Source organism: Bradyrhizobium sp. Leo114 (assembly GCF_055229415.2).
This window is the reverse complement of record NZ_JBUYEN020000006.1, coordinates 173015-281919: the sequence shown is the minus strand read 5'-3', so window position 1 is coordinate 281919 and position 108905 is coordinate 173015. Positions and strand designations below refer to the sequence as shown.

The following is a 108905-nucleotide window of genomic DNA, read 5'->3' as shown; positions in this document are numbered from 1 at the left end:
GGGGGGGGGGCCGCCCCCCCGCGCCCCCCCCCCCCCCCCCCCCGGGCCCCCGCCGCCGTGTTTTTTTGTCGGGGGGGGGGGTTTCTGCGTGTTGGTTGTTGTGGGGGGGGACCCGGCGGCGCGCCAACCTTTGTTGCCCCGTGTGTTGTTGGGGGCCCGGGCGTGGTTCCCCCCCCCCCACGACTCTTCTCCCTCTCCCCGTTCTTACGGGGAGAGGGTTGGGGTGAGGGTGCCTCCGCGCAGACGGTAAGAGACCAATCCGCGGAGACAGCCCCTCACCCGGATCGCATCTTACGATGCGATCCGGCCTCTCCCCGCAAGCGGGGCGAGGCGGCAGAAAGCTACCAGGAAAAGCGCACCACGCCCTTGCCGGCGTAGGATTGGCTGATGCCGGAGAATTCGCCTTCGAAGGTGCCGGCCGCGGACCAGCCGTTCAGCCACTTCATCTCCAGCGACGCCGTGGTGAGCGCGGAATCGGGCGCCTGCACCGCGCCGTTGACGACGAAGGCTGCGCCCGGCAGCGTTTGGAACACGGCGCTCGCGGCGCGGTCCGGATTGAAGTCATGCGCCCAGGCGGCGCGGCCGCGCAGCGTCACTATTCCGTCCTCGACGGCGAACGACTTGTCCGCGCGCAGGCCGAGCTCGGTACGCGTGTCGGTGACGCTCTTGGCGCTGTAGTTCAGTGCAAAGGCGTTGGCGCCGGAGACCACGGCCTCGGCGTAGTTCGGCAGCTCGAAGGTCGTCGCCTGCGCCGCGGCGTAGGGCGTGAGGCCCAGCCACGGCGTGGCGTAGCGATAGCCGCCCTCGAGCCGGCCGGAATAGGTGTTGGCGTTGAACTCCGCGCGGAGATGGTCGACACCTGCGACGGTGACGAAGCGGTCCGTGGTGACATCCTGCCAGCCATAGGCGAATGCGGCGGAGAGATAGGCCGGGCCTGTGGTAGTGCGCGCGAATGCGCCGGCCTGGAACAGGTCGGAGCGGCCCCAGCCGAGGCCGTTGACGCTGAAATTGGTGCCGCCACCGGCAAGCGCAAAACCTGCGAGCAGCGACGGCGAGACGCGATAGTCGAAACCGACGGCAGTGCCATAGACGCTGCTGCTGGCGTTGTTCGAGCCGAGCACGGCGTTGCCGTCCGTGGTCTGCGAACCGCCAAAGCCTGCGGCCCACACGCGCCAGCGCGGATCGAAGCCCGGCGGCGCGGCAGGCGCTTTGCGATAGACGGCAGCATAGGCATCGCGTTCGCGCTTGCTGCGCGCCGTGCGCGTCGAGGCGTAGGCGTTGGCGCCGTCCACATCGGCAAAGGGCGTTGCGCCCGCGCCGTCACCGGAGCCGCCGTCGCGGCCGGCGATGAACGGATCGGTCAGCAATCCCAGGAAGAGGTTCATCGCGTTGAAGGTCGCCTGCTGCGATCCCGTCGCCACCTCGCCGGAGGCTTGCGTCAAGCCGGCCGGCGTCAGCGACGCGAACGGCAAGGGAATGCTGCCATTGGCATTGAAGAAGTTGGTCAGCGCGTTGGCGACGTTGTGCTGATTGATGTTGAGATTGGATTTGGCGCCGAAGTCGAGGCCGAACGTCAGGTAGGCATTGGTCGCGTCATAGCTTAGCGCGGCCGTGAGTGCGCCGGGCAGACCGGACACGCTGAGGCCACTGAATGTCGTCCCGCCAAGGCCGCCATCCGCGGTCAGGATCGTATAGGGCCGCTTCGAGATCGAGCTGCCGGGCGAGAGGCTGGCGGCGACGGAGCCGCCGAGCGTTGCGGTGCCGGTCACGTGGGCGAAGGAGGATGCGGTAGAACTAAGCTGCACCAGATAGAGCGCGCCGGACTGCAGCGCGAGATTGCCGGCAACCGTGGTGGAGGCGCCTGGCACCGCATTGCCCGGCATGAACGCGCCGCCGCTTGCGATCACGGTGTTGCCCACCGTGCCGATGCCCGAGAGCACGCCGCCGGCGCTGACCGCCACGCTGCCGTTGATGACGCCATCGACCGCGAGCGTGCCGCCGAGCACGTTCCAATCCTGCGCGCCGGTGCCGGTCACGGTCCATTTCGAGCTGTCGACCTTGTTGAAGGTCGAGAAGCCATCATACTGATTGCCGGGTCCGATCAGGCTGAGGTCGAACGTGCCTGTGCCGGTGCCGCCGAGCTGGAAGGTGTCGCTGCCGTTGGCAAGCACCAGGCCGTGGATGACGCTACCCGGGCCAAGCGTCAGCACACTGGCGGAGCCGGGGGCGCAGCCGCAGAATTCGATCGCAGCGAAACCGGCGGCGGCGTTGATGGTGCCCGAGTTGAAGACAGAGCCGCCACCGTTGACCACGATGCCGACGGCGTCGCTGCCGACATTGATGGTCCCGGTGTTGATGACCTGGTTGGTGCCGGCAGGTCCGGCAGTCGAGACGTTGATGCCGGCGGCCGGCGCGCCGTTTCCGACGGTGATTGTGCCCGCGTTTGTGACGGTGACGGAATCGCCGACCGCGAAGATGCCAACCGCGCTGTCGTCGCCGACAATGCTGCCTGTGTTGGTGATCGTGCCGGACGCGCTGAGAGAGTTGGGGAACAAGACGATGCCGTAGCCCAACATGCCGACGTGGATCGCGCCGCTGTTGGTGATCGCGGGACGGTCGCCCACACCGTAGATGCCGACGGCGCCGTCCGCGCCGGTGATCGATCCGCTGTTCGTGACCCTCGCGTCATCGCCTTGCACGGCAAGGCCGATGCCTGCTTGGCGCAGCGTGATGGAGCCGGCGTTGCTGATCACGGCATTGTTGCCCTGCACGGACATGCCGGCAGCACCGTCGCCGACTGCAATGCTGGCACCTGCGGCGTTGATGAGCGTGTTGTTGTCGTTTATCGCGCTAATGGCTCCGAAGGGCGAGAGCGAAACGCCCATTGTGATGGTGCCGGCATTCGTCACCGTGCTGTTGCCCGCGACGAAGATGGCGCTGCCCTCGTCACCGATCGTGATGGAGCCCGTCGCGGCGTTTATGATCGTGTTGTTCTGACCCGCGAAGATGCCGGTGCCCTGTGTTCCCGCAGAGATCGCGCCGCTGTTGGTGACGACGTTGCCGTCGCTGACCGAGATCGCGATTCCGTTCGAGATGGCGGAGATGATCCCGTTGTTGGTGACGGTGTTCGAATTGCCGGCGCTCAGGCCAGTCCGCGAGGGATCCGGATTCAGCGTGCCGTTATTGATGACGGTGTTGGAGTCGTTGAGACCGACCGCCGCCGTGCCGTTGTCGTTGAGGATTGCTCCCGACTGCACGGTGACGGTGAGATTGTTGACGCCGGCGCCGGCCTCGAAGCCATCCGGGAGGAACCCGCTGCAGGTGACGGTCTGGCCGCTCGTCGCCGGATCGGGCAGGCATTGCGCATGCGCCGCTACGGTCGACAGACACAGGCCAGCCAGGATCGCCGCCACGGCAGCCATGTGCGCGCCGAGACCGGCAGCCAACCGAAACCACACGCCAACGCCCCCTCATTCCCCCGCGCCTCACGGCGCTTCCCTGGAACTCAGGTAGCATGTGGTTTCCCGACCGGTGGCAAGAATCCGGCCGAATGCGGCTGATCGCTCAGTTTTCGCGGCGCCACTGTGGCGCTGTCGCAACGATTGCGCGGCGATACGTCTCACTCCGCGCACGAAGTCAGGCGTTCGGCGAAGGCTCGCCGGGCACGGTCAGGAGCTGCGAGCGACGGATTCGCTCGCGGTGGGCGGTGTAAAGGCCGGACGCGACGATGAAGGCGGCGCCGGTGATGGTCCAGACGCCGGGCACCTCGCCGAAGATGAAGTAGCCGAGCAGACTGACCCACAGCAATTGCGTGTAGGAGAACGGCGCCAGCACCGAGGCATCCGCATAGCGGAAAGCCAGCACCACGATCCACTGGCCGGCGGTCGAGGCCACGCCGACCAGGATGCCGAGAAGAATGTCGTGCCAGCTCGGCGTCACCCAGGCGAACGGCACCATGACGCTCATGATCGCGAAGCCCACGATGGCGGAATAGGTCATGGTGGTGATGGCGGCATCGCGGCCGCTGATCATGCGCGTCATGATCAAGGTCGAAGCCCAGCAGAAGGCCGACAGCAGCGGGAAGAAGGCGGCGACGTGGAACGCGCTAGTGCCGGGCCGCAGGATGATGAGGACGCCGATGAGGCCGAGCGCGGTCGCGATCCAGCGCCGCAGGCCGACCTTCTCGCCCAGGAAAACGATCGACAGCGCCGTGACGTACAGTGGCGCCACGAAGCCGGTGGCGGAGGCTTCCGCGATCGGGAGGAAGGCCAAGCCGGAGATGAAGAACAGCGACGAGCCGAGCAGCGTCGCGCCGCGGAGGAACTGCAGGCCGACCCGGCCGGTTCGCAGCGCAAAGAGCGGCGAGCCCGGCAGCATCGCAGGCGACATGATCAGCGCGAACACCAAGAAGCGCATCCAGGTGATCTCGATCGATGGCAGCGTCGCCGACAGATATTTCGAGGTGACGTCGGACGTGCCGAGAAAAATCGTCGACAGCAGGATCAGCGCGATGCCCTTGAATGGCCGATCGGCGCGCGCGGGGGCTTTGCGGGAGACGGATTTCTTCGCAGGCGAACATTTCTTTGCAGGCAATGGCAAAGGTGCGCTGTCCAGCCTGGCGGCTGCGGCGGGGGGCGGTGTCACGGCAATCTCGGAGGCACAAATAAGCGAATCTGCGAGCCTCTAAAAAACGCCAAATGGCGGCGCGCGACAAGGTCTGAAAACAGGACTCCGATATGCGCGAATGTGCGCGGCCGCACGCCACGAAGGTTGCAACACTTTGTTAAGAATCGTGTTCGCTATCGCTAGAGCATCGGCAAACTTCGCGGCTTGGGACCGCGCGGAAAAGCCTTGTCTAAAGCTTCGATCTCGCTGGCGCTGAGCACGAGATCGCCGGCCGCCGCATTCTCAGCGGCGTGCTCCGCGCTCGACGCTTTGGGGATTGAGAACACGGAAGCCGCGCGGGTGAGAAAAGCCAGCGCGACCTGGCGTGGCGTGGCGTTGCGCGCCTTCGCGACCTCCTGCAGCACCTCCCCGCCCTTGCTCCGTGGCGAAGGAAAATCATTGTGGCCGAACGGCGAGTAGGCGACCACGGCGACGCCATGCTTCTCGCACCACGGGATCACAGCATGCTCGATCGCGCGCTCCTGCAAATGATAGAGCACCTGGTTGCAGGCGATCCTGCCCTTACCCGAAACTTCCAGGATCTCGCCGAGATCATCGGCGTCGAAATTGCTGACGCCCCAGGACCGTATTTTCCCGGAGGCGACCAGTTCCTCGAACGCCGCGACGGTGTCCTCCAGCGGATAGGATCCGCGCCAGTGCAACAGATAGCAGTCGAGGTGGTCGGTCTTCAGCCGCTTCAGCGAGCGCTCGCAGGCAGTGATGGTGCCGCGGCGCGAGGCGTTGCTGGGCAGGACTTTCGAGACCAGGAACAATTCGTCGCGCCGGCCTTGAATCGCATCCGCGATCACGAGCTCAGCGTCGCCATACATCTCCGCAGTGTCGATATGGGTCATGCCAAGCTCGATGCCACGGCGCAGCGCCGCCACCGCCGCCTTGCGGTCGCCGCGGTCGAGATACCAGGTGCCCTGCCCGATCACGGAGACATTGGGGCCATGGTGGCCGAATTTTTTGGTGCGCATGATCGCCTCGCTCATCGGGGACGACCAACCCTAGACGATTGGTGGGGCGATGTCGCGGCAATACGCCCTGTCGTTCCTGCGAAAGCAGGGACCCATAACCACAGGAAGATGTTGTGGCGCGAGCAAGCAGTTACAGCCACGCATCTCATCAAGTCCTGTGGTCATGGGTCCCGGGTCAAGCCCGGGACGACAGCGGAGTTTGTGGCGCGCGCATGCATGTCGCCGTCAGACGTTGAGGTTCATCCAGACCGCCTTTGGCTCGGTGAAATTGTCGATCGCGGCGGTGCCGTGCTCGCGGCCGAGGCCTGAATCGCGCTCGCCGCCCCAGGGCAACCGCACGTCGGTGTAGCCATAGGTGTTGATCCACACCGTGCCGGCCCGCGCGCGCTTGGCAAAGCGCTGCACGCGGCCGATGTCGCTGCTCCAGACACCGGCGGCGAGGCTGTAGGCCGTGCCGTTGGCGATCCGAAGCGCATCGGCCTCGTCCTTGAACTTGATCACGCTGACGACGGGACCAAAGATCTCCTCCTGCGAGATCCGCATCTCGTGCTTCACATTGGCGAACACAGCCGGGCTAATGAAATAGCCGCGATCGCCGACGCGCTCGCCACCGGTCACAAGCAACGCACCCTCGTTCTTGCCGATGTCGACATAGTCGAGAATGGTCTTCATCTGCTTGTCGGAAATCACCGGTCCGAGCGCCGTGGCGCGATCCTGGGGATCGCCGATGCGCAATGCGCTTGCGCGTGCGGCCAAGCGTTCGACCACCTCGTCATAGACGCTCTCCTGCACCAGCACACGCGAGCCGGCCGAGCAGACCTGCCCGGCGTTGAAGAAGATGCCGGCGGCCGCAGCCTTCGCCGCGGCATCGAGGTTCGCGTCCTCGAAGATGACGTTGGCCGACTTGCCACCGAGCTCCAGCGACACGCGTTTGAAATTGCCGGCTGCGCCGCGCATGATACCGCGACCCACACCGGGCGAGCCGGTGAACGTGACCTTGTCGACGTCAGGGTGATTGACCAGCGCCTCGCCGGCAATGCGGCCGGGGCCGGTGACGATATTGAGCACGCCGCGCGGCAGGCCGGCTTCAAGTGCGAGCTCGCCGATCCGGAGCGCTGACAGCGAGGTCAGCTCGGCCGGCTTCATGACGATGGTGCAGCCGCAAGCCAGTGCCGGCGCGAGCTTCCACATGCCGATCATCAGCGGAAAATTCCAGGGCACGATCGCGGCGACCACGCCGACCGGCTCGCGGACCGTGTAGGTGAGCGCATCGTCGCGCGTGCTCACCACATCGCCGCCGATCTTGTCGGCCCAGCCGGCGTAATACGTCAGCGTGTCGATTGCCGCCGGAAAGTCCTGCCGCAGCACCGCCGCGATCGGCTTGCCGGCATCGAGGCTTTCGAGCTCGACGATCTCGTCGGCATGCTGCTTCAAGAGCTCTGCCCATTTCAGAAGGATGTGCCCACGTTCGGCGGCGCGCATGGTGCGCCATGGTCCCTCAAAAGCGCGGCGCGCGGCAGCGACAGCGCGATCAACGTCCGCCGCTCCGCCTTCCGCGATCGTCGCGATCACGTCCTCGGTCGCGGGGTTGAGGGACTTGAATGTGCGTCCGGCGATGGCCGGGACGCGGGCGCCGTCGATCAGCAGCAACTCTTCCGGGGCGGCGGAACGGCCGAGGGCCCCCTGCGCATAGTCATATGCAATTGACATCATATTTCCTCCTGGTTGGTATACCAACCTAGGAGCATATGCCCCGCTGTAAATATGATATGTTCTGCCTATGGCTCGCGAACATATGAAATTCATTTCATAATGAGAAGCTACGACGATGCTGCACATCGAGATTGAAACCATCTGGCGATTTCACCGCGAAGGCAGCCCGCAGACGGCTGTGGTGATCCTCGGCATCCTCAACGAGATCCGCAAAACCGGGAAAATCTCCAGCGCGGCCACTGACGCGCACCTGTCCTATCGCCACGTCTGGAACCTGATCGACCAATGGTCGGAGTTCTTCGGCGTGCCGCTGGTGGAGACCCAGCGCGGCAAGGGCTCGAAGCTGACGCCGTTCGGCGAGAAACTGGTCTGGGCCGGCGAGCGCATGCAGGCTCGCCTTGGCCCGCAACTCGAAAACCTCGCGCAGGAGCTGGTCACGGAGATCAAGCCGTTCCTGCACCAACGTCCCTCGGTGATCCGCGTTCATGCGAGCCACGGTTTTGCGGTGTCAAAGCTGCGTGAATTCCTCGACCGCGAGCCCGGCATGGGCGTCGACCTCCGCTATGTCAGCAACCAGAACTCGCTGGTGTCGCTGGCGCAGGGCGCCTGCGACCTTTCCGGCGTGCACCTGCCACGCGGCGAATTGCGCGCGCAGGGCATCAAGGCGTGCCGCGACTGGCTCGATCCGCGCGAGGATCGCGTGATCAGTTTCGTCACGCGCGAAATGGGCCTGATGGTCAAGCGCGGCAATCCGCTCAAGATCAGCTCACTGAAGGATCTGGTCGATCGCAAGGCGCGCTTCGTCAACCGCGATCACGATTCGGGCACAAGGCAACTTTTCGACCAGCTGCTGGCACTGCACCGGATTGCCGAGAGCAGGATCAATGGCGCACAGCAGATGGAATTCACCCATGCCGCCGTTGCCGCCTATGTCGCCAGCGGCATGGCGGATGCGAGCTTCGGCGTCGAAGCGGCCGCCCGCCAATTCGGGCTCGATTTCATCCGGCTACTGACGGAAGATTATTTCTTCGTTTGCAAGAAGGCGTTCCTCGAGTCAGAGCCGATGCGGCGCGTGCTCGATATCATGAAGAGCGGCGCTTTCCACAAGGCCATCGACGCCCTTCCCGGCTACGTTGCCTCCGAAACCGGCAAGGTCAGTGGCGTGAAGGATTTCCTGGAACGCATGCACTCTGATCGCTGAGGCCGCGCCGGCCGTTCGCTGGCCGAAATTGCACTGCTCGAGCACCGGCTGCAGCAGGACCTGCCGACGCTCGGGATCTACCTCGGTGCCCAGCTCATGGCACGCGCGCTCGGCAGCCGCGTATTCGCCGGCCATGCCAAGGAGATCGGCTGGGGAACCATCGACCTCACGGGCGAAGGCGCCTCGTCCTGCCTGCGCCGCCTCGGGAAAGGGCCGACCGTGCTGCACTGGCACGGCGACACTTTCGATCTTCCGCAGCAAGCTGTGAGGCTCGCTTCAAACGCCAATTACGAGAACCAGGCCTCCGCCTATCGGCAGAACGCGCTTGCGCTCCAGCTCCATCTCGAGGCCGACCGGCGTCAGCTGGAAGAGTGGTATGTCGGCCACGCGGCCGAATTGTCGGCGTTAAAAACGGGGTGGCGGTTTGAGGCGGTCCATGATTCAAGCTTCTGATGTGGACAGCATGAATCGGACCCAGACGGCCGCCGGTGTTGGGGGCACCTCAAGCGTCCGTTGTTGGACTCGGCGACACCTTGGAACGACACCTTGGAGATTGGACACATGGCGCTCAAGCGGATGGACAACGTAGGAATCGTCGTCGAAGACCTCGGAGGGACGATTGATTTCTTTCGCGAACTCGGCCTCGAGCTCGAAGGGCGTGCCACGATCGAAGGAGAATGGGCCGGACGTGTCACCGGACTGGGCGATCAGCGTGTCGAGATTGCCATGATGCGCACACCGGACGGCCACAGCCGGCTCGAGCTCTCCCGCTTCCTCACGCCGCCTGTCGTCGCAGATCACCGGAACGCCCCGGTCAATGCCCTAGGCTACCTCCGCGTCATGTTCGCCGTGGACGACATCGACGAGACGCTTGAACGGCTCCGCACGCGCGGCGCGCAGCTCGTAGGCGACGTAGTCCAGTATAAAGACGCGTATCGGCTCTGCTACATCCGTGGGCCTGAAGGGCTTCTGATCGGACTCGCCCAAGAACTCGGCTGAGCGCAATACGAAGACAAACGGCGAAGAGTGACCAATTTCGGCGAGCGCGCCCGAGGCCGCCCCGCCTGTTCGAGGTCCATCCCTCCAACCGACGGCCTCTGCCGTCGTTACACCGCGGCCCCGATACTCGCTGACTGCTTGCTGCCAATATGATAGGCTGATGCTCCTAATCGAGGAGAATGGATGCCATGGTACGTGGCCCCTGTTGCGGGGGCGGGATGAAATAGGCGGCTAGGCCGCACGATGGGAGGAAACTATGACCATCGAAAGCATTCTTAGGCGGAAGGGCACCGAGGTTACGACAATAGCTCCGGACGCCAGCATCAAGAGGGCGGCAGACTGGCTCCGCGCAAAGAATATTGGCGCTCTCGTGGTGACAAGTGAGGACTCTGTTCTCGGCCTGATTTCCGAACGTGAAATCGTTCATGCATTTTCTCGCTATGGCCAGACAGCCGGGTCGATGCTGGTCAAAGAAATCATGCAATGCGGTGTGACCACCGTGTCTCCAGACGAGAGTGTCAATCGCGTGATGAAACTGATGACGCACCATCGCGTGCGCCACATGCCGGTACTCCGCGCTGGCAAGCTGGCCGGCATCATCAGCATCGGCGATGTCGTCAAAGATCGACTCGAGGATCTGGAGCTTGAGACGAAAATTCTGCGTGATGTCTACCACGCAGCGCGCTGACGGCCCGGGCCGCGGCTCATAGGTGTGCTGTCAATCGCCCGGCGCGCTTTCATATGGGCATCGCGGGGCTCGCGCCAGGTCAATGGAGCCGGCACCTGGCACAGCTCGGAACGAAGGCTCGCTTCCGCCCGTGACTCATTGGACACGTTCGCGGTTCACATGGAAAGGGTAAAGTTGAGCGATCTTGGGACCGCGTGTACTGATTGGTAAAAGTCGAGGGTGCAATGGCGAGGCTTATCGCGCTGGCTGGCTTGCCCGGGGTCGGCAAGTCAAGCATTGCGCAGTATCTGGCGCGGCGCTGCGGAGCCATTTGGCTACGAATCGATTCAATGGATCAGGCGATCTGGGCATCGGGTACAGCGCCGAGCGATCTCTTTGACTGGAGCTACCGAGCAGCCCAAGCAATCGCCGCCGACAATTTAGCTCTCGGCTTGGATGTAATCGCGGACTGTGTAAACGATTGTCAGGAGGCACGGGACGGTTGGGAGACGGCAGCGCAACGTACCGGAGCCGAAGTTAAATGGCTCGAAGTCGTGTGTAGCGATCCCTTCGAGCACCGTCGGAGAATTGAAACAAGATCAAGCGACATTGTGGGACTGGCGTTGCCCGACTGGGATGCGGTCACCATCCGCTCCTACGACAAGTGGAATCGGGATCGTCTTGTTATCGACACAGCACATCGCAATTTGGAAGTGTGCGTGGAAGAGGCTCTCGAACTCCTACGTGGATGACAACCGCTATTCGCCCGAAGCGGAAAAGCTCAAAGCTCGACGATGCCGATGGCCGGACGCAGCTGACAGCACAGGAACAGCGATTTCAAGCAGACGCCGAGAGCCTAAAGCTTGCCTAGGTGATATTCCCCCGCGCCGACAAAGCTGCGGAAAGCGTCGCATCCAATAAAAACGTTGTGGCTGTGAACGAGCTCACAACGCAACCAGCGCGATCATGTTTTGATCGGGCTGCATCAACCATTGATAGAATGGGATGCGACGGTCGCCGGAGGGCTTCCCCAGGAAAGGGGTAAGACATGAACAGCAAACCTCCCACTCCGAAGCGGGGTGCTTTCCCTACGCCGAAAGAGGTGCGCGACAAAGCACCAAAGTACAACCCTGACGCACCCGACAGAGCCGACGATCAGGAAAGCGAGGAGACAGACTCTTCGCCGGATCAGCGGCAGCATGACAATACTCAGCGTGGAACGAAGGACGAAGCAATGGAGCCTAAGCGGAAATAACCGAAGTTCATTTCAGCAAACGGAGACATACGATGGCAATTCAGCTTGGAGGAAGCGGACAAGGCAGATATCCCAAACGCGGAGCGACTCCCACGCCGAGGAGCGTTTTGGCAGCCGCCACTCCACATAGTGTCGTTGGCCTTGCAGCGGCACCTCCCCATTTCATCACGATGCCTCATAGGCTGTCCTCTTGGGGCAATTTCGATCACGGTGATTGCGTCACTGCCGAAGAAGCGTTCGCGAAGGCGTGTCACAATCCGGAAATCTTCATTTCGGACAACGAAGTGATACGATGGGCGACGAAACATGGGGTGCTGGAGGGGGCCTATCTGCATCAGGTGATGCTTTGGATGCAGACAAACGGCTTCCATCAGAACCGGCACATCTATGATGACGGCCAGATCTATTCGGTCGACTGGACGAATCCCTCCACGTTAAACAGCGCAATTGCGACAGGTCCGGTCAAGATTGGCGTTGCCGCAACCCAAATCCAGACCGCATGGAACTCAACGAACGGCAAGACCGGATGGTTTGCCCTTGGATTCAACAAGGACACCAACGAGGACCATTGCGTCAGCCTTTGCGGATACGGCTCGCTCAACTGGCTCGCACAACAGCTTCAGGTCACCGTGCCGGCCGGTGTCGACGGTACAAAGCTCGGCTATGCGATGTTCACATGGGACTCGATCGGTATCATCGATCAGCCTTCCATGATCGCCGTTACCGAAGAGGCATGGCTCAGAACCCCGACGACGATCGTCAAGCCCGCAAAGACGCCCGCGCAGGAAAGCGTCACGGCGTAGCACGCTTCAGTGGAATGACTGCACCGGCGCGGAGCGTGCTTCACCGGCAGAGCTTCGCGCCGCCCTACAAATCCGCGGGGCGTCTCTTGCAGGCGAAGAACGCGGTGACGGCGAGCGGGATTGCGAGCGCGATCCATGAAGTCGTGTCCCAGATGCCATCGCCGAGCAAGGCGGACACAAGGCCGAAAGCGACGATCACCGCGATGATCGCCGGCAACAGAAAGATCTGGGTGAGCGAACGACGGGCGTTGATCATCAGAGGTGCTCCGGAACTTGCACGGCGGGATATCGGGATTCGGCCAATTCACCCACCACTCTACTCCGCGGGCGGCGCATGCGGTGTTTCGGCCGGTTTGCCGAAACGGCGTTTCGCCTCTTCGCGCCAGCGCTGGAAGGTGACGTAGAGCATCGGCACCAGGAAAATGCCGATCGAGCTTGCGGCGAGCATGCCGCCGAACACCGCCGTGCCGACCGCCCTGCGGCTGATCTCGGCGGCACCGGTCGCGACCACCAGCGGCACCAGGCCGAGGATGAAGGCGATCGAGGTCATCATGACCGCGCGGAACCGCATCTGGGCGCCGAGCTCGGCGGCCTGCGCGATCGGCAATCCGCCCTCGCGCTGCTCCTTGGCAAACTCGACGATCAGGATGCCGTTCTTGGCGGCGAGCGCGATCAGCACCACGAGGCCGATCTGGCCGTAGAGGTCGAGGTTCAGGCCTGCGACCTTGATCGCGATGTACGAGCCGAGCACACCGACCGTGACCGCCAGCAGGACCGGGATCGGAATGGTCCAGCTCTCGTAGAGCGCAACCAGGAACAGATAGGCGAACAGCACCGCAAGCGCGAGGATGATGCCGGTCTGCCCCGAGGCCGCTTGCTCCTGATAGGCGGTGCCGGTCCATTCGTAGGAATAGCCGGCCGGCAGCGTCGCCCGCGAAATCTCCTCCATCGCGGCGATCGCGGTGCCTGACGAGACGCCCGGCGCCGGACTGCCGTTGATGGTGACCGAGCGGTAGTTGTTGTAGCGGGTGATGACCTGCGGTCCGGTGACGATCCTCACGCTCGCGATGGAGCGCATCGGCACCATCTCGCCGCCGCTGTTGCGGACATAGATCTGCCAGATGTCGGAGATGTCGCCGCGATTGGCGGCCTCGCCCTCCACATTGACCTGCCAGGTGCGGCCGAACAGGTTGAAGTTGTTGACGTAGATGCCGCCCAGCGTCGCCTGGAGCGCGGTGAACACGTCGGCCATGTTCAGCCCGAGCGCCTGCGCCTTGGCGCGGTCGATGTCGAGATAGATCGACGGATTGGTCGCGGTGAAGGTCGAGAACACGCGCGCCAGCCGCGGATCGCGGTTGGCGGCATTGATCAGGCCGGTCATCGTGCTGCCGAGCGCGGCCGGATCCTGCCCCTCAAGCGCATCGAGCTGATATTCGAAGCCGCCGGAGGTCGAAAGCCCGATGATCGGCGGCAGGTTGAACGGCAGGATATTGGCCTGCCGGATCTGCGCGCCCTCACCAAACATCCGCCGGATCGTCGCCTGCACCGAATCCGCCGCGGCCTGCCGATCGGCGAACGGTTTCATGCGCGCCACCATGAAGGCCGAGTTCGGCTCGCTCGCGCCGTCGAGCAGCGAGAAGCCGATGATCGAGAGCACGTGCTCGACCTGCGGCATGTTCTTCAAGAGCGCCTCGACCTGCTTGGTCACCTCGCTGGTGCGCGACACCGACGCACCGTCAGGCAATTGCACCGAGATGAAGAAGGCGCCCTGATCCTCCTCGGGCAGGAAGCCCGTCGGAGTTATTCGCGACACGCCGAGAACGCCGCCGGCAAACACCAGCACCGCGACCAGCGACAATATCGCCACCCGCAGCAGCCGGCGCACCATGCCGGCATAACGGTCGCGCACCCAATCGATGCCGCCGAGCACGCGCCCCATGATGCCGCGGCGCGGCCCGGTATGCCGCAGGAACACGGCGCAGAGTGCCGGCGACAGCGTCAACGCGTTCAGCGCCGAGATCACCATCGCCGCGCTGATCGTCACCGCGAACTGGCGAAACAGGGTTCCGGAGATGCCGGGGATGAACGCGATCGGCACGAACACCGACAACAGCACCAGCGAAATCGCGATGATCGGCGCGGTGATCTGCGCCATCGCCTTTTTGGTGGCCTCCGCCGGCGACAGCTCGGGCTCGCTCTCCATCACGCGTTCGACGTTCTCGACCACGACGATGGCGTCGTCGACCACGATGCCGATGGCAAGCACCATCGCAAGCAGCGACACGGTGTTGGCGGAATAGCCGAGGATGAGGAGAACCGCGAAGGTGCCGATCAGGCTGACCGGCACTGCGACCGCCGGGATCACCGTGGCGCGCAAATTGCCGAGGAACAGGAACACGACGATCACGACCAGCACGAAGGCTTCGCCGAGCGTCTTCAGCACTTCCTTGATGGTATCGGAGACGAAGGTCGTGGAGTCGTACTGCACCAGATAGGTCAGACCCGGGGGAAACCGTTCCGACAATCTGGTGAGCGTCGACTGCACCGCGGCGGCGGTGGTCACCGCATTGGCGCCCGGCGCAAGATAGATGCCGATCGGTACGCCGGGCTGGCCGTCGATCCGGGACTCGCTGTCCATGTTCTGGGCGCCGATCTCGACCCGGGCGACGTCGCTGACCCGGAGCACCGAGCCGTCCGGATTGGCGCGCAGCACGATATTGCCGAACTGGGCCGCCGTCGTGAGCCGCCCTTGCGTCTGCACGTTGAACTGGAACTGCTGGTCCTCGGCGATCGGACGGGCGCCGATGCGGCCGACGGGCGCCTGCACGCTCTGCGCCCGGATCGCCGCGATCACATCCGAGGGCGCCAGATTGAGGCTGGTGAGCCGCTGCGTATCGAACCAGATCCGCATCGAGTAGTTCAGCTTCGCGAACAGCGAGGCCTGGCCGACGCCCGGCGTGCGCGAGATCGCATCGAGCACGTTGATGATCGCGTAGTTGGTGATGAACAGCGGATCCTGCTGGCCGCTCTTGCTGTACAGCACGATGAACTGCAGCACGGCCGAGGATTTCTTCTGCACGACCAGGCCTTGCGCCTGCACCTCGGTCGGCAGTTGCGCGAGCGCGCTCTGGACGCGGTTGTTGACGTTGACGGTGTTGATATCAGGATTGGTGCCGAGCGCGAACGAGACGGTCAGCGTGTAGCTGCCGTCATTGCCGCTGGTCGACTTCATGTAGAGCATCTTGTCGACGCCGACGACCTGGGCTTCGAGCGGCTGCGCAACGCTCGATTCCACCACTTCGGCGGAGGCGCCGGGGAAATTGGCGGTGACGGTGACCTGTGGCGGCACGATGTCCGGAAACTGCGCCACCGGAATTTGCAACAGCGCCAGCGCGCCCGCGATGGTGATGACCAGCGCGATGACGATGGCAAGCCGCGGACGATCGACGAAGATGGCGGAAATCATGGGCTGGTGCCCGCAGGCTTCGGACCGATCGCGCCGCTGCTCCGGGGCGAGCCGGTGTTTTCCGCCGTTTCCTTCAGGCTCGACTGGATCAGCGCGCTTGCCGGTGCCGGCGCCACGGGCTGGCCGGGCCGCACCCGCTGCATCCCTTCAGCGATCACCTTCTCTCCGACCGAAAGCCCAGAGGTCACCGAAGCGATGGTCGCGGTCGACTGTCCAAGGACGATCCGCCGCTGCTCCGCCTTGTTGTCGGCCCCGAGCACGAAGACATAGTCGCCCTGCTGGTCCGACAGCACGGCCGAGCGCGGGATCGCCACCACGTCGACCGGCTGCGCGCCCTCGAGCAGGACGGTGACGAACTCGTTGTCGGTGAGCTGGCGCACCGTGACGTTGTCCGCCGACGACAGACGAGGCAGTATGGGATTGGGGATAATGCCGCGCAGCGTGATGGTATCGGTGTTCTGCGCGATCGTGTTGTTGACGAAGTTGAGCTCGCCGACCTGGTCATAGAGCTTGCCGTCGGGCAGACGGATCCTGATCACCACCGCCTTGAACCCGCCCAGCGTCGCGTAACGGTCGCGCAGCACGAGGCCTTCGCGCACCGACACCGGGAAGGTCACGTACATCGGGTCCTGGCTCACGATGGTCGTGAGCACGCCTGAACTCGGGCTGACGACGTTGCCCTCGGTCACGGCCGTGCGGCCGATCTTGCCGTCGATCGGCGAGCGGATCTGGGTGTAGTCCAGATTGATCTTTGAGAGATCGACCTGCGCCTGGGCCGCCTGGACCTGTGCTTCCAGGCTCTGCTCGTTGGCGAGCGCGGCATCATAGGTGGACTGCTGGCCGGCCGGGCCGCCGAGCAGGGCCTTAGCGCGGCCGGTCGTCAGCTTGGCGTTGACGAGGGTGGCCTGCAATTGCGCGACTTGCGCCTTCTTGGACTCAAGGTCCGCCTCGAACGGGCCGCGCTCGAGCTCGTAGAGCATATCGCCGGTCTTGACCTCGGCACCTTCGACGAAGTTCCGCTTTTCCAGGAAGGCGGTGACGCGGGCGACCACGTTGACCCGATTGGTGGCCTCGATCCGCCCCAGAAACTCGTTGGATTGCGTCACGGGCCGCTTGACCGCCTCGATGATACCGACCGCGGGAGGTCCCGCGGCCTGCTGGGCCTCGGCGGCGGCCAGCGCGCCGAACATGGCGCTGCCCAACGCGACGACCCCGGCGAGCCGGGCCATTGTTATCCCTGCAAGATTCACTGTTCGCGCCTTTGTCCCGTTTGACCCGGATCAATAGCATCCGCATCGGGAAAGCCAACGGTATGAACGTATGGCAGCGGTCAATCGATGCTCTCTCGATGGCCAGATCGCCGTGTCGCACCAAAATGTGATGGCGGAGGAAGGGATCAGGTCCGCAGGCCTCCGCTGGTAGCGCTGTGTGGCCCCGCCGCTACTGGAACGAACTTTTTTGGCTGGGCGCTGCATAACCTGTTGAATGTTGCTTGCTGCGCGATCGGCCAGCAAGCCAAGCTGGGCCAGGCGCCGTGGGGCCGGTCGCCGGGAGCTTTCTGATGGCAAAGCTCGGGATTTACACGGCAGTCCTTCTTGCGATTGTCGGCGGATCGGAGACAAGGGCGGCCGACGTCGCGCCGACCAAGGCGCCGCCGGCAGCGTCCACGACGCCGCGCCCCTGCACCGACCCGTCGGACTTCGTCACGACCAACTGCCAGCTCACCTGGGAAGGCATCACGGTCTTCGGCATCATCGACACCGGCTTCGGCTGGCAAAGCCACGGTGCCTCGTTTGATCCGCGATCTGCAGTTGCAGCGTCCTACCTGGTCCAGAAACAGAACCGCTTGGCGACATGGACGCTCGCGCCCAATGCCTTGAGCAATTCGACCATTGGCATCAAGGGAACCAGGCCAATCGGCGAGGACTTTTCTTTCGTCTTTGACCTCGATGCCGGCTTCGACCCCTATTCGCTGCGATTCTCGAATGGACCCGGAGCTATCGCCGCGAATGCCGGCCTCCCGCAAAACCTGCAAACCGCCTATTCGGATTCAAGCCGAGCGGGTCAGTGGTACAACGGTCAGGGTTACGTCGGCGTCAGCTCCCCCACCTATGGCACGCTGACCCTCTTCCGTCAGAACTCGCTGACGCTGGACGCCGTGTTCGATTACGATCCGTTCGGCGCCTCCTACGGTTTCTCGGCGATCGGCTTCCAGGGAATCACCTGCGGCGGCGGCAACACCGAAAATTGCAGACACTCGACGTCATTGAAGTACCGGTACAACTTCAACCATTTCCGGGCGGCGGCGCTGTGGCAGTTCGGCGGCTATGACGAGAACAATGCGTCCAATGGCGCCTATCAATTCCAGCTCGGCGGCGACATTCCGATCCGCGGCAATGACGTGCTCTCGGTCGATGCGATCTACAGCCATGTCAAGGATTCCGTGTCGCTCGCGCTTGCACCGGGAGCCAACAACGCGTTCGGGACGCCGATCGCCCCGTTCCTGCCGCAGACGCTGACGGCGACGATCTCCGACAACACCGCCGCGATGTTCGTGGCGAGATACACGACCAAGTCGCTGAAGCTGTACGCCGGTTACGAATACATTCGATACGAGCCGCCGAGCAATCCGCAGCTCGCCTTCACCGACATCGCCGGAAATTTCCTCTGCCGGGGCTGCGATGCCTTCAACGGCACGAACATCAACAATGCCGCGTTCGGCGTCGGCGGGCTCGGCAACAAGACCTTTCAGGTCATGTGGGCCGGCGCGAAATACTCCATAACCGACGATCTGGACGTGATCGGCGCCTATTATCACTACATCCAGGACTCCTTCTTCGGCACTGCCGCCAGAGGCCCCGCCTTCTGCTCCTCTAGCGAACACCCGCAATGCGCCGGGACGTTCGACGCAATCTCCACCGCGGTCGATTGGAGGTTTGCGCCTAAATGGGATACCTATGTCGGCGTGATGTTCACGCAGGTCAACGGCGGATTGGGGTTCGGCTTCTTCGAGCATAGCAACGTCGCCACTACGGCCGGGTTGCGCTTCCGCTTTTGAGATTGACGCGACCTACGCTGACCGTTGCGACCAGCCTACCGGCGCCTCGATATCAAAATTGGCAAGCTCATAGCCGCGGCGGAAATCGACGATGTGCTTGTCCATCCAGGACCGCGCCTCGGCGGGATTACGCATCAAGAGCGCCTGCAGGATCTTCTCATGGGCGAACACCAGGCGCTCGCCGGCATTCAGGCGGGAGAACACCCGCAAGAAGGCCGGATAGAATAGCTGGCTCATCGGCTCGCGGCTGAGCTGCAAAGCGCGGTTGCGCGAGGCTCGCGCGATGATCTGATGAAACTCGATGTCGAGCGCGACGAGGCTCTGCTTGTCCTCGAGCGCGGCCTTGGTCCTGTCGACATTGGCCCGCAGCGCGGCCAGCAGGTCGTCGCCGATCCGCATCGCGGCGCATTCGGCCAGCACCGGCTCGAAACAGCGCATGCTTTCCCAGAGTTCGAAGAAGCTGATCTCCTGCAGTACGATCGCGGCCGTCACCTTCTCGGAAATGTCGGCCTCGCGCGGCGCGGTGACATAGAGCAATTTGCCGCCATCGTGACGGCGGACGAGGCCGTTCTGCTCCAGCACCCGGATCGCTTCCCGGACCGTCGAGCGGTGGACACCAAAGCTTGCCGCCAGCGCGATCTCCGCCGGCACCCGGTCGCCGACGGCCCACTCGCCCGACATGATCTTGGCCTCGATGCTGCGCACCACCACCCGGTAGACCGGCTCGTTGCGCTCCTGGGCGTTGTTGCTGAGATCCGCTACAGACATCAGGCGACGCCTCGCGCGAACTCGCGGTCGCGCAATTCGCGGCGACGGATCTTGCCGGTGATCGTCATCGGAAGCTCGGCGATATACGCGATCGCGCGCGGATATTTGTAAGGCGCGGTGACCGACTTGACGTGGTCCTGCAATTCGCGCGTCAGCTCCGGCGACGGCGCATGGCCTTGCCGCAGCACGACGAACGCCTTCACGATCTCCCCACGCTCGGCATCGGGGCTGCCGACCACCGCACACATCTGCACCGCCGGATGCTCGGCCAGCGCGTTCTCGACCTCGATCGGGCCGATGCGGTATCCGGCTGAATTGATGACATCGTCCGAGCGCCCGCGATACCAGAGATAGCCATCGGCATCCTTCTCCGCGCGATCGCTGGTCAGAAACCAGCGTCCGTCCGGACCATCGACAAAGCAGGCCGCGGTGCGCTCCGCATCCTTCCAGTAGCCGAGCATCAATTGCGGGTTTGGCACTTTCAGCGCGAGGTCGCCCTCCTGCCCCGGCGGCAAGCGGTTGCCCTTGGCGTCGATCACATCAAGGTCGGAACCCGGCGATGGGCGCCCCATCGAGCCGTAACGGACCGGCTCGGTTGGATAGTTCAGCGCGACCATCAGGGCCTCGGTCTGCCCATAGGCTTCATCGATGCGGATGCCGGTCGCCGCCTCCCAGCGCTCGGCGACCACGGGGTTCATGGCTTCGCCCGCAGTGACGACGCGGCGCAGCCGGCCGAGATCATCGCGCGCGCGGACTTCGCCGACGACCCGCGACAACTCCGTGCCGGGCGCGCAGTAGACGGTGACCTGGTGCTTGCGCAGGAGTTCGAGCCGGTCCTTCGGCACGAACGGGCCGTCGAAGAAGAACGAGCAGGCGCCGCAGCTCAGCGGCCCGAAGATGATGCTCGTACCCGCCTTGCTCCAGCCGGTGTCTGCCGTGCACCAGATCACCTCGCCGGGACGCAGATCGAGCCAGTAGATCGCGGAGACCCGCCACGCATAGATCGCGCGCGCCGCATGGACGACGGCCTTCGGATGGCCGGTCGAGCCTGACGTGTAGTACATGATCGCGGGATCTTCGGCCCGGACGATCGCCGGCTCGATCGTCTCGGAGGCGCGCGCCACTTCGCTGTTCCAATCGAGCCAGCCTGAGATCTGGCCGAGCGCGATCCGCACCGGGATGAGCTCCTCCACGGATGCGAATTTGCCGGTCTGCTCGGGACGGCAGATCGCCGCCTTGGCCTCGGCATTGGCGACGCGATATTCGATATCGCGCGCTGTCAGCATCTCGATACACGGGATCGGCACCGCGCCGATCTTCATCGCCGCAATCAGCGCGACGAACCATTCGGATAGCCGCGGCAGCATGATGATGACGCGGTCGCCCTTTTCGACGCCGTTCGCCCGCAACACATTCGCGAGCCGGTTCGATAGCAGCGACAGATCGGAATAGCTGTAGCGCCGCGTCTCGCCTGCGGCGTTCTCCCAGATCAGCGCCGGCCCATCCTGCTCGCGGGCGCGGCGGTCGATGATATCGGTGCCGAAATTGAAGGTCTCCGGCATCTGCCAGCGGAAATTGGCGCACAGGCTTTCATAGCCTTCGACCGCAGGCTCTTTGGGCGGTGACCAGACATCTCGCATCATTTCCTCCTGCTCGCGCGTTTTGCGCTTGTTGTTCTGTTTCTGCGGCGGGCTCTTACTGCCGCCTATCTCGCGCCGTGAGTCACGATCCGCCGTCCGATCGCCCAGCGGTGCACTTCGGACGGGCCGTCATAGATGCGGAAGGCGCGGACGTCGCGATAGAACCGCTCGACCACCGTGTCGCGGGTGGTGCCGAGCCCGCCGAGGATCTGGAGCGAACGGTCCGCGACGCGCGCGATCGCTTCCGAGCAGATCACCTTGGCCATCGAGCTCTCGGTCGAGGCCCGCTCGCCTTTGTCGAGCAGCCAGGCCGTATGCCAGATCGTCAGTTGCGCCTGGTGGATGTCCATCGCGTTGTCGGCCAGCATGAAGGAGACGCCCTCGTGCTCGCCGAGCGGCTTGCCGAACGCCGTGCGACGCCGCGCGTACTCGGTCGCGATTTCCTGGGCGCGGATCGCGGCGCCGAGCCAGCGCATGCAATGCGTGAGCCGCGCCGGCGCGAGGCGAACCTGGGCGTGACGAAAGCCCTGTCCGATCTCGCCGAGCACGGCGTCGGACGGCACGCGAAGTCCATTGAAGCGGACCACCGCATGCCCGCCGACAAAGGAGGAATCGATGGTGTCGAGCGTGCGCTCGATCGTGATCGCGGGGTCGGACATGTCGGCGAGGAACATGGTCGCAGCCCCCTCCATTCCTGCGCCGCTCGTCTTCGCCATGATGATCGCAAAGGCCGCGCCTTCGGCACCGGTGATCAGCCATTTCTCGCCGTCGATGACCCAGTCATTGCCATCGCGCCGCGCCGTGGTCTGCAACTGGCCGGGATCGGAGCCCGCGCCGGGAGCGGGCTCCGTCATGCAGAAGCAGGAGCGGATATCTCCGGTCGCGAGCGGCTTCAAATAGCGCTCGCGCTGATCCGGCCGCGCCACGACATCGAGGAGATGGATGTTGCCCTCATCAGGCGCGGCGCAATGCAGCGCCACGGGACCGAGCATGGAATAGCCGGCGGCGGTGAACACGGCGGCGCGGCCGATATGCGACAGATGCTGGCCGCCATATTCCGCCGGCGCATGCGGTGCGAATACGCCGGCCTTGCGCGCGAGCGCGTTGAGCTCGCGCCGTAGCTCGTCGGTCGGCCCATGGGAGGTCCAGCGCTTGTCCTTCTCGAACGGGACGACCGTGTCCTTGACGAAGGCTTTCACGCGATCGGCCAGTTCGGACACGCGCGCCGGCAGCGAAAAGTTCATGTCGAGTTGATGCATCGTCAGTTTCCTCGCTCAGTTCCGGTCGCTGCGTCGCGCGCGACCAGGAGAATGTCCTCGCCAAGACGGGCGAAGTCGGCATAGCGACTGTCCTTCACCGCGCCGTTGACCCATTGCCGGTGCAGTTGCAGGAACACGATCCCGAGCTTGAACAGCGCGAGCACGCGCATCGCCGGCAGATCGTCGATATCCAGTCCGGTCAGATCGGCATAGCGCCGCGCAACCTCGGCGCGCCGCCAGAATCCGGAATGAGTTGTCGGCATCTGCTGCAGGCGCTGCAATGCCGGCGGATCATCCGGCTGCGCCCAGTAGCTCAAGAGCGTCGCCAGATCGAACAGCGGATCGCCCCGCGTTCCCATGTCCCAATCGACCAGCGCGACCGGCGAAAGCGTCTGCGGATTCAGGATCAGATTGTCGAGCTTGAAATCGCAGTGCAGCAGCGTCGGCGTCCGCTCGCGGAATGTCTGCCGGGACAGCCACCGCGAAATGTCCTGCAATAGACCCGGCAACATGCTGCCGTCGGCAACCAGCGCCCCACGTTTCGACCAGCCGGCAATCGCGCGGGCGATGAACCCCTCGGGGCGGCCGAGATCCTCAAGACCGACCGCGCGCGCATCGACCCCGTGCAGCGCGGCCAAGGTCGCAACCATCATCTCCGAGAGAATCCCGGGTGCGTCGTCGCGTCCTTGCAGCGGCGACAGATCTGCGCCGCGGATGACGAGCCCCGCGCGATACTCAATGAGTTGGAAGGGAACGCCGATGACGCCGCGGTCGCCGCAATAGTGCAGCCCCCTTGCGATGAAGGGCAGCGCATCGGCAAGGCGCGACAGGATGCGATGCTCGCGCGCCATGTCGTGGGCGCCCGGCGGCAGATCGCCGTCAGGCGGACGGCGCAGGACAGTCGGCGCGCCGTCGACGTTCAGGAGATAGTTGCGATTGGCGAGGCCACCGGCGAACTGCCGGATCGGCTGCGCCAGATCGACATTCATGCCGTGGGCTTCCAGATAGCGCGCAAGGCGATCCCAATCGGCCGGCGCGGTTTCCGCGGCCGACAGCAGTCCCGGATTTCCTGATAGCGACGGATCAGCAATCACGCGCGCCTCGACCTCCCTGTTCCGAATATCAAGGTTGGAGCCCTCGCCTCCCGCCGCTTGGACGGCCCGGGATCTATTATTGTCGGACCAAAAGTTAGCGCCAGGACAGCCGAACTTGCAATTGGCAATAGCGAAATCGACACTTCGCGCCAAGCTATTGTCATAAGCGTTTGTGATTTATAGATATTTTTCGAAACGGCTTCTGAGAGCGAGCCAGATCCACCGGAACGTATATGTCGGACAATAAATTAGTGCTCCCGGGCACCGAAGCGATGACGGTAGGCGGTCGGGCTGATGCCGGCGACTTTCCGGAAGCGCGATCGGAAGGTAACCGCGGATTCGAATCCGACCGAGCTTGCAATCTGATCGACCGAAGCCACGCTGGTTTCGAGCAGTTCCTGCGCCCGGCGAATGCGCATCTTGAGCAGCCATTGCAGCGGCGTCGTTCCGGTCTGCTCCTGGAAGCGTCGCGCCAGTGTCCTCGGACTCATGCGCGCCCGGTCGGCCAGCGACCGAACCGTGAGCGTGCGGTCGAGATTGGCGCTCATCCAGTCGAGCAGCGAGGCCAGGCTGGCGGCGGATTTTGGCGGTTCGTGCCTGATGAACTGGGACTGGCCGCCGTCCCTGACCAGGGGAGCAACGGCGAGCCGCGCCGCGTCGGCCGCAACCGCCTGACCGTGATCGCGTCGTAGCAGATGCAGGCACATGTCCACTCCCGCTGAGGCTCCGGCGGAGGTGATCAGGCGCCCCTCGTCGACGAACAGCACGTTTGGATCGACCTGGATGCGCGGATAGCGCCGTGCGAACTCGTCTGCGCAGATCCAATGCGTCGTGGCCCGGCGTCCATCCAGGAGGCCAGTTGCCGCCAGAACGAAGGCTCCCGAACAGATCGACGCCAGTCTGGCGCCGCGCTCCCAGGCAGATTGAAGCGCCCCAAGCACGGCCGGGGAGACCGGAGCGGTCGGATCTTCCACTCCCGGCACCAGGACCGTATCGGCCGACGCGAGCTCCTCAAGGCCCCACTCCGTTTGTAACGTGAAATTCCTCGACCGAACTTCGGTCGCTTCGCTGCACACGCGGACACTATAGCTGGCGACGCCCGCCGCTCCACTCGCGCGCCCGAACACCTCGCACGGGACCGACAGGTCGAACGGTACGAAGCCGTCCATCGCGAGAACTGAAACTCTATGCATGACCACCTCGGAGCGAGCATTTTCCAGGGCGAACATAGCCGAAACGCGGTTTGGCAGGAAATGATCGCAGGTTGTCATTTCGGTCACTCACCGAATGCGCGAGGCATTGTCTATGCATGCCGCCGGTCTTGAAGCGGGAAGGTGCGCGTGTCCGACGATTACGAATCGACACAGTTGCGGTGGCTTGGAATGCTGTCGGTCCTCGAGGCGACAACGCTGGTCCTGCTTGTCGCAGTCGCCGTGCCACTGAAGCATATCGCCGGCTGGAACGTCGCCGTCCATGTCATGGGGCCGGTCCACGGCCTTGCGTTTCTCGGCTATTGCTGGGCTGCGATCCAGGCGATCGCGGAAGGCGGCTGGAGCCGATCGGAGGCGGTGCGGCTGTTCGCGGTCGCGTTCATCCCGTTCGCGGGCTTTGCCAATGCGCGGCTCATTGCACGAAAGTCCGCGGCCTTGCGCACCGGTGTGGTCCAGTGAGCCTTGCTACGCTTTACCCATGGCTGAAGGCGTTGCATGTCGTCAGCGCCTTCTTTTTTGTAGCCGGTACCGTCACCACATCGATGGTGCTGGCAGCGGAGCGCGCGAATCCGGGATCGGTCGAGCCCGTTGCGGGTTTTCTGGCCAAATCGGAACGCTGGCTGACCACGCCGGCCATGCTGTTGGTCTGGGCTTTCGGCTTGACGTTGGCGGTCACGGCCGGGTGGTTCTCAAGCACCTGGCTGCAAATCAAGTTTGCCTTTGTCGTTGTGCTCTCGGCCGTACATGGAATCCAGTCAGGCCAGCTCCGGCGCCTTGTCAGGAATAAGGCGCTAAAACCCCGGACAACGCTGCCCTTGATCCTCGTCTGCGTGATGGCGGTGGTCGTGCTGGTCGTGGTCAAGCCTTAGCCGCGCCCGCCTTGGGGCGCAGGCCATCCTGAGAGTGGAGCGAGATCTGCTGCCGAAGCAGCCAGCGGATCTCCGAAGGGGTATCGATCTCGCGAATGTCCTCCGCCAGCGACGCTGCGCGCTGGCGATATCTCGGATCATCCAGCACCGAGCGTACAGCGGGACGCAATTGCTCTGCGGTGGGTGCGTTGGTCGCCAGATTGACGCCGACCCCGGACCAGGCGACGCGGACGCTGACATCGCCGCGGTCGGCTGCCGTTCCCGCTGCGACGATGGGAACGCCGTAACTCAAGGCTTGATTGACACTGCCGTAACCGCCGTTCGTCACGAATGCATCGGCTTTCGACAACGCCCACTCAAACGGGAGATACTGCGCGACCCGCACATTTCCAGGCAGGGGTCCACCGAGCGCGTCGATCGGACGCCCGCCGGTCGTCACCATGACGAGAACATCCCGCTCGTTCGCCAGCGCCTCCAGCGTCGGCAGGGTCAGCTCGCTGAAATCGTTGTTGGTCAACGTGCCCTGGGTCACAAGGACGACCTTGCGTGAACCGTCCAACTCGTAGGCCCACGACGGCACTGGCGCCTGGTTCGGCGTAATCGGCAGCGGGCCGACGAAGTGCACCGAACTTGGCAGCCGGCGGCGCGGCAGTTCGAACCGCGGCACCGTGAGCTGCAGATAGATATCGGGCAGCTCCACCATCGCGTCATAAAGATTCAAACGCAGCGGCCTGCTCCCGATCTGGGCCAGGTACTCGTTCACGCATCGTCCGGCCGGGCCAAAGACGGATTGTTCGTAGGTTTGAAAGAGCGAGGCATACTCCCTTAGTTGCTGGTCGTTGCGCGCGGGCCGAATGCCTGCATCGTTCGGGGCGCCGTCGTCTCGACGTGACAGGAGGTAGGTGGTTCCAAGCAGGGCCACGGACGGCCGCTGCGCACGAGGACCAAGCAGCATCGGCAACACACCCAGCATGAGATGATCGCCGATGATGATGTCGGGAGGAAACTCCTGCATGACGATTTTGATGCTCTCATACTGAGCCAGCATGAAATTGGCGAAACCCTGCTCCAGGATCAGCCGCAACTGCTGTGCGCCCGGCGCCGCTGTCATGATTTCCGGAAACAGTTTGGCGGCGTCTCGCGTATCGACGTCGGCCGCCGGCACGAAACTGCGGAATTGAGCGCCGATCTTTTCGACACGGTCTCGCAGATAGCTCGATGTCAGGCCCATGACATTCCAGCCGTCGGCGATCAGTATCCGCCCGACTCCCAATACTGGATGGAGATGTCCCATCATCGGGGACGAGACGAGAAGCGCCTTCATGCACGGTCTCCGTTGAGCTGAGCAGTTGAGCCGCGGTCATTGACGGCTCGTCGGCTGCGACGGGCCAAGCACGGCGTCTCATTATTGTTCGGTCGCTGTTACGGCAAAGTCACCGGAATGGACGAATGCGCTACAGCCGCAACAATCGGTCGAATCAGCTTCGCGTTACGGAAGTAACAGAGCGCGTGCGGACTGAAATCAACGCGCAATATTGCGCTGACAGTGTTGGGCGAGGTCCTTCGATCCGGCGCTCAGTTGACTGACAGAACTTCGACAAGCTCAATCCAAATGACGGCGCTTCCAGGCAAGACGGACTCGCTCGCGTTCACGTGCCTGCTCGGTTTGATGGCCACCCTTCCGGGCTTCGGCACCGACATGGCACTGCCGGCCCTCGCGGACACAGCCACGTCTCTTGCAGTTCCGGTACATAGTGCCGGCCTGACGATCAGCAGTTACATGATCAGCTTCGGCCTTGCGCCGCTGCTGTTCGGGCCGCTGTCGGATCGATACGGTCGCAAACCGATGGTCACGCTTGGCACCATCATCTTCATCATGGCATCGGTCGGATGCGCGCTGGCACCGTCGCTGCCGGTGTTGATTGCATGCCGCGTCATCCAGGGCATCGGCGCGGCGGCCATGACCCTTGCCATCGCGATCGCCCGTGACGCGTTCGACGATACTGTCGTCCGCCAAAAACTGTCGAATATCGTGATGGCGATCTACGTCTCCCCGATCGCCGCGCCGATGGCCGGAGCGGCTTTGCTCGACCTTGCGGGCTGGCGCGCGATCTATGCAAGCCTTGCAGCGCTCGGAATTGTCTTGCTGGTAGGCCAGCGCTTTGGCCCCGACTATGACCTGAAGCCGCGATCGGCGACCCGCTTGAGCCTTCTGGCGCTTATCGGAGATTATCGCTGCGTCCTGTCGCATCCGACCTGCCGCGCATATCTCCTTGCCGCCGCGGCGTCCTTCGGAGTTCTCGCCGCCTATGCGACCGGATCGGCCCTTTTCCTTGTCCAGGTCGCCGGGATGAGCTCAAGTCAATATGGAATCATATTCGGCCTGACTGCATTCGCCGGAATGGCTGGAGCGTTCGTCGACGGCCGGCTCAACGCGCGCGGAGTTCCATCGCATCATTCGTTGTCGATCGGATTTGCCATCCAGGTTCTTACATCGTCGATCCTGCTGGCCATGACGCTGCTGAGCTGGACGCCGACCACCGTCGTCATCCTGCTATTCGTCACGCTCACATTCAGCGGAGGGATCGCGGCGCCGGGCCTCATGCAGGGAGCGCTGCAAGCGCTGCCGGACATGGCGGGCACCGTCAGCGCCGCAACCAACAGTCTTGTGATGATATCAGGCTCATTGACCAGCGCGCTCACGGCCGTTCTCTTCGACGGCCGGACGGCACTGTCGATGGCCGGCGTGATGGAATTCTGCGCTCTCGTTGCGCTGCTTTTCTTGGTAATGGCAGTCGGGCGAGTCAGGAAACAGGCCGTGATACACATACCGCCGTCGTCCCGGGCTTGACCCGGGACCCATGACCACAGGCCCCTGTTGTGTGCTCGGCTGCAGCCACTTGCTTGCGCCACAACCACTCCCTGTGGTTATGGGTCCTTGCTTTCGCAGGGACGACAGCGCGGCTGAGGTCTGCGCCTTGTACCACCAACATAGGCCAACGAGCGAAACTCGCTCGTTGGCCCTGGACCTCACGCTACCTCACAGCGCCTTGTCGACCTGCGCGTAGCCGCCTTTGCCGTCCCACTTATAGACGACATAATCGATGGCTTTGATGTCACCCTTTGCATCGAAGGCCAACTTGCCGATCACGGTGTCCCATTCGCCGGCCTTTATGGCATCGACCACCTTCTTCGGGTCGGTCGTACCGGCCTTCGCCACCGCCTGCGACCACACCTGGAACGCCGCATAGGTGTAGAGCGTGTAACCCTCGGGATCGATGTTCTTGGCCTTGAACTTCTCGACGATGGCCTTTGCGGTCGGCTTTTCGCGAGGATCGGGACCGAAGGTGAACAATGTGCCCTCCGCAATAGGCCCGGTGATCGAGGCGAACTCGCGGTCGTTGATCGCATCGCCCGCCATCAGCACCGTCTTGAGCCCTTGATCGCGCATCTGGCGCAGGATCAGGCCCGCTTCCTGATGATAGCCGCCGACATAGACCAGATCGATGTTCTCGCGCTTGAGCCGAGACACGATGGAATTGAAATCCTTGTCGCCCTTGTTGAAGGACTCGAACATCTTCTCGGTGACGCCGGCCTTGTTGAGCGCCTTCTTGGTTTCGTCGGCAAGTCCCTTGCCGTAGGTGGTCTTGTCGTTGAGGATCGCGATGTTCTTGCCGGCGAAGTTCTTGGCGATGTAGCCGGCGGCAACCAGGCCCTGCTGGTCGTCGCGGCCGCAGACCCTCAGCACGTTCCACAGCTTGCGCTCGGTAAGCAGCGGATTGGTCGAGCCCGGCGAAATCTGCAGCACGTTGCCGTCCGCATAGGCTTCCGAGGCCGGGATCGACGACGAAGAACAATAGTGGCCGGCGACGAACGGAATTCTCGCGCTGGCGATCTTCTCGGCGATCGAGCGCGCCTGCTTCGGATCGCAGGCATCGTCGTTGACATCAAGCACTAGCTTCCTGTTGAGGAGACCGCCGGCGGCGTTGATATCGGCCACCGCCTGCTCGGCGCCGTTCTGGAACTGGCGGCCGAACGCGGCTTCGCCGCCAGTGATCGAAGAGGCAACCGCCACCCTGATGTCCTGGGCCAGCGCTGCAGAGGACAGCACAAGTGACACACCTAGTGTTAGACCGAAGAGCTTGACCACTTTCATACGAAAGTCCTTGGGGTTGTTTTAGAGAGACGGCGACTGCGCCGGTCCCTTCATAGCATGGCCGGCTGACATCGGCGCGATGTCAGCGTATTTTTTTACCAATGGTGCTGGCTGCATCGAGGGCGAGGTGGCGTGAGCTCTGTTATGCGTTATCGCCAGGAAGGCCGCCGCGGCCCCGCGTTACGGCCGTAGCCGTATTTTCCCGCGTCGGAATGTTCCGGAAACATGGCCGCGCCAGAGTCTCGGCGACTGATATTTGCCGGGAGATATCGATGTCGCACATCGACCAACTGTTCTACACCCGCCCATATCCGAAACAGACCCGACAGGCGCCGAACGCTCCGCGATGGTATATCTCGATCAGCGCGATGGTGACGTTCCTGCTGTCGAAGATGAGGGAAGAACTGGCGATACGCCAGGCCATGGCAGAGCTGCGGGATCTCGACGACCGAATGCTGCGCGACGTCGGATTGTCCCGCTACGATATCGCATCCATCCGCAGGCACGAAACCTAGCCCGTTACACAGCGCGCAAGGACCTCGATCGCTGATGATCAACGGCGCGCACCGCGCGCCCGTTGAATTCGCGCGCCGACACGGTTTGCATTTCGATAGGACAGCATCATGAAGCACGAAACTGTGTTGCAGACATCGGCTGCGACCTCGGGCCTAGTCAGAAGGTTGGTTCGAGCCCAGGGTGATCCGGCGAAGCAACGTATACGCGCATGGCTTGGCAATATATGTGACGAGAAACTCTTGAACTTCGGGCTCTCGGCAGCCGATATCGCGCTGTTGCGCGCGCGTTGCCCTGAGAACTCTGATGCATCGGGTCGCAAATTGGAGGCCCGACGGACCGCGTGAGAGCTTCAGCGAGACGAATCGCGGCGGCACTCTGTCGGCGTGACTCCGAAACGGCGGCGGAACCGCTGGTTGAAGTAGGAGACCTCGCCGAAGCCGCATGCGAGCGCGATCTCGCTGATCTTGAGACGATCTCCCTGCTCGCTCGTAAGCATCTGCCGCGCCTGCTGCAGGCGACGCTCCAGCAGACGCTCCGTGAAGCTCTGGCCCGTCTCGTGCAAGAGATCCTGCACATATCTGGTCGAGAGACCGAGATGGCGGGCAACGTTCGCTGCCGAGAAACCGGCACTCATGAAGCTTCGATCGATCTCGGCAATGATGTCGTGAATGCGCGATGCCCGCAGGCCACGCGTCGTGGCGATCTGCGCGGCATCACCGCGCGCGCCGAGCACCAGCGCGATCAGGTCGAGAAGAGTGGTGCGAATATGCCCGTCGAGCTGCGGATCGTGGGGCGCACGCGACAGCTTCACGACGCTTTCGATATAGCGCCGCAGGTGAGCGACGGCCGGCCGCTGCGGATCGAGCGGCCGCGCCAACAGGTCGTCCGCCTGGCTGACCAGCGCAGTCAGTTGGTCCCGGCTGACCGTCAACGTCGTCCAGGCAAAGGGCATATCGGACGCCATGTCCGTCGGCACACCATTTGTCCCGAGAAATACGCCGCCGGAAGGGAGAGTCGCTTCGCGATTTGACTGATCCACCCGCAGCGTGCCGGTTCCGCGGTGGAAGACGAGGCAGAAATCGTCATCGGGGCCGCGAGAAATGGCGCTTCTCGATCGCTTCACCCTGCCGAAGGCGCCCCCGAATCGGGTGACGTGAATGTCCTGAAAGCCGGACCAGCGAAGGAACCCGGAAAACGGTCGGTCCTCGAACCTCGTGATGTCGACACAACAGGTGAGCGCCTCCACCTTCTCATACCAGAGAGAAAACCTTCGATCGTCTTCAAGCGCGGGATCGAGATTGTCGGAGTGGAAACTTGTTTGATGCATTGTTCTTGAAATTGCACTTACACAGCCATGTTACGGGCGCCGCTCCGTGCGAGCCATGAGTAACTCTGCCGCAGCGCGCCGCGAATCGCTGATGCCGCTTCGGGTTGTTGCACAACAGCCACATGGACGAACGGTTTAGCGGGAGCGCGCTCGGGCTAAAATCCGGTGCGGGCGAGAACAAGACCATCGGTGCAACCCCTGCCATGTTGCGACACGGCTGCTGCGAGGAACTGCGTCGAGCTCACCCCCTGCGAGGTCGCGACGCGCTCGCCCAGCCTTCACATGTCGCCGTTCCATGACGGCGATGCATTGGAAAACCCTTTCTCCAGGGAAATTTAGGGGCGTGGTAATGAAGACGTTTCTACTCGGCACTGTCTTTGGTCTTGGCCTGGCGGCGGGCCCGACTTTTGCCGCCGATCTGTCCTATCCGGTCAAGGCGCCGCCCATCGCGGCCGTCCCAGTGTTCTCCTGGACCGGCTTCTATATCGGCGCCAATGTCGGCTTTGGCGGCGACAAGTTCAACTATCCGTTCCAGGCATTCCAGCGGCAGCTTCAGGCGGAAGCACCTGCGCTCGAATCGAGCATCGCCGGCAATCTCAACCTGAACTCGAGCGGTTTCTTCGGCGGTGGCCAGATCGGCTACAATTATCAGTTCGCCAACAATGTGGTCGCCGGCATCGAAGCCGATTTCGAATGGTCGGGTATCGAGGGCAAGCTCGCGGGCGCCGCGCTCTTCACCGCTCCGGGCGTTGTCGGCAACGCAGGCTTCGACATCGGATCCGAGATCGAATGGTTCGGCACCGTTCGCGGTCGCCTCGGCTACACCTGGGACAGGGTCCTTCTCTACGCGACCGGCGGCGCGGCTTACGGCAAGGTCAAATCGCACGCCAGCTTCAACGCCAATGGACTTGTCGGTCCGCTGCCGGCCGTGATCTCGGCGAGCGACACGCAATGGGGCTGGACCGCGGGCGCCGGTCTCGAATACGCCGTCGCGCCGAACTGGTCCTTCAAGACCGAATATCTCTACGTCGACCTTGGCAGCCACACCGTGTTCAACAGCGCGGTCGATGACGTCGCCAACGGCTTCTTCTCGAGCGCCAGCATGGACGTCAGCACCAAGCTTCACACGGTCAAGGCCGGCGTCAATTACAGGTTCTGAGCGAATCCACGATCTTCAATGACCTGAGGGCTGCGGCATCGCCGCAGCCCTCGCCGTTTCCGGCTCTGCTCAACCGCCACCGAATCGATCGAATTGTAGTGAATTCGCTCTCGTTACTTTAAGGTCGGGCGGATAGCTGGTCGTGCTGGGGAAAGGTCCGGAGTTGTGGTCCTTGTTCGATATGTTCACCGTCGGGCTGTTGGCCGAGGCCGCATGCGCGATTGGCTGCTTGATCGTTGTGATCACATGGGTGCGGGATCGCTCCACTAAGTCCTATTCCTGGTGGATCCTCGGGTTCCTGCTGTCCTTTCTTGGCGTCATCCTTGCCGCACAGCGCCAGACGCTGCCCCAGCTCTCGGCGTTCGGCGTTCCCGGCTTTTTCGCCCTGTTTGGCGCGGGCGCGCTCTGGTGCGGTGTGCGTGTTTTCGACCAACGACCGCTACCTGTATTGGCCTTGCTGCCGCCGCTGATCTGGGCAGTGGGCCTGCCGTTCGCGTATCCGAGCTACGCGCTTCGCCAGATCGATTACAATCTCGCGATCGGCACGATGACCCTGCTGATCGGCCTCGATCTCTGGCGTTCATCGTCCCGGGAACTTTCGCCGCGGCTTTGCATCGCGCTGATCTGCCTGTTTGAGACGGTGGTCAGTTACAGCCAGGCCATTGCCATCTTCGTCATGCGCGACGAAATCGGCGCGGGCCCGCTCCGGGGGTGGCTCACCTTTGCGCCGTTCCAATCCGCCGTCGCGATGGTGGCGATCGTCGTCCTCGGCATTCTGATGATCGGCGAGCGTTCCGAGCGCCGGCTCCGCGATCTCGCGATGAACGATCAGTTGACTGGCGTCCTCAATCGACGCGGCTTCTTCGAGACCTGCGCAGCCCGGCTTGCCAAACTATCCGGCAAGTCGTGCGACATCGCGATTGCCCTCTTTGACATCGACTACTTCAAGGCCATCAACGACAAGCATGGCCATCCTGCCGGAGACGAGGTCATCGCCGAGTTCGCCAGGCGTGCCGCGCGGGCGATCCGCCAGGGCGACGTCTTCGGCAGGATCGGCGGGGAAGAGTTCGCGCTGCTGCTGCCGAACACCACGATCAACGATGCAAGGCTCGTCGTCGATCGAGTTCGCGCCACGTTCAGCGATGCGCCGATCCTTCATGACAACATTCAAATCATGGCCACCGCGAGCGCCGGGATATCGATCGCCGACGCTCGAGACATCGTCTTGGATCGGCTGATGTCGGCGGCCGATTCCGCCCTGTACGCGGCGAAGAAGGCGGGACGCAATCGGACCAGCATCCTGCACCCGGTGACGCCGACCGATCGCGACGCTGCGCCGATCGTCCGCAGCTCGTCCTGACTTGCCTGGAGCCTAGCCGTCGAACCCCGCCGGGATGAAGGCCGGCAGCTTCTCCTCGATGAACTGCTTCACCTGCGGCGAATTGAAGACCTGGATGAACGCCTTCAGGCGCGGATCGTCCTTCTTGTCGGCACGGGCGGTGAAGCGCAGCACCAGGCCGTCATCGATGGTTCGGTCGATGATCAGCGCCGATTTCGGATCGCCGCCGGCCGGGATCAGATAGGTGACGTTGACGAGCGCCAGCGTGACGTCGTCAAGCGAACGGTAGGTCTGCGCGGGATCGAGTTCGACGATCTTCAAATTCTTGGGATTTTCGATGATGTCGAACTTGCTCACCGAAAAACCCTTGCCCGGCGTCAGCTTGATCAGGCCGGCGCGTTCGAGCAGGATCAATCCGCGCGCCCCGTTCAAGGGCTCGTTCGGAATCGCCACACTTGATCTCGTCGAGGCTCTTGATCGTCTTCGAGAACAATCCGACCGGCGCGATCACGCCCACCTTGTCGACCTGAACGAGATTGAAGCCGCGCTGCTTGTTCTGCAGCGCCAGGTAAGTCCCGTGCTGGAACAGGTTCGCATCGACATCGCCGCTGTTGACCACTTCGTTCAGCGCCACCCAGTCGCTGAGCTCGACAATCCTGACGTCCTGCCCCTTCTCCTTGGCGAGCTTGGCCGCATAGCCAGCCAACTGCCCGACCGGGCCGGCACTGGTCGCGATCTTCAGCGGCTCGTCGGCAACCGCGGCTGTGGTGAGGGCAAGCAACAGGCCGGCGGCCTGCGCCATACGCATGAACGTCTTCATCTTGTCAGGTCCATCCCTTCTCGAAGGATCGTATGAGGCGGCCTCACGAGCGCCGTTGACGAATGATGCTTGCCGATCTCTTCGCTGTCGAGGCGTCGGAGAAAATAGCGATGCGCGTGCTGCGGCTTTAGCCTGACGCGGCGGTAATCTTTCATCCGCCACGGCAAATTGAAAACAACGTCGTCCGGCTGGCGTGATAGTTTCCGCGAAACACGAACCCGTTGCGGAGAACGGCTGATGACGAGACCGCGAGAACTTCGCTTCAACGCGTTCAACATGACCGCGCCGAGCCACAATTGGGCCGGCCTGTGGTCGCATCGGCGCGATGCGTCGATCGACTACAACACGCTTCATTATTGGACCGACTATGCCAGGACCGCGGAGCGCGGCCTGCTTGACGGCATCTTCCTTGCCGATGTCTTTGGCGTCTACGATGTCTATGGCGGCAATCCGGATACGGCGATCAGCCACGCCGTCCAGTTGCCCAACGCCGAGCCGACGCTACTGGTCTCCGCAATGGCGCTGGTCACCGAGCATATCGGCTTCGGCATCACGTCGAACCTGACGTTCGAGCATCCCTATCAATTCGCGCGCCGCTTCTCGACACTCGATCATCTCACCAAAGGACGGATCGGCTGGAACATCGTGACCGGCTATCTCGACAGTGGCGCGCGCGGGATGGGCCTGCCCACCGCCCGCGCCCATGACGAACGCTACGACGCGGCGGAGGATTTTCTCGCCGCCGTCTACAAGCTCTGGGAAGGCAGTTGGGAGGATGACGCGGTCCGCCGCGACCGCGAAACGCGCGTGTTTACCGATCCGGCGAAGGTCCATCGTGTCAGGCACGAAGGCTCGCATTATCGCGTCGACGGCATCCATCTCGCCGAACCGTCGCCGCAGCGCACGCCATTGTTGTATCAGGCGGGAACGTCACGGCGCGGCCGCGCCTTCGCCGCGAGGCATGCGGAAGCGATCTTCCTCAACGGCCAGACCAGGCCGATCCTCGCCCGCGCCGTCCGCGAGATCAGGGAGGCCGCCAAGGAGTTCGGGCGCGATCCCTATGACATCAGGCTGTTCGCCGGCGCCACCGTTATCGTCGCGCCGACTCGCGCCGAAGCCAACGATCTACTGGAAGACTACGCCCGCCATGTCGACCAAGCCGGGCAGCTCGCCCTGCTCTCGGGATGGACCGGCATCGACTTCTCGACCTACCGTCCCGAAGAGGCCGTGCAATATGTCGAGAGCAATGCGATCCAGTCGATGGTCGAGAATTTTACGCTGCGCAGCGAGTGGCCGGCGAAGATCGGCGACCTTGCCAGCTTGAGCCACCTCGGCGCACGCTCACCCTTCGTGGTGGGCTCGCCGCAGGACGTGGCCAACGAACTGATCGCCTGGGCGGAAGAGACCGACGTGGACGGATTCAACCTGTTCCGCCTTGTCGTGCCGGAATCACTGAATGCGTTCGTCGATCTGGTGGTGCCCGAACTGCAATCCCGCGGCGTCTACAAGACCGCCTATCGCGACGGCACCTTACGGGAGAAGCTGTTTCCGGGACGCGGACCGCGCCTGCATGCGACGCATCCGGGCGCGGGATTTCGCCGCCTGGCGACCGATGCCGTTCGATCCAACGCCGCCGAATAGTGTATTAGCCGTTCGGCAGCGCGAAGCGAACAAACGCCGCGTAGGGTGGGCAAAGGCGCTCTTTGCGCCGTGCCCACCATCAAGCACTCCGCTCGCAATGGTGGGCACGCTTCGCTTTGCCCACCCTACGTCAGGTCTATCACCACGTGGCGATATAGGTCCCCTTGAAGCGCTTATCGAGGAACTCCTTCACCTGTTGCGAGTGATAGGCGTCGACGAGTTGCTTGACCCAGGGCTTGTCCTTATCTTCCTCGCGTACAGCGATGATGTTGACCCACGGGCCATCTTTCGACTCATGCGCGATCGCGTCGGTCGCGGGATTGAGGCCGGCCTGCACCGCGTAATTGTTGTTGATCGAGACGAGGTCGACATCCTGCAGCGAGCGCGGGAGCTGTGCCGCGTCGAGCTCGACGAAGCGCAATTTCTTCGGATTTTCGGTGATGTCGGCAATCGTCGAGGCGACGTTGTTCGAGTCCTTCAGCTTAATCACGCCGTGGAGGGCAAGGATCATCAGTCCGCGCGCGCCGTTCGACGGATCGTTGGCGATCGCCACCCGTGCGCCCTCCGGCAGATCCGCCAGCTTCTTGTATTTCAGCGAGTAGACGCCCTGCGGCGAAGCGATGGTATTGGCGACCTTCACGATCTTCCAGCCGGTCTTGGAGATCTGGTTCTTCAGATAGGGCTCATGCTGGAACGAGTTCGCTTCCAGATCCTTCAGCGCCAGCGCCTGATTGGGAATGACGTAGTCGGTGAATTCGACGACCTTGATGTCGAGGCCGCGTTCGGCGGCCACTTTCTTCACCACCTCGATGATTTCGGCGTGGGGCCCGGCAGTGACGCCAACCCGGATGGTTTCGGCCCGTGCGGCGCCGGCAAACAAGGCGGCTGCCGCAACGATCGCGGTAAAGATTCGCATAAAGCTCTCCAAAGATCACACAAACGTAACTCGGCTGGCACTAGCGCCGATCATTGGTGGCTTCAACCGCCTGCGCGACAAAACGACGAAACGGCTGCGATCATTCAACGTGGGGAACAAAACATTTGCTCTACATGGTGCAGCGCGATGCTTCTGTTCTCCGTAGCCGATCGGTCCTCCGTACGAACGGATGATGCAGCACGGTGACAGCATGTCACGCGAAACGTAATTCTCTTAATTGCCGTCCGCGGAGAATTTTGCACCACATCGGACGACTTCTCCGGAATTGCCACCGGCACGCGATTGATCGCAAATGAGGTTCCGGAATTCATCCGCATTATTTTGGAAGCCACAGATATGTTGTTCTCGCCTCGCCCGCGTTCGCAAGTTCCAGCCGCCTCCCGGATCAAACCCATCACGCGCCGGCTCGCCATGAGCGCGCTTGGCCTGCTGGCGATGATCTCGCTGGCGCGGCCTGCGATCTCGGAGGAAATCCGGATCGGTTACCAGAAATCCTCGACGCTGACCGCGATCCTCAAGACCAATGGTGAATTGGAGAAGGCGCTCGCGCCGCTCGGCATCACTGTGTCCTGGCACGAATTCACCAGCGGATTGCCGCTGCTCGAGGCCATCAATGTCGGCAGCGTCGATTTCGGCGCCGATGTCGCAGACACCGTGCCGATCTTTGCGCAGGCCGCCGGCGCCAAGCTCGCCTATGTCGCCGAGGAAGCCGCATCGCCGTCGGCGCAGGCGATTTTGGTGCCGAAGGACTCGCCCGTGAAATCTGTGGCCGATCTCAAGGGCAAGAAGGTCGCGGTGACAAAAGGCGCCGGCAGCCATTTCCTGTTGCTTGCAGCGCTCGCCAAGTCCGGCCTCACCTTCAAGGACATCACGCCCGCCTACCTGACGCCGGCCGACGGCCGCGCCGCCTTCGTCAGCAACAATGTCGATGCCTGGGTGGCCTGGGATCCCTTCCTCACCAGCGCCAGCCGCCAGTCCGGCGCGCGGACCCTTTCCGACGGCAGCAACGGGCTCGCAAGCTATAAGCGTTACTATGTCGCCTCGGCTGCCTTTGCCGATCGCCGCGGCGACGCGCTCAACGTGATCTTCAACAAGCTTGCTGAGACCGGGAAGTGGGTGAAGGCCAACCCCAAGGATGCCGCGACCATTCTCGCCGGCCTCTGGGGCATCGACGCCGCGGCAGTGGAAGAAGCCAACAGCCACCGCTCCTATAACGTCGGCGCAGTCACCGTCCCCGGCCTGTCGGAGCAGCAGCGCATCGCCGATGCGTTCGTCGCCGAAGGCTTGATCCCGAAGAAGGTCAATACCACCGACGTCAAGATCTGGGCGCCGAAAGGATCCTGACGGCGCCCGCGAGGGCTCAACGATGGCGCAGCCGGCGGTTGACCCGGCGCGCCAGATAGTCGCCGGCGGTCTGCACTGTCTGCACCAGCGCGATCAGGACCACCACCACGGCCAGCATCATGCCCGGCATGAAGCGCTGATAGCCGTAGCGGATGCCGAGATCGCCCAGCCCGCCGCCGCCGACTGCGCCGACCATCGCCGAATAGCCGAGCAGGCTGACCACCGCGAGCGTCAGCGACAGCACGAGCCCTGGCAGCGCCTCGGGGATCAGGACCTTGAGCACGACCTGCAGCGGGGTGGCGCCGAACGACGACGCGGTTTCGATCAGGCCGGCATCGACCTCGCGGATCGCGCCCTCGACGAGGCGCGCGATGAAGGGCGTCGAGGCGATGGTGAGCGGAACGATCGCCGCTCCCGAGCCGATCGAGGTTCCTGCGACAAGGCGCGTGAACGGGATGATCGCGACGACCAGGATGATGAAGGGCGTGGAACGCGTCGCGTTGACGATGACGCCAAGGATCGCATTCGCAGCCGGCGCGGCAAACAATTCGCCCTTGCGGCTGGTCGCGAGGAACACGCCGATCGGCAGGCCGAACAACGTGCCGAGCGAGGCGGAGACCGCGACCATGAACAGGCTTTCGCCGGTCGCCTGGATGATGAGATTGATGAGTTCAGGCGACATAGCCGAGGCGCTCCGCGGAAAACCGATGTTGGGCAAGGAAGGACAGCACGCGCGCAACAACGGCCTCGTCGCCGGGCACGCCAAGCGTCAGTGACCCGACCTGCTGGCCGCCGATCTCGTCGATCCGGGCCGACAACAGCGCCGCGTCGATCGCAAGCTCGCGCGACAGCCGCGCCACCAGCCGATCGCCGCCATCGCCGCGGACGAGCACGCGGATCACGGCCTGGCCGCCCGGCGTCGGCTGATGCTGCAGCCGGCTCGAGAGGGAGACCGGAACCGCATCGCCGAGAACCTCGGAGAGAAAGCTCTGGGTGATCGCATGTTGCGGATGGGTGAAGATGTCGGCGACATGACCGCGCTCGACGATGTGCCCGGCATCGAGCACGATCACCTCCTTGGCAAGCTGCCGTACGACCGACATCTCGTGGGTGATCAGGATGATGGTCACGCCGAGCTCGCGGTTGATATTGGCGAGCAGGTCGAGAATCGAGCGCGTCGTCTGCGGATCGAGGGCCGAGGTTGCCTCGTCCGACAACAGCACGCTCGGCCGCGTCGCCAGTGCACGCGCGATGCCGATGCGCTGCTTCTGGCCGCCGGATAGCTCCGACGGATAGCGATTGCGCTTGTCGGCGATATCGACGAGGTCGAGCAGCTCGGTGACGCGCGCGGCGATTTCGGCTTTCGACCAGCCGGCGATTTCAAGCGGCAAGGCGATATTGTCCGCCGCCGTCCGCGACGACAGCAGGTTGAAGTGCTGGAAGATCATGCCGATCGAGCGTTGCGCCAGCCGCAGCTCGCGACCGGAAAGCGCCGAGATGTCGCTGCCATCGACGATGACGCGGCCAGTCGTCGGTTTCTCCAGCCCGTTGATCAGCCGGACCAGGCTCGACTTGCCGGCGCCGGAGCGGCCGATCACGCCGGTGATGGCGCCGCGGGGAATTGCGAAGTCGATGTCCTGCAGCGCCGTGACGCTCGGCTTACCGCGATAGGCGGGGTAGGTTTTCGAGACGGCCTCGAACCGCACCATCGCCTCCTTGGAGACGACATCGGGGGCGACGGGCGGAAATGCCTCCGGCGGTCGTGAGGCCGCGAGAGATTGATGCACATTCATTGCTGAAATCCGGTCTTTCGGCTGCGCGCTGCACTGCAAAATTACGCGAGCAGGGGCCGCTGGCAATTCCAGAAATCGGCGGAGACGTAGGCCAAGCTTTCGTCGCTCGCCTCGGCAAGAGAAATTCCTTCCGCCAGACTGTGTGCCGGTTTTTTGGGCACCGACCGATCGCTAGCGTGAACCTGCCAACAATGCAGTTCCGTCGGCCGCCGCCGCGGACTGCGCCTGCCGCACGCGCGGGATGACCTCCCTGGCAAAACGCTCCATCTCCGCCTCGAACGGCTGGAACTGCAGCATGAACAGCTCGATGCCTGCTGTGTGGAATGCAAGGATGCGCGACGCCACCTCGTCATAGCTGCCGACAAGGCCGGCCGCCGTGCCGCCATTGCTGCCGACCCGCGCGGACTTCTGCATCGTCTGCATCATCACGACCTTCGGATCGGTGTTCTGCTTCTGGATCGCCCGCATCGGCGCATCCTTGGCGGCGAGGTCCAGGAGCCGCCGGTACGCCGCCTGCGCCTCGTCGTTGGTCTGCCGCGCGACCACGAACGCCGAAAGGCCGAAGCGCAAGGGCGCCGAGAGCCGCGGGCGCGCCGCGACATCGGCAATCAGCGCCGCGACATCCGCCAGCGGCTGGCCGTTGATGAACCAGACGTCGCCGTGATCGGCGACCAGCGCCCGCGCCGGCTCGGATTCGCCGCCGACATAGATCAGCGGCCGTTGCCGGTAGAGGTCGGCGGGCCGGAGCGCATAGTCGCGCACGTCGAAATGCTCGCCCTTGTAGGTCAGGCGTTCGCCCTGCATCAGGCGCGACACCACACTGATCCATTCGCGGCCATAGGCATAGCGCGCGTCATGCTCGGCAAAGCCGATGCCCGCCTTTTCGAGCTCGGGCTTATTCCAGGCATTGACGAGATTGATCGCGAAGCGGCCGCGGCTGATGTTCTCGATGCCGAGCGCCATCTTCGCCAGCACCACCGGATGATAGAGATACGGCTTGATCGCGGCGATGATCTCGATCCGGCTCGTCAGTGCCGCAAGCGCCGCCGCCGCGCTCCACGCCTCCAGCTGATCGAGATCCTCTTGATGCGGATTGATGGTGTGCTGCGCGACCAGCGTGGAGTCATAGCCGAGCCGCTCCGCTGCCAGCACCAGATCGCGGTTGCGTTCCCACGACGCATCATAGGGTTCTTCCGGATCCTGATGCGCGGCACGCGGTCCATGAACCAATGCCCAGATGCCGAAACGAAGCGGTCGTGCCGTCATTTGTGATTTCTCTCGAATTGCGCGCATCATGCCGTGGCGGAAGCGCGGCTGTTTTCGCCAAAGCGCGAAGCGAGATCAAGCGCAGCCGCGGTGAAAGATATTCTTTGCCGTCTTGCGCGCGCAAAGAAACCAGAAAACTCTCCGGCACCAGACAATTGGAAAACCGCTCTATTTCTGTCCGGCTAAATTCGTGGGACATTTTGCGACGTATGGAAGGGCGTGCACTCACGCGGCGGAGCGCTGCAGTTGGGTGGGTGCTCCGATGTGCCTCGCGCGTGGCATCCTGATGTCGCTTCATCGGCGCGCGCATCATGCAACACGATGAAGCGAGGACGACGTTGTCTTGAGCAACCTGGAACAAACCGTTTCCCCGGCCGAATTTGATGGGACCGAGAGCAAGGACGGCGCGGCTGCATCCCCGCGGAAACCATTCGAGCTGAGCCGCCGCGGACTGCAACTGCTCTCCTGGCTCGCGCCAGTGACGCTGCTCGTCGTTTGGGAAGTGCTGGCGCAGGCCGGATGGCTGTCACCTCAGGTGTTGCCGGCGCCGAGCAAGGTCGTCAGGACGGCGTTCAAGCTTGTGACCACCGGAAGCCTGCTCAACGATCTCGGCATCAGCCTGCTGCGCGCTGTGGCCGGCTTTGCGATCGGCGGCGCCATCGGCTTTGCGCTTGGCACGCTGGTCGGCTTCTCGCGCATCGCGGAGGCCGCAATCGACCGCAGCGTGCAGATGATCCGCGCGATCCCGTTCCTGGCGGCGCTGCCGCTCGTGATCGTCTGGCTCGGCGTTGGAGAGGCCGAGAAGATCTTCCTGGTCGCGCTTGGCGTCACCTTCCCGATCTACATCAACACGACATTGGGAATCCGCCAAGTCGATCCGAAGCTGATCGAGCTCGGACGCATCCAGGGACTTGGCACGCTTGAATTGATCCGGCGGATCATCCTGCCGGGCGCCCTGCCCTCGATCCTGACCGGCATGCGCTATGCGCTCGCGACCGCATGGCTTGCCTTGGTGGTGGCCGAGACCATCGGCGCGCAGTCCGGCATCGGCTTCCTCGCGATGGATGCCCGCGAATTCCTGCGCACGGACGTGATCGTACTGACGATCGTGATCTATGCGCTGATCGGCGTCGCGGCGGACGCGATCGCGCGCTTGCTCGAGCGGCGCTTGCTCGCCTGGCACCCGAACTATGGAGGCGCGCGATGACCCTTCATGTCGTGCCCTCCTCCGTTGCCTCGCCCGCGGTGGTGGTGACCAACCTGCGCCGTGCCTATGGCAAGCGCGTGGTGATCGAAAACCTCAATCTGCGCATCGAGCGCGGCGAGTTCGTGGCGCTGCTCGGCGAAAGCGGTTGCGGCAAGACCACGCTGCTGCGCGCGCTGGCAGGGCTCGACCCAATCGACGGCGGCCGCATCGTGGCGCCGCGACGTCCGGCGGTCGTGTTCCAGGAGCACCGCCTGCTGCCGTGGGACAGTCTTTGGCGCAACGTGTCGCTCGGACTGCAGGTGAAGGATCCGCGCGAACGCGCCGCAGCAGCGCTGGCCGAGGTCGGCCTCGGCGACCGGCTCGATGACTGGCCGCGCAACCTTTCCGGCGGGCAGGCCCAGCGCGTCGCGCTGGCGCGCGCCCTGGTGCAGCAGCCGGAGCTATTGCTGCTCGATGAACCCTTTGCCGCGCTCGACGCGCTGACCCGTATCCGCATGCACGATCTCGTCCGCGAACTGGTGGCAAACCATCGGCCGGGCGTCCTGCTCGTGACACACGACGTCGACGAAGCGATTGCCCTCGCCGACCGCATCCTGGTGATGCGCGAAGGCCGCATCGCGTTCGAACATCGAACCAATGGCAATGGCGCGAGCCGGATCGCCCGTGCCGAGTTGCTTGCGGAACTCGGCGTCGCTGCGACTCACCATACCGCTTGAGCTATTTTAAAGGGATCGTTCATCCATGGTTGACCTCTCGTTCGCAAAACCGTCCCGCCGCCGCTTCCTCGGCTCTGCCGCCGCGGGCCTGGGCGTGCTCGGCGGCTTCGGCTTGCCCAGGACCGCGCGATCGGCGACCGGCCGCACCACCGATACGGTCCGCCTCACCTGGGGCCTTAGCGGCCTCAACCTGATCGCAAAGGAACGCGGCGAATTCGACAAGCTGCTGGCCAAGGACGGCATCAAGGTCGAATGGCTCGGGCCGTTCCCGAACCATGCTCCGACGTTGCAGGCGGTGACCGGCGGCAGTGCCGACTTCAGCTTCGGCGGCAGCACCACGCCGGCGCTGGCCGCGATCATCGCCGGCTCGCCGCTGGTGTTCACGCAATTCGTCGTCTACGAGCCGCGCACCACTGCGATCATCGCCAAGGATGATTCCGGGATCAACAAGATCGAGGATGTCGTCGGCAAGTCGGTCGCGGTGAACCGTTCGGGCCTCGGCGAATTCCTGCTGGTCGCAGCACTGGAGAAGCACAAGGTCGACCGCTCCGCGGTGAAATTCGTCTACCTCAATCCGCCCGATGCAGCGCCGGCACTCGCCTCCGGCAAAGTCTATGCTTGGTCGATGTGGAGCCCCGGCGTTGACATCGCCCGGCTCGAATACAAGGCGCACGACATCTTCCTCGAGGGGCGCGACCTGGATTTCCAGATCGACTACACCTCCTATCTGACCACGCGCAAATTCGCGACCGACAATCCGGCGCTGGTCCGCGCCGTGAACGACGCCTTCCGCGCCGAGGGAAAATGGATTTCCGAGAACAGCAAGGACGCCGAGTACATCGCGCAGAAGGCCGGCAAGTACAGCGACCAGGTGCGCGACCAATTCATCGCGCTGAAGCGGCAATATCGCTACTTCCCGGTCAATGATGAAAGATTCCTCGCCGACTTGCAGAAGGCCGCCGACTGGCTGGTGGCGCGCAAGGTCTTGCCTGAGCCGGTCAAGATCACCGACCACCTCGCGCAACTCTGAACGATCATTCCAACTCCATCCAGGTCAAACGATGAACAAGCCTGTATCTGCACTTTCCTTGGGATCGTCGCACCGTCTCGATCCCCGCTCACCGGATATTGAAGCGCTCCTGAAACATATTGCCGAAGGCGCCAGCGAGCGCGAGCGCGACCGTGTCCTTCCGTTCCAGGAGATCGACCTGATCCGCAAGGCGCGGCTCGGCGCGCTGCGGCTGCCAACGGCGGCCGGCGGCGCCGGCAGCACGATCCGCGAATTGTTCGAGGTCGTGATCCGCCTTGGCGAGGCCGACGCCAACGTCGCGCATATTCTGCGCAACCACTTCAGCGTGGTCGAGCGTCTGGTGCGCACGCCCAAGGACGAGCAGAGCCGGGAATGGCAGAAGGCGGTCGCGGGAGGCGCCATCATCGGACTTGCGACCACCGAATTGGAAAGCCCGAAGGTCGGCGACATCACGCCCAGCACCACGTTGACGCCGGATGAGAACGGCGAATTCCTGCTGAACGGCACGAAATATTACAGCACCGGCACGCTGTATTCGGACTACGTTCTGGTGCGCGCCGCCGATCCGTCCGGAGCGACTGGCGCCACGATCATCCCGGTGAAGCGAGAAGGCGTCGAGTTGATCGACGATTGGGACGGGCTCGGTCAGCGGCTGACGGCAACCGGTACGACCCATTTCCGCAACGTGAAGGTCAAACGGCAGGAGGTCGTGTTCGATGCGCCTGACATCGGCTACGGCGTGCCCTATTCGAACACGTTCGCGCAACTGTTCCTGACTGCGATCGTCGCCGGCATCGCGCGGTCCAGCCTGCGCGAGGCCGCTGCCCTCGTCCGCTCCCGCAAGCGGACCTTCTACTACGCGCCAAGCCAGATCCCGACCGACGATCCGCTGCTGCAGCAGACCGTCGGCCAGATCGCAAGCGGCGCGTTCGCCGCGGAGACCGTCGTGCTCGCGGCGGCCGACGCGCTTGACGTCGCAACCGATGCATTCGACGCGGGCGCCGCCAACGCGGTCGAGGCCGCGCACAACGCCGCGCTGCTGTCGGCAAAGGCCAAGATCGTGGCGGACGAATTCGCGATCCGCGCCGGCAGCCTGTTGTTCGACGTCGGCGGCGCCTCCGCCACCAAGAAGGTCACGAACTTCGACCGCCACTGGCGCAATGCGCGGACCCTGTCCTCACACAACCCAACGACCTTCAAGGCGCGCTCGATCGGACAATACGAGATCAGCGGCACACCGCTGCCGGCGAAGGGCTTCTTCTAGACCATTTCGGTTCTGATGAAATCAGAACCGAAGCTCTAGATTCTTGTTTTGACGCGTTTTCTTCACGCGAACCGGTGTCCACTTCGCTCGAAAACGCTCTAGAACATGCGCCGAAAAACCCGCCCCGGTTGCCGTGCTGACGCTGCCGGAACTCGCTCCGACTTTGACGTGGAGGTGTGATCTCGATCACAAATAAATCGGGCCAACCGCGCTAACGTCCGCCCCGCTTGCTGAATGTCTGCGGGGACAAAATCGATGGACGACGAGTTTTGCAGAGAAAGAGCGCGCGCGGTTCGGGCTATTGCGGAGCAAGCAGATCCATTCATCAAGCGGCGCCTGCTGCAGCTGGCTCACCACTATGAGCGACGCATTCGCCTGTCTGAAGGCAACAAGGATGACAGGGACCCGGATCGGAAGGTGCCGACCGAGTCCCAGATGAAGTCCGCCCGCGGCACCTAGCCCAGCACCGGCAGCGTGATGATCTCGTAGCCGTGGCTGATGCTGCGTTTCAAGACGGGATCTTCAATGACATAATCGAAGCGGCTGGCCGGGCGGATGCCACCCTTGGCAGCGAAAGTGCCGCAGAACATGGCGCAGCCATCAGGCAGTCGGGCAGTGCCAAATCCGCGCTCGATCAGATCGGGCACCGGCAGCATTCCGCTCAGCGCGCCTTCCTGATAAAGCACGCGTTCGCCGTCGATCGTCGCCCAGGATCGCAGCATGATCTGGTCCCAATGGCCTTCGATTTCAGCGAGATCCCACAGCATTGGCGCCACGGGCTTGTCGCAGATCTGCTTTGATACCGTGATGTTGTAGGTCTCGACCTTGCGGTCGGTATGATCGGAGCCGACGCCGACGAACGTACGCCCTTCGAATCCAAACAGCACGAACTCGACCTCCCCGCTCGATTCGGTGCCGGTGCATTCAATGCTGCCGGCGGTCGTCAGCCTGCGCGCGGCACATCGGTAATAGATCGGGGTCGAAGCCGGAGGCGCGATGCCGATCGCCGCGAGCTCGGCAATGTGCTTGTCGCGCGCGACCGGATCGCGCCCGGTCCAGCCGGCGATCACCGCCTGCGTGATCGACAGTTTGAGCGGCGTGGTGGCGTTCTTGGCAACCAAAGTGAATTCGATATCGTTCTTCATGTCTGTTCCATGTGGCGTGCTCGATTTTCTTAAGCCGAGCTTTACAGGCTACGATCCGGGGTGAGTTGATTGCGATTGACGCGCAGTTCGATGACGATCGGCAGATCTGCCCTTGCCGCCCGGGCAAAGGCGTCGGGGAATTGATCGTGGTGATCGACGATCTCGCCGTGCGCCCCATACGACTTCGCCAGGGCCCCGAAATCTGGATTCAGCAGGTCCGTGCCGCTCGGCCTGGCCGGAAAATGGTTTTCCTGATGCATCCGGATCGAGCCGTACATGCCGTTGTTGACGATGATGACAATGATCGGAAGCCCGTGTTGGACCGCAGTCGCGAACTCCTGCGACGCCATCATGAAACAGCCGTCGCCGGCGAGACAACGCCTTGCTGCAGCCGAGACTGAGATCGCCGACATAGTGCGGGCTTCGATTGTCGAGCACATCCTGCGACCGGAAGCCTGCAACGACCGGCAGATCGTTGCGCACAACGAACGCGTCGAATTGCTTAGCCGCCTCCGGCGTCCAGCCGAGATTGCCGACGATGACGAGCGGCTTCCGGGCACGACCGAGCAGTTCGCCGACCTGCGCTATTTGCTGATCTGACGGCGCGGTCTGGGCAATCTGCGCAGGGAGCGCATCGGCGACATCGCTCGTGCTACTCAGGACGTCTTCGGGAAGCGACAGCACCACCGGGCCGGGGCGTCCCTGCATCGCGATGTGGACGGCACGATTGACGAACTCGGGAATCTGGTCCGGTGACTGGACCTCGCCGACCCACTTCGTCATGTCGTCGAACGTTCTGACGTAGTTGATCTCCTGGAACGCCTCGCGACCGCGGTGGCTGCGCGGCACCTGTCCGATGATCAGGATCATCGGCGTCGAATCCTGCCAGGCGGTGTGCAACCCGATCGCGGCGTGCATCGCGCCGGGGCCACGGCTGACGACGCAAACGCCGGGATGTCCGGAAATCTTGCCGTCCGCTTCCGCCATGTGCGAAGCCGTGGCCTCATGACGGCAGGTGACGAAGTGGATGCCTGCATCCAGCAGCGAATCGAAAATCGGCAGCGCGCTCTCGCCGGGCACGCCGAACATTCGGTCGATGCCATTGACGCGCAATGCGGAGACCAATAGCTGGCCGCCGCTGCGCAAAGCCGTTACCGGACCGGCCGGTTGCTCCGGATCATGCTTGTTCACGCGCTCGTTCCTGATTGCGTTACGGCGCCTTGCTGGCCGCTCACTCCTGGAAGACTTCGACGCGGCGCTGCCGCACCGTCGGCATCATGATCGAGATCAGCAAGGCTGCCGAGATCAGGAGCAGCGCGAGACTTATCGGCCGCTGCAGGAAGACCATGGGATCGCCATGCGAGGTGATCAGGCTGCGCCGAAAGTTCTCCTCGACCATGGGTCCGAGCACAAAGCCCATCAACAATGGCGCCGGCTCGGCGTCGAGCTTGCGCAGGACGTAACCCAGCAGGGAAAAGCCGACCGTCATGTAAACGTCAAAGCTCGAATTGTTCACCGAGTAAACGCCGATGGCGCAGACGACGACGATGACCAGATAAAGCAGCCGGTAGGGAACCGCGAGCAAACGAACCCAGATCCCGATCATCGGCAGATTGATAATCACCAGCATTGCGTTGCCGAGGAACATGCTGGCGATCAGGCCCCAGAACAGGTCTGGCTGCCGGGAGATGATCATCGGTCCGGGCGCGATGCCGTGCAGCGTCAACGCACCAACCATCAACGCCATGGTGGCGCTGGTCGGGATGCCCATCGTCAGCAGCGGCACGAACGAAGTCTGCGCCGCAGCGTTGTTGGCACTTTCCGGCCCCGCCACGCCTTCAATGGCGCCATTGCCGAACCGTGACCGATCCTTGGCGACGCGCTTCTCGAGGGCGTAGGCGGAGAACGACGCGATGGTCGCGCCACCGCCCGGCAGGATGCCGAACAGCGTGCCGAGCGCGGTGCCGCGCAGAACCGCGCCCCATGCCCCTCGCAATGCGCTGAACGACGGCCAGATGGTACCGATCCGCATCTTGTTGACGATGCGGACCGACGCCCCTTCGAGATTGGAGATCACCTCGGCGACGCCGAACAGCCCCATGACGAGCGCGACGAAATTGATGCCGTCGGACAGTTCAACTAGGCCGAAGGTCATGCGGGCTTCGCCGGTGTTGAGGTCCATGCCGACCATGCCGAGCAGCAGGCCGAGAAAGATCATCGCGATGGCGCGAAACGCGGAGCCGTTGGCGAGCACCACGGCCGAAACGAGCCCGAGCACCATCAGCGAGAAATAGTCCGGCGAGGCGAACTGCTGCGTCATCAAGGCGAGCGGCGGTCCAAGCAGCGCGATGACGACGGTGCCGATGCATCCCGCGATGAAGGAGCCGATGGCCGCAATCGCGAGCGCCTCGCTCGCCCTGCCCTGCTGGGCCATCTTGTAGCCGTCGATGGCGGTGACCACGGAGGTGGATTCGCCGGGAATGTTGACCAGGATCGCCGTCGTCGACCCCCCATACTGCGCGCCGTAGTAGATGCCGGCCAGCATGATGATCGCGGAGACCGGACTGAGCGCATAGGTCGCCGGCAGCAACAGCGAGATCGTGGCGACCGGACCAAGGCCCGGCAACACACCGATCAACGTGCCGCAGATGGCACCGACCAGGCAGAAGAAGAGATTTATCGGCGTCGCGGCGACGGCGAAGCCATGACCAAGCTGGGCGAAGATATCGGTCATGGCAAGAGGTCCACCGGAATCTTGAGAAGCCACACAAAGATCACGGCCGAGGCCGCCGCGAGCAGCACGCCGCTCACGAGGCTCTGCCGCCAACGCGTCTCGACGGAGGCAAAATGCGCAATGGCCACCTGCGCGAGGATCGCGATGATCAACCCGGCACGCTCGACCAGCACGCCGAAAGCCGTGAACGACAGCAGGATGCAGATCAACGGCCGCAGATGGAACGATCCAATCGGACTGCCTTCGGCGAGCAGCCCCTTGACGGCGAGGCAAAGCCCCATGCCGAGCAGAACGAGCGCAAGCCCGAGCGGGAAGTAGCCCGGCCCCATCTCCAGGACGGAGCCAACTGAAAGCGTTCGAATATAAAGCAGTGCCACGATCGCAACCGCGATCAGCAGCAAGCCGGAATAGAAGTCGGTATTGTTGCCGCGTCCGGCAGATGACCTCATGCTGATATTGCCTCCCGCTGACCTATCCCGAGGCCAGTCAGTTCTTCTTCTCGGCGATTTCCTTGAGGAGCTCCCGCCACTGTTCGACTTCAGCTGCGATCTGCGCCTTGTATTCGTCAGGCGTGGTGAACACGGTCGAGGCGCCGACCACCGCCATGCTCTTCTTGACCTCGGGGTCCGCCGCCATCTTCTTTAGCACGTCCGACAGTTTGGCGATGATCGGGTCCGGCGTGCTGGCCGGCGCCATCAGGCCGTTCCATGACTCGACGCTGTAGCCCGGCGTCACCGTTTCAGATACCGTCGGCAATTGCGGCGCGAACTCGTTGCGCTTGGCCGAGGTCACCGCCAGCGCGCGCACCTTGTTGGCTTCCATCTGCGGCAACGCATCGGTCATGTTGGTGAATGACAAATTGACCTCGCCCGACACTACAGCAGCCGTGGCGGGCGAACCGCCCTTGAACGGAACGTGGGTCATCTTGGTGCCGTTCCGCGCATCGAACAATTGCACCGAGTAATGCATCAGGCCGCCGGCCCCGCTGGATCCATAGCTCAGCTTGCCGGGGTTGGCTTTCGCGTAGGCAACGAGATCCTGCATCGTGTTGATCGGGAGCGACGGGTTGACGATCACGGTCTGCGGAATCGTGCTGACGACACTGACCGGCTTGAAACTCTTCACCGGATCGTACGATGTCGTTTGCGCGACCGGAGCGACCGAAATGGCGCCGACGCTGCAGATGCAGAGCGTGTAACCGTCGCCCGGCGACTTCGCCACGAGGTCGGAGCCGACAATGCCGCCGCCGCCGGCGCGATTGTCGACGATCACCGTCTGTCCCAATTCCTTCTCGAGATATCGCGCGGTGATGCGCGCGACTGAATCGGTGTAGCCGCCGGGCGCATAAGGCACGACCAGCTTGATGGTTTTGCTCGGCCACTCCTGCGCCGATGCCGCCGTGGCGCTCAATGCCATGCCTGCCGACAGAATGGCCGCCGCAATTCGCATCATCTTTCGTTTCCCCCTGTGATCTATTGAGTGAAGATGGTTCAGGTGATGTTCGATCCCGCAAGGCCGAGAGCGTTCCTGGCGACCGCCTCGCCCGCGGTGAATTCACTGAGCTCTACCGGCGTCGGCGCGAATTCGACCCGCCGGAACTTGTCCTGATCCTCGAACGGCACCGTGGCGTCGATGCCGAGCTTGGTACGCACGCCCTCTTTGCTGACGCGCACATATTCGTGGCCGCGCGCACCAGGGATCATGAACAGGTCGGCGGACGCTTCCATCCGCGTCGCCACCGCATATTCCACGTCGATGGGATCGCGGATGTCGATATCGTGGTCGACCACGGTGATGAGATCGAGATCCTTCAACGCACCGAATGCGGCCAAGATCGCGTTGCGCTGAAGCCCGTTGTGCTGACGGCTCTGCTTGTGGACCTGGATCACCGCGTGGAAGCGATGCAGACCGCCTGACGTCATCTCGACGTCAGTCACGATTGGAATCGCCGACTGCAGCACTTTCAAAAGGCTGGCTTCGAGTACATATTTCCGCAGGATGATGGTCTCGCGTCCGAAGCCGTTGATGACGTGGTAGATCGGACGCAGCCGATGCGTGACCGCGGTGATCTTCAGGACCGGCGCGTCGGCCGCCGGCGCGGCGAAGCCGACGAACTCGCCGAATGGCCCCTCGGGAGCGACCTCGTCGGCGAGGATCTCACCTTCGAGGACAAACTCGCTCTCCGCCGGCACCAGGATGTCTTGCGACACTGCCTTACCGACCGTGAGCGGACGGCCCGCGAGCCCGCCCGCGACGGCAAGCTCGTCGGCGCTTTCCGGCATCTGCGAACCCATAGTCGCCGCGGTAAAGTGCAGCGCGAGGTCGGTGCCGATGCAGACCGCGACCGGCAGCGACCTGCCCTGCTCCTTGGCGCGCTCGAACGCCAGCCGCAAGTGACGACCGAAGTCGAGCTTGATCGCGACGCGGTCCGGCCCCAAGAGCTGCAGGCGATGGTAGGAGGCGTTGTAGATGCCAGTGACCGGATCCTTCACCACCACGATGCCGGCGGTGATGTAGCGGCCCGCATCGCCCGGTGCGTGATACAACGCGGGTATGATCTTCGTAATATCAAAGCCGGTGCGGAGCACCACTTCCTGAACAGGAACTTCTTTCACGAGCTCGGGCTTCAGCGGACCACCGAGGGCGCGCTGCACGAGACCGCGGATGCCCCTGAAATCCAGCTCGAAACCCGCTTCGCAGTTTTCTCTCGAACTCAGGAGATTGCCGACGACTGGAACGTCCGCGCCCTTGACCGACGGAAACAGCAGGACCTGCTTGCCGTCGTGCTTCTTCAACATCGCGGCGAGCTCGAGGTGCGGATCGACCGGCTTTTCATAGGTGAGGATGCGGCCACGTTGCGCCAGACGGGCCAGCGCCGAACGGAAACGCGTATCGAGAACTTCAGGCTGCAAGATCGATCCCATCTAAATTACTAAACAAGAATAGCTAAGCAATAAAGCTAGTCAAGCCTGCTTGCTAGGCACGCCGTGCTGAAGATGTGCGCGCCGTGCGCGCAGACTTAGTTGGAACGTCCAAGCGCTCGATCGACAATCGCGTCGATCAGCGAGAGCTGCGCCGCACTCGGCTCGCCTTGGCGCTCTTGCAGCGCAAAATCAATCACGGCTCGCAATGCGGTGATGATGTCCTTACGCTGCAGTGCACGCGACCGCGCCGGCAGCTTCGCAAGCCATTGCGCGAGCGCTTCATTCTGCAACCGTTCGGCGGACAGTTCGGCCGCCTTGATGCTCGATCGCAATTTCTCGGTCTGCTCGTTAGGCGCCGGCGCTGGTCCCGACTTCAACGTCGTGCGGAGCGCGCGCAGCGGAAGCACGACCTGCTCGCGCCAGTCGCGGCATGCCGCGTCCATCGCGGCGACATCGAACGGCGTCAGCGCAATCCCACGGCGGACGGCGGCGAATGTCGCCATCAACAACACCATGACGTCGACGCCGCATTCGTTCTGTAATGCAAGGCAGGCATCGGCGATGCCCGGCTCGGCATAAAGCTCCAGCGCAAACGCCCAGCTTTCCGCATCGATTGCCTGGCTCGCGCCGGCCGTGGCGCCGTTCTCTTCCCCTGACGCCGCGCCGCTCAACGCGGTTCCTTGGCATCGGCAGGCGCAAGCCCCCGCCAACGACTGACCACGTCAGTCGAGATATCAAAGAGGTCGAGGACGCGGCCGAGCGTATGATCAACCATCTGATCGAGGCTTTCCGGACGCGCGTAGAACGCGGGCACCGGCGGGTAGACGATGGCGCCGATTTCGGTCGCGGCCACCATCGACCTGAGGTGGCCGAGATGCAGTGGCGCCTCGCGCACCATCAGCACGAGCCGGCGCCGCTCTTTCAACACCACGTCCGCCGCTCGCGTCACCAGCGATGACGTCACACCACTGGCGATCTCGGCAAGGCTCCGCATCGAGCACGGCGCGATCACCATCCCGAGCGTCTTGAACGAGCCGCTGGAGATCGAGGCGCCGATGTTGTCGACCTGGTGGACGACATCCGCCAAGGCCGTTACGTCCGAAACCTTGACGTCCAGTTCCTGGGTCAGCGTGATCTTTGCCGAACGGCTCATCACCAGATGAGTCTCGATCGGCATCGACTTCAACAGTCGCAGCAGCCGGACGCCATAAATGGCGCCCGATGCTCCGGTGATGCCGACGATCAGACGCCTCGGCTCGCCCTCAGGCGGGATCGAAATAGTGAATCTCCATCAGAAGGCAGCCGGTCACCGACTTGAACGGTCCATGATAGACGCCCGGCGGGCGGCATGCATAGGTATTCGGCTTGAACGACTCGCCGCCATTGCCCTGCTCGTCATTACCGACGATCAGGTCGCCCGAAAACAGGAACACCTCTTCCCAATATTCGTGCACGAACGGCTTGGTCGTGTAAACGCCCGGCTCGAACCGAAGCAGCCGGGTGCGGCTGCCGCGCTTGTTCACTTCATCCAGGGCGCCCGAGAGGATTTTCTGCTGGATACCGGCCGGATAGCCCGGGGGCGTCTCCCACCCGCTGGACATATCGATGGCGCGAAACTCGTCGTGAAGCTTGTTGATTGCCATTTTTCGACTTTCTGAAGTTTAGGCGACCGCTCGGGACGATGAAGCCGGTTTTTGGCCGTTGGTCAATTCGTCCGTCAGATCGTAGCTCGACAGCATCTTGTCGAGCAACGCCGCCGACTTCTGCCAGTCATAGGTGCGGAAGGCATGCCCCTTGGTGACGAAGGTCGCACCGGCATAGAACATCTCATATTGCGCATGCCGCGAGGCGAATTCCGATCCGACCGCATCCCAGGCGAGCTTGTAGAACTTCACCTTGTCCACGGCGCCGGCGGCCGGCGACTGCTGGGTCTTGCCGATCAGCTTGGCCAGATCCGGATTGTCGAAATCCTTCACGGAGGACGGCAGCATGATCATGCCGCCGCCGGCAAGCTCGCGCAGCGCGTTGATGATCTTGGCATAGAGCTGCTGCGTCATGGTCTGCGCCCCGTAGAGCATCTGCCGATCCGGCACAAAGTAAACGCCGCGCTGCTGGCCCTTGGTCTCCATCGCGACCATGAACGCTTCCACCATGCTGACCTCGGCGGCGAGCTGGCCGAGCGTCTCCTTGACCTGCGGGAAACCGATGATGCCATTGGTTTCCGCGATACGGTGCGCGATTCCCGCAAGGAAGCGCAACTTGATCGAGAGCCGGATCATGGCCTGGTAGTTCTGGTAGACATGCGCCGGCGTGACGTGGAACTGCTTCTGGCACATCGCGATGTCATCGACGATGAACACCCTGTTCCAGGGCACCTTGACGTCATCGAAATACAGAACCGCATCGTTCTCGTCGAAGCGGCTCGCCAGCGGGCTGTCGAACACCGCCCCGGCCCCCGCCTCGTAGGATTTGCGCGAGAGGATCTTGAGCCCCTTGGTGTTCATCGGGATCGCAAAGGAGATCGCGTACTTTTCATCGCCCGGCTGCAACGGCTGGATGCAGGTGACGAACACCTCATTGGCCATGATCCCGCCGGTCGCCAGCATCTTGGCGCCGCGCACAACGATGCCGTCAGCATCGCGCGACACGATGCCCGCGGTCAGGTAGGGATCGGCCTGCCCGGCGGCGCTCTTCGAGCGATCGGCCTGCGGATTGATGATGACGTAGGTCAGATAGAGATCGTTGTCGCGCGCGTAGCGGTAATAATCCGCAAGCGCCTTGGCGCGCTCCTTGTCATAGGCCTCGAAGACCTCGAGCCCCATATACATGCCCGCAATGCACGAGGCGACATGGTCCGGCGCTCGCCCCATGAAGCCGGCATGCAGCTCTGTCCACGCTTCCAGCCCGCGCCGGCGCCTGACCAGCGCCTCATAGCTGCCCGGCAACTCCCAAATGCGATTGGCGCGGGTGCCGGTGTCGGTCTCAAACGTCATGAGCTCGCGATTTTCCGGCGCGCTTTGGAAGTCGAACATCCGACCGACCGAAGCCACGGCGCCGCGAAACGCCGGATGCGTGGTGACATCGGTCACCAGCTCGCCATCAAGATAAACTTCGCGTCCGTCGCGTAGGCTCGCAATGTGCTGTGCGCCAGTCTTGATCATGAAGGCCTCGAGATCTCCTGGATGGATTTACTAGTAGTGCATTGGAAGCGGCCATTCCGGGCTGCTTTCGGTTCCGGCAAGGCTGCGATAGGCCCCGCGAAAGAATATAAGCGGTTCTTTGGGAGGATGGGCGGAAAACCGCACGACCCTCCCGACGAAGATCACATGGTCACCTCCGTCATACTGCGCGTAAGGCACGCATTCGAAATGCGCCAGCGCGCCGGCGATCAGCGGCGCCGACATATGGCCGATCGTGTGCTCCACCGCAGTCCATTTATCGCCGAGCGCCCGAGCGAATTGGTTCGACAGATGCTCCTGATCGTGCCCCAGGATGTTCACGGCATAACCCTTGGCCTCCGTCATCGCGGTCAGGCTGAAGGCCTTGCGGTCGATCGAGAACAGGATCAGTGGCGGATCGACCGAGACGGAATTGAACGAGCTCATGGTCAGCCCGATCGCACTTCCGTCGGCAGCCTGCGCGGTGATCACGGCAACCCCGGTGGCAAACTGCCCCAACGCCCGGCGGAAGGCACGCGCATCGAGATCTGTGGTTGCGGTCATCAGGAGTCACAAGACCATAATTAGCTTTATAACAAAGCTATATTATCGAGGTAAAAAGACCGCTGTCAAGCAAGCCGATGCCGATCTTTGCGGCAGCAACGCAAGCTGTTCGTGCTTGTGCCAGACGACATATCGCGGCGCAACAGCGAGGAATTCATGCCGAGCAAGACAAGATCACGGACAGCCAAGACCAATCGGAAGGCACAAAAGCCTGGAATTGAGCCAACGGTCTCGATCCCGCATTTGATGATGGATGGGTCCGACTGGGCCTTTCGGCACTTCATTCACGATGCGCTCGCCTTTTTTACAAGATTGCAGGGGGTACGGAGCCAACTCGGCGCGGTGCTCGGTCTGTCCGGAACGCAGTATACGGTGCTGATTGCGGTCGCACATCTGAGCGGCGAGAACAGGAAGATTGGAGTGAACCAGATCGCCGAACATCTGCATTTCAGCAGCGCCTTCGCCACAATCGAGATCAACAAGCTCGCTGCCAGGGGCCTTGTCCACAAGCACGTCGATTCGGTGGATCGGCGGAGGGTCATCCTGACAGTGAGCCCGAAGGGCCGAGCCTTGCTCAGCGAGTTGGCGGCGGTGCAGCGTCCGGTCAATGACATCCTGTTTCGCGGGTTGTCGGCAACCGACTTCCGGAAAATGCGCAAGCTGATGTCCGGCATGGTCTATGCCGCGGACGAGGCGACACACCTGATCGAGAATAGGTTACGCGGCCGCCAGCGGGCGTTGTGGGATCGTGAGGCTTCCTGATTGCCCCCAGTTCTTGTGGCCCGTTATCCACGTCAGATTGGCGCCTGCCGCGTTCTTGCTTCGCAACTAAGCTATTGCCCAAACGTATTTGATGCGGCAGGATTTGCAGCAGCTGGTTTGGGAGAGACTCATCAAATGAAACTCGATGTCAGGCGCCTGCTCTGTTTCACCGATCATAAGGAGATCGAGGCTGGCCAGCGCCACGCGAGGCCGCTGCGCCGTGTCGCCGCGGTCGCGATCATCCAGAACCCCTACGCCGGCCGCTACGTCGAAGACCTGTCCGAAGGGACCGCTGCCAGCGCGGAGATTGGAGCAGTGCTGGCCAAGCTGGCGCTCGAAGCGCTCGGGCCGCACAAGGCCGAAAGCTATGGCAAGGGCGGGGTCGTCGGCCTCGGCGGCGAACTCGAGCACGCCAACGCCTTGCTGACCACCACCTTTGCGACGCCGCTGCGGGAGGCCGTCGGCGGCGCCAAGGCCTGGATCCCCTCCTTCACGAAACTCGCGGCGCCAGGGTGCCTGATCGACGTTCCGTTGGCCCATAAGGACGCCCTTTACGTCCGCTCACACTACGACGGCGTCTCGGTGACGCTGCCGACCGACGCGCCGGCCGCCGACGAAATCGCGCTGATCATCTGCCTCGCCAATCGCGGCCGACTCAACGCCCGCGTTGGAGGCCTGTCCGCTGACGCCATCGTCGGCGAGGACGGACTACACTAACCCCAGCGACAGGACTCTCCATGCGCACCGCGATCGTCAACATCGGCACCATCGTGACGGGCGACCTTGCCGCTCCCTTTGCCAAGGGCGACGGCATCTTGATCAATGATGGCAGGATCGTCGAGATCGGAACGCTTTCCGCTGACGCGGTCGCAGCTTGCGATGTGGTGATTGATGCCGCGGGAACGACGGCGGTGCCCGGGCTGATCGACAGCCACGTGCACATCACCTTCGGCGATTACACGCCGCGCCAGCGCGTCGTCGGCTATCTCGAAAGCTATCTGCACGGCGGCACGACGACGGCGATCACCGCATCGGAAGTGCATGTGCCTGGCCGACCGAAGGATGCGGCCGGCGTCAAGGCGTTGGCGCTGGCGGCGCGGGCATGCTTCCTGGATTATCGTCCCGGCGGCGTGCGGGTTCACGCCGGCTCGGTCATTCTCGAGCCCGGCCTCACCGAGGGTGATCTTGAGGAACTCGCAGGGGCCGGCATCTGGCTCGCCAAGGCAGGGTTCGGCGCCTTTGCCACGCCTTTCGACTATGCACCGCTGATGCAGGCGGCGCGACGATTGGGCATGGTGACCACCATGCACACCGGCGGCTCCTCGATCCCCGGCTCGTCAGGGATCTGGGCCGAGCATGTGCTGGCGTCCAATCCGACCGTGTCCTTTCACGTCAATGGCGGTCCGGTGGCGATGCCGGAGGCGGGCTTTGCCCGGCTGGTCAACGAGAGCACCATTGCCTTGCAGCTTTGCACCGCGGGCAATCTGCGCACCGCGCTCCTGACCGCCAAACTGCTCGACGAAGCGGGGCAGCCGGAGCGGCTGTTGATCGCCACCGATACGCCGACCGGAAGCGGCATCATGCCGCTCGGCATGTTCTACACGATCAGCCACCTGGCAAGTCTCGGCGGCATGCCGCCGGAACAGGCGATCGCCGCGGCCACCGGCAACAATGCGCGCGTCTATCGGCTCAACACCGGCCTGCTGCAACCCGGCAAGGAAGCCGACGTGCTCCTGATCGATGCCTGCGCCGGCGGCTCGCAGGACGACGCCTTGTCGGCCTTGCGCAACGGCGACGTCCCCGCGGTATCCGCCGTATTGACGGCGGGCATTCCGCGCTTCGTGGGTCGCAGCCGCAACACGCCGGCGGGCATCCGCAACGTGCGCGTCGCGGAAAACCGCCTGCCCCGCGACTTCTCAGGCGCCGCGCATTAGACCCGACGCGTTTTCTGCGCAGATAAGTCTACGCAATCTGCGTAAACTTGATTGCTATGCGAACCGGGATCCACCCTCGGATCAAGTCCGAGGGCATGCTTCGCTCGAAAACGCTTCTAATTCTCGAAATCCGGCAACCGGTACTTGCTCGCCAACCGGTCGGCAAGGCCCGAGGCGCGATCCCAGTCATAGGTGCGATAGCTGTGGCCGCGGGTGACGAACTGCGCACCGGCGTAGAACATCTCGTATTGCAGATGACGCGAGGCGAATTCCGAGCCGACCGCATCCCAGGTCATTTTCAGCATCTTGACCCGCTGCTCGCCGCTCATCGCCGGCGAGATCTGCGTCAGCGAGATGATGTCGGCCAATTCCGGATTGGCGAAATCCCGCACCGATGACGGCAGCATCAACAGCGCCCCACCGGCCAGTTCACGGATGGTGCTGATGATCTGCGGGTACATTTCCTGCGACTGGACCTGCGCCGCATAAAGCAGATGCTTGTTGGGCAGGAAATATTCGCCGCGCATGGCGCCGCCGGCTTCCATGCCGAACACCATGCCCTCGATCAGCGCCGCCTGCGATGCGAGCTTGCCGAGCGTATCGACCACCGGCGGGAAATTGATGGTGCCGATGGTCTGCGCGATGCCGCGCGCCAGGCCGACCAGAAACCGGAGCTTGACCGAAAGCCGGATCTGCGCCTGATAGTTCTGATAGATATGCGCCGGCGTATCGTGAAGCTGTGCCCGGCACATGTCGGTGTTGCGCAGCAGGAAAACGCGCTCCCACGGCACCTTGACGTCGTCGAAGAACACCAGGGCGTCGTTCTCGTCGTAGCGATAGGCCAGCGGATTGTCGTACTCGCTGACCGCGTGCGCCTCGAACGACTTCCGCGACAGCATTTTCAATCCCTTGGTGCCCATCGGCAGCGCACAGGAAAATGCCAGATGCTCCTCACCCGGCCGGAGCGGTTGGCCGGAGCCGACAAACAGCTCATTGGCCATGATCGCACTGGTGGCAAACAGCTTGGCGCCGCGAATGGTGATGCCGGAAGCGTCCTCGTCGACGATGCGGGCCACCATGTCCTCGGCGCCCTTGCCCTGGCTGCCGAACGCCTTGGAGCGGTCGCCCTGCACGTTGTTGATGACGTAGGTCATGAACAGGTCGCTCTTGCGGGCGTAGCCGAACCAGTCGCGAAACGCCTGGGCGCGCTTCGGGTCATAATTTTCGAAAACCTCGATGCCCATCATCATGCCGGACATCGAAGACGCGACGTGGTCCGGCGATCGGCCGAGGTAGCCGCAGGACAATTCGGCCCACTCCACCAGCGCCTTCCGGCGCTCGACCAGATCCTCATAGCTCCTGGGGAGCTGCCAGGCCCGGCTGATGCGCCGGCCGCCGCCGACGTCAAAGGTCATCCGCTGCAGATTGTCGGGATGCGCCTGATAATCGTACAGCACACCGGCCGATTCGACGGCATGACGATAGGCAGGATGGGTCGATACATCGGCGACGCGCTCGCCGTCGAGAAAAACCGCCCTGCCGTCCCGCACGCTTGCGACGTGCTCGGCGCCGTTCTTGACCAAACCGCCCACAGCCGCCCCGGATGATGCCTCGTCCATCGCGATCCCCCAAAAAACATCGAACAAATGGCACCTCGTGCCAGCCCGATGCAGGATTAGATAGCTAATATCCGAAGCTATTATGGGCTGAATGTCAAGGCGGCAATCAACGCTGTGCCCCTCCGGGCACAAGCATTGCAATGACAAGCATTGCAATTGCCATTGGGACCGTTCAATCTTCCGACGAACCCAATCAATGAGATGATCCCTTGGCCAAGACAGCAGCGCGCGCCATCACCACCAAACCCGGCGCCGGACGCATCGCCCATCGCACTGCGCTCACAACCTCCCGCCCTGAACTGCTCGTAGACGGCTCCGACCAGCAGTTTCGCAAACTGGTGCACAGCCTGTTCGGATTTCTGGCCCGGCATCAAACACTGCGCGATGGCCATGCCGCCGTCATCGGTCTTCCCGGGATCGAATACACCACGCTGATCGCGATCCGGCATCTGGCGGCGCAAGGCGACGTCCACGTCAAGACCGTCGCCGACCACCTCCATCTCAGTGGCGCCTTCGTCACCACCGTGACCAACAAGCTGGAAAGCAAGGGCTTGATCGAAAAGGCTGCGCATCAGGGTGACCGCCGACGGCTCTCGCTCAGCGTCACGTCGCGGGGCGTCGAATTGCTCGAGCGGCTGGCGCCGACGCAAATGCAGATCAACGACGTGGAATTTGGCTGCCTGAGCGCGCGGGAGTTCGAGATGTTGCTCGACCTGGTGCAGCGCCTGGTGGAGTCGAGCGACCGCGCTATCGCGCTGCAGCGATACCTGGCCGAAACCAACGTCCAGCCGATGGCCTCGCCATCGCGTAAATCCTCGTCCAAGCCGCGGAAGACCGGCAAGGCGTGACAGGTTGCCGCAAACTTCACCGCAGTGCCGAAAAAAATAGCTTCCAAAGAGAACTAATCTACAAAGCTGCGAAATTTTCGTTTGTCAAAGAGCCAAATCTGTTGGAGCATTAGCTACGCGCGGGGCCACTGGCACGCCGCGTGCATTGCACCCTTCCGAGATCGGCTGCTGCAGGCAGCCATGGTTAATAGCAACGGAAAGAAGTCGATGTTGAAGGTCATATTGAACCCGTCGCGGCTGCTAGGCACCCTCGCCGTGATCTCGCTGAGCGCGGGCAGCGCATTGGCGCAAGCCCCGGAGATCGCGCTTGGCGCGGTCGTGCCGAGCAGCGGCCCATTCGCCGAATGGGGCCGCAGCAACAGCGTCACGCTGAAGATGCTGGAGAAGCAGACCAACGATGCCGGCGGCATAAACGGCGCCAAGTTGAAGATCACCATTCTCGACGACGGCGCCAAGCCGGCCCAGGCGGCGAGCTCGCTGCGCAAACTGGCGGGCGACGAAAAGGTTCTCGCAGTCGCAGGCCCGCTGACCAGCAGCGCCGCCGAAGTGACGTTTCCGGTCGCCAACGAGATGAAGGTGGTCGCAACCTCGCAGGCTTCCTCGAAGCCTGGAGTAGCCAAGCTGAACCGCCCGTGGGCGTTCCGCAACACCATCGACGAAGGCGTGCTCGCCAAGACGACGGTGCCCTATTTCAAGAAGGCGTTCAACATCAAGACCGTCGGCATCATCTTCGATGCCAAGGACGCCACCGCAGCGACCGTCGGCAAGGCGATCATGCCCGCCGCGCTGAAGGCGAACGAGATCGCCATCGTCAATGAATCCGACCGGCTGTCCTTCAACACCGGCGATCTCGACGTCAGTGCCCAGGTCACCAAGCTGAAGTCGCTGAACCCGGACGGTGTGGTCGTCAGCGCGGACTATAGCCAGGCCATCACCGTGCTGCGCGAGATGAAGCGCCAGGGCCTGATCAAGCCGGTCGTCGGCGCCACCCAGTTGATTTCGTCGGCGATCCTCAAGGCCGCGCCGGAAATTCCGATCATTGCGCCGGCGACCTTCTTCGCCACCATGAAAGGCGAAGCGGCCGAGAGGTTCGTCGCCAATCTGCAGCCGCTGCTGCGCAAGGAGAGCGGTTTGCCGGCCGAGATCGAACCGAGCATGTATGACGCCAACATCTATGAGATCGTCAGCATGTATATCGATGCGATCAAGAAGTCCGGTGTGACCGGCAAGCCCGCAGACGTCGAGGCCGACCGCGCCAAGATCCGCGACCATCTTGCCAAGCTGGAGGGCTTCCAGGGCCTCGGCGGACCGATTGGCTTCAACGACGACGGCGATGCGATCAAGGCGTTTTACGTGCTGCAGGGTCAGAACGGCGCGTGGGACACCAAGGTCCGCGGCTGCAGCTCCGCGCCCAACCACGCCGGCTGCTGATCGACCCGGCAGTCATTCGGTGGCCGGGTTCGCCCGGCCCCTCTCTTCAACATCCGACCGACTGAACATTCATGCTGTGGCAGCAACTCGTGAACGGCCTCACGCTAGGAGCGATCTACACGCTGCTGGCGCTGTCGTTCTCCATCGTGATGGGAATTCTCGGCATCCTCAATCTGGCGATCGCCGAACTCTTCATGATCGGCGGCTATTTCGGATTCACGCTGATCGCCGCAAACTTTCCCCTTCCCGTCGCCGTGCTCGGCGGCATGGCGGGCGCGGCCATTGCCGCCATGGTGATCGAGAGGATTGGCTATCAGCCGTTGCGGGGTACTCCTGTCGTCACGCCGATGCTGAGCACGCTCGGCTTCTCGATCATCCTGCAGAACGTCGCGACAAATTTCTGGGGCTCCGACCCGCTGCAACTGCCTGATGAGTATCTGGGGCGGCAGTATACGCTCGGCCCGGTCAATATCGGCCAGATGCAGCTCATCGTTGTCGGCGCCACCATCGTGCTGGTGACGCTGATCGCCTACACCGTGCAGCGAACCACCGTTGGCCGGGCGCTGCGGGCGGTCGCCGAAAACCGCGAAGTGTCGCGCCTGCTCGGCGTCTCGGCGGACCGGTTGACCTTGTTTGCCTTCGCCCTGTCAGGCGCGCTTGCCGGCGTTGCCGGCGTCCTGATCGCGCTGCATTACGGCGCTATCACGCCATACCTTGGCGTCGAAATCGGGCTGAAGGCGGTCGCTGTGATGGTGATCGGCGGCACCACCAACATCTGGGGCGCGCTGCTCGCAGGTCCCCTGATCGGCGTGGTCGAGGTGCTCACGGTGGCTTATGGCGGCTCGCAGGTCCGCGACTTCGTCGTGTACGGCTTCATGATTCTGATCCTTTTGCTGCGCCCACAAGGTCTGCTCGGCGGCGCGCGTTCCGACCAGGGCCAGCGCGTGTGATGTCGACCTATTATGCCAGCCTGTTCGCTGAAGCCGGCATCCTGCTGCTCGGCGCGCTCAGCGTTTACATCATCCTCGCCACCGGCCAATTGTCGCTCGGCAACGCGGCCTTCATGGCGATCGGCGCCTATCTGAGCTCCTACCTCACCGTCGAACTCGGCATGCCGCTCACGCCGGCGCTGATCGTCTCGGCGATCGCAGCTGGCGTCATCGGCGTGATCGTGGGCTTCCCCGCCCTTCGGCTGAAAGGCATCTATCTTGCGATGGCCACGCTCGGCTTCGGCGAGATGATGCGCAGCTTCTTCATCAACTTCCCTGCCATGGGTGGGTCCGGCGGCTTTCACGGCATGGCGCACATTTCGGTCGGGTATATCTGGGCATGGGCCGGCGGCATCCTTGTCGTATTGATCCTCGTCGAGCGTTCGCGCGTATGGCTCGAAATGCAGGCCGTGCATGACGACGAAACCGCGGCGGGGCTGGTCGGCCTAGACACCGTGGCGATCAAGGTGGGCGCATTCGGGATCGGCGCGGCTGTTGCTGCGATCTCCGGTGGGCTGTTCGCGCACCATCACGTCTATATCGAACCCGCCAATTTCGGCTTCGAGCGCTCGATCGACTTCGTGCTCGCGACCATCCTCGGCGGCTCCACGCTCGGGCTGGGCTCGCTGATCGGCGCGATATTGCTGGTCTTCCTGCCCGAATTCCTGCGGCGGATCGCGGACTGGCGCCTCGCCGCCTTCGGCACGCTGCTGATCCTGGTGCTCCTGGTGCGCCGCCAGGGCATCGTCGACCGCACGCTGCTGCGTGGGCTCACGTTCAGGAAGGCGGCATCATGAGCGCGCCGCTTCTTCAACTCAGCGAGGTCACAAAGAGCTTCGGCGGCATCCATGCGCTGTCCGCCGTGACCAGCGGCGTGCCTGAGGGCAAGATCGTCGGCATCATCGGTCCCAACGGCGCCGGAAAGACGACACTGTTCAACGTCATCACCGGGGCCTATCGCGCCGATTCCGGCACGGTTCGCCTGAATGGCACGGCGCTGAATGGGCTGCCTCCCCACCAAATCGCGCGCGAAGGCATTGCGCGAACCTTCCAGAATATCCGCCTCTTCCCCAGCATGACGGTCTGGGAGCATCTGCTCGTGGCGCAGCCGCACCGCGAGTCCTGGTGGCGCCGGCTGCTGCCGATCGGCTGGGGCGACCCCGCCGCGCAGGTGCGCGCGGTGGAGGTGATGGAGTTCTTCGGCTTGACCAACTTGCGCGACCGCCCTGCCAAATCGCTGCCTTATGGAATGCAGCGCCGGGTGGAGATGGCGCGTGCCCTCACCGCGCGGCCGAAGCTGTTGCTGCTCGACGAACCCGTGGCCGGCATGAACCATGACGAGGCGGAAGAGATCCGGCAACTGATGCTGAAGCTTCGCGCAACCGGATTGACGATCCTTCTCATCGAGCACGACATGAACTTCGTGATGCGGTTGTGCGATTATCTCTATGTGCTCGATTTCGGCGTGCTGATCGCGGAAGGCGCGCCAACCGAAGTCCGGACGAATCCTCGCGTCCTCGACGCCTATCTCGGTAAGGACGAATGATACTCTCGGCTCGTGGACTGCAGGTTCGGTATGGCGCCATCACCGCGGTGCGCGGCGTGGACATCGACGTCGCTGAAGGTGAGATCGTCGCGTTGCTCGGTGCCAATGGCGCGGGCAAGAGCACGATCGCCCGGGCGATCGCGGGCCTCCTGCCGTTCCAGGGCGAGATCATCTACAAGGACCAAAAGCTGAGGCCGAATGATGCCGAACGCAACGTTCGCCGCGGCGTCGTGCTGGTGCCCGAAGGGCGCGGCATCCTCGGACGCATGACGGTCGAGGAAAACCTCGCGATGGGGATCTATACCCGCGCGGACAAGAGCCAGGCGATCGCGGACCTCAAGCGCATGCAGGAGCGCTTTCCGATCCTCGGGCAGCGGCGTCACAACGCGGCGAGCCTGCTCAGCGGTGGCGAACAGCAATTGCTAGCAACGGCGCGCGCGCTATTGTCGAAACCACGCCTGTTGCTGCTGGACGAACCGTCGCTCGGCCTTGCGCCCCAAGCCACGGCTTACCTCTTTGGCGTCATTGCCGAGACCCGCGCTGAAGGGCTATCTGTGCTATTGGTTGAGCAAAAGGCGCGTCAGACGTTGAAGGTGGCGGACCGGGCGTACGTGCTCGAGACCGGTCGCGTGGTGGCATCGGGGCCGGCGCAGAAGATGATCGAAGATCCCGCGGTCTCGGATGCCTTCTTGGGAGGACCGGGTTGAATTCAGCCCATAACTTGAGCCCGGCGCATCTTGAGACCGACGTACTCGTGATCGGTGCCGGCGGCGCCGGCATGTACGCGGCGCTGGAAGCTGTGCGTGCCGGTGCGTCCGTGATTCTCGCCGATCGCAGCCTGATTGGTCGCGGCGGCGCAACGGTGATGGCGCAAATGACGGTGGCGGCTGCGCTTGGCGAGCAGACGCCCGATCACTGGGAGTACCATCTGGCGGATACGCTCGCGGCAGGCCGCGGACTGTGTGACGAGCGCCTCGCCGCGCTGCTTTGCGAGGACGGGCCGCGGCGGCTGCGCGAGATGGACGACTGGAAGGTGGGCTGGGCGCGGGAGGACGGCCACATCAAGCAGGCTCAGGCGCCAGGCCATGACCGTCCCCGCTGCGCCTATGTCGATTTTCTCTCGACGGGTCCCGCGGTCTCCAGGACACTGCGGACCCGACTGAAAAGTGCGAGCGATGTGCGCTTGATCGGCGATCTCGTGATCGTCGATATCGCCATACAGGACGGCGAGGCCTGCGGGGCAGTCGCGTTGCACCTGCCGACCGGTCGCGCGGTGACACTCGCCGCGAAAGCCGTAATCATCGCAACTGGCGGCCTTACCGGCCTCTATCGCCGCAACAGCGCCTCCGCCAACATGGCCGGCGATGGCTATGCGCTGGCCTTGCGCGCCGGGGCGGAGTTGATCGACATGGAGTTCGTTCAATTCTTCCCGATTGGCCATCTGGCACCGCGTCTGATCGGCATGGATCCGATCATGTGGGATCCGTTCCGCTACAAGCTGGGCGGCAGGCTGCTCAACTCTGAACGCCGGGAATTCGAAACGGCCTATGCGAGCCAGGATTCCCGCAGTGACGGTCGTTACGTGCTGACTCGCGATCTCGCGACCTATGCGATCACCAAGGAGGTCGAGGCCGGTCGCGGCAGCCCGGCGGGCGGCGCCTATCTCAGCTTCCGGCACGTACCCGAGGCGGAGATACGCCGCGCATTCGGACCCGTCGTGGATCGTCTTCTTGCCAACGGTATCGACCTCGCTCGACAGGACGTCGAGGTCGCGCCGATCGCCCACTACACGATGGGCGGGGTTCGGGTCGACGAGACGCTGCAGACGCGCATACCGGGACTTTATGCCGGCGGCGAGGTCGTGGGCGGCGCCAATGGCGCCAACCGGCTGTCCGGCAATGCGATTACCGAAGCGCTGGTCTTTGGCGCGCGCGCCGGTCGCAACGCCGCGGAACGAGCCAAGGCACAAAGCCTGTCCTGGTCAGCAGAGGCGGTTCGCCCCGTGCTTGATCTGCTGCGCAGCGCAACAAGACGAGATGCGCCCAATCCTGCGGCCGCGATTGCCGGGTTGCAGACGGCGATGGCCGACAAGGTTGGTCCTTTCCGAACAGAAGCCAAGCTTCGCTCGGCACTCTCCTCGATCCTGCAGCTTAGCCAGGAGATCGGCAATGTTCCGCTTTCGACCGGGGCGCCGTTCGACACGATGATGACTGACTGGCTGGACCTTCGGAACATGCTGCTGGTGGCGCGGTCGGTCACCGAAGCTGCGCTGGCGCGCAGCGAAAGCCGCGGCGCGCATCAACGGGAAGACCAACCGAGGCTGTCGGAGAACTGGTGCGTCAACCAGACCATCAGCCTGTCACAAGGCGATATCAGCCTGCGCAGGATCGCGCCGGCCAATGGAAGGCCCGTGGCATGAACACAACTCTGCGCATTCGGCGCGGCAACGCCGGGGAAACGCCGCGGTTCGAAGAGTTCGACGTCACGTTCGAGCCAGGCCAATCCGTGCTCGATGGCCTTCGCATGGTACGTCGACTGATCGACCCTACCCTCGCCTATCGGTACTCCTGCATCAACGCCAACGCGTGCAAGGAGTGCATGATGCTCATTGACGGCACAGTCGACTACGCCTGCACGGTGCGCCTCAAACAGGGCGTCATGACGCTGGCGCCGCTGCCGAAGAAAGCGCTGATAAGAGACCTCGTCACCGAAATCGCGCCACCCGACGAGCGTCTATAGCCGCGTTTGAAGCAACAATTTGCGATCATTCCGCGATCATCGCCACTATCGCGAGTGAGATTTCACAGGAATCGGCGGCTCATAGGCTCGGACGGCCGGAGCCGTTCCGATGAACTTCTCGCAATCGACGACAGTGATTTGCCCGCAGCAGCCTTGAGCCAGCCGTGACGTGCCGACGTCGCGCGTCAGCACGTTGGGATTGCCATGGAGGCAAAGCGGATTCTCCGCGCCATCAGGGGCGGGATCGTACCAGGCGCCAGTCGGCAAATTGACGACGCCCCGCATGACGTCGTCGGTCACCTTAACCGCCGCGAGGCAGGCGCCGCGCGCATTAAAGATCCTGATGATATCGCCGTCGACGATCCCGCGCGGCGCGGCGTCGTCCGGATGCATCCGCGCGACTTCCCTGCCCTCGATCTTCCGGGACTGGCTGTAGCCACCGAAATCGAGCTGGCCATGAAGTCGCGTCGCCGGCTGATTGGCAACCAGCCACAATGGCGCCGTCGCGTCCGGCTGCTCGGTCGAGGCGAGCCAGGTCGAGTGGCCCGGGCAATCGTCATAGCCGTAGCCGGCGATCGCCTTGGAGAATATCTCGATCTTGCCGCTGGGCGTCGGCAGCGGATTTGCCTCCGGTGTCGTTCGAAAACGACGCAGGATGCCTCCGTCGTCCGGCTCCGACGGAAGCGCCAGTTCGCCGCGATCCCAAAACTCCTCGAAATCAGGCGCCTCCCAGCCGCGCTCGGCCAGGGCGCGCCGCGTCGGCTCATAGAGATGGCGCATCCACTGCGCGGCATCGCGTCCCTCGGCAAAGACTCTCGCGCCGCCAAGCCGCTCGGCGAGATCGCAGAGAATTGCGAAGTCGTCACGTGCTTCGCCGATGGGCGGCGCAACCTTGCGCATCGCGATCAATCGCGGATCGGTCGCCGCCGCGCCGATATCATCGCGCTCCAGCGTCATCGTCGCAGGCAGCACAATGTCGGCGGACCGTGCCATCGCGGTCCAGGCGAGTTCATGGACCACGATCGTATCGGGGCGCGCGAATGCCTGACGCAGACGATGAATATCCTGATGATGATGGAACGGGTTGCCGCCCGCCCAATAGACGAGCTTGATGTCGGGATAATGCAGTTCGCCGCCATTATACGCGAATGGCGCCCCCGGATTCAGCAGCATGTCGGAAATCCGCGCCACTGGAATGAATTCGCGAACCGGGTTGCTGCCTTGCGGCATCGTCGGAATCGGCACGGCGTTGACCCGACGGCCGGTGTGCCCCATCGCACCGAGCGCATAATTGTAGCCGCCGCCGGGCAGACCGATCTGACCGACCATTGCGGCAAGGACTGCAGCGGCCCACACCGGCTGCTCGCCATATTGCGCCCGCTGCAGCGCATGGGCCACGGCAATGAGGCTGCGGCCATGCACAAGGGAGCGCGCGATATCCCTGATCGTGTCGGCCGCAATTCCGCTGATTGCGGCAGCCCAATCGGCATGCTTGGGCTGTCCGTCGCGGGCACCGCGAAGATAGCGCTCGAACACGTCGAAGCCGGTCGTGTAGCGGTCGACAAACGCACGGTCGCAAAGATTTTCCGCGAGCAAGGTGTGCGCCGTCGCGAGCATCACGGCAACGTCGGTGCCCGGATGAATCGGAATCCACTCGGCCCTGGCCTCGGGCGGGAAATCGTCGCGCAACGGGCTGATCGAGATGAACCGCGTGCCTCGCTTGACCGCCTCGCGCATGGCGTCGGGCTCGACGTGCCGGCTCAGCCCGCCGCTGGCGATCATCGAGTTCTTGATCGGCATGCCGCCAAACGCGAGCACGACATCGGTGTGGGTGCGCACCTGATCCCAGGTGACATTACGGCGCGACAGCGCCTCGAACGGCCCCATCACATGCGGCAGAATCACTGACGACGCGCCGGCGCTATAGCTGTTGACCGAACGCACATAGCCGCCGCACACCAAGTTGAGAAAACGATGGATCTAGCTCTGGGCGTGATGAAAACGTCCCGCGCTGGCCCAGCCGTACGAGCCTCCATAGATTGCGCGCGGGCCGAAATTGTCGCGAACGCGCGCGAGCTCGCCGGCGAGCAGATCGAGCGCGGTGTCCCACCCGCATTCGACGAAATCGTCGCCGATTTCGCGCCGCTGCGGGCCTGGCCCATGCTCGAGCCAGTTGCGGCGGACCATCGGCTTGAGGATACGCGCCTTGTGGCGCAAGGCACCTTTGAAGTTGCCGAGGATCGGCGATGGCGCAGGATCGCCGCCGTAAGGCAGGATCGCGACATCCTGACCATCCCAGCGCGCCGAAAACGCTCCCCAATGCGCACTGTGCGTCGCGAAGGCCTCGTTATGATCGGTCGCGTTGGAATGCGTCATGCGAGGTTGCCCCGTCTATCAATCGCCTCAAGAGTTACAGCAACGATGCCTCGATAACGAACGGCCCGCGCTGTCGAAGCGCGGCATCGAACACTTCAGCGAAACGCTGAACGGTCGTCACGCGTTCCGCAGCTACGCCCATGCCGCCGGCAAGCTTGACCCAATCGATCTCGGGATCCTCGATGTCGAGCATGCGGCGGGCATTCTGGCCGGGGTTGGCGACGCCAACCTTGCGCATTTCGCCGTGGAGGATTGCATAGCCGCGGTTGGCAAAGACGATGGTGACGATATCGAGCTTCTCGCGTGCTTGCGTCCACAGCCCCTGAAGCGTGTAGAGGCCGCTGCCATCAGCCTGAAGCGAGATGACCTTCCTTCCCGGACAGGCGATCGCGGCCCCCGCCGCCATCGGCACTCCGATGCCGATGGCGCCGCCCGTAATCTGGAGATAGTCGTGCGCGGGCGCGTTGTAGGACAGCTCGTAGAAGCCGGAGGACGTGATCGCCTCGTCGCACACGATCGCGTTCTTCGGCAGCTTCGCGGCAACCACGCGATTGATCATTTCGGCGGTCAGAGGACCGTCGGCCTGGAAGGACATCTCGGCTGGCGGCAGCTCGCTCGTCTGCACACCTGCCGTCGACTTGGCGCCGACAGCTTCCGCAAGATGGGCGAGAATTCCCTTCAGATCGTGACCGAGCCCACCGAGCTCGACCACGCTGCACCCCTCAGGTGCGAGGCGACCCGACTGGGTTGGGTAGCCAAAGAACGTGACCGGCTCCTTGGCGCCGATCAGCACGATCATATCGAGCCCTGCCAATGCGGCACGACCCGGCTCCCAGGCGAAGGATATCTTCTCGATCGGCGCCCGACCGCGCCCGCGCTCGATGCGCCCGTTGACGCCCTGTGCAAACAGCCGCGCGCCGGTCTTGGCGCAAATCCTTTCGGCATCGGCAAGCGCATCGGCGCGCAAAGCCTGCCCAGACAACATCAGCGCCGCCTTGCAACCGCGGCGCAAACGATCGACGACCGCCTTGAACTTGTCCAGATCGACTTCGCGCCGCGGCGGCGGCGAACGCCTGGCGAGCGGAGCCCCGGCTGATCGCTCCGACCAGGCCATATCCGCCGGCAAGATCAGCGTCGCGATGCCGTTCGCCAAGCTTGCGTCCCAGGCATCCGCGACATCCTGCTCGATCGATGCGGCGCTGCCGATCCGGCGCACGAACGCCGACATCGGCCGGGCGAGCGTTTCGATGTCGCTCGTCAGCGGCGCGTCGAGCGGAAGATGCGCGGTCGAATGCTCGCCGACGATATTGATGATCGGCGTGCCGGCGCGCCTGGCGTTGTGCAGGTTGGCGAGCCCGTTCGCCAGACCGGGGCCGAGATGCAGCAGGGTCGCCGCGGGCCGGCCCGTCATCCGGCCATAGCCATCGGCAGCTCCGGTGACGACGCCCTCGAACAGCCCAAGCACGCAGCGCATGTCCTGCCGACGATCGAGCGCGGCGACAAAGTGCATCTCCGACGTGCCCGGATTGGCGAAGCAGGTATCGACGCCAAGCGCGAGCAGCGCGTCGCAGAGATGATCCGCACCAGTTTTCATGTCATTGCGCCCCGTGTTTCCCGTTCGCGAGCGCCTAGGCGAAACATACGTTGGCCGACGGCTCGTGAGGTCGACCGAACAACGAACGCCCAGGAATGGCCTCGAGCAGCTCGCGGGTGTAAGCGTGCTGCGGCGCGCCGAATACCGATTGCGTCTCACCCTGCTCGACGATTTCGCCGCGCCGCATCACGACGATCCTGTCGGCGATCTCCGATGCAACACGCAGGTCATGCGTGATGAACAGCATTGCGAGGTTCATTTCTTCGCGCAGCTCGGCCAAGAGCTCCAGAATGTGCTGTTGCACGGAAACGTCGAGCGCCGAAACGGCCTCGTCCGCGACCAGCACCAGCGGCTTCAACGCGATGGCGCGCGCGATACAGATGCGTTGGCGTTGGCCACCGGAGAATTCATGAGGATAGCGTTCATATGCGCTCTCCTTCAGCCCAACTCGCGCCAACAATCGCTTTGCGTCCGCAATCGCCTCGACGGCGGGCGTTCCATAGGTCATCGGTCCGCGCGCGATGGCTTCGCCGACCTTCTGTCGTGGATCGAGGGCTGCAAAGGGATCCTGAAAGACGATCTGCACCTTGCGGCGCACCGCGCGCAACTGCGCGCCTTTCAATTTAAGAAAATCCACCCCATCGAAATCGATCGAACCGGTGTCGGGCTCGATGAGCCGCATGACCATGCGCGCGAGTGTCGATTTGCCCGATCCGGACTCCCCGACGACGGCGACGGTCTCGCGCGGCCGCAGCGTGAGAGCGACGTCCTGCACGGCCGATACCCGTCGCACCGGCCTGAACGCGCCCTGACGCGACGCGAATACCTTGTTGAGACCGCGGGCTTCCAACAATGGATCGCTGCCCAGCGCCTGGCTGTGCGCCGTTGGGGGGCGCCCGCCCGGCACTGCCGCAATGAGCGCCTTGGTGTAGTCATTCTTGGGGGCGCGAAGCACCGCATCGACCGTGCCCTGCTCGACCACACAGCCGTTGCGCATGACAACGACACGGTCGGCTATGTCGGCGACGACACCAAAGTCGTGCGTGATGAACAGGACGCCCATTCCCCGCTCGGCCTGCAACTTCCGGATCAAGCCGAGGATTTGCTTTTGCGTGGTGACGTCGAGTGCGGTGGTCGGCTCGTCGGCGAGCAGCAGTGCCGGCTCGTTTGCCATCGCGATCGCGATCATGATGCGCTGGCGCTGACCGCCGGAGAGCTGGAATGGATAGCTGCGGGCGAGCGCCGGAGGATCGGGCAGGCCGACCGCCGCGATCAGTTCGACGACCCGCGCGTCCAGCTCGGAACGGTACAGCTTCGCGCCGGCGTGCGTGACGATGGCTTCCGCGATCTGCTGACCGACACGCGTCAGCGGATTGAGCGCGCTGAGCGGCTCCTGGAAGATCATGGATATCGGGCCGCCCCGCAGCGCCCGCATTGCCCCTTCATCCGCTGTCGCGAGGTCCGTATCCTTGAAACGGATGGCACCGCCGGCGACGTGAAGAGCCGGCGGCAACAGCCTGAGCACGGCGTGCGCGGTGATCGACTTACCCGAGCCGGACTCGCCGACCAAGCAAACGATCTCGTTCCGACGCACGGCGAGCGAGACGTTTTCCACCGCGAACTGCCGGTCGCCGCCCTTTGGCAAAGCAACGGACAGATTTTCGATTGCAAGCAGCGGTTCGTCCGTCATGCACCTCGCGCCTTCCGCGACAGTCTCGGGTTCAGGGTATCGTTCAGTCCTTCGCCAACGAGGTTGATCGCCAGCACGGTGAGGAAGATGGCTACACCGGGGAACACGCTCATCCACCACGCTTGACGCATCACCGAACGGGACGCGCCGATCATGAATCCCCACGACATCAGATTGGGGTCACCGAGCCCCATGAAGCTCAGCGCACTTTCGATCAGGATCGAACTGGCTATCATCAACGAGCCGGTCACGATGATCGGCGACACCGCGTTCGGCAGGATATGGCGCAACACCACCGACATCGGCGGCTGCCCCTGACAGACCGCGGCCTGCACGAACTCCCGGCTCCGCAGCCGCAGAAACTCGGCGCGCGTCAGCCGGGCGAGCTGCGGCCAGCTCACAGCGCCGATCGCGAGGATCACGTTGGTCAGAGAAGGTCCGAGCGTCGCCACCAGCAGGATGGCAAGAATGAAGCCAGGAATCGTCTGGAACAACTCGACGAAGCGCATCAGAAAGTCGTCGACGCGGCCGCCGAAATAGCCGGCAACGGCTCCCACGGTGACGCCGATCGCGAGCGCGGCAAGTGTCGACGAGACGCCTATGAGAAGCGAGACCCGCGCGCCATAGGCGATGCAGGCGGCGACGTCGCGGCCGAGCATGTCGGAACCGAGCCACGTCTCGCCGTCGAACGGCGGCTGGAACGGCGCGGCCACCATATCCCAGGGATCGACGGGAAACAGGGTCGGCGCCACGATGGCCAGCACAACGACTCCGGTCAGGATGACCAGTCCGATGACGCCGGCCGGATGCCGAAGAAAGGATGCCAGGTTCTTCACGGCCGCCTCACCTCACACTTCGTACGGAGATGCGCGGATCCACCATGCGATAGACCGCCTCGGTGAGCAGGTTCAGCCCGATCACCACAATCGACATGACCAGGAAGATGCCTTGCATGACCGGATAGTCGCGCTGCAGCACGGCGTCATAGATCAGCCGCCCCAGGCCGGGCCAGGCGAACACGGTCTCGACAACAACCGCGCCGCCAACCACCGCGCCGGCCTGCATTCCGGCGACCGTGATAACGGGCAGGATCGCGTTGCGAAGCAGATGGTGCATCACGATCCGGGACTCGGTCACGCCCTTGGCCCGCGCCGTCTTGATGAAATCCTGCTGCTTGACCTCGATGATCGAGGAACGCATCAGCCTGGCGTAGATCGCGAGATAGACAGCGGCCAGTGACAAGGTCGGCAGGACCATGTGCGAGGCAATGTCCGCGATGCGCTGCCACGCCGTCATCTCGACGCCGACGGTCACGTAGCCGAATGGCGGAAGCCAATTGAGCTGCACGGAAAACAACAGCACGAGCATCAGGCCAAGCCAAAACACCGGCAAGGCATAGAGCAGCAGCGAGACGATCGTAAAGAACGTGTCGGACCATTTTCCCGCACGTGTGCCGGCTATCGTTCCTAACGCCGTACCGAAGACCAGGGACAGGATGAACGCCGTACCCGTGAGCAGCAAGGTCGCGGGCAGCCGCTCGAGCAGCAGCGACAACACGGTCCGCTGTTGCCGATAGGAATAGCCGAGATCAAGCGTCAGCGTCTTCTTCAGGGAGCTCGCCAGTTGCACCAGGTACGGCTGATCGAGGCCATAGGCCGATCGTATCTGGCGGAGCAATGTTTCGTCGGCAGCACCGCTTTGTCCTGCGATCACCTGCGCCGGGTCGCCGGGCGCCGCGTGAACGAGAATAAAGTTGAAGGTCGCGATGACCAGGATCACGCCGATGATCTTCACCGCTCCGGCGGCGGCGCCCAGCACGTAGGCCGACAAGCGGCCTCCGTACCGGGTGATGGCGACGACGCTCATTCGAACCGGACCGCGCCGAAGGTTTCGTGAACGCCGATGGCGGTCGTGGTCACATTCTTGAGCTTCTTGTCGGTGAACGTCGGAAAGTCCTGTTCGAGCAGCCACACGATCGGCACATCCTCGACCAGAGCCTTCTGCACCGCGCTGTACAGTTCCTGCCGCTTCTCGTCCGGCGAAGCGGTCGCAGCTTCCTCGAAAAGACGATCGACTTCCGGATTTGAATATCCGGCCGTGTTGGAGAACATGATGCCCTTGCGGATGTTCGACGAAATGTAGGTGCGCGATACGCCGATAGCGGGATCTCCGAGCTGATAGACGAGATTCGTCGTCATCGAATACTCCCCGTTGCTGACCTTCTGGATCCAGCCCGCGACATCGGTGCCTTCAAACTGCAGGTCGATTCCGACCCGCAGCAGCGACTGGCGCAAGAACTCTGCGACGCGACGATAGAGCTCGCCCGATGGCGTGACCAGGAACGGAACGGTGATCCGCTTGCCATCGGCGCCCGGCTTCAATCCCATCTCGTCGAGAAGAGCTTTTGCCTTGTCCGGTGAGTATTCGTACTGCTTTACGTTCTTGTCGTAGAACCGGGTCTTCGACGAGATCGGACCGGTCGCAACCTTGCCGAGACCGAAGTAGACACGCTGGAGCAGAGCCTTGCGGTCTATGGCGTACATCACCGCCTGACGGAAGCGCTTGTCGTTCATCGGCGCGATGCGATTGTTCAGCTCGAGCCACAGATGTGGCGCGAAGTACTCATATCCCTTCGTCGTCATGTCGAGATGGGGCAGCTTGGTGAGGCGAGCCACATCGTACTGCTCGATGTCGCTCCACTGCGTCAGCTTGACGGTCCCCTGCTCGAGCGCGACCGAACGCGCTGCCGCATCCGGAATGACGCGGTAGATGATCTCGTCGATGTGAGGCTCCCCGGCGCGGTAGTAGCCGTCATGCTTGACCAGGTGGATGTGCGATCCCCGCACCCATTCCTTCAGCTTGAAGGGACCGCAGCCGATTGCCTTGTCATTCGCAGGGTTGGTCTTGAAGTCGGTGCCTTCGTAGATGTGCTTGGGCAGGATCGGCGCCGTGGTGCAATCGAATGCTCCCAGGAACGGGGAAAACGGCGACTTGAGCTTGAACACAACCGTCAGCGGATCGGGAGCTTCCGCGCTTTCAATGCGGGTGAAGATCGGCCGGGCCCGCGCGTGGGTCTCGGGCAGGATCTTGGTCATCGAGAAGATGACGTCGTCCGCCGTCAGCGGCTTGCCGTCGTGGAAGGTGATGTTCGGGAACAGCTTGAACGTATAGGTCAACCCGTCGGCAGAGATGCTCCAGGATTGCGCCAGGCCGGGGATCGGTTTCAGGTCAAAGTCGTAGCGAAGCAGGCTCTCGTAGATCTTGCCGCAGATCGTCAGCGTCGACTGGAGCTGACTGATCGCCGACACCAGCATCGCCGGCTCCGGATGGGTAATCGTGCTGAGCGTGCCGCCGCGCGTCTGCCCCGCGGCACGGTGCAAGCCGAGCGGGATCCCCGCGACGCTGGCCATTCCCGCGGCCAGTCCCAACTTGCCGAATTCACGCCTGTTCATTCCCATGATATCCCCCCTTCCTGTTGACATGGCTCTCTGGACGAGACGCGCCGGCCGCAGATGCGGCGGCGACCATCACAGCTTCTTCAATCCGCACCAGTTGGCGACGAAGAGCGCGATGCTCAGCGTGATCTTGCGGACGCTTTCGAGATCGACGCGCTCATTGAACGCATGCGGCCCGATGCCGTAATGGCCGTAGCACAGCGCCGGAATTCCATAGTCGACGTTGTAGTAGCGCGTATCGGTAACGGCGGTGCCGATCTGCAACTGCATCGGCTCGTTGAAGACCACCTGATGCACCGAGGAGAGCACCTGCTCGGCTTCGCTTCCGGGCTCCAGGACCGACGGATCTGCCTGGAAGCCGCTCCAGATCAGTTCGGCCGGATTGCTCGACAGGAAGCTGTCGGTGGCCTGTGCGTCGGCCAGGCACTTCTCGATGCCACGCATCGCCTCCTGCGGGCTAGTGCCGGGAAGCAGGCCGAGCCGGCAATCGAACTCGCACCAGGCCGCCGTCGAGCTTGCCCAATCGCCGCCCTTGATGATGCCGACATTGAACTTGATCGGCGATTTGACAGTCTTGAACCACGGATGATCCACGGCCTGTTCGTTGAGCCGCTTGGTGTAGTCCTGGAACGCACGGATCACGTGCATGGCCGACAAAATGGCGCTGGTGCCTGTCTCGGAGTAGGCGACATGGGCCGGCGTGCCTCGCACCCGCACGCGGAACCAGATCGCGCCGACCTGCGCGCGCAAGAGCTTTTGGCCAATCGGCTCGGGGATGAGGCACGCGTCGGCGCGATAGCCGCGCATCAACGTCGATAGCGCGCCGTTGCCGGTGCTTTCTTCCTCGGTGACGGTCTGCACGTGGATGCGGCCCTGCGGCGCGTAGCCCGCGGCCCGGATCGCATCGAGCGCAAAAATCATCGCCGACACGCCGGCCTTCATGTCCTGAGCGCCGCGGCCGTGCATCCAGCCGTCGCGCACCACGCCGTCAAATGGCGGAAAATCCCAGAAATCCGCCGGGCCTTCCGGCACCACGTCGATATGACCCTGGAGGATCAGGCTGCGCCCCTTCCCGCCGCCCTCATAAGTCGCCACGACTTGCCTCGAGCCGGCAAGATCGATCCCGTCCATCGGAGCCGCCTTCGGATGGCTCATCAGATCGACGTCGGCGAGACTGAAGGCATCGACCTTGTAGCCGCGCTCGGCCAGGCGCTCGGCCATCCAGGCCTGGAGCGGGGCCTCCTGACCGCGGAGACTGCGGAATTGTACCAGGCGCGCGAGGAAGGCCACCTGGTCGTCAAAGTTGCGATCGACGGCAGCCCGCAATTCCTCCGCGAGGCTATTGGTCTTGGTCAGCTCAGTTTCCAAGGTCGTCTCCTGTTCGCAGGGGTTATTTCGCCCGAGTGCTCGTTGTTGGTCTGATTGATGTTCGTCGGTCGTGGGGTTCAGGCGACGAGGCAGGATTCCAGGATCGAAAGCCCCTCGTCCACAATGTCGTCCGATGCCGTGAGCGGGACCAGAATCCGAATCGTGTTCGCGGTCGTGCCGCAGGACAGCAGGATCAGACCGTTCTGGTGCGCAAGCCTGGTGACCTGACTGGTGGCTTCGGCGTCCGGCTCGTTGCTCCCCCGCTGCTTGAGCACATCGAAGGCGATCATCGCGCCCAATCCGCGAGCCCGGGAAATCGGCAGCAGATGATTGGCCTGGGCAAAGCGATCGATCGCATCGCGCAAGCGCGCACCGATCTCATTGGCACGCGCGAGAAGGTTCTCTTGCTCAAACACATCGAGGACCGCAAGCGCCGCCGCGCATGCCAGCGGATGGCCCGCATACGTGCCCCCGAGGCCACCCGGCTCCGCCGCGTCCATGATCGCGGCACGTCCGATCACGCCCGATAGTGGCAAACCACCGGCAAGGCTTTTGGCGACGCAGATAAGGTCCGGCTTGACGTCGTAATGCTCCATCGCGAACATTTTGCCAGTCCGACCGAATCCGGTCTGAACCTCGTCCGCGATCAGCACGATCCCATTCTCGTCGCAGATGCGGCGCAGCCCACGCATCAGTTCGGGAGGAGCCTGGTGGAAGCCGCCTTCGCCTTGCACAGGCTCGATGATGATCGCCGCCACCTGCGATGCATCGATATCGGCCTTGAAAATGAAGCCGATATAGCGCAGCGCGTCGTCGACAGTAACTTCACTGCCACTGATCGGGAACGGCACATGCCACACGCCGGGCAGCGGGGAAACAACGCCCTTCTTGTAAGGGACGACTTTTCCCGTCATCACCGACGCAAAAGCGGTGCGGCCGTGGAAGCCTCCGGTGAACGCGATGACGCCAGTGCGGCCGGTTGCCGCACGAGCGATCTTGACCGCATTCTCGGTGGCCTCGGCACCGGTTGTGAGCAGTATCGACTTCAGCGGCCCGCTGATCGGCGCCAGCGCATTGAGACGCTCCGCCAGCTCAACATAGGAGTCATACGGAGCGACCTGGAAACAGGTGTGCGTAAAGCGATCCAACTGATCGCGAACCGCCTTGATCACCAGCGGATGGCGGTGACCGGTGTTGAGAACCGCGATACCACCGGCAAAATCGACGTAACGTCGTCCCTCGACGTCCCAAAGCTCGCTGTTGAGTGCCCGCTGAGCGAAAACCGGTGTGGCATGACCAACACCACGGACCACCGCAGACTGCCTGCGTGACATCAGTTCGGAGTTTAGCGCCATTCTTACTTCCCCAAGTTGAGGGGACCGTAGTTGGCGGTATCGAACGAACAACCAGTTTTATTATCGCGCTATGGTGACTCACATGCACCAGTCGGGCCGATCAGTGCGCTGGCCAGCACATTTTGTAGCCAATTCCGCAGTGCAACAATCGCCGGGTCGCGCCATCGCTCCTTCAAAGCGACCAATTGGTACGTTCCCATGTAGACGGAGGTGGAGAGCAGCTCGACCAATGCACCAGTGCGAAGGTCGTCCTCGACAAGGACGTCATTTGCGATTGCCACGCCCTGCCCAAGCCGCGCCGCCTCGATGGCGAGGTGGGCATGCCAAAGGCGCTGGCCGCCGAGCTGCGGCAAATCGACCAATCCGGCCAGCCGAAACCAGCGCTCCCATTGCTCCGTCGATTCCTCGTGGATCAACGCGATCGACGCCAAGTCCGTCAGGCTCGTGATGGCGGGATGACGCGCCAGATAGCTCGGGCTGGCCACCGGGAAGACCCTCGGCCGGATCAAGGGCTCGGACGCAAGATCGAGATGCGTGGTGATCACATCGGCATAGACGATCTCGGCATCCGCCTCACCACGCGAGAGATCGGGGTGCGACAAGGTTGGCTGCAGGTTGACTTCCCATCGGTTCGGTGGACCCGTCAATTCGGGAAGCCTCTGCAGCAGGCGGCGGTTGGCGATGCCGGGAATACACCAGATGTTAAGCGTGGTTCGCGACGGAGGACGTACCGCAACCGTGGCGCGCGCGATGATGTCGAACGCTTGCGACAACTGCTCATAGAGGAACGAGCCTCGTTCGGTCAGCATGACGCCGCGACCCTGGGCGCGGACGAGCGTGACGCCGAGGCTTTCCTGCAGGTTCTGGATATGACGCGACACGACCGTATGGCTCACCGCCAACTCGTCGCCAGCGGCACGCATGCTGCCGGTGCGGCCAACAGCTTCAAAAGCTCTCAATGCGACGAGGGATGGAACCCGGGGCCTGGTCATAACAGTGTGGGCAATCAGCGCTTCAATCGCCGAGGGTTATGCCCCACCTAAATGTTTTCTTCAATTAGAACAGACACATCGTTGGGTGGCCCGTTCGGTAATGGGTATGAACGGTCGACTCGCTCACTCCTTGTATAGCTGGCGTTAAGCCTATTCGGGCTGCTTCGGCAGGAAGTCGATCATCAGACGTGCTATATCGTCGACCTTCTCGTCTAGCGCGAAGTGACCGGCATCCAACAGATGAATCTCCGCGTCCGGCAGGTCGCGCCTGAACGCCTCCGCGCCCGGTGCAATGAAGGATGGATCATAGCGCCCCCACACGATGAGCGTCGGTGGCTTATGCTCGCGCAGAAATGCCTGCCATGCGGGGTAAGAGGCCACGTTCGTGCGATAGTCGTAAAGCAGGTCCGCCTGGATTTCCCGCTGCCCAGGTCGGGACAGGAACGCATATTCGTCGGTCCATGTATCGGGATTGTAGCGCTCGGGATTGGGGCTGCTGCCGATGTGACGGGCCTTGGCGCCTTCGAGCGAAGTGAAAGCGTCGACCTGCTCCGGGTGCGCATCACGATCGGCCCAATATTGCGCAATGCCGCTCCATTTGGCGCCGAGCCCTTCCCTGTAGGCGTTCGCATTCTGGATCACAAGCGCGCGCACCCGCTCAGGATGAGCCACCATGATGCGGTAGCCAACCGGACCGCCATAATCCTGCAGGTACAGGACATAGCGGCTGATCTTGAGCTGCTCGAGCAAGGCGTTCGTGGTCTCAGCGAGATGGTCGAACGTGTAAGCGAAACGCGAGGGCGGCGGAGCCTCGCTCTGGCCGAACCCCGGATAGTCAGGTGCGATCAGGCGATAGCGCGTGGCAAGAAGCGGAAGCAAAGTATCGAACATCCGCGAGGAGGACGGAAAGCCGTGCAACAGCACAATCGTCGGCGCGTCGCTCGGCCCCGCTTCACGATAGAAGATGCCGACGCCATCCACCTGCGTGCGATGATAGGTGATCGTGGCCGAGGTCGATGGCAAGGCTGCGGCCTGGGCGCCATGACCCATGGCCAGCGCGGCGACAGCCGATAGAACGGTTGGAAGCTTCATATCCTTACCTCCGGCAATGCGACTGGCCGACTTGCGACCGAAACGCGAAGAGACAAGTCCTTCGAACAGCGACACGCGACGACGTCGGTATCCGCTGAATATCTGTCGCAGGAGGATATAGGCTCGATCTCCATCCTGAAAATTCAAATAATGAGATACGTATCATCTCATTTGACGATATCGGAATCTCTCCGCGAAGCGATGGGCATGGTCAGAGCGAAGCCGATGGAATTTGGCCTGCTCGACGCCATATTGAGTTGTGTCGCCAGAACGGTCGGAGATCGATAAGCTTTCGCCGATCCGATGGATACCGCTGAACTCAGAAAAGACCAGTTCGCACATTTGGGAGAACTGCAGGATGGCTAAAGCGTACGAGATCATCGACCACAATTATGATGTGGTGATCGTCGGTGCAGGAGGCGCCGGATTGCGCGCGGCACTGGGCATGGCATCGTCAGGCCTTAAGACCGCCTGCGTTACAAAGGTTTTTCCGACGCGCAGCCACACCGTCGCCGCACAGGGTGGCATGGCCGCATCGCTTGGAAACATGGGTGATGGCGACGATTGGCGCTTTCACATGTACGACACGGTCAAGGGCTCCGACTGGCTCGGTGATCAGGACGCAGTCGAATACATGTGCCGCGAAGCCGTGCCCGCGGTGCTGGAACTGGAGCACTATGGGGTGCCCTTCTCGCGCACCGGAGATGGTCGGATCTATCAACGTCCCTTTGGTGGCCAGACCATCGAGTACGGAAAGAAGATGGCCCAGCGCACCTGTGCGGCGGCCGATCGGACAGGCCATGCCATCCTGCATACGCTCTATCAGCAGTGTCTGACGCACGGCACGGAGTTTTTCATCGAATATTTCGCGCTGGACCTGCTGATGGATGATGACGGCGCCTGTCGTGGCCTGCTGGCGTGGAACATGGAAGATGGGACCATCCACCGCTTCAATGCTCACCGCACTGTGCTGGCCACCGGAGGTTACGGCCGCGTCTACTTCTCCTGCACCGCCGCCCACACCTCTACCGGCGACGGCAACGCGATGGCCCTGAGGGCCGGGTTGCCGCTCGAGGACATGGAATTCACACAGTTTCACCCGAGCGGCATCTACGGCTCCGGTTGCCTGATCACGGAAGGGGCGCGCGGCGAAGGCGGCTATCTCACCAATTCCGAAGGCGAGCGCTTCATGGAGCGTTATGCGCCAAGCGCGAAGGATCTTGCGGGGCGCGACGTCGTATGCCGCGCCATGACGATTGAGATTAACGAAGGGCGTGGCTGCGGTTCGCGCAAGGACTACATCGAACTACACCTGGAGCACCTCGATCCGGAACTCCTGCACACGCGCCTGCCGGGCATCAGCGAGACCGCCAAAATCTTCGCGGGCGTCGACGTCACACGCCAGCCGATTCCGGTGCTGCCCACCGTCCATTACAACATGGGCGGAGTTCCGACCAATCTGCATGGCGAAGCCGTCACGTCTAGCCATGGCGATCCGGAAACGGTCGTCCCAGGACTGATGGCGATCGGGGAAGCGGCTTGCGTTTCCGTGCATGGAGCGAACCGCCTCGGCTCCAATTCGCTTCTCGACATCATCGTGTTTGGACGGGCTGCCGCTCATCGCGTGATCGAGACCCTGCGTCCGCAAGAGGGCCACGCACCGGCGTCCGACGAGGCGACCGATCGTGCCATCGCGCATCTCGATCGCATCAGGTGGGCCAAAGGCAAGGCTGTCGCCGGCGACATCAGGCTCGCCATGCAACAGACCATGCAGCGCCACTGCGCCGTATTCCGCACCGGCGCGTTGCTGGACGACGGTTTGACAAAACTTAACGAGGTGATCGCCACGATGCGGGATGACATTGGCGTGACCGATCACACGATGATCTTCAACACCGATCTGGCCGAAACACTCGAACTGGACAACATGCTTGCGCAGGCCAGCGTCAGCCTTCATTCAGCGATCGGTCGCAAGGAAAGCCGCGGCGCCCATGCGCGGGAAGATTTCCCCAAACGCGATGACGAAAATTGGCTGAAGCACAGCCTGTGCTGGCTCGATGATGATGGCCGCGCGCGGCTCGATTACAGACCAGTGCATTTACAGCCGCTCTCAAACGAGGTGCAGTCAATCCCGCCAAGAGAGCGCGTGTATTGATTGAGGGGGACCGCTCAATGCTGGATGTCGCTCAGTTCAAGAGAACCGGTGGCCGATGTCAGCCAACCTCGCATGAATAACGCTGTCTGCACCGGACAGGACGGTTTCGCCTCATCGCTTACCGCGTTGCAGGCAACAACGGTGGTCGCCTGGGCAATCGCCGTCAAGCGTGTCACGCCTGAAGACGATGAGTTGCGCCTGCGATGGTTGCCCCATCCGAACCTCCCGACGCCGGTCAAAGGACCGACACCCGCAGAGATCGCGTTCTGGCTGGCCGCAGTCTCCCCGCCGGAGAAAGGCGCCACGCCCGGCCCTACCGCGCTTCCTCTTGAGCAAAGCGCCGCGCTGCTTGACGTGCAGGAGACGGACCACTTGGCGCGACTCCGGCATCATGAGGACCGGCGCAGCTATCTGGCCGCCCATGCGGGAGCGCGCCTGATCCTTGGACATGCAGTAGGTCGACCGCCGAATGCGCTGCGGTTTGCACGATCGGCGAACGGCAAGCCGGTCCTTCTCGTCGATCCGCAGGAAATCGACTTCAGCCTCAGTCATGCCAGGGGCGCCGTTGCCGTCGCCGCAGCACGCATGCCCATCGGGGTCGACGTCGAACTCCTACGCGAAGTAGATCATCTGGATTCCATCAGCGAGCTGGTGCTGGCCGCCGAAGAACAAGCTGCTCTGCGGAAAGCGCCGGAGATATCCCGGTCCCGATTGTTTCTCCGCTATTGGACCCTCAAGGAGGCATTGCTGAAAGCGGCCGGACTAGGTTTCGCAGTTCCGCCAAATGAGGTCATCGTCGATGCGGGACCAAGCCCAACGGTCCTCGCAGTACCTCCTGCGCTTGGATCTGTCGCGCAATGGCACCTCCTCGCCTCTGCTGATTTCTGACGGAAGCGCCGACAAAAATACCGCCGTGGACGAAAATCCACAGCGGTAGTTGCTGGAGGCCAGCGCGGAAAGAGCGTCTCGTCTTCAAACAGCGCACACTGGAAATCAGTTGCTCGACGGGTAGATCTTTCCCGGATTCATGATTCCTCTCGGGTCCAGCGCCGTCTTTACCGCCTTCATGAGCGCCACCCCCTCACCGTGCTCCGTTTCCATGTGCACGATCTTGTGCAGCCCTACGCCGTGTTCGCCTGAGCATGTGCCTCCCATAGCAATGGCTCGGCGCGCGGTGCGAAAGGCGAGCGCCTCGGCGCGCTCAGTCTCTTGCGCGTCCTTCGGATCGAACAGGATTCCGAGATGGAAATTGCCATCACCGACATGGCCGACGATCGGCGCCGTCAGGCCAGATGCGACAATGTCCGCCTTGGTCTCCAGCAGGCAGGCCGGCAGCGCCGAAATCGGCACGCAGGCATCGGTACCCATATTGGCCTTGCCGGGCTCAAGCGCCATCACAGCTTGATAGGAATTGTGGCGCGCCTTCCACAACCGCGTCCGGTCTTCCGGCCGCTCGGCGAATTGAAACGCGCCGCCGCCGTGATCCGCTGTTATCGCTTGTATCATCTCCACTTCTTCGCGCACTCCGTTCGGCGTGCCGTGGAACTCGAGAAAGAGCGTCGGCGTCTCCACATAATCCAGCTTCGAATAGCGGATTGCGGCGCGCATCTGCACCTCGTCGAGCAGTTCAATGCGCGCCATCTTCAGATTGGACTGCAGCGCCGTCACGACAGCGGCGACAGCGCCCTCAAGCGAGGCAAACTGGCAGACGGCCGCAACAGTGGTCTCCGGCTGCCCGTAAAGCCTGAGCTGGATTTCGGTGATGACGCCGAGCGTTCCTTCGCTGCCGACATAGAGATGGGTGAGATCAAGGCCGGCAGATGACTTCCGCGCGCGGCTACCGGTGCGGACGATGCGACCATCGGGCGTGACGACGGTGAGGCCGAGAATATTCTCACGCATCGTGCCATAACGCACCGCATTGGTGCCGGAGGCCCGCGTGGCGGCCATGCCGCCGATCGAGGCGTTGGCGCCTGGATCGACCGGAAAGAACAGGCCGGCGTCGCGAACATGCGCGTTCAGCGCTTCGCGCGTCACGCCCGCCTGGACCCGGCAGTCGAGCGAGTCCGGTGTGACCTCAAGGATCTTGTCAAAGCGCGTCATGTCGAGCGACACGCCGCCGGCAAGGGCTGCGAGCTGGCCCTCAAGCGAGGACCCCGCGCCGAATGGCGTGACCGGTACGCGGTGTTCGTTACACAGCGCGAGAACGAAGGCGACCTCCTCGTTGGTCTCGGGAAAGACCACGAGGTCTGGCACACCGACTGCCGGCAGACCCTCGCCGTGGCTATGCTGGTCGAGCACGGCCTGCGAGACGGTGACACGCGCGCCCAGGCGTTCGGCGAGCCTCGCGCGCACAGCGGCGATGACTTCAGTTGTTGGGCGCGGCAGGGTGTGGGCGTTCATGTCGGCTTCCATTGGTGACCCTGCTTCCATCTGCACCACGGCGATCCGCCTTTCAAGCGACGGCGCCGGCTCTCGTGAGCACCAGATCCAGCCCGATGGCTTATTCGGCGGCCTCGCCGTGGCCGAGATAGGCGCCCATCAGGCGGGGATCACGCGCGACCTCGGCGGCGCTGCCCTCGGCGACGATGCGTCCCGAGCTCAGCACATAACCGCGATGCGCGACCGCGAGCGCCATGCGGGCATTCTGCTCAACCAGCAGGATCGCGGTCCCCTGCCGATTGATTTCCACGAGCTTGCCGAACACCTGCTCGACCAGCAGCGGAGCCAGTCCGAGCGACGGCTCGTCGAGCAGCAAGAGGCGCGGACGACTCATCAATGCGCGGGCAACGGCGAGCATCTGCTGCTCCCCGCCTGAGAGCGAAAAGGCCAGCGACGCCGACAGGCGCTTGAGGTTGGGGAATAGTTCGAGCATTTCCTCGATCAATCCCGCCAGTTCGCCGTGCGGCCGTCCATAGGCGCCGATCTTGAGATTCTCGATCACGGTCAATCCGCCGAACAGCCGCCGGCGCTCGGGAACGAGCGCCAGTCCCATTCCGACCAGACGCTCGGTCGGCTCCCTGATCAGCTCCTGACCTGTGAAGCGCACCGAGCCCGAGGCCTGCGCCAGACGCGCGATCGCCTTCAGCGTGGAGGATTTGCCTGCCCCGTTGTTGCCGAGCAGCGCCACGAACTCGCCGACACCGACCTTCAGCGACACCTGCCGCACCGCCTCGATGTCACCATAGCGGACCACGAGATCGGAGACCTCGAGCAGCGGCGCGCCGGTACCTTCGCTCGCGCGGCCGACCTGTTCATGGAGCTCCGCCTCGCGGTCGGCGCGGCCGAGATAGGCCTCGATGACGGCGTCGTTGCGCTGGATCTCGGCCGGCGCGCCCTCCGCCAGCACCTTGCCGAAATTGAGCACGGTGATCCGGTCGGCGAGCGTCATCACCACTTCCATCTCGTGCTCGATCAAGAGGATCGTCATCCCGCGTGCATGCATCTGGCGGATCACCTCGATCAGGCGTGCGGTCTCGGCGTGGTTGAGACCGCCATGCGGCTCGTCAAGCAGCACGAGGCGCGGCTCCAGCGCAAGCGCCTTGGCGATTTCGAGCAACCGCCTTTGTCCCTGCGGCAACGAGGCGGCATTCGCATCGGCAACGTCGGCAAGCCCGACGAACGCAATGATCTCGTCGACCCGGCGTGCGTTTTCCTGGTCGAAGCGCCACGGATGAGCCCTGCCGTGCCGCGCGGCAAGGACGTTCTGGCGCACGGTCATCGAGCCGAACAGGCGGGTGTTCTGGAACGTGCGTGCCAGCCCCATTGCCGCGAGCTGGTGCAATGGCTTCGACGTGACGACGGCGCTTTCGAAGCGCACCTCGCCTCCGGTCGGCGTATAGATGCCGCTGATGATGTTGAACAGTGTGGTCTTGCCCGAGCCGTTGGGGCCGATCACGGCATGGATCGTGCCCTGCGCGACGGTGAGCGATACGTCTTCGAGCGCCGTCAGGCCGCCGAAGCGTTTGGTGACGCCGGAGAGTTCAAGCAGCGCGTTCATGATGCGTCACGTCCGATCGTGCATAGGATTTTTCGCGCCGGCGAAGACTGTGGAAGGCGGAGAGAACCAGTCCGGAGAGACCGGCAGGGAAGAAGGTGATCACGAGGATGACCATGACGCCGAACACGGCAAAGTAGTATTCCTGCATGAAGCGCAACAGCTCCGGTACGAAGGTGTAGAGGATGGCCCCGAGCACGGCGCCAAGGGGGCTGCCGAGGCCGCCAACCACCGCCATGGCGAGGTAGGAGAAGGTCGACTGCCACGAGAAGACGTCGGGGCTGATATAGCCGCGCAGCAGCACGTAGCAGATGCCGGCAAGACCGCCATAGGCGGCCGAGATCACGAACAGCATGATCTTGAGCCGCGAGATGTCGACGCCGATGGCCTGCGCGGCCAGCGCATCGTCGCGTAGCGCGCGGATGCGCAGACCCAGCGGACCATTGGCGATCCAGACCTGAAGCAGATAGGCGCAAGCGACGATCGCGAGCAGTACCCACAGCATCTTGTCGTTCTCGCCGGCAAGCCCGATGCCCGGGATCGCGGTGATGCCGTTGGCGCCGTTGGTGAGGCCCTCCCAGTTCACCAGCAGCCGCTCGACGATCAGCGCGAAAGCCAGCGTGCACAGGGCGAGGTAATGCCCCTTCAGCCGCAATGTCGGCCAGCCCAGCGCCATCCCCACCGCGGCGGAGATTGCGATCGCGCCGATCGCGGCGACCGGTACCGGCATGCCTGCGGCCTGAAGCAGCGTGAATCCATACGCCCCGATGCCGAAGAATGCGCATTGTGCGAGCGACATCTGGCCACCGAAGCCGAGAATGAAATTGAGCCCGAGGACCAGGAGGATGTTGATCAATGTCACGTCTGCGACCTGCAGATAGTACACCGACAGGAATTGCGGCAGGAGGAGGCCGCATAGGATCGCCGCGCCGATCACCAGAAGGGCGAGCGTACGCATCGTCAGCGTGTTTCCGTCGGCGGTCATTTATGGACGCTCCAGTTCGAGTTCACCGAAAATGCCCTGCGGGCGGAACATCAGAACTGCGATCAAGACGCCGAACGCGATCACGTCGATATATTCCGACGAAATGTAGAAGGAGCCCGCCGACTCGATGACGCCGAAGATCAGGCCACCGACGAGCGCGCCGGGGATCGAGCCGAAGCCGCCGAGGATGGTTGCCGCGAAGGCACGGAGCGACAGGTTAACGCCCATGTCGGAAGATACGTAAGACAGCGGCGCGACCAGCCAGCCCGCCAAGGCTGCGAGCATGGTGGCGTAGGCAAAGATGAAAGCGATGATGCGGGCTGTGGGGATGCCCATCAGCCGCGCGGCTTCGGCGTCCTGCGCGGTGGCGCGCATCGCGCGACCGAGCGCCGTATGCTGAAACAGCGCGTGCTGGATCGCCATCATCACCGCGAGCGCCGCCAGGATGACGAGATACTGCGCGTAGATCGTGGAGCCGAAGAGCTGCACCGAGGTCGTGCCCAGGGGGCCAGCGAAGTTGAGAGGCTGCGGTCCCCAGATGATCACGGCGATATTCTGCAACGCCATGGACAGGCCGAGCGTTGCCACGATCGCCGACAATTGCGGCGCGTTGCGCAGGGGATGGTAGATTCCCCAGGCCAGCGCGGCGCCGAAGAGGCCAAGGATCACCAGCGTCGCGCCGAGGTTCAGCCACAGTGGCATCCCAAGACGATTGGCGAGCCAGCCGACCGAGACGAAGGCGCCGAGCATCACGAGGTCTCCCTGAGCAAAGTTGACCAGGGAGACCGCATTCCAGATCAGCGTGTAGCCGAGCGCCACCAGCGCATAGGCTGCGCCGACCGCCAATCCCACCAACACGATCTGAATAAAAGTCTGCAACATCGTAATATCCCATCACGGTGCCGGCCACCGGAGGTCCGGCGGCGTCGCACGCTCGTTAGCTGCTGATGGCCTTGACGATCTCCGGCTTGCCGCCGGCGACCTTGGTGATGATGCCGGAATGGGTCATATCGCCGTTGCCAGTCCAGCCATAGCGTGTGACGATGCCCGGGAAGTCACGGATCGCGGTCAGCGCCTGCTGGATTCCCTCGCCCGTAATGGCATCGGCGCGCTCCATCGCCGCAATGATCAGCTTTGCCGCGTCGTGATAGACCGTGGCGTAGAGTTCCGGCTCGTCACCGGGATGGGTCGCCGAATAGAGCTTCTTCCAGTTCTGCACCCGCTCGTCGGGATTGTCCTTGACGAACTCGCCGATCGCCATGCATCCGTCGGCGCCCTCTCCGGCGAGGCCGAGGAAAATCGGCTGCGAGAATGCCGTGTTGCCGGCGATGCCGAATTTGACGCCGAGGGTCTTGCTCTGCTTGGCAATGAGCCCGGCCGGTTGATCGTCAGTCCAGACGATGATGCCGTCGACACCGGCCTGCTGGAAGGCCAGGATCTGCGAGGTGTAATCCTTGGTCGCGTCGGTGTGGGCCTGCACCAGCGCAGGCTCGACGCCGCGCTTGGTCAAGGAGGCCTTGACCACGCCCATGCCGGATTGCCCAAAGGCCGTGTTGACGTAGCCAAGTCCGATCTTCTTCCACTGCAGATCTTCGGTGACGTATTTGACCAGAAGGTCCGCGCCGATCGCATCATTCAGGCGGACGCGAAACACCCAGGGGCTGCCTTGCTGGGTGACGACCGGACCGGTTGCGCCCGTCAGGCACGGGATCTTGTATTTCGCGAGCAACGGCAGGTTCGGCAAGATACCCGGCGTGTAGTGCGGACCCACCAGTGCCACGACTTCGTCCTGGGTCGCGAGCTTGGTGACGGCATTGGCCGCCGCGGTAGGGTTCGGCCCGAGATCGTCGGCGATGCGCACTTCGATCATGCGCCCCTTGATGCCGCCCTTGTCGTTGACCTGCTTCACCGCAATCGCGACGCCGTTCTTCATCCACTGGCCGTTCTGGGCGAACTGACCCGTCATCGGTCCGGAAATGCCGATGCGGATGGGATCGGCGGCATGTGCACGGCCGAAGATCGCCGGCATTGCGAGCGGCGCGGCGGCGATGCCCTTGATCAGACTGCGTCGAGAGAAGTGCAAGGTAGAGACCATGGCAGTTTCCTCACTTGGTTTTGCGATGCCGCCTCGTCTCGAGCGGCTGGTTTTGCGAGCAGGATCGGCTCAGTTATCCGAGCGGAGCGGACGGAGGCCGAAGACACAGGCGGCCGACAGCAGCGCCATCGCGACCATGTAGCCGGCCACCCAATAGGCCGAGCCGTACTCGGCAAGCAGTGCGGTTGCGATCAGCGGCGAGAGGCCGCCGCCGAGGATCGGGCCGAGCTGCTGCACGAGCGAGAGGCCGCTGTAGCGAATGCGCGCCGGAAACAGCTCCGAGAAGTAGGCGCCCTGCGCGCCGTAGACCGAGCCATGACCAAGCGCGAGGCCGAGCGCGATCGCGAGCCAGATCATGCCGGTGTGCCCGGTGTTCAGCATCTGGAAGAAGACGAGCGCGAGCGCGGCCTGGAAGATCATGCCGCCTAAATAGACTGCGCGACGACCAATCCGGTCCGACAGCGCCCCGAACATCGGCAGCGTCAGGCATTCGAGCGCACAGCCAACGAGCACGCCGTTCAGGATCGTCTGGCTCGGCAGTCCGAGCTTGGTCTTGCAGTAGGTGATCGCGAACACGGCGTAGATGTTGAACAGCCCGCTTTCGGCGACCTTGGCACCGATACCGAACAGGATGTTGCCCTTGTGATTGCGGACCGCCTCGACCACCGGCACGCTGGCAGCCCCCTCCTCGCTCAGCACGCGCTTGAACGCCGGCGTCTCCGAGATCTTGAAGCGGATGAAGAGCCCGATCCCGACGAGGACGATCGAAAACAGGAACGGGATCCGCCAGCCCCAGGCGAGGAAGTCAGGCTCGCTCATGGAGGTCGACAGGATTCCCAAAAGCGCGATCGGAATCAGGAATCCGGCGGGCACGCCGATGTGGACGAGTGAGCTGAAGAAACCGCGCCGGTCGGCCGGCGCGTGCTCGACCGTCATCACCATGCCGCCGCCATATTCGCCGCCGATGCCAATTCCCTGCAACAGCCGCAGCCCGATGAGACAGATCGGCGCCAACACACCGACCTGCTCATAGGTCGGCATGAGTCCGATGAGGAAAGTCCCAAGTCCCATGATCAGGATAGTGATGAGCAGCGCCGTTTTTCGGCCGACGCGGTCCCCGAAATGGCCGAACAGCACGCCGCCGAGCGGCCTTGCACAATAGCCCACGAAGAACGTCGCGAAAGCGAGCAGCGATCCGACCAAGGGATCGGAACTCGGGAAGAAGATCTTGTTGAAGACGAGCGCGGTTGCGGTCGCGTAGAGCGTGAAGTCGTAATACTCGATCATGTTGCCGATGGCGCTCGCCACAGCAACCTTCCGGATGTCGCTGGACTCCCGACCCTTGATCGAAACGGTCACTTGGTCTGCCACCCGGCTGGACCCGCTCGACCTAACCATTCCGCTCATGACGTCGTCCTCCGGCTTCGGCAGGAAGACATCCCCTGCCCGGACTTTTGTCCGTATTGCGGACAACATGAGCAGCGAGTTATTCCACATGTCAAGTGGATTTTTCGCTCGCGTCACTACTCTCCTCTTAAATTTAGCGCGAACAACTCGATATGTTGCCGACCACGCTTGACGTCATGCGCGCATTTGTCATACAAAAATGTCCGTATTCCGGACAATAAAGGAGGATAACGTGCCAGCGAAGATTACCGGGATCATCCCGCCCCTCACCACGCCGTTCGATCAGAACGGCGACATCGACGAAAAGGCCTTCCGTCGCCAAGTGAAGTTTTTGCTCGATAAGGGCGTGCATGGCGTCTGTGTTGGCGGCAGCACGGGTGAGGGTCACACGCTTACCGCCGACGAATTCCGGCGTTTGATCGAGGCCTGCGCAGAGGAGCTGAACGGCAAGGTGCCGCTCGTCGCCGGCATTATCGCCAACTCGACCCGCGAAGCGATTGCCCGCGCCCGCGCCATCGAATCGGTCGACGTCGCCGCGCTCCAAATCACGCCGGTGCACTATCTCTTCAAGCCAGACGAGGATGCGACGGTCGGCCACTTCAAGACGCTGTCCGAGTCGGTCAAGCAGCCCGTCATCATTTACAACGTCGTGCCCTGGAACTACCTGAGCCCCGCGCTGCTGCTGCGGATCATGAACGAGCTGCCCGGCGTGATCGGCGTCAAGCAGAGCGCCGGCGACCTGAAGCTGATGGCCGATCTTTTGCTCGACGTGCCCGCGGGCAAGGTCGTGCTGACGGCGGTCGATGCGCTGCTCTATCCGTCCTTCGCGCTCGGCGCGCATGGCACGATCGCCGCGAACCCGGCCGCAGTGCCCGGCGCCTGCGTGGCACTGTGGAACGCGGTCGAGCGCGGTGACCACGCGACCGCGATCGAGATCCACAAGCGCCTGTTGCGGTTCTGGAACACGATCGTCGGCGACAATCTGCCAGCCTGCGTGAAGCATGCCCTCACCCTCCAGGGATCGCCGAGCGGGCTTCCGCGGCAGCCGATGCCGGCTCCGACCAGCCGGCAGAAGGACGCGATCGCGGCTGCCCTCAAGCCCCTGCTCGAGGTGGAAGGCAGCACGAGGCTGGTCGCAGCCGAGTGAGCGCAGGACAAAGGGCGCGGCATTGCCGCCGCGCCCGATTCCGTCTAAGTCGGACTTGGTTCGCGTCCTGGATATTGCGTGGCGACGCCACCCGAAAGGTCCGACATGACTAGCGTCGACAGCGGTCGACAGAGCGTGAAGTCGCTCTTCAAGATGCTCGAGGTCCTGGAGGCCTTCTCCTCGACCGACCCCGAGCTGAGCGTTGTCGAGATCGCGCGACGCACCGGCCTACCGCGCACCACCGTCCATCGCATCGTCGATAGCCTGCGCAGCGTCGGGTTCCTGGAACAGGATGCGAGCCGCGATCGTTACCGGCTTGGCATAAAACTGTTCGAGCTCGGCGGCAGCGCACTCATGAATCTCCCGCTGTATCGCGAGGCGCCGCCTTTCGTCGATACGCTTGCCAAGCTCAGTGGCGAGGATGTGCATCTTTGCGTCTTCGACAGCGCGCAGATGGTCTTCGTCAATCGCCGCAGCCAAATTGCTGCACGCCCGCACAACACCGTCATCACGATGGAAGCCTCGCCTTGTCACTCGACAGGCGTGGGTAAGGCGGCGCTCGCCTTCCAGAGCGACGCCGTGATCGACCGGGTCATCCGCGCCGGCCTGCCTCGCTTTACGCCGAACACAATCGTTGAGCCCAAGCGGCTAAAGGCCGAACTGGCCGCGATCAGGTCCCGCGGCTATTCGGTGGACGATTGCGAGCATGAGCCGGAGCTGCGCTGCGTCGGCGCACCGATCCGCAACAGTGCGGGCCGCGTCTTCGCGGCAATTAGCGTGAGTGGTCCGAGCCGGCGCGTTACGGCCGAATGGGTGCCAGAGCTCGCCCGGACCGTGATGACGCACGCCGAGCTCCTGTCGATCCGCCTGGGCTACCAGCCTGACTCGCACAGCCGAGCCGCCGACGCTGCGCCGGAACGCAACGCCCCCAAACGTCGTCAACGGACCACGGCAGGAACCGCACAAGGCGAACGTGGCGCCTGATCGAAGGGCTTCACCTTCCATCTTCGCCAGTCCGGGGCGCCGCGCGCAGCTAAGAGGTGATTAGCCCAGACGGTCGCCTCAATTGCCCCGTCGAATCTGCAAGACTCGCGAGGTAATGCGCGGCATCAGTAATATCGGCGACGATCTCGCGTTCGGCGCCATCGGCGTCACCCGCCATGATAGCCTTCAACGCCGCGGTGTGATGATCCCAGCCCTTCAGCAGGACGACATATTCGGGGATCACGTAGGACAGCACCGGCCCGCAGCGCAGCCACATGTTCTCGATGGTCTCGACGAGCAGCGGGACGCCCGACATCGCGTAAATGCCGAAGTGAAACTTGCGGTGATGCTCGAGGTAGCTCTCGAGCTTGCGCGCAGCGATCAGCGACTGCATCGTCGAGAGCCGCTCTTGCAGCTTCCGCAGGGCGGCCTCGTCATGCCGCCGCAGGGCCGCCTCCCGCGCTGCGCGGCCTTCCAGCGCGCAACGCACCACCGTCAGGTCCGAAAGCTCGCGGCGGGACAGGTGCGGCACGATCGCGGAGTTGCGCGGCCCCTGCTGCAGCACGCCTTGCGCTACGAGACGGGTGACGGCGTCGCGCACCGGCGTGATTGACGTCCCGAAACTTTCGGCCAGCGAGCGCAAGGTCAAGACCGTGCCGGGCTCGAACCGCCCGGCCAGCAGCGCATCCCGCAACTGCGCGTGCGCGAGATCCCACAGCGGTTCACGCTCGATTCGTTTCAATGCCGTCATACAACGCTCGGTATCGCGGCGCGCGACATCGCGCAAATCCCTCCTCCGGTCGGCCGTCTTGACCTACCGACGATGTTTGTTATAACAAACAACAAAACGGGAGGAAATACCACGATGAGAAAAGTTGCCGCGATCACCCTGGCATGCCTGATTTCGATGCTCCAGGCGCCCGCCAGCTACGGTCAGTCGGACTATCCCCAGCGGGACATCACCTTCATCGTGCCGTGGAACGCCGGTGGCTCGAACGACGTCGCGGCGCGGGCGCTCGATCCGATCCTGCGCGAACATGGGATCAAGATCGTCATCGAAAACGTCGTCGGCGCGACCGGCGTGATCGGGATGCGCCGGGTCGCGAGCGCAGCGCCTGACGGCTACACGCTGGGCATGGGGACCAGCTCGACGCTGGCGCTGATGGCGCAGGGCAAGGCGCCGCTGACGAATGCGCAGTTCACCCACATCGCGCGCGTCTCGACCGATCCGTTGATGCTCCTGGTCTCGACCAAGGCCGAGCAGAAATCGCTCGACGACTTCATCAAGTACATGAAGGGCAATCCCGACAAGGTCACGATCGGCACCCCCGGTAACTACAATCTGAACCACATCTTCGCCTTGATGACCGCGCGCGCGGCGGGCGTGAACTTCGTCAACGTGCCCTACACCGGCGGATCGAAAGTGGTGGCCGACCTGCTCGGTCAGCACGTCGATTCCGGCGTGTTGAAGCCGTCGGAAACACTCGGCCAGATCCAGGAAGGCCTGCTGAAGCCGATCGGCATCTTCGCCAATGAGCGGCTGGAGATGTTTCCGGACGTACCGACCTTCAAGGAGAAGGGCTACGACGTCTTTCCCTACGGGCCTGTCGTCCAGATGGCATACGTCGTTGGTCCGGCAAACCTTCCCGACGACGTCCGCACCAAGCTGATCACCGCGTTCCGCGCCGCCATTCAGGATCCGCGCTTCAAGGAATTCGCCAAGAAGAACGTGTTCCTTGTCGACGACCTGACCGGCGATGCGCTGACCAAGGAAGTCGACAACGTCGCAGCCACGCTCGGCACTGTGGCATCACAGGTCTTTCCGAAGGAATAGGCTGATACGGCGGAATCGCTGCTCTTAACTCCAACACTCTCCAACAAAGGTTCACGCGCTTGTCCATCAAGAAGATCACCTGTCACGTCGTCGCCGCTCCGGTGCAACGTCCCTTCACCTCCTCGCGCGGCTGGCTCTACAAGACGCGCGGCACATGCCTGGTCGAGATCGAAACCAATGACGGCATCGTCGGCTGGGGCGAATGCTACGGACCATCGGCCGTCGCGAAAGCCTTTATCGAAACCCAGCTTGCCCCGCGCGTGATCGGCCACGACCCCTTCGACGTCGAGGTGATCTGGGAAGATCTCTACAACCGGATCAAGGATTACGGGCCGAAGGGCATGTCGATCGCAGCCATCAGCGGCATCGACATCGCGCTCTGGGACATTATCGGGAAAGCCTGCAACAAGCCTCTGCACAAGCTTGTCGGCGGCGCCTTCCGCACCGAGGTCGATGCCTACGCCACCGGGCTCTATTTCACCGACATGAACCGGCTGGTCGAGGAAGCGGTCGAGGAAGCGACGGGCTACGTTGAGGCCGGCTTCAAGGCAATAAAAATGAAGATCGGGCTTGGTTCGATCAAGCGTGACTTCGAGCGCGTGAAAGCCGTACGCGAAGCGATCGGCCCCGGCATCAAGCTGATGGTCGACGCCAATCACTGCTTCACTGTGCCGGCTGCAATCCGTCTCGGGCGCAAGCTCGAAGAGCTCGACATCGAGTGGTTCGAGGAGCCGATTTCGCCGGAAGACATCGACGGCTATGTGGAGGTCTCGCGCGCGCTCGACATGGCGGTCGCCGGCGGCGAGAACGAGTTCACCCGATGGGGCTTCCGCGACGCCATCGTGCGCAAGGCGATGGACATCGTGCAGCCCGATGTCTGCGCGGCGGGCGGCATTACCGAATGCAAGAAGATCGCGACGCTTGCCACGACGCATGGCGTGGAATGCGTCCCCCACGCCTGGGGGTCCGCGGTCGGCCTTGCCGCCACCATCCACTTCCTGGCGTCGATCCCGAACCAGCCGCCGAGCCTGTTTCCGATGCCGCCGATGCTGGAATTCGAGCAGGAGGAAAACCCGTTTCGCGATCACCTGGCGGTCGAACCGATCGTCCAGGTCAAGGGCAAGGTCGCGGTGCCGACCGGCGCCGGACTTGGCATCGAGATCGATCGCGGCGTGATCGATCGCTACCGGGCGGCGTGAACCGATGGTCCGCTCATGAAATTCGTCACCTTCAGCGAGCAAGGCTTTACGCGCGCCGGCGTCCTGCTGGACAACGGCAGCGAAACAATCGTCGACCTTGCGCATCCGGCGATGGGCGAAGCCCTCGGCGGCGCGGCACCGCAGGTGCAGGCCCTGATCGAAGCCGACCTGCCCAAAGTCGTGGAACGCATTCGCGTGCACGGCTTCGCTGCGGCAGCGCGGCTTTCGCGCGAGGCGGTCACGCTGATGGCGCCCCTGCCGGCGCCGCGGCGCATCTTCGGAATCGCGCATAACTACCGCGACGCGCTGGCTGAACGCGGTATGGCGCCGCCCGAGAAACCGGTGCTGTTCATGAAGGCACCGCAAACGATCATTGGGCCGGAACAGCCCATCGTGCTGCCGGCAACGATCGGCGGGGTCACCTACGAGGCGGAACTCGCGGCCGTGATCGGCACGCGCGCCGAGAACGTCAGCAAGGAGCGTGCGCTCGATCACGTCGTCGCCTATGGCTGCTTCAACGATGTCAGCGCAAGCGAGATCATCAAGGCCGACGGCCATTTCGACCGCGGCAAGAACTACTCGACCTTCGGTCCGTTCGGACCTTACCTCGCCTCCCGCGATGAGGTACCAGATCCGCACGCGCTCACCGTGACGCTGAAAGTCGACGGCCGCATGCTGCAGTCCGGTTCGACGGCGAACATACTATTCGACGTCGCCGACCTCGTCTCCTATCTGTCGCGGCAACAGGCGCTCGAACCAGGCGACATCATCGCCACCGGCACGCCGGCCGGCGTGGCCGGGCTGCACAAGCCGCCGGCGTGGCTCAGGCCTGGTTCGACCGTCGAGGTCGAGGTTCAAGGCCTCGGCCGCCTGCAAAATCCAATCATCGAGGGGCCTGCGCCAGATGCCTGAGAAACCCGTCGTCCTCCTGACCAACGCCATGCACCCTGATGGCGAGGCGATTCTCACCCCGCACGTTCGGTTGATCGTCGCGCCGGACACCAGGCCGGAGACACTGCGCCAATGGGCAGCGGATGCCGACGGCATCATCGTGCGCGCGAAACTGCCCGACGACATCGTCGATCATGCACCGCGTCTGAAGGCTATCGTCCGTCACGGCGTCGGTCTCGACTTCATCCCGGTCGCCGCCGCCACGGCACGCGGCATCGCGGTTGCGAACCTACCCGGAAGCAACACCAACGCGGTGGCCGAATACGTCATGTCGGCCTTGATGCACCTGCGGCGGCCGTTGCAGCGCGTGGACACGCTGATGCGCGCCGAAGGCTGGGCGACCAGCCGCGCGATGGCAGACGGCCTCACCGAGTTGAGCGGAACGACGCTCGGCATCCTCGGCGTCGGAACGATCGGGCGCCGCGTCGCCTCCATCGCGAGCAACAGTTTTGGAATGACTGTGCTCGGCACGTCGCGCCGGAAGGGATCGCTGCCGCCTGATGTCGAGGAAGTCACGCTCGTGGAGCTGTTCGCGCGGAGCAACGCCGTGGTGGTCTGTTGCGCACTGACAGACGAGACACGCAGGCTCGTCAGCCATGATCTGCTGGCGCACATGCGGCCGCAATCCGTCCTGGTGAACGTCTCGCGCGGCGCCGTGGTCGACACGCCCGCCATCATCTACGCGTTGCGGTCAGGCAAGCTCGCCGGTGCCGCGCTCGATGTATTCGATGTCCAGCCGCTGCAGCCCGACGACGCATTGCTCGATTGTCCCAACCTGCTGCTGACGCCGCATATCGCGGGGATCACCGCCACCAGCGGCCGTGCGATGGCGGTTGGCTCGGCCGAAGAAATGCTCCGAATCCTGCGCGGCGAGCAGCCGCTCAATCTCGTCAATCCCGAACACAAAGCGGTCTGAGGTCTTAAAATGCGTATCACATCGATCAAGGCGGTCCCGATCTCCTATCCCGTACCGCAGGGCCAGAACGTCCGGCTCGGCATCGGCCGCGCGGTGAAACGCGACGCGGTGCTGGTCAAAGTCACGACGGATGAAGGCCTCGTTGGTTGGGGCGAAGCCCATCACGGCCGCTGCCCCGGCGCCATCGCCAAGCTGATCGACACCACGATCTCCGAATTGGTCGTCGGCATGGATGCGATGAACGTGGTCGGCGTCTGGCAGCGCGTCTACCAGATGCAGTTGGCGAGCCATGGCATGGGCTACGCCGCCGCGATGGCGCTCAGCGGCCTCGATCTGGCGCTGTGGGACATCCGCGCCAAGGCGGCGGGCTGGCCATTGTACCGGCTGCTCGGCGGCGCCTCAAAGCCGATCAAGGCCTATGCCGGCGGCATCTCGCTCGGATGGCAGGCGCCGGAGTCGCTGGCCCAGGAGGCGCTGGGCTACGTCGCGCAGGGCTATCGGGCGATCAAGCTTCGGGTCGGCGACAATCCGCGCGACGACGTCGCCCGCGCCACGGCGGTGCGCAATGCGGTCGGAGACGCCATTGAAATTCTGGTCGACGCCAACACCGGCTACACGGTCGACGACGTACGTCGCGTGATGCCGGCCTATGACGAGCTGGAGATCGGATGGCTCGAGGAGCCGTTCCCGGCGCAAGATTATCGTTCGTACCGGACCGCCGCCTCGCTCGGCTCGACGCCGCTGGCGGCCGGCGAAAACCACTTTACGCGCTTCGAATTCACTCGCCTGATCGAGGATGGCGCCGTCAGCTTTGTGCAGCCGGACCTGTCCAAGACCGGCGGCGTCACCGAGGCGATGCGGATCGCCGGGATGGCCTATGCGTGGAAGCTGTCCTTCAACCCGCACACCTCCGCGACCGGCATCAACATGGCGGCAACCATCAACGTGCTCGCGGCGGTCGATGCCCCCGGCTATTTCGAGGGCGACGTCGCCAAGCACAATCCGTTCCGCGACGAGGTCGGCGGCGTCCCGTACAAGCTCGACGCCGAGGGTTGCGTCAAACCATCTGAAACACCTGGCCTCGGGGTCGAGATCAACGAGGCGTTCATCAACGCACATCCACTGATCGAGGGCCCCTGCTATGTCTGAACCGCTGCAGGCTGAAGTCAAATCGCGCGCAACGCGTCTTGCTTACTTCGCCTGCGGCGCGTTTCTTCTTCTGTTGACAGGCGCGGCCTCCGCGCAGACCCCGGCCGCGCCCGCAGCGGCCGATCCGGACACCTACCCCAGCCACACGATCCGCTACATCGTTCCCTATCCACCGGGCGCGTTCAACGACACGCTGGGACGGATCGTGTCGCAAAAACTCCAGGAGGCCTGGGGCGTTCCCGTGGTTGTCGAGAACCGGCCGGGCGGCGGCACGCTGATCGGCACCGACGCGGTCGCCAAATCCGCACCCGACGGATACACCCTGCTCGGCGTGGCTTTTCCGTTCGGCTCCAACCCCAGCATTTACAAGAGCCTGCCTTACGACACGGTGAAGGATTTCACGCGGCTGATCCTTGCCGGTCAGACGCAGAATCTTCTCGTTGTAAGACCCGCCCTGCCGATCAATTCGGTCAAGGATTTCGTCGACTACGCCCGAAACAATCCCGGCAAAGTCTCCTACGGATCCACGGGCATTGGTTCGTCGAACCACCTCTCGATGGAATTGTTCAAGAGCATGACCGGGATCGACATCGTGCACGTCCCTTACAAGGGAAGCGCACCGATGGTGAACGATCTGCTCGGCGACCACATCGATGCTGCCTTCGACAACACGCCAAACGTGTTGCCGCAAGTCAATGCCGGCAAGTTGCGCGCGCTCGGCGTCAGCAGCACGGCGCGCTCGACGCTTGCGGAAGGCGTTCCAACGGTTACGGAAGCAGGCGTTCCCGGTTACGAGGTCACGGTCTGGTTCGGCATCGTCGGCCCCGCCGGGATGAAGCCGGAGGTCGTCCGCAAGCTGAATTCAGAACTGAATGCGATCCTCAGGATGGATGACGTCAAGCGCCGCTTCCAGGATCAGGGCGTCGACCCCGTCGGCGGTTCCCCGTCGCAATTCGCGGATCACATTCGCAGCGAAATCCAGAAGTGGGCCAAGGTCGCCAAGGACGCCAATATCCAGCCGGAGTGAGTTTCGTTAGACGTCACTGTGTCACTGCGCTTCGCTCGAACGGTTTATTCTCGGCGATGAACCTTGCGGCCAGCACCAGGGCGCCCATCGAAAACTCTTTTCCATGCGCGGCGATCATCCGCTCGGAAAGCTCCGCCAGCTCCTTGAAGAATTGATCTTTGCTTTCGGCTTCTGGCGATTGAGTGGCTGTCATGATTTCCCTCCTGATGATCGCGGCATGACTCTGCACCTGCAGCCGGATCAAGCTGTTTGAACCGGGTCCGGCTATTTGAAAATGTGCGGCGGAAACGTCACGATCGCCGCCTCCCCGTCGCCTGTTCCGAATGCAAGATGCTGACCATCGCGGGACCATTGCAAGGCGCGGACAGGGCCTCGACCGGGCGGTTTGACGACCAGTTCGCCGGGGTCTCCGATCCTGGCGACAACGAGCATGCCGTCGCCGTAACCCGCTGCCAGCAGGTGACGATCCGGGTGCATATCCACCGCCTCGACGAGGACGAATCTGGCGCGGCCGGTCGCGAGGTTGGTCGGCTGTTCGCTGGCATCGCTGAGGCTGGAAACGTCCCATGCGATCATCCGATAGCCTCCGCTCGTAACAAGGATGCGGGAGTCTGCACTCCACGAGAGAGACGCAACGCTCGCAGGATAACCGGGGATCCGGACGATCCGCGCATCAGCAAGGCGCAGCAACACGATGCCTGCTTTTGCGACTGATATGGCCAACCAGCTTCCGTCGGGACTCCATGACAAGGTTGAGATGGAGCCAAAGTCGAATGAAGCTGCCGGCTCGGGTCGTGGCCCGAAGGCACGAACGTGCAGACAGCCGTCGACCCCAATCGCAAAGCGCCGACTATCCGATGATACGGCGATTGCCGATGCATTTCCTCCCGCACGCTCTTGCAGCCAGCCGACGTCGCCATTGGAATCATAGGATATGACTGACCCGCCAGAAGCAGCGAGAATACCCCCAGCCTGCACTGCGGTGACGAGATCAATCGGGGAACCATGGTTTGCGGCTAACTGCGTGATGCCGGATGCCGACACGCCGACCAATCGGCTGCGATCACTTGCGATAAAGCCGGAAGCTCCGATCGGGGCGAGATGAAACGGAGCATCGCTGATTGCGACTTTCGTCAACGGTGGCACCGCTTTCCGTCGCGGTGAAATCGTTGTTCGGCCGCCGTCGAGCGCGATACGACAGCGATCCTGCGGCGGCTCGATATCAGTCACGGGAGCTATCGCCAACGCGCCATCGGCGAGCGCGAACGCAACCACCCGTTCCGCGCGGTCGAACGCCACACCGGTAACGGACGCGCCTAAAGTCCAGTGCCGTCCAAGCAATTCATAGAGCGCTACAGTTTCTGCTTCCATCGTGTCCATCGATCGCCTCACATTCCGATAGGCTGACCTGCGGCGGCAATCCGCCTGTCCAGTTCTTCGAGGCGTTGCTCCAGCGCGGCGCAATGCGCGTCGCATGCCGCCATTTTGGCATTTGCGTTTTGCAGGCGTCCGCGCGCGTCCTCTAGCTCCTTGGCGAGCGCATGCGAGGCGCCTGTTGCCGCAATCTCCTGCTCGATCCGCTGAATCTCGAACTCCGCCCCGCCGCCAAGCTGACGGTTCAGAAGGCTGCGCGATTGAGCGGACGATATCTCCTGAACGACCAGCAACCGCTGCTTCAGCATTTCGGCAAGCGTCGGAGAATCGTCACTCATGAATCCGTCTCGACTTGAACCAGGATTCGCTGCAAGCCACCGACATCAGATACGAAGTGTTGCTGCGCATCATTGATGTGAGATTGCAGCGAGTCCCACAGATCGACCCTCAACAACCGCGCCGGATCTCCGGCCATCGTCTCGAGCGTCTGCAGGCCGAACTGATGTCGCAAGCCGATACCCTGCAAGACGAAATCGGTCAGCTCGCGTGCATGCGTTTCGATGAAGGGACGCAATAGTGGGTGTACGCCGTAGCTGATGCCGCGCTTTGCGAGTTCGGTCTCGATGAACACGATGAAATGCCGCACCAGGAGATTCTGGCTTTCGCCGATCAGGTGCACCATGAAAGTGACGTCGCTGTCGGCGCGCGCAAGAATCTGCGACGCCAGCGTCGCCGCCGCGACCGGCTCTCCTCCGCTCTTCTGTTCATCCCAGACAGTTGCCATGCCTGCCCTGTCCTCAGCTCCGCGAGCGGTATTGATGCAATTTGCGATACAGCGTGGCACGCGAAAGCCCCAGCTTTTCGGCGGCGGCAGCAATATTGCCGCCCGCGTTTGCGACAGCCCTCTCGATGGCCCGACGCTCCATTTCGTCGAAGCGCGCGATCTCGTCGCCTCCCGATCTAGGGCCATCCTCCGCCGGCGAGCGCGCCTGAAGTGGCTGAGCCGCAGCTTCCCGGAAATCCTCCGGCAAGTCCCTGGGGGTGACGATGCCGGTGAGCGTCATCAGCACAAGGTTCTCGATCAGATTGCGCAGCTCGCGAACGTTGCCCGGCCAGCTATAGCGCCGCAGCAATTCCATCGTGGCGGCCTCGAAACGCAGCGGTTCGGTGCTATAGGTCGCCGCGAACTGTCTGTTGAAGTGATCGATCAGGATCTCGACATCGCCCGAGCGCTCGCGGAGCGGCGGGATGATGAACTTGACGACACCGATCCGGAAATACAGATCCTTTCGGAAACGTCCCTCCGCCACCTCCTGCTTCAAGTTCCGATTGGTCGACGCTACGAGCCGGACGTCCACCGGGCGCGGCTTGCTGTCACCGAGCCGGTAGACTGCACGCTCTTCCAGCACACGGAGCAGATAAGGTTGCAGATCCAGTGGCATCTCGCCGATCTCGTCGAGGCTGAGCACGCCGCCATTGGCAAATTCAAACCGTCCAGGCCTGCCCTCGCGCGTGGCGCCGGTGAAGGCGCCTGGCGCATGGCCGAACAATTCGCCGCCGAGAAGCTCTTTCGATACCGCACCGCAATTGAGGGCAACGAAGGGCTCCTTGCCCGTCTTCTGGCTGGCGGCGTGAACCAGGCGGGCAAATAGCTCCTTACCGACGCCCGTCTCGCCCTCGAGCAGGATTGCTGTCCGGCCGAGCGCCGCCCGCTCAACCTTCTCGACTGTTTGCAGCAATGCTTCACTGCATCCGACAATTGCGTCCTTGGCCGACATGAGTGCGGCGTGGGCTGTCGGCGACATCTGGGATACGGCAAGATTCACGCGCGGCCTCGATGCGAGCACCAGCATCGCGCCCTTCACCACGCCGTCGACCACTAATGGCTCGATCCGCTGCTCCCGCAGTTCCTCAGGCAGCCCATTCGCAAGCTCTCTGGACAAGAAGCCGTCGCTGCTCGGGAGAAGCTGCGTTCCGATGCTCAAGTCCTGCGATTGCGCAATCCGCCGCCAGCGAACCGAGGCCATGTCGTTGTGATGAACGACCCTGCCGAACCGATCAAGAATGACGACGCCGTCCGCGCTGTTCATCCCGGGCATTCGAGAAATGCTGGCCTCGAGTAGCTGCATTCTCTCGATGCGAATCTTCTCCGAGAGAGCGAGCTCGATATGATTGGCCGCGACCACCGCGAGCGCGACATTATGCCGGTGAAAGATCGCCTGGGGTCCGGAAAAATCGACAATGCCGATGATGCTGCCGTCGATCGGACTACGAATCGGGCTGCCGACACAGGTCCATGCCTTGATGCCCTCCGAAAAGTGCTCGGCCGCATGGACATGAACCGGTTTTCCCGTGATGAGTGCTGTGCCAATGCCGTTGGTGCCGGTAACCGTCTCGCCCCACGCTGCACCGACTTCCAGGCGAATATCATGGCCTGCATCAATCGTCCGCTGATCGCCCCCCACGTCGAGCACGACGCCGTTCCTGTCTGTGATGACGACCATCGTGGCGGCGTCACCGAGCACCTCCGCGACACGGCGGAAGGTCTCCGCACTCGAACCAAGCAAGTCATCATTCTTCAGACGCAGCTCGTAGAGATCATCCGGCGAGGCGACGAGATTGCTGCCCTTGCAATGAGCATTGACCCCGGACTGGACACTGCGCTGCCATGATTCCTCGATGACGCCTCGCACTGGCGCGTTCTCGCGCCTGAGATCCCCGAACGTCAAAAAGTTTTCCCATGCCCTGTTGGTTTCTCGCTCATCGTATGGCCGCCCCTGCTCCGTATCCGTGGCGCCCGGAACTTTGTAGCCTTCCAGGGAAAACGGCGGCTTGGCCATGAGCGTTTCCGTCAGCATTGGAGCACCATACGTACGTTGGCAAACAGCAACCCGATCGGCAGAAACGACCTGAACCGGACCTGATCGGAATCGTCATCCCCACAGGCCGAGTTTACGGAGATCATTCGACGTTTTTGGCGATCGCATCCAACCCGAGACGGCCGGCGATGATCTGTTCCAGGCGTTCCTCGGACACCTCATCGGGCACGCTCACTCCTTCAAGGTCGGCGAGGACCTTGCAGAGCTCTTCATCCAGCGGATCGAAGATTCCGTTCTCGCGCGTCGCGAGAGCGAAGCATCGCGATTGGCCCGTTCCGCGCAGCTCGCCGACAAAATGGAGTTGCCGCCCCGACGCGAGATCAGCGATGACGACACGGCCGTTAAGGCTGATCCGCACATATGGTTCCAACTCTCTGGGACGGCCCGGCGGCGTCAACCAGAGCTTGCCTGATGGCTGAGGCTGCGGCGGGGGTGCGGAATTGCGCAATTCCTGCCAGCGCCCAGCCGTCAGATGATTGGCGATCGCGTCGATCTTCGTGCGGTTCTTCCGAATTAAGTCCTTCGCCGCGACCTCTTCCCGGCGCGGACCATCGCGCTTGGAAATGATGTGGACCATGTTTTCCTCCCGCCCGGTCGGTCGGATGACCGTAGAGGCTTGTGCACTGCCTCCTTCGGCTCACGCCGGAGCTTTTTAAGATTGTAGCCCGTTCTCGCTCATTGTCACCGTCCAATCATTCGACCACAAAAGGTATGGATCGTCAGACGACGATGCGGAACACTGACCGCGTACAGTGCCTCATGCGCGCCCTAGCTTCTCTGCCCCGCCCCCCAGTGCCGGTCCCTGGGTCGGGTCGATGTACTGCGGCACGTCGGCCACAAGCGTGTTGGTGGTCAGCACCAGCGTGGCAACGGAAGCCGCGTTTCGAAGCGCGGTATACGTCACCCGCACCGGATCGACGATGCCGGCTGAAACCATGTCGATGAAGACACCGTTGGCGGCATCGAACCCCACGCCCGCCGGTGCGCTCAGCAGGTCGGCCACGACTTTCTCCGCATCATAGCCCGCATTCCGGGCAATGAATGCGGCGGGACGGGATAGTGTTTCGCGCACCAACTTGATGCCCTCGCCGAGGTCGCCATTGACGTTGCCGAGCGTGCGCACGACCACCGGCGCGCACTGCGCCAATGCGGTGCCACCACCCGGCACGATGCCCTCCTCGGCTGCGGCACGCGCCGCACTGAGCGCATCGTCGATCAACTGGATCGTCCGTTTTTGCTCGACGGGCGTCACGCCACCCGCAAGGATCACCGCCGTTCCTCCTGAGAGTTTCGCCAGGCGCTCCTTGAGCTTGTCCTGCTCGATATTGGGTGGTGCCAGATCGTACTGCTTCGCCACCTGCTGGCGCCGCGCCGCAATCGCCGCTTCATCGCCTCCGCCGCGAATGATCACCGTTTCGCGTCCACTTGCCCGAACTTGTCGCGCGGTTCCCAGATCCGCAAGGCTGGCGCCTTCCAGCTTGCCGCCAAGCTCGCGAGCGATGACCCGTCCCCCTGTTATGATAGCGAGATCGTCCATCATCGCCTTGCGCCAGTGGCCGTAGTCGGGTGGATTCACCACCAGAACCTTGCCGCGGTTACCATCGCCAAGCAGCGTGACGACGACGTCAGGCGCGATCTCTTCAGCGACGATGACAAGCGGTCGCCCGGTCGAGGCGACCGCCGCGCGCACCGCCGACAGTTCGCCCGGAGCTTTGATCTTCAAGTCAGTCAGGAGAATGTAGGGCTGATCCAGCACCACCTCCATCTTTTCGACATCTGTCACCATGTGATGGGAGATGTAACCACGGTCGAACGACATGCCTTCGACCACTTCGAGCGTCGTGCTGGTCGTCAGCCCGTAATCGGAACTAATGATGCCATCCTTGCCGACACGCTCCACCGCCTCCGCGATTAGACCGCCAAGATGGGGGTCGGTAGAGGCGATCGTCGCCACCGCCTGCAGTGTCTTGCGATCGGATACAGCAATTGCCCCACTCTTGAGAGTCTCGACAACGACCTCGACGGCCCGGTCAATCCCCTTGCAGAGATCGACCGCCTTGGCGCCGCGCTCCAGGGCTGCAACGCCTCCTTGGATCAGGCCGTTTGCGATCACCATCGCCGTCGTTGTACCATCGCCGGCGACCTCGTTGGTCTGCATCGAGACCTCACGCACCACCTGCGCGCCCATGTTCTCGAAACGGTCAGGCAACTCGATTTCCGAGGCAATTGTGACGCCATCGCGTGACACCATGGGGGTGCCGATTGGCCTGTCGACCATTGCGTTCATGCCCTTGGGACCGAGGGTCGATTCGACCGCGGCGGCAAGCT

General features: G+C 63.2%; 95 protein-coding genes and 3 pseudogenes (1 of these 98 cut by a window edge). 41 read left to right on the top strand and 57 right to left on the bottom strand.

Annotation, left to right across the window (positions count from 1 at the left end; translation table 11 throughout):
• Window positions 1-341: 341 nt before the first annotated feature.
• From ACZIRK_RS10160 to ACZIRK_RS10145, 4 genes are all read right to left on the bottom strand, one after another.
• A complete protein-coding gene (locus ACZIRK_RS10160; protein ID WP_463327333.1) occupies window positions 342-3422 on the bottom strand; it encodes an autotransporter outer membrane beta-barrel domain-containing protein in 3081 nt (1026 codons plus the stop codon).
• Between the two features lie 214 nt (window positions 3423-3636).
• Window positions 3637-4593: a DMT family transporter gene (locus ACZIRK_RS10155; protein ID WP_463327332.1), complete on the bottom strand. Its 957-nt coding sequence runs from the start codon at window positions 4591-4593 to the stop codon at window positions 3637-3639.
• A gap of 212 nt (window positions 4594-4805) precedes the next feature.
• Window positions 4806-5645, bottom strand: a complete 840-nt coding sequence (locus ACZIRK_RS10150) for an aldo/keto reductase (protein WP_463327325.1) — start codon at window positions 5643-5645, stop codon at window positions 4806-4808.
• 225 nt (window positions 5646-5870) lie between these two features.
• Window positions 5871-7355: an aldehyde dehydrogenase family protein gene (locus tag ACZIRK_RS10145; protein ID WP_463327324.1), complete on the bottom strand. Its 1485-nt coding sequence runs from the start codon at window positions 7353-7355 to the stop codon at window positions 5871-5873.
• A 118-nt stretch (window positions 7356-7473) separates the two neighbouring features.
• Between ACZIRK_RS10145 and ACZIRK_RS10140 the strand changes: the two genes are divergently transcribed.
• The 6 genes from ACZIRK_RS10140 (at window position 7474) to ACZIRK_RS10115 (ending at window position 12283) form a co-directional block, all read left to right on the top strand.
• Window positions 7474-8559 carry a substrate-binding domain-containing protein gene (locus tag ACZIRK_RS10140; protein WP_463327323.1) on the top strand — a complete coding sequence of 362 codons (1086 nt, stop codon included), beginning with the start codon at window positions 7474-7476 and terminating at the stop codon, window positions 8557-8559.
• A gap of 18 nt (window positions 8560-8577) precedes the next feature.
• A complete protein-coding gene (locus ACZIRK_RS10135; RefSeq protein WP_130228861.1) occupies window positions 8578-9012 on the top strand; it encodes a glutamine amidotransferase-related protein in 435 nt (144 codons plus the stop codon).
• 108 nt (window positions 9013-9120) lie between these two features.
• The gene (locus ACZIRK_RS10130) at window positions 9121-9558 is read left to right on the top strand and encodes a VOC family protein (RefSeq protein ID WP_456641088.1); all 438 of its coding nucleotides are present in this window, start codon (window positions 9121-9123) and stop codon (window positions 9556-9558) included.
• Window positions 9559-9814: 256 nt separating this feature from the next.
• Window positions 9815-10246, top strand: a complete 432-nt coding sequence (locus tag ACZIRK_RS10125) for a CBS domain-containing protein (RefSeq protein ID WP_208819746.1) — start codon at window positions 9815-9817, stop codon at window positions 10244-10246.
• Between the two features lie 224 nt (window positions 10247-10470).
• Window positions 10471-10977 carry a P-loop nucleotide/nucleoside kinase family protein gene (locus tag ACZIRK_RS10120; RefSeq protein ID WP_463327322.1) on the top strand — a complete coding sequence of 169 codons (507 nt, stop codon included), beginning with the start codon at window positions 10471-10473 and terminating at the stop codon, window positions 10975-10977.
• A 535-nt stretch (window positions 10978-11512) separates the two neighbouring features.
• Window positions 11513-12283 (top strand): hypothetical protein, encoded by a 771-nt coding sequence (locus ACZIRK_RS10115; RefSeq protein ID WP_463327321.1) that lies wholly within the window; start codon window positions 11513-11515, stop codon window positions 12281-12283.
• A gap of 64 nt (window positions 12284-12347) precedes the next feature.
• Here the strand turns inward: ACZIRK_RS10115 and ACZIRK_RS10110 are convergent, their stop codons facing one another.
• The 3 genes from ACZIRK_RS10110 to ACZIRK_RS10100 are packed head-to-tail and all read right to left on the bottom strand — an operon-like array spanning window position 12348 to window position 16978.
• Complete coding sequence (locus tag ACZIRK_RS10110; RefSeq protein WP_028162088.1) at window positions 12348-12539, bottom strand: hypothetical protein; 192 nt, start codon at window positions 12537-12539, stop codon at window positions 12348-12350.
• Window positions 12540-12599: 60 nt separating this feature from the next.
• Entirely contained in the window at window positions 12600-15749 is a 3150-nt protein-coding gene (locus tag ACZIRK_RS10105; RefSeq protein WP_463327320.1) for an efflux RND transporter permease subunit, read from the bottom strand.
• The gene (locus tag ACZIRK_RS10100) at window positions 15746-16978 is read right to left on the bottom strand and encodes an efflux RND transporter periplasmic adaptor subunit (protein ID WP_463327319.1); all 1233 of its coding nucleotides are present in this window, start codon (window positions 16976-16978) and stop codon (window positions 15746-15748) included. Before ACZIRK_RS10100 ends, ACZIRK_RS10105 begins: the two co-directional genes overlap by 4 nt.
• 332 nt (window positions 16979-17310) lie before the next feature.
• Here ACZIRK_RS10100 and ACZIRK_RS10095 point away from each other — a divergent pair, with 332 nt between their 5' ends.
• Window positions 17311-18807, top strand: coding sequence for a porin (locus ACZIRK_RS10095; RefSeq protein ID WP_463327318.1), 1497 nt, complete (start codon window positions 17311-17313; stop codon window positions 18805-18807).
• 12 nt (window positions 18808-18819) lie between these two features.
• Here ACZIRK_RS10095 and ACZIRK_RS10090 read toward each other — a convergent pair whose 3' ends face one another.
• The 5 genes from ACZIRK_RS10090 to ACZIRK_RS10070 all read right to left on the bottom strand — a co-directional run bounded on the left by ACZIRK_RS10090 (window position 18820) and on the right by ACZIRK_RS10070 (window position 24761).
• Entirely contained in the window at window positions 18820-19575 is a 756-nt protein-coding gene (locus tag ACZIRK_RS10090) for a FadR/GntR family transcriptional regulator (RefSeq protein ID WP_463327317.1), read from the bottom strand.
• Window positions 19575-21215 (bottom strand): acyl-CoA synthetase, encoded by a 1641-nt coding sequence (locus ACZIRK_RS10085; RefSeq protein ID WP_463327316.1) that lies wholly within the window; start codon window positions 21213-21215, stop codon window positions 19575-19577. The genes ACZIRK_RS10090 and ACZIRK_RS10085 overlap by 1 nt, the downstream gene beginning before the upstream one ends.
• Before the next feature lie 65 nt (window positions 21216-21280).
• Window positions 21281-22474, bottom strand: a complete 1194-nt coding sequence (locus tag ACZIRK_RS10080; protein WP_463327315.1) for an acyl-CoA dehydrogenase family protein — start codon at window positions 22472-22474, stop codon at window positions 21281-21283.
• Between the two features lie 2 nt (window positions 22475-22476).
• Window positions 22477-23568, bottom strand: a complete 1092-nt coding sequence (locus tag ACZIRK_RS10075; RefSeq protein WP_463327314.1) for a phosphotransferase family protein — start codon at window positions 23566-23568, stop codon at window positions 22477-22479.
• Window positions 23569-23816: 248 nt separating this feature from the next.
• The gene (locus ACZIRK_RS10070) at window positions 23817-24761 is read right to left on the bottom strand and encodes a GlxA family transcriptional regulator (protein WP_463327313.1); all 945 of its coding nucleotides are present in this window, start codon (window positions 24759-24761) and stop codon (window positions 23817-23819) included.
• 147 nt (window positions 24762-24908) lie between these two features.
• On the opposite strand from ACZIRK_RS10070, the gene ACZIRK_RS10065 reads away from it, so the two are divergent.
• Window positions 24909-25238, top strand: a complete 330-nt coding sequence (locus ACZIRK_RS10065) for a DUF3817 domain-containing protein (protein ID WP_245287183.1) — start codon at window positions 24909-24911, stop codon at window positions 25236-25238.
• Between the two features lie 32 nt (window positions 25239-25270).
• Window positions 25271-25648 carry a CopD family protein gene (locus tag ACZIRK_RS10060; RefSeq protein ID WP_474417779.1) on the top strand — a complete coding sequence of 126 codons (378 nt, stop codon included), beginning with the start codon at window positions 25271-25273 and terminating at the stop codon, window positions 25646-25648.
• Here the strand turns inward: ACZIRK_RS10060 and ACZIRK_RS10055 are convergent.
• The gene (locus tag ACZIRK_RS10055) at window positions 25638-26813 is read right to left on the bottom strand and encodes a glycosyltransferase (protein ID WP_463327312.1); all 1176 of its coding nucleotides are present in this window, start codon (window positions 26811-26813) and stop codon (window positions 25638-25640) included. The genes ACZIRK_RS10060 and ACZIRK_RS10055 overlap by 11 nt on opposite strands.
• A 447-nt stretch (window positions 26814-27260) precedes the next feature.
• Between ACZIRK_RS10055 and ACZIRK_RS10050 the strand changes: the two genes are divergently transcribed.
• A complete protein-coding gene (locus tag ACZIRK_RS10050) occupies window positions 27261-28499 on the top strand; it encodes a multidrug effflux MFS transporter (protein WP_463327311.1) in 1239 nt (412 codons plus the stop codon).
• 189 nt (window positions 28500-28688) lie between these two features.
• On the opposite strand, the gene ACZIRK_RS10045 is transcribed toward ACZIRK_RS10050, so the two are convergent.
• Window positions 28689-29804: a branched-chain amino acid ABC transporter substrate-binding protein gene (locus ACZIRK_RS10045; protein WP_130224245.1), complete on the bottom strand. Its 1116-nt coding sequence runs from the start codon at window positions 29802-29804 to the stop codon at window positions 28689-28691.
• A 272-nt stretch (window positions 29805-30076) separates the two neighbouring features.
• On the opposite strand from ACZIRK_RS10045, the gene ACZIRK_RS10040 reads away from it, so the two are divergent.
• Complete coding sequence (locus tag ACZIRK_RS10040; protein ID WP_463327310.1) at window positions 30077-30319, top strand: DUF1127 domain-containing protein; 243 nt, start codon at window positions 30077-30079, stop codon at window positions 30317-30319.
• Window positions 30320-30669: 350 nt separating this feature from the next.
• Here ACZIRK_RS10040 and ACZIRK_RS10035 read toward each other — a convergent pair whose 3' ends face one another.
• The gene (locus ACZIRK_RS10035; RefSeq protein ID WP_463327309.1) at window positions 30670-31647 is read right to left on the bottom strand and encodes a helix-turn-helix transcriptional regulator; all 978 of its coding nucleotides are present in this window, start codon (window positions 31645-31647) and stop codon (window positions 30670-30672) included.
• Between the two features lie 349 nt (window positions 31648-31996).
• Between ACZIRK_RS10035 and ACZIRK_RS10030 the strand changes: the two genes are divergently transcribed.
• A complete protein-coding gene (locus ACZIRK_RS10030; protein ID WP_463327308.1) occupies window positions 31997-32806 on the top strand; it encodes an outer membrane protein in 810 nt (269 codons plus the stop codon).
• A gap of 181 nt (window positions 32807-32987) precedes the next feature.
• Window positions 32988-34166, top strand: a complete 1179-nt coding sequence (locus ACZIRK_RS10025) for a GGDEF domain-containing protein (protein ID WP_463327307.1) — start codon at window positions 32988-32990, stop codon at window positions 34164-34166.
• A 12-nt stretch (window positions 34167-34178) separates the two neighbouring features.
• Here the strand turns inward: ACZIRK_RS10025 and ACZIRK_RS10020 are convergent.
• A pseudogene (locus ACZIRK_RS10020) lies at window positions 34179-34947 on the bottom strand (MetQ/NlpA family ABC transporter substrate-binding protein).
• Window positions 34948-35202: 255 nt separating this feature from the next.
• On the opposite strand from ACZIRK_RS10020, the gene ACZIRK_RS10015 reads away from it, so the two are divergent.
• A complete protein-coding gene (locus tag ACZIRK_RS10015) occupies window positions 35203-36606 on the top strand; it encodes an LLM class flavin-dependent oxidoreductase (RefSeq protein WP_463327306.1) in 1404 nt (467 codons plus the stop codon).
• A 139-nt stretch (window positions 36607-36745) separates the two neighbouring features.
• Here the strand turns inward: ACZIRK_RS10015 and ACZIRK_RS10010 are convergent, their stop codons facing one another.
• Entirely contained in the window at window positions 36746-37522 is a 777-nt protein-coding gene (locus ACZIRK_RS10010) for a MetQ/NlpA family ABC transporter substrate-binding protein (protein WP_463327305.1), read from the bottom strand.
• 432 nt (window positions 37523-37954) lie between these two features.
• Here ACZIRK_RS10010 and ACZIRK_RS10005 point away from each other — a divergent pair, with 432 nt between their 5' ends.
• Complete coding sequence (locus ACZIRK_RS10005; RefSeq protein ID WP_207230959.1) at window positions 37955-38887, top strand: aliphatic sulfonate ABC transporter substrate-binding protein; 933 nt, start codon at window positions 37955-37957, stop codon at window positions 38885-38887.
• Between the two features lie 16 nt (window positions 38888-38903).
• Here ACZIRK_RS10005 and ACZIRK_RS10000 read toward each other — a convergent pair whose 3' ends face one another.
• From ACZIRK_RS10000 to ACZIRK_RS09990, 3 genes are all read right to left on the bottom strand, one after another.
• Window positions 38904-39569: a methionine ABC transporter permease gene (locus ACZIRK_RS10000; protein WP_028162066.1), complete on the bottom strand. Its 666-nt coding sequence runs from the start codon at window positions 39567-39569 to the stop codon at window positions 38904-38906.
• Complete coding sequence (locus tag ACZIRK_RS09995; protein WP_463327304.1) at window positions 39559-40680, bottom strand: methionine ABC transporter ATP-binding protein; 1122 nt, start codon at window positions 40678-40680, stop codon at window positions 39559-39561. Before ACZIRK_RS09995 ends, ACZIRK_RS10000 begins: the two co-directional genes overlap by 11 nt.
• A gap of 171 nt (window positions 40681-40851) precedes the next feature.
• On the bottom strand, window positions 40852-41946 hold the full coding sequence (locus ACZIRK_RS09990) for an LLM class flavin-dependent oxidoreductase (RefSeq protein WP_463327303.1): 1095 nt from the start codon (window positions 41944-41946) through the stop codon (window positions 40852-40854).
• A gap of 436 nt (window positions 41947-42382) precedes the next feature.
• Here ACZIRK_RS09990 and ACZIRK_RS09985 point away from each other — a divergent pair, with 436 nt between their 5' ends.
• The 5 genes from ACZIRK_RS09985 (at window position 42383) to ACZIRK_RS09965 (ending at window position 46622) form a co-directional block, all read left to right on the top strand.
• Window positions 42383-43153, top strand: coding sequence for an ABC transporter permease subunit (locus ACZIRK_RS09985; RefSeq protein ID WP_463327331.1), 771 nt, complete (start codon window positions 42383-42385; stop codon window positions 43151-43153).
• The gene (locus ACZIRK_RS09980) at window positions 43150-43869 is read left to right on the top strand and encodes an ABC transporter ATP-binding protein (protein ID WP_456641112.1); all 720 of its coding nucleotides are present in this window, start codon (window positions 43150-43152) and stop codon (window positions 43867-43869) included. The genes ACZIRK_RS09985 and ACZIRK_RS09980 overlap by 4 nt, the downstream gene beginning before the upstream one ends.
• A gap of 25 nt (window positions 43870-43894) precedes the next feature.
• Window positions 43895-44899, top strand: coding sequence for an NrtA/SsuA/CpmA family ABC transporter substrate-binding protein (locus tag ACZIRK_RS09975; RefSeq protein WP_463327302.1), 1005 nt, complete (start codon window positions 43895-43897; stop codon window positions 44897-44899).
• 31 nt (window positions 44900-44930) lie between these two features.
• Entirely contained in the window at window positions 44931-46163 is a 1233-nt protein-coding gene (locus tag ACZIRK_RS09970) for an acyl-CoA dehydrogenase family protein (protein ID WP_463327301.1), read from the top strand.
• A gap of 255 nt (window positions 46164-46418) precedes the next feature.
• The gene (locus ACZIRK_RS09965) at window positions 46419-46622 is read left to right on the top strand and encodes a hypothetical protein (protein WP_130224220.1); all 204 of its coding nucleotides are present in this window, start codon (window positions 46419-46421) and stop codon (window positions 46620-46622) included.
• Here the strand turns inward: ACZIRK_RS09965 and ACZIRK_RS09960 are convergent.
• The 12 genes and pseudogenes from ACZIRK_RS09960 to ACZIRK_RS09905 all read right to left on the bottom strand — a co-directional run bounded on the left by ACZIRK_RS09960 (window position 46619) and on the right by ACZIRK_RS09905 (window position 56688).
• Window positions 46619-47308, bottom strand: coding sequence for a DUF2848 domain-containing protein (locus tag ACZIRK_RS09960; RefSeq protein ID WP_463327300.1), 690 nt, complete (start codon window positions 47306-47308; stop codon window positions 46619-46621). The two genes, ACZIRK_RS09965 and ACZIRK_RS09960, sit on opposite strands and share 4 nt — an antisense overlap.
• Window positions 47309-47349: 41 nt before the next feature.
• The gene (locus tag ACZIRK_RS09955; protein WP_463327330.1) at window positions 47350-47661 is read right to left on the bottom strand and encodes a thiamine pyrophosphate-dependent enzyme; all 312 of its coding nucleotides are present in this window, start codon (window positions 47659-47661) and stop codon (window positions 47350-47352) included.
• Between the two features lie 79 nt (window positions 47662-47740).
• Window positions 47741-48397: pseudogene (locus tag ACZIRK_RS09950) on the bottom strand (thiamine pyrophosphate-binding protein); the annotation flags it as partial.
• Between the two features lie 142 nt (window positions 48398-48539).
• Complete coding sequence (locus ACZIRK_RS09945; protein ID WP_463327299.1) at window positions 48540-50042, bottom strand: tripartite tricarboxylate transporter permease; 1503 nt, start codon at window positions 50040-50042, stop codon at window positions 48540-48542.
• Window positions 50039-50491 (bottom strand): tripartite tricarboxylate transporter TctB family protein, encoded by a 453-nt coding sequence (locus tag ACZIRK_RS09940; RefSeq protein ID WP_130224214.1) that lies wholly within the window; start codon window positions 50489-50491, stop codon window positions 50039-50041. Before ACZIRK_RS09940 ends, ACZIRK_RS09945 begins: the two co-directional genes overlap by 4 nt.
• A 37-nt stretch (window positions 50492-50528) precedes the next feature.
• On the bottom strand, window positions 50529-51494 hold the full coding sequence (locus tag ACZIRK_RS09935) for a Bug family tripartite tricarboxylate transporter substrate binding protein (RefSeq protein ID WP_051396497.1): 966 nt from the start codon (window positions 51492-51494) through the stop codon (window positions 50529-50531).
• 38 nt (window positions 51495-51532) lie between these two features.
• Complete coding sequence (locus tag ACZIRK_RS09930; protein WP_463327298.1) at window positions 51533-52954, bottom strand: UbiD family decarboxylase; 1422 nt, start codon at window positions 52952-52954, stop codon at window positions 51533-51535.
• 107 nt (window positions 52955-53061) lie between these two features.
• Window positions 53062-53637 (bottom strand): TIGR02444 family protein, encoded by a 576-nt coding sequence (locus ACZIRK_RS09925; protein WP_463327297.1) that lies wholly within the window; start codon window positions 53635-53637, stop codon window positions 53062-53064.
• Window positions 53634-54239, bottom strand: a complete 606-nt coding sequence (locus ACZIRK_RS09920; protein ID WP_463327329.1) for a UbiX family flavin prenyltransferase — start codon at window positions 54237-54239, stop codon at window positions 53634-53636. Before ACZIRK_RS09920 ends, ACZIRK_RS09925 begins: the two co-directional genes overlap by 4 nt.
• Entirely contained in the window at window positions 54229-54609 is a 381-nt protein-coding gene (locus tag ACZIRK_RS09915; protein ID WP_028162054.1) for a cupin domain-containing protein, read from the bottom strand. Before ACZIRK_RS09915 ends, ACZIRK_RS09920 begins: the two co-directional genes overlap by 11 nt.
• An 18-nt stretch (window positions 54610-54627) precedes the next feature.
• Window positions 54628-56127, bottom strand: a complete 1500-nt coding sequence (locus tag ACZIRK_RS09910; protein WP_463327296.1) for a 4-hydroxyphenylacetate 3-hydroxylase family protein — start codon at window positions 56125-56127, stop codon at window positions 54628-54630.
• A gap of 30 nt (window positions 56128-56157) precedes the next feature.
• Complete coding sequence (locus ACZIRK_RS09905) at window positions 56158-56688, bottom strand: flavin reductase family protein (protein ID WP_463327295.1); 531 nt, start codon at window positions 56686-56688, stop codon at window positions 56158-56160.
• A gap of 156 nt (window positions 56689-56844) precedes the next feature.
• Here ACZIRK_RS09905 and ACZIRK_RS09900 point away from each other — a divergent pair, with 156 nt between their 5' ends.
• The 3 genes from ACZIRK_RS09900 to ACZIRK_RS09890 all read left to right on the top strand — a co-directional run bounded on the left by ACZIRK_RS09900 (window position 56845) and on the right by ACZIRK_RS09890 (window position 59384).
• Window positions 56845-57450 (top strand): MarR family winged helix-turn-helix transcriptional regulator, encoded by a 606-nt coding sequence (locus tag ACZIRK_RS09900; protein WP_463327294.1) that lies wholly within the window; start codon window positions 56845-56847, stop codon window positions 57448-57450.
• Window positions 57451-57585: 135 nt separating this feature from the next.
• Window positions 57586-58167: an amino acid synthesis family protein gene (locus ACZIRK_RS09895; protein WP_463327293.1), complete on the top strand. Its 582-nt coding sequence runs from the start codon at window positions 57586-57588 to the stop codon at window positions 58165-58167.
• 20 nt (window positions 58168-58187) lie between these two features.
• Window positions 58188-59384 (top strand): amidohydrolase family protein, encoded by a 1197-nt coding sequence (locus ACZIRK_RS09890; RefSeq protein ID WP_463327292.1) that lies wholly within the window; start codon window positions 58188-58190, stop codon window positions 59382-59384.
• A 116-nt stretch (window positions 59385-59500) separates the two neighbouring features.
• Here the strand turns inward: ACZIRK_RS09890 and ACZIRK_RS09885 are convergent, their stop codons facing one another.
• On the bottom strand, window positions 59501-61003 hold the full coding sequence (locus ACZIRK_RS09885; RefSeq protein ID WP_463327291.1) for a 4-hydroxyphenylacetate 3-hydroxylase family protein: 1503 nt from the start codon (window positions 61001-61003) through the stop codon (window positions 59501-59503).
• A gap of 209 nt (window positions 61004-61212) precedes the next feature.
• Between ACZIRK_RS09885 and ACZIRK_RS09880 the strand changes: the two genes are divergently transcribed.
• The 8 genes from ACZIRK_RS09880 to ACZIRK_RS09845 all read left to right on the top strand — a co-directional run bounded on the left by ACZIRK_RS09880 (window position 61213) and on the right by ACZIRK_RS09845 (window position 68556).
• The gene (locus ACZIRK_RS09880) at window positions 61213-61851 is read left to right on the top strand and encodes a MarR family winged helix-turn-helix transcriptional regulator (RefSeq protein WP_456641127.1); all 639 of its coding nucleotides are present in this window, start codon (window positions 61213-61215) and stop codon (window positions 61849-61851) included.
• Window positions 61852-62058: 207 nt separating this feature from the next.
• A complete protein-coding gene (locus tag ACZIRK_RS09875; protein WP_474417767.1) occupies window positions 62059-63282 on the top strand; it encodes an ABC transporter substrate-binding protein in 1224 nt (407 codons plus the stop codon).
• Window positions 63283-63353: 71 nt separating this feature from the next.
• Window positions 63354-64232: a branched-chain amino acid ABC transporter permease gene (locus ACZIRK_RS09870; protein WP_028162045.1), complete on the top strand. Its 879-nt coding sequence runs from the start codon at window positions 63354-63356 to the stop codon at window positions 64230-64232.
• Window positions 64232-65068: a branched-chain amino acid ABC transporter permease gene (locus ACZIRK_RS09865; RefSeq protein WP_463327289.1), complete on the top strand. Its 837-nt coding sequence runs from the start codon at window positions 64232-64234 to the stop codon at window positions 65066-65068. The genes ACZIRK_RS09870 and ACZIRK_RS09865 overlap by 1 nt, the downstream gene beginning before the upstream one ends.
• Complete coding sequence (locus ACZIRK_RS09860) at window positions 65065-65817, top strand: ABC transporter ATP-binding protein (protein WP_463327288.1); 753 nt, start codon at window positions 65065-65067, stop codon at window positions 65815-65817. The genes ACZIRK_RS09865 and ACZIRK_RS09860 overlap by 4 nt, the downstream gene beginning before the upstream one ends.
• Window positions 65814-66524 carry an ABC transporter ATP-binding protein gene (locus tag ACZIRK_RS09855; protein ID WP_463327287.1) on the top strand — a complete coding sequence of 237 codons (711 nt, stop codon included), beginning with the start codon at window positions 65814-65816 and terminating at the stop codon, window positions 66522-66524. Before ACZIRK_RS09860 ends, ACZIRK_RS09855 begins: the two co-directional genes overlap by 4 nt.
• A complete protein-coding gene (locus tag ACZIRK_RS09850; protein ID WP_463327286.1) occupies window positions 66521-68236 on the top strand; it encodes an FAD-binding protein in 1716 nt (571 codons plus the stop codon). Before ACZIRK_RS09855 ends, ACZIRK_RS09850 begins: the two co-directional genes overlap by 4 nt.
• Window positions 68233-68556: a 2Fe-2S iron-sulfur cluster-binding protein gene (locus tag ACZIRK_RS09845; protein WP_028162040.1), complete on the top strand. Its 324-nt coding sequence runs from the start codon at window positions 68233-68235 to the stop codon at window positions 68554-68556. The genes ACZIRK_RS09850 and ACZIRK_RS09845 overlap by 4 nt, the downstream gene beginning before the upstream one ends.
• A gap of 45 nt (window positions 68557-68601) precedes the next feature.
• Here the strand turns inward: ACZIRK_RS09845 and ACZIRK_RS09840 are convergent.
• From ACZIRK_RS09840 to ACZIRK_RS09795, 10 genes and pseudogenes are all read right to left on the bottom strand, one after another.
• Window positions 68602-70932: pseudogene (locus ACZIRK_RS09840) on the bottom strand (molybdopterin guanine dinucleotide-containing S/N-oxide reductase).
• 34 nt (window positions 70933-70966) lie between these two features.
• Window positions 70967-72526 (bottom strand): acetolactate synthase large subunit, encoded by a 1560-nt coding sequence (locus ACZIRK_RS09835; RefSeq protein ID WP_463327285.1) that lies wholly within the window; start codon window positions 72524-72526, stop codon window positions 70967-70969.
• 34 nt (window positions 72527-72560) lie between these two features.
• On the bottom strand, window positions 72561-74216 hold the full coding sequence (locus ACZIRK_RS09830; protein ID WP_463327284.1) for an ABC transporter ATP-binding protein: 1656 nt from the start codon (window positions 74214-74216) through the stop codon (window positions 72561-72563).
• Window positions 74213-75052, bottom strand: coding sequence for an ABC transporter permease (locus ACZIRK_RS09825; RefSeq protein ID WP_028162036.1), 840 nt, complete (start codon window positions 75050-75052; stop codon window positions 74213-74215). Before ACZIRK_RS09825 ends, ACZIRK_RS09830 begins: the two co-directional genes overlap by 4 nt.
• Window positions 75053-75059: 7 nt before the next feature.
• Window positions 75060-76082: an ABC transporter permease gene (locus tag ACZIRK_RS09820; RefSeq protein WP_463327283.1), complete on the bottom strand. Its 1023-nt coding sequence runs from the start codon at window positions 76080-76082 to the stop codon at window positions 75060-75062.
• On the bottom strand, window positions 76079-77668 hold the full coding sequence (locus ACZIRK_RS09815; RefSeq protein WP_463327282.1) for an ABC transporter substrate-binding protein: 1590 nt from the start codon (window positions 77666-77668) through the stop codon (window positions 76079-76081). The genes ACZIRK_RS09820 and ACZIRK_RS09815 overlap by 4 nt, the downstream gene beginning before the upstream one ends.
• 75 nt (window positions 77669-77743) lie before the next feature.
• Window positions 77744-79039, bottom strand: a complete 1296-nt coding sequence (locus tag ACZIRK_RS09810; protein ID WP_130224172.1) for an ArgE/DapE family deacylase — start codon at window positions 79037-79039, stop codon at window positions 77744-77746.
• 77 nt (window positions 79040-79116) lie between these two features.
• Complete coding sequence (gene gabT / locus ACZIRK_RS09805) at window positions 79117-80394, bottom strand: 4-aminobutyrate--2-oxoglutarate transaminase (RefSeq protein WP_463327328.1); 1278 nt, start codon at window positions 80392-80394, stop codon at window positions 79117-79119.
• Between the two features lie 68 nt (window positions 80395-80462).
• Window positions 80463-81386: a LysR substrate-binding domain-containing protein gene (locus ACZIRK_RS09800; RefSeq protein ID WP_130224168.1), complete on the bottom strand. Its 924-nt coding sequence runs from the start codon at window positions 81384-81386 to the stop codon at window positions 80463-80465.
• Window positions 81387-81536: 150 nt separating this feature from the next.
• Window positions 81537-82478, bottom strand: coding sequence for an alpha/beta fold hydrolase (locus tag ACZIRK_RS09795; protein ID WP_463327281.1), 942 nt, complete (start codon window positions 82476-82478; stop codon window positions 81537-81539).
• A gap of 358 nt (window positions 82479-82836) precedes the next feature.
• Here ACZIRK_RS09795 and sdhA point away from each other — a divergent pair, with 358 nt between their 5' ends.
• Window positions 82837-84633 (top strand): succinate dehydrogenase flavoprotein subunit, encoded by a 1797-nt coding sequence (gene sdhA / locus ACZIRK_RS09790; protein ID WP_463327280.1) that lies wholly within the window; start codon window positions 82837-82839, stop codon window positions 84631-84633.
• A gap of 48 nt (window positions 84634-84681) precedes the next feature.
• Window positions 84682-85521 carry a 4'-phosphopantetheinyl transferase family protein gene (locus ACZIRK_RS09785; RefSeq protein ID WP_463327279.1) on the top strand — a complete coding sequence of 280 codons (840 nt, stop codon included), beginning with the start codon at window positions 84682-84684 and terminating at the stop codon, window positions 85519-85521.
• 105 nt (window positions 85522-85626) lie between these two features.
• Here ACZIRK_RS09785 and ACZIRK_RS09780 read toward each other — a convergent pair whose 3' ends face one another.
• The 6 genes from ACZIRK_RS09780 to ACZIRK_RS09755 form a co-directional block, all read right to left on the bottom strand.
• Complete coding sequence (locus tag ACZIRK_RS09780) at window positions 85627-87036, bottom strand: FAD-binding oxidoreductase (protein WP_463327278.1); 1410 nt, start codon at window positions 87034-87036, stop codon at window positions 85627-85629.
• 100 nt (window positions 87037-87136) lie between these two features.
• Window positions 87137-88633 (bottom strand): ATP-binding cassette domain-containing protein, encoded by a 1497-nt coding sequence (locus ACZIRK_RS09775; protein WP_463327277.1) that lies wholly within the window; start codon window positions 88631-88633, stop codon window positions 87137-87139.
• The gene (locus ACZIRK_RS09770; protein WP_130224156.1) at window positions 88617-89615 is read right to left on the bottom strand and encodes a branched-chain amino acid ABC transporter permease; all 999 of its coding nucleotides are present in this window, start codon (window positions 89613-89615) and stop codon (window positions 88617-88619) included. The genes ACZIRK_RS09775 and ACZIRK_RS09770 overlap by 17 nt, the downstream gene beginning before the upstream one ends.
• Window positions 89616-90497 carry a branched-chain amino acid ABC transporter permease gene (locus ACZIRK_RS09765; protein WP_463327276.1) on the bottom strand — a complete coding sequence of 294 codons (882 nt, stop codon included), beginning with the start codon at window positions 90495-90497 and terminating at the stop codon, window positions 89616-89618.
• Between the two features lie 55 nt (window positions 90498-90552).
• Window positions 90553-91710, bottom strand: coding sequence for an ABC transporter substrate-binding protein (locus tag ACZIRK_RS09760; protein WP_463327275.1), 1158 nt, complete (start codon window positions 91708-91710; stop codon window positions 90553-90555).
• A gap of 69 nt (window positions 91711-91779) precedes the next feature.
• Window positions 91780-93117 carry an MFS transporter gene (locus tag ACZIRK_RS09755; protein ID WP_463327274.1) on the bottom strand — a complete coding sequence of 446 codons (1338 nt, stop codon included), beginning with the start codon at window positions 93115-93117 and terminating at the stop codon, window positions 91780-91782.
• Between the two features lie 232 nt (window positions 93118-93349).
• On the opposite strand from ACZIRK_RS09755, the gene ACZIRK_RS09750 reads away from it, so the two are divergent.
• Window positions 93350-94264: a dihydrodipicolinate synthase family protein gene (locus tag ACZIRK_RS09750; RefSeq protein WP_028162022.1), complete on the top strand. Its 915-nt coding sequence runs from the start codon at window positions 93350-93352 to the stop codon at window positions 94262-94264.
• Window positions 94265-94369: 105 nt separating this feature from the next.
• Window positions 94370-95248 carry an IclR family transcriptional regulator gene (locus ACZIRK_RS09745; RefSeq protein WP_463327273.1) on the top strand — a complete coding sequence of 293 codons (879 nt, stop codon included), beginning with the start codon at window positions 94370-94372 and terminating at the stop codon, window positions 95246-95248.
• Between the two features lie 49 nt (window positions 95249-95297).
• On the opposite strand, the gene ACZIRK_RS09740 is transcribed toward ACZIRK_RS09745, so the two are convergent.
• Window positions 95298-95999: a GntR family transcriptional regulator gene (locus tag ACZIRK_RS09740; RefSeq protein WP_463327272.1), complete on the bottom strand. Its 702-nt coding sequence runs from the start codon at window positions 95997-95999 to the stop codon at window positions 95298-95300.
• A 114-nt stretch (window positions 96000-96113) separates the two neighbouring features.
• Between ACZIRK_RS09740 and ACZIRK_RS09735 the strand changes: the two genes are divergently transcribed.
• The 6 genes from ACZIRK_RS09735 to ACZIRK_RS09710 are packed head-to-tail and all read left to right on the top strand — an operon-like array spanning window position 96114 to window position 102324.
• The gene (locus ACZIRK_RS09735; protein ID WP_130224147.1) at window positions 96114-97082 is read left to right on the top strand and encodes a Bug family tripartite tricarboxylate transporter substrate binding protein; all 969 of its coding nucleotides are present in this window, start codon (window positions 96114-96116) and stop codon (window positions 97080-97082) included.
• A gap of 59 nt (window positions 97083-97141) precedes the next feature.
• Window positions 97142-98281 (top strand): mandelate racemase/muconate lactonizing enzyme family protein, encoded by a 1140-nt coding sequence (locus ACZIRK_RS09730; RefSeq protein ID WP_463327271.1) that lies wholly within the window; start codon window positions 97142-97144, stop codon window positions 98279-98281.
• Between the two features lie 15 nt (window positions 98282-98296).
• Window positions 98297-99193, top strand: coding sequence for a fumarylacetoacetate hydrolase family protein (locus tag ACZIRK_RS09725; RefSeq protein ID WP_463327270.1), 897 nt, complete (start codon window positions 98297-98299; stop codon window positions 99191-99193).
• Window positions 99186-100148: an NAD(P)-dependent oxidoreductase gene (locus ACZIRK_RS09720; protein WP_463327269.1), complete on the top strand. Its 963-nt coding sequence runs from the start codon at window positions 99186-99188 to the stop codon at window positions 100146-100148. The genes ACZIRK_RS09725 and ACZIRK_RS09720 overlap by 8 nt, the downstream gene beginning before the upstream one ends.
• 9 nt (window positions 100149-100157) lie before the next feature.
• Complete coding sequence (locus ACZIRK_RS09715) at window positions 100158-101297, top strand: mandelate racemase/muconate lactonizing enzyme family protein (protein WP_463327268.1); 1140 nt, start codon at window positions 100158-100160, stop codon at window positions 101295-101297.
• Window positions 101290-102324 (top strand): Bug family tripartite tricarboxylate transporter substrate binding protein, encoded by a 1035-nt coding sequence (locus ACZIRK_RS09710; protein WP_463327267.1) that lies wholly within the window; start codon window positions 101290-101292, stop codon window positions 102322-102324. The genes ACZIRK_RS09715 and ACZIRK_RS09710 overlap by 8 nt, the downstream gene beginning before the upstream one ends.
• 13 nt (window positions 102325-102337) lie before the next feature.
• Here ACZIRK_RS09710 and ACZIRK_RS09705 read toward each other — a convergent pair whose 3' ends face one another.
• The 7 genes from ACZIRK_RS09705 to groEL form a co-directional block, all read right to left on the bottom strand.
• Window positions 102338-102517, bottom strand: a complete 180-nt coding sequence (locus ACZIRK_RS09705; protein WP_456641154.1) for a hypothetical protein — start codon at window positions 102515-102517, stop codon at window positions 102338-102340.
• Window positions 102518-102588: 71 nt separating this feature from the next.
• The gene (locus ACZIRK_RS09700; protein ID WP_474417755.1) at window positions 102589-102900 is read right to left on the bottom strand and encodes a WD40 domain-containing protein; all 312 of its coding nucleotides are present in this window, start codon (window positions 102898-102900) and stop codon (window positions 102589-102591) included.
• 812 nt (window positions 102901-103712) lie between these two features.
• A complete protein-coding gene (locus ACZIRK_RS09695; RefSeq protein WP_463327264.1) occupies window positions 103713-104006 on the bottom strand; it encodes a hypothetical protein in 294 nt (97 codons plus the stop codon).
• Window positions 104007-104032: 26 nt separating this feature from the next.
• The gene (locus tag ACZIRK_RS09690; RefSeq protein ID WP_463327263.1) at window positions 104033-104482 is read right to left on the bottom strand and encodes a hypothetical protein; all 450 of its coding nucleotides are present in this window, start codon (window positions 104480-104482) and stop codon (window positions 104033-104035) included.
• A 13-nt stretch (window positions 104483-104495) separates the two neighbouring features.
• On the bottom strand, window positions 104496-106538 hold the full coding sequence (locus ACZIRK_RS09685) for a sigma-54-dependent Fis family transcriptional regulator (RefSeq protein WP_463327262.1): 2043 nt from the start codon (window positions 106536-106538) through the stop codon (window positions 104496-104498).
• A gap of 121 nt (window positions 106539-106659) precedes the next feature.
• Complete coding sequence (locus ACZIRK_RS09680; protein WP_463327261.1) at window positions 106660-107154, bottom strand: hypothetical protein; 495 nt, start codon at window positions 107152-107154, stop codon at window positions 106660-106662.
• Window positions 107155-107334: 180 nt separating this feature from the next.
• On the bottom strand, window positions 107335-108905 hold the 3' portion of the coding sequence (gene groEL, locus ACZIRK_RS09675) for a molecular chaperone GroEL (RefSeq protein ID WP_130224123.1). 61 nt of this gene lie beyond the right edge of the window; 1571 of the gene's 1632 nt are visible here — the last part of the coding sequence; its start codon lies beyond the right edge, outside the window — the gene reads right to left on this strand; its stop codon occupies window positions 107335-107337.

What these genes read in the sequence shown, in the direction of transcription:
- ACZIRK_RS10160 (WP_463327333.1), bottom strand. Translation starts at nt 3,422, where the DNA reads ATGGCTGCCGTGGCGGCGATCCTGGCTGGCCTGTGTCTGTCGACCGTA.
- ACZIRK_RS10150 (WP_463327325.1), bottom strand. Translation starts at nt 5,645, where the DNA reads ATGCGCACCAAAAAATTCGGCCACCATGGCCCCAATGTCTCCGTGATC.
- ACZIRK_RS10145 (WP_463327324.1), bottom strand. Translation starts at nt 7,355, where the DNA reads ATGTCAATTGCATATGACTATGCGCAGGGGGCCCTCGGCCGTTCCGCC.
- ACZIRK_RS10140 (WP_463327323.1), top strand. Translation starts at nt 7,474, where the DNA reads ATGCTGCACATCGAGATTGAAACCATCTGGCGATTTCACCGCGAAGGC.
- ACZIRK_RS10130 (WP_456641088.1), top strand. Translation starts at nt 9,121, where the DNA reads ATGGCGCTCAAGCGGATGGACAACGTAGGAATCGTCGTCGAAGACCTC.
- ACZIRK_RS10125 (WP_208819746.1), top strand. Translation starts at nt 9,815, where the DNA reads ATGACCATCGAAAGCATTCTTAGGCGGAAGGGCACCGAGGTTACGACA.
- ACZIRK_RS10120 (WP_463327322.1), top strand. Translation starts at nt 10,471, where the DNA reads ATGGCGAGGCTTATCGCGCTGGCTGGCTTGCCCGGGGTCGGCAAGTCA.
- ACZIRK_RS10115 (WP_463327321.1), top strand. Translation starts at nt 11,513, where the DNA reads ATGGCAATTCAGCTTGGAGGAAGCGGACAAGGCAGATATCCCAAACGC.
- ACZIRK_RS10110 (WP_028162088.1), bottom strand. Translation starts at nt 12,539, where the DNA reads ATGATCAACGCCCGTCGTTCGCTCACCCAGATCTTTCTGTTGCCGGCG.
- ACZIRK_RS10105 (WP_463327320.1), bottom strand. Translation starts at nt 15,749, where the DNA reads ATGATTTCCGCCATCTTCGTCGATCGTCCGCGGCTTGCCATCGTCATC.
- ACZIRK_RS10100 (WP_463327319.1), bottom strand. Translation starts at nt 16,978, where the DNA reads ATGGCCCGGCTCGCCGGGGTCGTCGCGTTGGGCAGCGCCATGTTCGGC.
- ACZIRK_RS10095 (WP_463327318.1), top strand. Translation starts at nt 17,311, where the DNA reads ATGGCAAAGCTCGGGATTTACACGGCAGTCCTTCTTGCGATTGTCGGC.
- ACZIRK_RS10090 (WP_463327317.1), bottom strand. Translation starts at nt 19,575, where the DNA reads ATGTCTGTAGCGGATCTCAGCAACAACGCCCAGGAGCGCAACGAGCCG.
- ACZIRK_RS10085 (WP_463327316.1), bottom strand. Translation starts at nt 21,215, where the DNA reads ATGCGAGATGTCTGGTCACCGCCCAAAGAGCCTGCGGTCGAAGGCTAT.
- ACZIRK_RS10080 (WP_463327315.1), bottom strand. Translation starts at nt 22,474, where the DNA reads ATGCATCAACTCGACATGAACTTTTCGCTGCCGGCGCGCGTGTCCGAA.
- ACZIRK_RS10070 (WP_463327313.1), bottom strand. Translation starts at nt 24,761, where the DNA reads ATGCATAGAGTTTCAGTTCTCGCGATGGACGGCTTCGTACCGTTCGAC.
- ACZIRK_RS10050 (WP_463327311.1), top strand. Translation starts at nt 27,261, where the DNA reads ATGACGGCGCTTCCAGGCAAGACGGACTCGCTCGCGTTCACGTGCCTG.
- ACZIRK_RS10045 (WP_130224245.1), bottom strand. Translation starts at nt 29,804, where the DNA reads ATGAAAGTGGTCAAGCTCTTCGGTCTAACACTAGGTGTGTCACTTGTG.
- ACZIRK_RS10040 (WP_463327310.1), top strand. Translation starts at nt 30,077, where the DNA reads ATGTCGCACATCGACCAACTGTTCTACACCCGCCCATATCCGAAACAG.
- ACZIRK_RS10035 (WP_463327309.1), bottom strand. Translation starts at nt 31,647, where the DNA reads ATGCATCAAACAAGTTTCCACTCCGACAATCTCGATCCCGCGCTTGAA.
- ACZIRK_RS10030 (WP_463327308.1), top strand. Translation starts at nt 31,997, where the DNA reads ATGAAGACGTTTCTACTCGGCACTGTCTTTGGTCTTGGCCTGGCGGCG.
- ACZIRK_RS10025 (WP_463327307.1), top strand. Translation starts at nt 32,988, where the DNA reads ATGTTCACCGTCGGGCTGTTGGCCGAGGCCGCATGCGCGATTGGCTGC.
- ACZIRK_RS10015 (WP_463327306.1), top strand. Translation starts at nt 35,203, where the DNA reads ATGACGAGACCGCGAGAACTTCGCTTCAACGCGTTCAACATGACCGCG.
- ACZIRK_RS10010 (WP_463327305.1), bottom strand. Translation starts at nt 37,522, where the DNA reads ATGCGAATCTTTACCGCGATCGTTGCGGCAGCCGCCTTGTTTGCCGGC.
- ACZIRK_RS10005 (WP_207230959.1), top strand. Translation starts at nt 37,955, where the DNA reads ATGAGCGCGCTTGGCCTGCTGGCGATGATCTCGCTGGCGCGGCCTGCG.
- ACZIRK_RS10000 (WP_028162066.1), bottom strand. Translation starts at nt 39,569, where the DNA reads ATGTCGCCTGAACTCATCAATCTCATCATCCAGGCGACCGGCGAAAGC.
- ACZIRK_RS09995 (WP_463327304.1), bottom strand. Translation starts at nt 40,680, where the DNA reads ATGAATGTGCATCAATCTCTCGCGGCCTCACGACCGCCGGAGGCATTT.
- ACZIRK_RS09990 (WP_463327303.1), bottom strand. Translation starts at nt 41,946, where the DNA reads ATGACGGCACGACCGCTTCGTTTCGGCATCTGGGCATTGGTTCATGGA.
- ACZIRK_RS09980 (WP_456641112.1), top strand. Translation starts at nt 43,150, where the DNA reads ATGACCCTTCATGTCGTGCCCTCCTCCGTTGCCTCGCCCGCGGTGGTG.
- ACZIRK_RS09975 (WP_463327302.1), top strand. Translation starts at nt 43,895, where the DNA reads ATGGTTGACCTCTCGTTCGCAAAACCGTCCCGCCGCCGCTTCCTCGGC.
- ACZIRK_RS09970 (WP_463327301.1), top strand. Translation starts at nt 44,931, where the DNA reads ATGAACAAGCCTGTATCTGCACTTTCCTTGGGATCGTCGCACCGTCTC.
- ACZIRK_RS09965 (WP_130224220.1), top strand. Translation starts at nt 46,419, where the DNA reads ATGGACGACGAGTTTTGCAGAGAAAGAGCGCGCGCGGTTCGGGCTATT.
- ACZIRK_RS09960 (WP_463327300.1), bottom strand. Translation starts at nt 47,308, where the DNA reads ATGAAGAACGATATCGAATTCACTTTGGTTGCCAAGAACGCCACCACG.
- ACZIRK_RS09955 (WP_463327330.1), bottom strand. Translation starts at nt 47,661, where the DNA reads ATGATGGCGTCGCAGGAGTTCGCGACTGCGGTCCAACACGGGCTTCCG.
- ACZIRK_RS09945 (WP_463327299.1), bottom strand. Translation starts at nt 50,042, where the DNA reads ATGACCGATATCTTCGCCCAGCTTGGTCATGGCTTCGCCGTCGCCGCG.
- ACZIRK_RS09940 (WP_130224214.1), bottom strand. Translation starts at nt 50,491, where the DNA reads ATGAGGTCATCTGCCGGACGCGGCAACAATACCGACTTCTATTCCGGC.
- ACZIRK_RS09935 (WP_051396497.1), bottom strand. Translation starts at nt 51,494, where the DNA reads ATGATGCGAATTGCGGCGGCCATTCTGTCGGCAGGCATGGCATTGAGC.
- ACZIRK_RS09915 (WP_028162054.1), bottom strand. Translation starts at nt 54,609, where the DNA reads ATGGCAATCAACAAGCTTCACGACGAGTTTCGCGCCATCGATATGTCC.
- ACZIRK_RS09910 (WP_463327296.1), bottom strand. Translation starts at nt 56,127, where the DNA reads ATGATCAAGACTGGCGCACAGCACATTGCGAGCCTACGCGACGGACGC.
- ACZIRK_RS09905 (WP_463327295.1), bottom strand. Translation starts at nt 56,688, where the DNA reads ATGACCGCAACCACAGATCTCGATGCGCGTGCCTTCCGCCGGGCGTTG.
- ACZIRK_RS09900 (WP_463327294.1), top strand. Translation starts at nt 56,845, where the DNA reads ATGCCGAGCAAGACAAGATCACGGACAGCCAAGACCAATCGGAAGGCA.
- ACZIRK_RS09895 (WP_463327293.1), top strand. Translation starts at nt 57,586, where the DNA reads ATGAAACTCGATGTCAGGCGCCTGCTCTGTTTCACCGATCATAAGGAG.
- ACZIRK_RS09890 (WP_463327292.1), top strand. Translation starts at nt 58,188, where the DNA reads ATGCGCACCGCGATCGTCAACATCGGCACCATCGTGACGGGCGACCTT.
- ACZIRK_RS09885 (WP_463327291.1), bottom strand. Translation starts at nt 61,003, where the DNA reads ATGGACGAGGCATCATCCGGGGCGGCTGTGGGCGGTTTGGTCAAGAAC.
- ACZIRK_RS09875 (WP_474417767.1), top strand. Translation starts at nt 62,059, where the DNA reads ATGTTGAAGGTCATATTGAACCCGTCGCGGCTGCTAGGCACCCTCGCC.
- ACZIRK_RS09870 (WP_028162045.1), top strand. Translation starts at nt 63,354, where the DNA reads ATGCTGTGGCAGCAACTCGTGAACGGCCTCACGCTAGGAGCGATCTAC.
- ACZIRK_RS09865 (WP_463327289.1), top strand. Translation starts at nt 64,232, where the DNA reads ATGTCGACCTATTATGCCAGCCTGTTCGCTGAAGCCGGCATCCTGCTG.
- ACZIRK_RS09860 (WP_463327288.1), top strand. Translation starts at nt 65,065, where the DNA reads ATGAGCGCGCCGCTTCTTCAACTCAGCGAGGTCACAAAGAGCTTCGGC.
- ACZIRK_RS09855 (WP_463327287.1), top strand. Translation starts at nt 65,814, where the DNA reads ATGATACTCTCGGCTCGTGGACTGCAGGTTCGGTATGGCGCCATCACC.
- ACZIRK_RS09845 (WP_028162040.1), top strand. Translation starts at nt 68,233, where the DNA reads ATGAACACAACTCTGCGCATTCGGCGCGGCAACGCCGGGGAAACGCCG.
- ACZIRK_RS09835 (WP_463327285.1), bottom strand. Translation starts at nt 72,526, where the DNA reads ATGAAAACTGGTGCGGATCATCTCTGCGACGCGCTGCTCGCGCTTGGC.
- ACZIRK_RS09830 (WP_463327284.1), bottom strand. Translation starts at nt 74,216, where the DNA reads ATGACGGACGAACCGCTGCTTGCAATCGAAAATCTGTCCGTTGCTTTG.
- ACZIRK_RS09820 (WP_463327283.1), bottom strand. Translation starts at nt 76,082, where the DNA reads ATGAGCGTCGTCGCCATCACCCGGTACGGAGGCCGCTTGTCGGCCTAC.
- ACZIRK_RS09815 (WP_463327282.1), bottom strand. Translation starts at nt 77,668, where the DNA reads ATGAACAGGCGTGAATTCGGCAAGTTGGGACTGGCCGCGGGAATGGCC.
- gabT (WP_463327328.1), bottom strand. Translation starts at nt 80,394, where the DNA reads ATGGCGCTAAACTCCGAACTGATGTCACGCAGGCAGTCTGCGGTGGTC.
- ACZIRK_RS09800 (WP_130224168.1), bottom strand. Translation starts at nt 81,386, where the DNA reads ATGACCAGGCCCCGGGTTCCATCCCTCGTCGCATTGAGAGCTTTTGAA.
- ACZIRK_RS09795 (WP_463327281.1), bottom strand. Translation starts at nt 82,478, where the DNA reads ATGAAGCTTCCAACCGTTCTATCGGCTGTCGCCGCGCTGGCCATGGGT.
- sdhA (WP_463327280.1), top strand. Translation starts at nt 82,837, where the DNA reads ATGGCTAAAGCGTACGAGATCATCGACCACAATTATGATGTGGTGATC.
- ACZIRK_RS09780 (WP_463327278.1), bottom strand. Translation starts at nt 87,036, where the DNA reads ATGAACGCCCACACCCTGCCGCGCCCAACAACTGAAGTCATCGCCGCT.
- ACZIRK_RS09775 (WP_463327277.1), bottom strand. Translation starts at nt 88,633, where the DNA reads ATGAACGCGCTGCTTGAACTCTCCGGCGTCACCAAACGCTTCGGCGGC.
- ACZIRK_RS09770 (WP_130224156.1), bottom strand. Translation starts at nt 89,615, where the DNA reads ATGACCGCCGACGGAAACACGCTGACGATGCGTACGCTCGCCCTTCTG.
- ACZIRK_RS09765 (WP_463327276.1), bottom strand. Translation starts at nt 90,497, where the DNA reads ATGTTGCAGACTTTTATTCAGATCGTGTTGGTGGGATTGGCGGTCGGC.
- ACZIRK_RS09760 (WP_463327275.1), bottom strand. Translation starts at nt 91,710, where the DNA reads ATGGTCTCTACCTTGCACTTCTCTCGACGCAGTCTGATCAAGGGCATC.
- ACZIRK_RS09755 (WP_463327274.1), bottom strand. Translation starts at nt 93,117, where the DNA reads ATGAGCGGAATGGTTAGGTCGAGCGGGTCCAGCCGGGTGGCAGACCAA.
- ACZIRK_RS09745 (WP_463327273.1), top strand. Translation starts at nt 94,370, where the DNA reads ATGACTAGCGTCGACAGCGGTCGACAGAGCGTGAAGTCGCTCTTCAAG.
- ACZIRK_RS09740 (WP_463327272.1), bottom strand. Translation starts at nt 95,999, where the DNA reads ATGACGGCATTGAAACGAATCGAGCGTGAACCGCTGTGGGATCTCGCG.
- ACZIRK_RS09735 (WP_130224147.1), top strand. Translation starts at nt 96,114, where the DNA reads ATGAGAAAAGTTGCCGCGATCACCCTGGCATGCCTGATTTCGATGCTC.
- ACZIRK_RS09725 (WP_463327270.1), top strand. Translation starts at nt 98,297, where the DNA reads ATGAAATTCGTCACCTTCAGCGAGCAAGGCTTTACGCGCGCCGGCGTC.
- ACZIRK_RS09720 (WP_463327269.1), top strand. Translation starts at nt 99,186, where the DNA reads ATGCCTGAGAAACCCGTCGTCCTCCTGACCAACGCCATGCACCCTGAT.
- ACZIRK_RS09715 (WP_463327268.1), top strand. Translation starts at nt 100,158, where the DNA reads ATGCGTATCACATCGATCAAGGCGGTCCCGATCTCCTATCCCGTACCG.
- ACZIRK_RS09710 (WP_463327267.1), top strand. Translation starts at nt 101,290, where the DNA reads ATGTCTGAACCGCTGCAGGCTGAAGTCAAATCGCGCGCAACGCGTCTT.
- ACZIRK_RS09705 (WP_456641154.1), bottom strand. Translation starts at nt 102,517, where the DNA reads ATGACAGCCACTCAATCGCCAGAAGCCGAAAGCAAAGATCAATTCTTC.
- ACZIRK_RS09700 (WP_474417755.1), bottom strand. Translation starts at nt 102,900, where the DNA reads ATGATCGCATGGGACGTTTCCAGCCTCAGCGATGCCAGCGAACAGCCG.
- ACZIRK_RS09695 (WP_463327264.1), bottom strand. Translation starts at nt 104,006, where the DNA reads ATGCTGAAGCAGCGGTTGCTGGTCGTTCAGGAGATATCGTCCGCTCAA.
- ACZIRK_RS09690 (WP_463327263.1), bottom strand. Translation starts at nt 104,482, where the DNA reads ATGGCAACTGTCTGGGATGAACAGAAGAGCGGAGGAGAGCCGGTCGCG.
- ACZIRK_RS09685 (WP_463327262.1), bottom strand. Translation starts at nt 106,538, where the DNA reads ATGGCCAAGCCGCCGTTTTCCCTGGAAGGCTACAAAGTTCCGGGCGCC.
- ACZIRK_RS09680 (WP_463327261.1), bottom strand. Translation starts at nt 107,154, where the DNA reads ATGGTCCACATCATTTCCAAGCGCGATGGTCCGCGCCGGGAAGAGGTC.